At 72.1% G+C, this 113,945-nt stretch carries 103 protein-coding genes, 2 tRNA genes and 1 riboswitch (2 of these 106 cut by a window edge); of the genes, 49 read left to right on the top strand and 56 right to left on the bottom strand.

Annotation, left to right across the window (positions count from 1 at the left end; genetic code table 11):
• A protein-coding gene (locus tag BLW85_RS25900; protein WP_079172647.1) for a hypothetical protein crosses the window boundary here: on the bottom strand, positions 1–387 show its 5' end (the start). Its footprint begins 513 nt before the window's first position; only the first 387 of its 900 coding nucleotides appear in the window; the start codon lies at positions 385–387; the stop codon falls past the left edge of the window.
• Between the two features lie 55 nt (positions 388–442).
• Positions 443–1,552, bottom strand: coding sequence for a ferritin-like domain-containing protein (locus BLW85_RS25895; protein ID WP_070026745.1), 1,110 nt, complete (start codon positions 1,550–1,552; stop codon positions 443–445).
• 124 nt (positions 1,553–1,676) lie between these two features.
• Here BLW85_RS25895 and BLW85_RS25890 point away from each other — a divergent pair, with 124 nt between their 5' ends.
• Positions 1,677–2,615, top strand: a complete 939-nt coding sequence (locus BLW85_RS25890; protein WP_074993226.1) for an AurF N-oxygenase family protein — start codon at positions 1,677–1,679, stop codon at positions 2,613–2,615.
• 20 nt (positions 2,616–2,635) lie between these two features.
• On the opposite strand, the gene BLW85_RS25885 is transcribed toward BLW85_RS25890, so the two are convergent.
• Positions 2,636–3,211, bottom strand: a complete 576-nt coding sequence (locus BLW85_RS25885) for a HutD/Ves family protein (RefSeq protein WP_074993225.1) — start codon at positions 3,209–3,211, stop codon at positions 2,636–2,638.
• 141 nt (positions 3,212–3,352) lie between these two features.
• On the opposite strand from BLW85_RS25885, the gene BLW85_RS25880 reads away from it, so the two are divergent.
• The 3 genes from BLW85_RS25880 (at position 3,353) to BLW85_RS25870 (ending at position 5,460) form a co-directional block, all read left to right on the top strand.
• Positions 3,353–4,012 (top strand): TetR/AcrR family transcriptional regulator, encoded by a 660-nt coding sequence (locus tag BLW85_RS25880; RefSeq protein ID WP_074993224.1) that lies wholly within the window; start codon positions 3,353–3,355, stop codon positions 4,010–4,012.
• Positions 3,999–4,319, top strand: coding sequence for a hypothetical protein (locus BLW85_RS25875; RefSeq protein WP_177330109.1), 321 nt, complete (start codon positions 3,999–4,001; stop codon positions 4,317–4,319). Before BLW85_RS25880 ends, BLW85_RS25875 begins: the two co-directional genes overlap by 14 nt.
• Before the next feature lie 115 nt (positions 4,320–4,434).
• Positions 4,435–5,460 (top strand): C40 family peptidase, encoded by a 1,026-nt coding sequence (locus tag BLW85_RS25870; RefSeq protein WP_070026748.1) that lies wholly within the window; start codon positions 4,435–4,437, stop codon positions 5,458–5,460.
• A 64-nt stretch (positions 5,461–5,524) separates the two neighbouring features.
• Here the strand turns inward: BLW85_RS25870 and BLW85_RS25865 are convergent, their stop codons facing one another.
• From BLW85_RS25865 to BLW85_RS25845, 5 genes are read right to left on the bottom strand one after another with little or no spacing between them, the layout of a single operon-like run.
• Complete coding sequence (locus BLW85_RS25865) at positions 5,525–6,778, bottom strand: styrene monooxygenase/indole monooxygenase family protein (RefSeq protein WP_070026749.1); 1,254 nt, start codon at positions 6,776–6,778, stop codon at positions 5,525–5,527.
• Between the two features lie 24 nt (positions 6,779–6,802).
• Positions 6,803–7,462: a GTP-binding protein gene (locus BLW85_RS25860; RefSeq protein WP_070026750.1), complete on the bottom strand. Its 660-nt coding sequence runs from the start codon at positions 7,460–7,462 to the stop codon at positions 6,803–6,805.
• On the bottom strand, positions 7,443–7,859 hold the full coding sequence (locus BLW85_RS25855; RefSeq protein ID WP_070026751.1) for a DUF742 domain-containing protein: 417 nt from the start codon (positions 7,857–7,859) through the stop codon (positions 7,443–7,445). Before BLW85_RS25855 ends, BLW85_RS25860 begins: the two co-directional genes overlap by 20 nt.
• Positions 7,856–8,353: a roadblock/LC7 domain-containing protein gene (locus BLW85_RS25850; RefSeq protein ID WP_074993223.1), complete on the bottom strand. Its 498-nt coding sequence runs from the start codon at positions 8,351–8,353 to the stop codon at positions 7,856–7,858. Before BLW85_RS25850 ends, BLW85_RS25855 begins: the two co-directional genes overlap by 4 nt.
• A complete protein-coding gene (locus BLW85_RS25845; protein ID WP_208624895.1) occupies positions 8,350–11,223 on the bottom strand; it encodes a sensor histidine kinase in 2,874 nt (957 codons plus the stop codon). Before BLW85_RS25845 ends, BLW85_RS25850 begins: the two co-directional genes overlap by 4 nt.
• Positions 11,224–11,594: 371 nt before the next feature.
• On the opposite strand from BLW85_RS25845, the gene BLW85_RS25840 reads away from it, so the two are divergent.
• The gene (locus BLW85_RS25840) at positions 11,595–12,386 is read left to right on the top strand and encodes a protein phosphatase 2C domain-containing protein (protein WP_074993221.1); all 792 of its coding nucleotides are present in this window, start codon (positions 11,595–11,597) and stop codon (positions 12,384–12,386) included.
• 92 nt (positions 12,387–12,478) lie between these two features.
• Here BLW85_RS25840 and BLW85_RS25835 read toward each other — a convergent pair whose 3' ends face one another.
• Positions 12,479–12,970 carry a MarR family winged helix-turn-helix transcriptional regulator gene (locus tag BLW85_RS25835; protein WP_070026755.1) on the bottom strand — a complete coding sequence of 164 codons (492 nt, stop codon included), beginning with the start codon at positions 12,968–12,970 and terminating at the stop codon, positions 12,479–12,481.
• Between the two features lie 241 nt (positions 12,971–13,211).
• Between BLW85_RS25835 and BLW85_RS25830 the strand changes: the two genes are divergently transcribed.
• On the top strand, positions 13,212–14,036 hold the full coding sequence (locus BLW85_RS25830) for a lysozyme (RefSeq protein WP_070026757.1): 825 nt from the start codon (positions 13,212–13,214) through the stop codon (positions 14,034–14,036).
• A 70-nt stretch (positions 14,037–14,106) separates the two neighbouring features.
• Here BLW85_RS25830 and lon read toward each other — a convergent pair whose 3' ends face one another.
• A complete protein-coding gene (lon, locus tag BLW85_RS25825) occupies positions 14,107–16,527 on the bottom strand; it encodes an endopeptidase La (RefSeq protein ID WP_070026758.1) in 2,421 nt (806 codons plus the stop codon).
• A gap of 89 nt (positions 16,528–16,616) precedes the next feature.
• A complete protein-coding gene (locus BLW85_RS25820) occupies positions 16,617–17,399 on the bottom strand; it encodes a rhomboid-like protein (protein WP_403421185.1) in 783 nt (260 codons plus the stop codon).
• 183 nt (positions 17,400–17,582) lie between these two features.
• Between BLW85_RS25820 and BLW85_RS25815 the strand changes: the two genes are divergently transcribed.
• The 4 genes from BLW85_RS25815 (at position 17,583) to BLW85_RS25800 (ending at position 24,310) form a co-directional block, all read left to right on the top strand.
• Positions 17,583–18,260, top strand: coding sequence for a polyamine aminopropyltransferase (locus BLW85_RS25815; RefSeq protein WP_070026759.1), 678 nt, complete (start codon positions 17,583–17,585; stop codon positions 18,258–18,260).
• A gap of 113 nt (positions 18,261–18,373) precedes the next feature.
• Positions 18,374–19,117, top strand: coding sequence for a response regulator transcription factor (locus BLW85_RS25810; RefSeq protein WP_070026761.1), 744 nt, complete (start codon positions 18,374–18,376; stop codon positions 19,115–19,117).
• A complete protein-coding gene (locus tag BLW85_RS25805) occupies positions 19,114–20,238 on the top strand; it encodes a HAMP domain-containing sensor histidine kinase (RefSeq protein WP_107409184.1) in 1,125 nt (374 codons plus the stop codon). The genes BLW85_RS25810 and BLW85_RS25805 overlap by 4 nt, the downstream gene beginning before the upstream one ends.
• A gap of 301 nt (positions 20,239–20,539) precedes the next feature.
• The gene (locus BLW85_RS25800; protein ID WP_074993220.1) at positions 20,540–24,310 is read left to right on the top strand and encodes a multifunctional oxoglutarate decarboxylase/oxoglutarate dehydrogenase thiamine pyrophosphate-binding subunit/dihydrolipoyllysine-residue succinyltransferase subunit; all 3,771 of its coding nucleotides are present in this window, start codon (positions 20,540–20,542) and stop codon (positions 24,308–24,310) included.
• Between the two features lie 94 nt (positions 24,311–24,404).
• Here the strand turns inward: BLW85_RS25800 and BLW85_RS25795 are convergent, their stop codons facing one another.
• Positions 24,405–24,584, bottom strand: coding sequence for a DUF6104 family protein (locus BLW85_RS25795; RefSeq protein WP_028420339.1), 180 nt, complete (start codon positions 24,582–24,584; stop codon positions 24,405–24,407).
• Positions 24,585–24,751: 167 nt separating this feature from the next.
• On the opposite strand from BLW85_RS25795, the gene BLW85_RS25790 reads away from it, so the two are divergent.
• A complete protein-coding gene (locus BLW85_RS25790; RefSeq protein WP_070026767.1) occupies positions 24,752–25,672 on the top strand; it encodes a DUF4097 family beta strand repeat-containing protein in 921 nt (306 codons plus the stop codon).
• Position 25,673: 1 nt separating this feature from the next.
• A complete protein-coding gene (locus BLW85_RS25785) occupies positions 25,674–26,591 on the top strand; it encodes a PadR family transcriptional regulator (RefSeq protein WP_074993219.1) in 918 nt (305 codons plus the stop codon).
• Between the two features lie 67 nt (positions 26,592–26,658).
• Here the strand turns inward: BLW85_RS25785 and BLW85_RS25780 are convergent, their stop codons facing one another.
• Entirely contained in the window at positions 26,659–27,624 is a 966-nt protein-coding gene (locus BLW85_RS25780; RefSeq protein WP_070026770.1) for a zinc-binding dehydrogenase, read from the bottom strand.
• Between the two features lie 171 nt (positions 27,625–27,795).
• Positions 27,796–29,019, bottom strand: a complete 1,224-nt coding sequence (locus BLW85_RS25775; protein WP_074993218.1) for an NAD(P)-dependent malic enzyme — start codon at positions 29,017–29,019, stop codon at positions 27,796–27,798.
• A gap of 597 nt (positions 29,020–29,616) precedes the next feature.
• On the opposite strand from BLW85_RS25775, the gene BLW85_RS25765 reads away from it, so the two are divergent.
• The 3 genes from BLW85_RS25765 to BLW85_RS25755 are packed head-to-tail and all read left to right on the top strand — an operon-like array spanning position 29,617 to position 32,349.
• Complete coding sequence (locus BLW85_RS25765) at positions 29,617–30,576, top strand: ABC transporter substrate-binding protein (protein ID WP_070026773.1); 960 nt, start codon at positions 29,617–29,619, stop codon at positions 30,574–30,576.
• A 40-nt stretch (positions 30,577–30,616) separates the two neighbouring features.
• Positions 30,617–31,549, top strand: coding sequence for an amino acid ABC transporter permease (locus BLW85_RS25760; RefSeq protein WP_070026777.1), 933 nt, complete (start codon positions 30,617–30,619; stop codon positions 31,547–31,549).
• Between the two features lie 47 nt (positions 31,550–31,596).
• Entirely contained in the window at positions 31,597–32,349 is a 753-nt protein-coding gene (locus BLW85_RS25755) for an amino acid ABC transporter ATP-binding protein (protein WP_070026992.1), read from the top strand.
• 54 nt (positions 32,350–32,403) lie between these two features.
• On the opposite strand, the gene BLW85_RS25750 is transcribed toward BLW85_RS25755, so the two are convergent.
• Complete coding sequence (locus tag BLW85_RS25750; RefSeq protein WP_074993217.1) at positions 32,404–33,162, bottom strand: class I SAM-dependent methyltransferase; 759 nt, start codon at positions 33,160–33,162, stop codon at positions 32,404–32,406.
• A gap of 101 nt (positions 33,163–33,263) precedes the next feature.
• On the opposite strand from BLW85_RS25750, the gene BLW85_RS25745 reads away from it, so the two are divergent.
• Positions 33,264–33,893 (top strand): CGNR zinc finger domain-containing protein, encoded by a 630-nt coding sequence (locus BLW85_RS25745; protein ID WP_070026779.1) that lies wholly within the window; start codon positions 33,264–33,266, stop codon positions 33,891–33,893.
• Here the strand turns inward: BLW85_RS25745 and sodX are convergent.
• The gene (gene sodX, locus BLW85_RS25740; protein WP_070026780.1) at positions 33,797–34,231 is read right to left on the bottom strand and encodes a nickel-type superoxide dismutase maturation protease; all 435 of its coding nucleotides are present in this window, start codon (positions 34,229–34,231) and stop codon (positions 33,797–33,799) included. The two genes, BLW85_RS25745 and sodX, sit on opposite strands and share 97 nt — an antisense overlap.
• Positions 34,232–34,376: 145 nt before the next feature.
• Here sodX and sodN point away from each other — a divergent pair, with 145 nt between their 5' ends.
• The 4 genes from sodN (at position 34,377) to BLW85_RS25720 (ending at position 37,494) form a co-directional block, all read left to right on the top strand.
• Positions 34,377–34,772 carry a superoxide dismutase, Ni gene (gene sodN / locus BLW85_RS25735; protein WP_064535234.1) on the top strand — a complete coding sequence of 132 codons (396 nt, stop codon included), beginning with the start codon at positions 34,377–34,379 and terminating at the stop codon, positions 34,770–34,772.
• Between the two features lie 630 nt (positions 34,773–35,402).
• Positions 35,403–36,182: a glycerophosphodiester phosphodiesterase gene (locus BLW85_RS25730; RefSeq protein WP_167381436.1), complete on the top strand. Its 780-nt coding sequence runs from the start codon at positions 35,403–35,405 to the stop codon at positions 36,180–36,182.
• A 492-nt stretch (positions 36,183–36,674) separates the two neighbouring features.
• A complete protein-coding gene (locus tag BLW85_RS25725; protein ID WP_070026993.1) occupies positions 36,675–37,028 on the top strand; it encodes a helix-turn-helix transcriptional regulator in 354 nt (117 codons plus the stop codon).
• Positions 37,029–37,077: 49 nt separating this feature from the next.
• Positions 37,078–37,494 carry a VOC family protein gene (locus BLW85_RS25720; protein ID WP_070026786.1) on the top strand — a complete coding sequence of 139 codons (417 nt, stop codon included), beginning with the start codon at positions 37,078–37,080 and terminating at the stop codon, positions 37,492–37,494.
• 6 nt (positions 37,495–37,500) lie between these two features.
• On the opposite strand, the gene BLW85_RS25715 is transcribed toward BLW85_RS25720, so the two are convergent.
• The 3 genes from BLW85_RS25715 to BLW85_RS25705 all read right to left on the bottom strand — a co-directional run bounded on the left by BLW85_RS25715 (position 37,501) and on the right by BLW85_RS25705 (position 40,662).
• Positions 37,501–37,848, bottom strand: a complete 348-nt coding sequence (locus BLW85_RS25715; protein ID WP_070026787.1) for a DUF952 domain-containing protein — start codon at positions 37,846–37,848, stop codon at positions 37,501–37,503.
• Between the two features lie 158 nt (positions 37,849–38,006).
• The gene (locus BLW85_RS25710) at positions 38,007–39,143 is read right to left on the bottom strand and encodes a family 2 encapsulin nanocompartment cargo protein polyprenyl transferase (protein ID WP_070026788.1); all 1,137 of its coding nucleotides are present in this window, start codon (positions 39,141–39,143) and stop codon (positions 38,007–38,009) included.
• A gap of 112 nt (positions 39,144–39,255) precedes the next feature.
• Complete coding sequence (locus BLW85_RS25705) at positions 39,256–40,662, bottom strand: family 2B encapsulin nanocompartment shell protein (RefSeq protein WP_070026790.1); 1,407 nt, start codon at positions 40,660–40,662, stop codon at positions 39,256–39,258.
• Between the two features lie 215 nt (positions 40,663–40,877).
• Between BLW85_RS25705 and BLW85_RS25700 the strand changes: the two genes are divergently transcribed.
• Entirely contained in the window at positions 40,878–41,780 is a 903-nt protein-coding gene (locus BLW85_RS25700) for a 1-aminocyclopropane-1-carboxylate deaminase/D-cysteine desulfhydrase (RefSeq protein ID WP_074993216.1), read from the top strand.
• Positions 41,781–41,842: 62 nt separating this feature from the next.
• On the opposite strand, the gene BLW85_RS25695 is transcribed toward BLW85_RS25700, so the two are convergent.
• Positions 41,843–43,438 (bottom strand): Na+/H+ antiporter, encoded by a 1,596-nt coding sequence (locus tag BLW85_RS25695; protein WP_074993215.1) that lies wholly within the window; start codon positions 43,436–43,438, stop codon positions 41,843–41,845.
• Between the two features lie 61 nt (positions 43,439–43,499).
• Between BLW85_RS25695 and BLW85_RS25690 the strand changes: the two genes are divergently transcribed.
• From BLW85_RS25690 to BLW85_RS25680, 3 genes are all read left to right on the top strand, one after another.
• On the top strand, positions 43,500–43,760 hold the full coding sequence (locus BLW85_RS25690; protein ID WP_070026796.1) for a UBP-type zinc finger domain-containing protein: 261 nt from the start codon (positions 43,500–43,502) through the stop codon (positions 43,758–43,760).
• 343 nt (positions 43,761–44,103) lie between these two features.
• On the top strand, positions 44,104–44,520 hold the full coding sequence (locus tag BLW85_RS25685; protein WP_009190566.1) for an ATP-binding protein: 417 nt from the start codon (positions 44,104–44,106) through the stop codon (positions 44,518–44,520).
• Positions 44,521–44,540: 20 nt separating this feature from the next.
• The gene (locus tag BLW85_RS25680; protein WP_177330111.1) at positions 44,541–45,617 is read left to right on the top strand and encodes an RNA polymerase sigma factor SigF; all 1,077 of its coding nucleotides are present in this window, start codon (positions 44,541–44,543) and stop codon (positions 45,615–45,617) included.
• 10 nt (positions 45,618–45,627) lie between these two features.
• On the opposite strand, the gene BLW85_RS25675 is transcribed toward BLW85_RS25680, so the two are convergent.
• Positions 45,628–46,071 carry a hypothetical protein gene (locus BLW85_RS25675; RefSeq protein ID WP_074993214.1) on the bottom strand — a complete coding sequence of 148 codons (444 nt, stop codon included), beginning with the start codon at positions 46,069–46,071 and terminating at the stop codon, positions 45,628–45,630.
• A gap of 195 nt (positions 46,072–46,266) precedes the next feature.
• On the opposite strand from BLW85_RS25675, the gene BLW85_RS25670 reads away from it, so the two are divergent.
• On the top strand, positions 46,267–47,232 hold the full coding sequence (locus BLW85_RS25670; RefSeq protein WP_074993213.1) for a diacylglycerol/lipid kinase family protein: 966 nt from the start codon (positions 46,267–46,269) through the stop codon (positions 47,230–47,232).
• Positions 47,233–47,552: 320 nt separating this feature from the next.
• The gene (locus BLW85_RS25665; RefSeq protein WP_003992873.1) at positions 47,553–47,810 is read left to right on the top strand and encodes a WhiB family transcriptional regulator; all 258 of its coding nucleotides are present in this window, start codon (positions 47,553–47,555) and stop codon (positions 47,808–47,810) included.
• A 240-nt stretch (positions 47,811–48,050) separates the two neighbouring features.
• Here the strand turns inward: BLW85_RS25665 and BLW85_RS25660 are convergent, their stop codons facing one another.
• A complete protein-coding gene (locus BLW85_RS25660; RefSeq protein WP_070026801.1) occupies positions 48,051–49,517 on the bottom strand; it encodes a sensor histidine kinase in 1,467 nt (488 codons plus the stop codon).
• A 524-nt stretch (positions 49,518–50,041) separates the two neighbouring features.
• Here BLW85_RS25660 and nagB point away from each other — a divergent pair.
• From nagB to BLW85_RS25625, 7 genes are all read left to right on the top strand, one after another.
• The gene (gene nagB / locus BLW85_RS25655) at positions 50,042–50,827 is read left to right on the top strand and encodes a glucosamine-6-phosphate deaminase (protein ID WP_074993212.1); all 786 of its coding nucleotides are present in this window, start codon (positions 50,042–50,044) and stop codon (positions 50,825–50,827) included.
• A gap of 351 nt (positions 50,828–51,178) precedes the next feature.
• On the top strand, positions 51,179–51,943 hold the full coding sequence (locus BLW85_RS25650; RefSeq protein WP_070026804.1) for a GntR family transcriptional regulator: 765 nt from the start codon (positions 51,179–51,181) through the stop codon (positions 51,941–51,943).
• A gap of 125 nt (positions 51,944–52,068) precedes the next feature.
• A complete protein-coding gene (locus tag BLW85_RS25645; protein ID WP_070026806.1) occupies positions 52,069–52,332 on the top strand; it encodes a DUF3311 domain-containing protein in 264 nt (87 codons plus the stop codon).
• Positions 52,329–53,957 (top strand): monocarboxylate uptake permease MctP, encoded by a 1,629-nt coding sequence (gene mctP / locus BLW85_RS25640; RefSeq protein ID WP_070026808.1) that lies wholly within the window; start codon positions 52,329–52,331, stop codon positions 53,955–53,957. Before BLW85_RS25645 ends, mctP begins: the two co-directional genes overlap by 4 nt.
• An 82-nt stretch (positions 53,958–54,039) precedes the next feature.
• A complete protein-coding gene (locus BLW85_RS25635) occupies positions 54,040–54,546 on the top strand; it encodes a GNAT family N-acetyltransferase (protein ID WP_074996207.1) in 507 nt (168 codons plus the stop codon).
• 52 nt (positions 54,547–54,598) lie between these two features.
• A riboswitch (cobalamin riboswitch) is annotated at positions 54,599–54,723 on the top strand.
• Positions 54,724–54,847: 124 nt separating this feature from the next.
• Positions 54,848–57,211, top strand: coding sequence for a ribonucleoside-diphosphate reductase subunit alpha (locus BLW85_RS25630; protein ID WP_074993211.1), 2,364 nt, complete (start codon positions 54,848–54,850; stop codon positions 57,209–57,211).
• A 56-nt stretch (positions 57,212–57,267) separates the two neighbouring features.
• On the top strand, positions 57,268–58,224 hold the full coding sequence (locus tag BLW85_RS25625; protein ID WP_239697933.1) for a ribonucleotide-diphosphate reductase subunit beta: 957 nt from the start codon (positions 57,268–57,270) through the stop codon (positions 58,222–58,224).
• Here BLW85_RS25625 and BLW85_RS25620 read toward each other — a convergent pair.
• On the bottom strand, positions 58,137–58,379 hold the full coding sequence (locus tag BLW85_RS25620; protein ID WP_071828859.1) for a hypothetical protein: 243 nt from the start codon (positions 58,377–58,379) through the stop codon (positions 58,137–58,139). The genes BLW85_RS25625 and BLW85_RS25620 overlap by 88 nt on opposite strands.
• 92 nt (positions 58,380–58,471) lie before the next feature.
• On the opposite strand from BLW85_RS25620, the gene BLW85_RS25615 reads away from it, so the two are divergent.
• Positions 58,472–59,434 carry a GlxA family transcriptional regulator gene (locus BLW85_RS25615; protein WP_070026811.1) on the top strand — a complete coding sequence of 321 codons (963 nt, stop codon included), beginning with the start codon at positions 58,472–58,474 and terminating at the stop codon, positions 59,432–59,434.
• A gap of 27 nt (positions 59,435–59,461) precedes the next feature.
• Here the strand turns inward: BLW85_RS25615 and BLW85_RS25610 are convergent, their stop codons facing one another.
• The 8 genes from BLW85_RS25610 to BLW85_RS25575 all read right to left on the bottom strand — a co-directional run bounded on the left by BLW85_RS25610 (position 59,462) and on the right by BLW85_RS25575 (position 67,019).
• Complete coding sequence (locus tag BLW85_RS25610; protein WP_070026813.1) at positions 59,462–60,835, bottom strand: bifunctional albaflavenone monooxygenase/terpene synthase; 1,374 nt, start codon at positions 60,833–60,835, stop codon at positions 59,462–59,464.
• Positions 60,832–61,917: an epi-isozizaene synthase gene (gene cyc1, locus BLW85_RS25605; protein ID WP_107409180.1), complete on the bottom strand. Its 1,086-nt coding sequence runs from the start codon at positions 61,915–61,917 to the stop codon at positions 60,832–60,834. Before cyc1 ends, BLW85_RS25610 begins: the two co-directional genes overlap by 4 nt.
• Positions 61,918–62,205: 288 nt before the next feature.
• Entirely contained in the window at positions 62,206–62,856 is a 651-nt protein-coding gene (gene def / locus BLW85_RS25600; RefSeq protein ID WP_070026817.1) for a peptide deformylase, read from the bottom strand.
• Between the two features lie 73 nt (positions 62,857–62,929).
• Positions 62,930–63,910, bottom strand: coding sequence for a hypothetical protein (locus BLW85_RS25595; protein ID WP_070026997.1), 981 nt, complete (start codon positions 63,908–63,910; stop codon positions 62,930–62,932).
• A 217-nt stretch (positions 63,911–64,127) separates the two neighbouring features.
• Positions 64,128–64,427: a mycothiol system anti-sigma-R factor gene (rsrA, locus tag BLW85_RS25590; protein ID WP_070026819.1), complete on the bottom strand. Its 300-nt coding sequence runs from the start codon at positions 64,425–64,427 to the stop codon at positions 64,128–64,130.
• Positions 64,424–65,122, bottom strand: a complete 699-nt coding sequence (gene sigR / locus BLW85_RS25585; RefSeq protein WP_070026821.1) for an RNA polymerase sigma factor SigR — start codon at positions 65,120–65,122, stop codon at positions 64,424–64,426. Before sigR ends, rsrA begins: the two co-directional genes overlap by 4 nt.
• A gap of 255 nt (positions 65,123–65,377) precedes the next feature.
• On the bottom strand, positions 65,378–66,004 hold the full coding sequence (locus BLW85_RS25580) for an alpha/beta hydrolase family protein (protein WP_074993208.1): 627 nt from the start codon (positions 66,002–66,004) through the stop codon (positions 65,378–65,380).
• Between the two features lie 199 nt (positions 66,005–66,203).
• Positions 66,204–67,019 carry an SOS response-associated peptidase gene (locus BLW85_RS25575; protein WP_070026823.1) on the bottom strand — a complete coding sequence of 272 codons (816 nt, stop codon included), beginning with the start codon at positions 67,017–67,019 and terminating at the stop codon, positions 66,204–66,206.
• Positions 67,020–67,069: 50 nt separating this feature from the next.
• Between BLW85_RS25575 and BLW85_RS25570 the strand changes: the two genes are divergently transcribed.
• The 4 genes from BLW85_RS25570 (at position 67,070) to BLW85_RS25555 (ending at position 70,618) form a co-directional block, all read left to right on the top strand.
• Positions 67,070–67,792 carry a M50 family metallopeptidase gene (locus BLW85_RS25570; RefSeq protein ID WP_074993207.1) on the top strand — a complete coding sequence of 241 codons (723 nt, stop codon included), beginning with the start codon at positions 67,070–67,072 and terminating at the stop codon, positions 67,790–67,792.
• A 57-nt stretch (positions 67,793–67,849) separates the two neighbouring features.
• The gene (aroA, locus tag BLW85_RS25565; protein ID WP_070026826.1) at positions 67,850–69,190 is read left to right on the top strand and encodes a 3-phosphoshikimate 1-carboxyvinyltransferase; all 1,341 of its coding nucleotides are present in this window, start codon (positions 67,850–67,852) and stop codon (positions 69,188–69,190) included.
• A gap of 9 nt (positions 69,191–69,199) precedes the next feature.
• Positions 69,200–70,210 carry a ribosome small subunit-dependent GTPase A gene (gene rsgA / locus BLW85_RS25560; protein WP_070026828.1) on the top strand — a complete coding sequence of 337 codons (1,011 nt, stop codon included), beginning with the start codon at positions 69,200–69,202 and terminating at the stop codon, positions 70,208–70,210.
• Positions 70,211–70,294: 84 nt separating this feature from the next.
• On the top strand, positions 70,295–70,618 hold the full coding sequence (locus tag BLW85_RS25555) for a DMT family transporter (RefSeq protein WP_070026832.1): 324 nt from the start codon (positions 70,295–70,297) through the stop codon (positions 70,616–70,618).
• 91 nt (positions 70,619–70,709) lie between these two features.
• Here the strand turns inward: BLW85_RS25555 and BLW85_RS25550 are convergent, their stop codons facing one another.
• Entirely contained in the window at positions 70,710–71,303 is a 594-nt protein-coding gene (locus BLW85_RS25550; RefSeq protein ID WP_074993206.1) for a TetR/AcrR family transcriptional regulator, read from the bottom strand.
• 204 nt (positions 71,304–71,507) lie between these two features.
• Between BLW85_RS25550 and hisN the strand changes: the two genes are divergently transcribed.
• Both hisN and BLW85_RS25540 read left to right on the top strand, forming a co-directional pair.
• Positions 71,508–72,308 (top strand): histidinol-phosphatase, encoded by an 801-nt coding sequence (hisN, locus tag BLW85_RS25545; RefSeq protein ID WP_074993205.1) that lies wholly within the window; start codon positions 71,508–71,510, stop codon positions 72,306–72,308.
• Positions 72,309–72,459: 151 nt separating this feature from the next.
• Entirely contained in the window at positions 72,460–72,867 is a 408-nt protein-coding gene (locus tag BLW85_RS25540; RefSeq protein ID WP_070026837.1) for a CBS domain-containing protein, read from the top strand.
• Positions 72,868–72,980: 113 nt separating this feature from the next.
• Here the strand turns inward: BLW85_RS25540 and BLW85_RS25535 are convergent, their stop codons facing one another.
• Positions 72,981–74,435: a catalase gene (locus BLW85_RS25535; RefSeq protein WP_070026998.1), complete on the bottom strand. Its 1,455-nt coding sequence runs from the start codon at positions 74,433–74,435 to the stop codon at positions 72,981–72,983.
• A 145-nt stretch (positions 74,436–74,580) separates the two neighbouring features.
• Here BLW85_RS25535 and BLW85_RS25530 point away from each other — a divergent pair, with 145 nt between their 5' ends.
• On the top strand, positions 74,581–74,997 hold the full coding sequence (locus tag BLW85_RS25530) for a Fur family transcriptional regulator (RefSeq protein ID WP_071828860.1): 417 nt from the start codon (positions 74,581–74,583) through the stop codon (positions 74,995–74,997).
• 148 nt (positions 74,998–75,145) lie between these two features.
• On the opposite strand, the gene BLW85_RS25525 is transcribed toward BLW85_RS25530, so the two are convergent.
• The 4 genes from BLW85_RS25525 to BLW85_RS25510 form a co-directional block, all read right to left on the bottom strand.
• Positions 75,146–75,219: transfer RNA gene (locus tag BLW85_RS25525), tRNA-Met, on the bottom strand.
• Positions 75,220–75,291: 72 nt separating this feature from the next.
• Complete coding sequence (locus tag BLW85_RS25520) at positions 75,292–77,130, bottom strand: tetratricopeptide repeat protein (RefSeq protein WP_070026839.1); 1,839 nt, start codon at positions 77,128–77,130, stop codon at positions 75,292–75,294.
• Between the two features lie 216 nt (positions 77,131–77,346).
• Positions 77,347–77,420, bottom strand: a tRNA-Met gene (locus BLW85_RS25515).
• 41 nt (positions 77,421–77,461) lie between these two features.
• Positions 77,462–80,356: a UPF0182 family membrane protein gene (locus BLW85_RS25510; RefSeq protein ID WP_071828751.1), complete on the bottom strand. Its 2,895-nt coding sequence runs from the start codon at positions 80,354–80,356 to the stop codon at positions 77,462–77,464.
• 164 nt (positions 80,357–80,520) lie between these two features.
• Here BLW85_RS25510 and BLW85_RS25505 point away from each other — a divergent pair, with 164 nt between their 5' ends.
• A complete protein-coding gene (locus tag BLW85_RS25505; RefSeq protein WP_070026841.1) occupies positions 80,521–81,063 on the top strand; it encodes a PPA1309 family protein in 543 nt (180 codons plus the stop codon).
• Positions 81,064–81,143: 80 nt separating this feature from the next.
• Here the strand turns inward: BLW85_RS25505 and BLW85_RS25500 are convergent, their stop codons facing one another.
• The 4 genes from BLW85_RS25500 to BLW85_RS25490 form a co-directional block, all read right to left on the bottom strand.
• Positions 81,144–82,241 carry a YlbL family protein gene (locus BLW85_RS25500; RefSeq protein ID WP_208624894.1) on the bottom strand — a complete coding sequence of 366 codons (1,098 nt, stop codon included), beginning with the start codon at positions 82,239–82,241 and terminating at the stop codon, positions 81,144–81,146.
• A gap of 50 nt (positions 82,242–82,291) precedes the next feature.
• Positions 82,292–82,465 (bottom strand): hypothetical protein, encoded by a 174-nt coding sequence (locus BLW85_RS39505; RefSeq protein ID WP_167381435.1) that lies wholly within the window; start codon positions 82,463–82,465, stop codon positions 82,292–82,294.
• Between the two features lie 154 nt (positions 82,466–82,619).
• Positions 82,620–83,081: a molybdenum cofactor biosynthesis protein MoaE gene (locus BLW85_RS25495; protein ID WP_070026845.1), complete on the bottom strand. Its 462-nt coding sequence runs from the start codon at positions 83,079–83,081 to the stop codon at positions 82,620–82,622.
• A 112-nt stretch (positions 83,082–83,193) separates the two neighbouring features.
• Positions 83,194–84,318, bottom strand: coding sequence for an SDR family oxidoreductase (locus BLW85_RS25490; protein WP_070026847.1), 1,125 nt, complete (start codon positions 84,316–84,318; stop codon positions 83,194–83,196).
• Between the two features lie 191 nt (positions 84,319–84,509).
• Between BLW85_RS25490 and BLW85_RS25485 the strand changes: the two genes are divergently transcribed.
• On the top strand, positions 84,510–85,955 hold the full coding sequence (locus BLW85_RS25485) for a zinc-dependent metalloprotease (protein WP_070026849.1): 1,446 nt from the start codon (positions 84,510–84,512) through the stop codon (positions 85,953–85,955).
• On the top strand, positions 85,952–86,473 hold the full coding sequence (locus tag BLW85_RS25480) for an NUDIX hydrolase (protein WP_074993204.1): 522 nt from the start codon (positions 85,952–85,954) through the stop codon (positions 86,471–86,473). Before BLW85_RS25485 ends, BLW85_RS25480 begins: the two co-directional genes overlap by 4 nt.
• Before the next feature lie 50 nt (positions 86,474–86,523).
• Here the strand turns inward: BLW85_RS25480 and BLW85_RS25475 are convergent, their stop codons facing one another.
• From BLW85_RS25475 to BLW85_RS25460, 4 genes are all read right to left on the bottom strand, one after another.
• Positions 86,524–87,276, bottom strand: coding sequence for an AIM24 family protein (locus BLW85_RS25475; protein WP_074993203.1), 753 nt, complete (start codon positions 87,274–87,276; stop codon positions 86,524–86,526).
• Positions 87,277–87,294: 18 nt separating this feature from the next.
• Entirely contained in the window at positions 87,295–87,975 is a 681-nt protein-coding gene (locus BLW85_RS25470; RefSeq protein ID WP_070026854.1) for an AIM24 family protein, read from the bottom strand.
• An 11-nt stretch (positions 87,976–87,986) separates the two neighbouring features.
• Positions 87,987–89,732 carry a TerD family protein gene (locus BLW85_RS25465; protein WP_074993202.1) on the bottom strand — a complete coding sequence of 582 codons (1,746 nt, stop codon included), beginning with the start codon at positions 89,730–89,732 and terminating at the stop codon, positions 87,987–87,989.
• A 204-nt stretch (positions 89,733–89,936) separates the two neighbouring features.
• A complete protein-coding gene (locus BLW85_RS25460; protein ID WP_074993201.1) occupies positions 89,937–90,506 on the bottom strand; it encodes a M48 metallopeptidase family protein in 570 nt (189 codons plus the stop codon).
• Positions 90,507–90,830: 324 nt separating this feature from the next.
• Here BLW85_RS25460 and BLW85_RS25455 point away from each other — a divergent pair, with 324 nt between their 5' ends.
• Together BLW85_RS25455 and BLW85_RS25450 are read left to right on the top strand one after the other, a co-directional pair.
• On the top strand, positions 90,831–92,057 hold the full coding sequence (locus tag BLW85_RS25455; RefSeq protein WP_070026858.1) for a TOMM precursor leader peptide-binding protein: 1,227 nt from the start codon (positions 90,831–90,833) through the stop codon (positions 92,055–92,057).
• Positions 92,050–93,432: an ABC1 kinase family protein gene (locus BLW85_RS25450; RefSeq protein WP_074993200.1), complete on the top strand. Its 1,383-nt coding sequence runs from the start codon at positions 92,050–92,052 to the stop codon at positions 93,430–93,432. Before BLW85_RS25455 ends, BLW85_RS25450 begins: the two co-directional genes overlap by 8 nt.
• A 43-nt stretch (positions 93,433–93,475) precedes the next feature.
• Here BLW85_RS25450 and BLW85_RS25445 read toward each other — a convergent pair whose 3' ends face one another.
• The 5 genes from BLW85_RS25445 to BLW85_RS25425 form a co-directional block, all read right to left on the bottom strand.
• A complete protein-coding gene (locus tag BLW85_RS25445; RefSeq protein ID WP_074993199.1) occupies positions 93,476–93,688 on the bottom strand; it encodes a hypothetical protein in 213 nt (70 codons plus the stop codon).
• 141 nt (positions 93,689–93,829) lie between these two features.
• Positions 93,830–94,153, bottom strand: coding sequence for a hypothetical protein (locus tag BLW85_RS25440; RefSeq protein ID WP_070026862.1), 324 nt, complete (start codon positions 94,151–94,153; stop codon positions 93,830–93,832).
• Entirely contained in the window at positions 94,150–94,518 is a 369-nt protein-coding gene (locus tag BLW85_RS25435; protein ID WP_070026864.1) for a WhiB family transcriptional regulator, read from the bottom strand. Before BLW85_RS25435 ends, BLW85_RS25440 begins: the two co-directional genes overlap by 4 nt.
• A gap of 171 nt (positions 94,519–94,689) precedes the next feature.
• A complete protein-coding gene (locus tag BLW85_RS25430) occupies positions 94,690–95,010 on the bottom strand; it encodes a hypothetical protein (protein ID WP_071828750.1) in 321 nt (106 codons plus the stop codon).
• Positions 95,011–95,173: 163 nt separating this feature from the next.
• Entirely contained in the window at positions 95,174–97,384 is a 2,211-nt protein-coding gene (locus BLW85_RS25425) for an ATP-dependent DNA helicase UvrD2 (RefSeq protein ID WP_341867953.1), read from the bottom strand.
• 199 nt (positions 97,385–97,583) lie between these two features.
• On the opposite strand from BLW85_RS25425, the gene BLW85_RS25420 reads away from it, so the two are divergent.
• Positions 97,584–97,826, top strand: coding sequence for a mycoredoxin (locus tag BLW85_RS25420; protein ID WP_074993197.1), 243 nt, complete (start codon positions 97,584–97,586; stop codon positions 97,824–97,826).
• Positions 97,827–97,945: 119 nt separating this feature from the next.
• Here BLW85_RS25420 and nudC read toward each other — a convergent pair whose 3' ends face one another.
• The 5 genes from nudC to BLW85_RS25395 all read right to left on the bottom strand — a co-directional run bounded on the left by nudC (position 97,946) and on the right by BLW85_RS25395 (position 108,334).
• Entirely contained in the window at positions 97,946–98,890 is a 945-nt protein-coding gene (gene nudC / locus BLW85_RS25415) for an NAD(+) diphosphatase (protein WP_070026869.1), read from the bottom strand.
• Positions 98,891–99,043: 153 nt separating this feature from the next.
• Positions 99,044–100,447, bottom strand: coding sequence for a dipeptidase (locus BLW85_RS25410; protein ID WP_074993196.1), 1,404 nt, complete (start codon positions 100,445–100,447; stop codon positions 99,044–99,046).
• Positions 100,448–100,494: 47 nt separating this feature from the next.
• Positions 100,495–104,016, bottom strand: a complete 3,522-nt coding sequence (locus tag BLW85_RS25405; protein WP_074993195.1) for an ATP-dependent DNA helicase — start codon at positions 104,014–104,016, stop codon at positions 100,495–100,497.
• 94 nt (positions 104,017–104,110) lie between these two features.
• Entirely contained in the window at positions 104,111–107,737 is a 3,627-nt protein-coding gene (locus BLW85_RS25400) for an ATP-dependent helicase (RefSeq protein ID WP_079172420.1), read from the bottom strand.
• Between the two features lie 210 nt (positions 107,738–107,947).
• On the bottom strand, positions 107,948–108,334 hold the full coding sequence (locus BLW85_RS25395) for an MGMT family protein (RefSeq protein WP_070026872.1): 387 nt from the start codon (positions 108,332–108,334) through the stop codon (positions 107,948–107,950).
• A gap of 186 nt (positions 108,335–108,520) precedes the next feature.
• Here BLW85_RS25395 and BLW85_RS25390 point away from each other — a divergent pair, with 186 nt between their 5' ends.
• Together BLW85_RS25390 and BLW85_RS25385 are read left to right on the top strand one after the other, a co-directional pair.
• Positions 108,521–111,433: a lysylphosphatidylglycerol synthase transmembrane domain-containing protein gene (locus BLW85_RS25390; protein WP_074993194.1), complete on the top strand. Its 2,913-nt coding sequence runs from the start codon at positions 108,521–108,523 to the stop codon at positions 111,431–111,433.
• A 192-nt stretch (positions 111,434–111,625) separates the two neighbouring features.
• Positions 111,626–113,215 (top strand): alpha/beta hydrolase, encoded by a 1,590-nt coding sequence (locus tag BLW85_RS25385; protein ID WP_074993193.1) that lies wholly within the window; start codon positions 111,626–111,628, stop codon positions 113,213–113,215.
• A gap of 79 nt (positions 113,216–113,294) precedes the next feature.
• Here BLW85_RS25385 and moeZ read toward each other — a convergent pair whose 3' ends face one another.
• Positions 113,295–113,945 carry the 3' portion of an adenylyltransferase/sulfurtransferase MoeZ gene (moeZ, locus tag BLW85_RS25380; protein ID WP_070026880.1) on the bottom strand. It continues 528 nt past the right edge of the window, so 651 of the gene's 1,179 nt are visible here — the last part of the coding sequence; its start codon lies off the right edge, out of view; its stop codon occupies positions 113,295–113,297.

The raw sequence follows: 113,945 nt of genomic DNA, 5'->3' as shown, positions 1-113,945 counted from the left end.
GCCCTCGGGGAAGCTGGTCGCCGCCTTGTAGCCGATCGCGCCGAGCGCGACCAGGCCGCCCACGACCAGGACGACGACACCGCCGACGATCCCGAGGATCAGGCCGACCCGGCTCTTCTTCGGGGGCGGCGGCGCCACGGGCGGCATGCCGTTCCAGCCCTGGTACGGGGGCTGGGGCTGCTGGGGCTGCTGCGGATAGGGCTGCTGGGGGTACGGCGAGCCGTACGGGCCGGGGTTCTGCGGAGGCTGCTGACCGTACGGGCCGGGATTCTGCGGAGGCTGCTGGCCGTACGGGCCGGGATTCTGCGGGGGCTGCTGGCCGTACGGGGGCTGCCCGCCGTACGGGGGCTGCGGCTGATCGGGGTACGGCGGCTGCTGCGGAGGCATGGACACGCCAGCACGCTACTGCACGAGGGTGAACAAAGAGCCATCGAGTCCGGAATCAGCCGTCTTCTCCGCCCTCCCGGATCGCCTCCGTCACCTCGGCCACCCGCTCCCGCTCCTCCACCGCGAACCGCTCGGCGTCCAGCCGGTCGGCCAGTTCCTCGTCCTGCGCCATCAGCTGGTCCAGGTTCGCGTCCCCCAGCTCCAGGACGCCCATGTCGACGTAGGCACGCTGGAGGCGCTCGCCCCACAGCCCGATGTCCTTGACGCAGGGCACGATGCGGCTGAACAGCAGCTTGCGGAAGAGCTGGAGGAACTCCGAGCGCTCGCTGAGCCGTTCGGCCTCGGCGCGCGCGATGCCGAAGTTCTCCAGCACCTCCACCCCGCGCAGCCGGTCGCGCATCAGGTGGCAGCCCTCGATGACGAACTCCTCGCGCTCGCGCAGTTCGGCGTCGGTGAGCCGGCGGTAGTAGTCGCGCAGCGCCATCCGCCCGAAGGCCACGTGCCGGGCCTCGTCCTGCATGACGTACGTCAGGATCTGCCGGGGCAGCGGCTTGGTGGTGGTGTCCCGGATCATTCCGAACGCGGCCAGCGCGAGGCCCTCGATGAGCACCTGCATGCCCAGGTACGGCATGTCCCAGCGGCTGTCGCGCAGGGTGTCGTCCAGCAGCGACCGGAGGTTGTCGTTGATCGGGTAGAGGAGCCCGATCTTCTCGTGCAGGAACCGGCCGTAGATCTCGGCGTGCCGGGCCTCGTCCATGGTCTGGGTCGCGGAGTAGAACTTGGCGTCCAGGTCGGGCACCGACTCCACGATCCGGGCCGCGCAGATCATCGCGCCCTGCTCGCCGTGCAGGAACTGGCTGAACTGCCAGGAGGCGAAGTGCCGCCGCAGCTCGCCCTTGTCCTTGTCGGTCATCCGGTCCCAGTACGGCGTCCCGTACAGGACCATCGCCTCGTCGGGGGTCCCGAGCGCGTCGTACGGATCGACCTCCAGGTCCCAGTCGATGCGCCGGGTCCCGTCCCACTGCTTGTCCTTGCCCTTCTGGTACAGGGCCAGCAGGCGGTCGCGTCCGTCGTCGTACTCCCAGCTGAACCTGGCCGCGCCGGACGCGGGCACGTGCCAGGCGGAGGCTCCGGGCTCGTTGGCGTACAGGTCGTGGGTCGGCATACCTCGCAGGCTCACACGCGCGGGCGCGGTCAACAAGTCCTGCGCGGGGGATTGACGGCCTTGCTGACAAGCAGTCTCATAAGTGACTGGACGACATCCCCCCGGGTAACGAGGTGACGGAGCCATGACGACCCTGACGGAAGCGGACGCGCTGGACGGCCTGCGCGATGCGCTCGGCCTGCTCAAGGACCGGGAACAGGTGGCCGAACGACTGCTCGTCTCCTCCGCCAAGCACTCCTTCGACCCGGACAAGGAGCTGGACTGGGAGGCGCCCTTCGAGGAGGGCAAGTGGTTCTGGCCGCCGGAGCTGGTCTCGCTGTACGACACCCCGATGTGGCGGCGGATGAGCGAGGAGCAGCGCATCCTCCTCTCCCAGCACGAGGCGGCGGCGCTGGCCTCGCTCGGCATCTGGTTCGAGATCATCCTGATGCAGCTGCTGGTCCGGCACATCTACGACAAGGCGGCCACGAGCGCGCACGTCCGCTACGCCCTCACCGAGATCGAGGACGAGTGCCGCCACTCCAAGATGTTCGCCCGGCTGATCTCGCACGGCGGCACCCCCTGGTACCCGGTGAGCAGGGTCCACCTGAACCTGGGCCGCCTCTTCAAGACCATCTCCACGACCCCCGGTTCCTTCACGGCGACCCTGCTGGGCGAGGAGATCCTGGACTGGATGCAGCGGCTGACCTTCCCGGACGAGCGGGTGCAGCCGCTGATCCGGGGCGTGACCCGCATCCACGTGGTGGAGGAGGCCCGCCATGTCCGCTACGCCCGCGAGGAGTTGCGCCGGCAGATGGTGACGGCCCCCCGCTGGTCCCAGGAGTTCACCCGGGTCACCTCCGGCGAGTTCGCCCGCGTCTTCTCCGTCGCCTTCATCAACCCCGACGTGTACACCAACGTCGGCCTCGACAAGCGCGAGGCCATGGCCCAGGTCAAGGCCAGTGCCCACCGCCGGGAGGTCATGCAGACCGGCGCCAGGCGCCTGACCGACTTCCTGGACGACATCGGGGTGCTGCGGGGCGTCGGGCGGCGGCTGTGGCGGTCGTCGGGCCTGCTGGCGTAGGGACCGCCGCCGGGAGACGGTCAGAGGGGCGCGGTCGTGCGGGTGAGGGTGACCAGCGCGGCGACGCCCGAGACGTCGAGGGCCTCGTCGCCCGCGTCGGCGGTCAGGGCCGCGTCGAGGCGGCCGAGGGCCGAGCCGGCCGTTTCGAGGACGGCGGAGCCCTCCAGCACCACCGCGAGCAGCGTGGCCCCGGCCGGCGCCGAGAACGCCGTCCGTCCGCGGACGATCTCCACCCGCGCGGCGGCCCGGCCGCGCCGGGTCATCACGTTGAAGTCGACGAGCGGGCCGCCGAGCAGCCGGCAGTCGGTGGCCGCGTCGCCGGGGAAGGCGAAGGGGGCGTAGCGTTCGGCCACGGTGTGCGGCGTACCGTCGACGGTCAGCACCATGCCGGGGCCGTCGACCAGGGTGATGATCCGGTCGACCCCCTCGAAGCGGGAGAACGGGCCGCCCCGGTCCACGTCGGCGAGGCTGACGCGCCACTCGAAGTCCGAGGTCCCCGCGCCGCCGGGAGCCGCGGCGATCTCACGGGTCAGCCCGCCCCCGTTCTTCCACGGCGCCGCCGGACGTTCGTCCGCCCTCAACACCCGCACCGTCATCCCGCACTCCCTCTCGTCCGCCGTCGATGCCGGCCCGGGAGCCGGCACCACGTGTGTATCCGTGGATCTCCCGGTTGTCGAGCGAGGTCCGCCGGCCGGCGGCCCGGCGCTCCCCGGTGCCCGCAAGTTACGCTGCGTGGCATGACCCCGCAGGCCGCCACCCCCGCCTACCGCCGGCTCAGCGTCGAGGAGCGCCGGCGCCAGCTGCTCGACGCCGCGCTGTCCCTGTTCGCGCACCGGGCGCCCGAGGACGTGTCGCTGGACGACGTGGCGGAGGCGGCCGGGGTGTCGCGGCCGCTGGTGTACCGGTACTTCCCGGGCGGCAAGCAGCAGTTGTACGAGGCCGCGCTGGGCTCGGCCGCCGACGCGCTGCGGCAGTGCTTCGACGAGCCGCGCCAGGGGCCGATGCTGGCCCGGCTGTCCCGCGCCCTGGAGCGCTACCTGACCTTCGTGGACGAGCACGACACCGGCTTCTCGGCGCTGCTGCGGGGCGGCAGCGTGGCGGAGACCTCGCGCACCACGGCCATCGTGGACGGGGTGCGCCGGGCCGCCGCCGAGCACATCCTCAGCCACCTCGGCGCCGCCGACGCCGGGCCCCGGCTGCGGATGACCGTACGGATGTGGATCACGGCCGTGGAGGCGGCCTCCCTGATCTGGCTGGACGAGGGCAAGCAGCCGCCCGCCGACGAACTGCGCGACTGGCTGGTGGACCAGTTCGTCGCCGTCCTCTCGGTCACCGCGGCCCGCGACGAGCAGACCGCGGCCCTCCTCGGCACCTTCGCGCGCGATGGCCGAGACTGAGACCGTGAAGAGCCAGAACACCCCGTTCGAGGGCGGCCCCATGGACGGACGCGTGCTGCCCGTCCTGGTCGGCCCGACCGGGCACCCCCCGAAGACGTACCGCGTCCCCGTCCCCGCCCCGGACGGCGGCCCGCCCACCGTGTACGTCTACCGGCGGGTGCCGCGCGGCCACAGCAAGCGGCTCGGGCTGATCCAGGGCTGGAAGTACGCGTACGACCCCGACGACACCTCCGGCGGCCGGCTCCGCTGGCCCTGGTCCAAGCCCCGTGCGACACCGCCCGGCAAGCCGGGTGACACGCGCGGGTGACAAAGATGCGCCGAACCGCCCACACGCGGCGCGCGCCCCACCCGGATACGTCTGATTATCGCGGTGCGATAGGGCCCGGCAATGCGCCCACCCCTTCCGCACCCGAGGTGATGACGTGTCAGGAAAGCTGCTGCGCCTGGCCTGCACGGCCGCCGTCGCGGCCCAGGCCGCCCTCGCGCCGGTGCCCGCCGGCGCCGCACCGCAGCCGCAGCGGTCCGTCTCCCAGCTGCTGACGGACCTTCAGACGCTCTACCGGCAGACCGAGCAGGCCACCGAGACCTACGACGCCACCGCCGACCGGCTCCAGCGGCAGAAGGCCGAGGTGACACGGCTCGACGGCGAACTGGCCCGCGCCCGGCTCGCCCTCCAGGACAGCCGCGCCGACGCCGGGCGGCTGGCCCGCCAGCAGTACCAGAGCGCATCCGGCCTCGGCCCCTACATCAGCCTCCTGCTCGCCCCCGACCCGCAGCAGCTGCTGGACGAGAGCCATGTCATCGAGGAACTCGCGCGCCAACGCGCCCGCACGGTGGCGAAGCTGACCGGAGCCGAGCAGCGCAAGGACGCCGTCGCCCGCGCCGCCCGCAAGGCCCTCGACACCCAGCAGTCGCTCGCCGGCCGGCAGAGGAAGCAACGCGACGCCGTGCAGCACAAGCTCCACGACGTGGAACGCCTGCTGGCCGCCCTCTCCCCCGACCAGCTGGACGCCGTCACCCGGCTGGAACAGCAGGGCGTCGACGCGGCCCAGAAGGCCCTCACCGCCGCGGGCTCGCTCCCCGACGACCGCCCGCCCTCCCCCGGGGGCGAACGCGCCGTCCGCTTCGCGATGGAACAGCTCGGCAAGCCCTACGTCTGGGGCGCGCAGGGCCCGTCGGCCTACGACTGCTCCGGCCTGACCTCCCAGGCGTGGCAGCACGCGGGCACCCCGATCCCGCGCACCAGCCAGGAACAGTGGCACCGGCTGAAAAGGGTCCCCCTGCGTCGGCTGCGCCCGGGAGACCTGGTCATCTACTTCCCGGAGGCCACCCACGTGGCCATCTACGTGGGCGACGGAAAGGTCGTACAGGCGCCGCGTCCGGGCGCCCGGGTCAAGATCTCGCCGCTGGCGTCCAACCCGGTGCTCGGCGCCGTACGACCCGGATAGCGCCCCGGGGGCGCGGGGAACCGGGCGGCCCTTCGGCCGCCGGCGCACCCGCGCCCCCGGACGATCAGGCCCCGGACACGGACGCCAGGTACGCCTGCGCCTTCTCCGGCTCGAAGAAGAAGTTCTCGAAGTCCGCCGGGTTGTCGAACCCATTGGCGAACCGGTTCGCCACCGGCTGCAGCTGGCCCGCCGCGCCGATGAGGTTCAGGACGTGCTCCGGCGGCGGCGCCAGCATCGCGTTCGTCCACTTGGTGACGTGCTGCGCCGTCGCCCAGTACCGGTCGAACGTCTCGCGCATCCACGCCTCGTCGAACGGCTGGTCCCCGCGCTCCAGGATCGACGCGAGGTACGCGGCCGCGCACTTGGACGCGGAGTTGGAGCCCTGGCCGGTGATCGGGTCGTTGGCCACCACCACGTCGGCCACGCCGAGCACCAGACCGCCCGAGGGCAGCCGCCCGATCGGGTTGCGCACGGTCGGCGCGTACCGGCCGGCCAACGTGCCGCCCGCGTCGGTCAGTTCGACCTTCGTCGCCCGCGCGTACTCCCAGGGCGTGAACTTCTCCATGAGTTCCAGGGTCAGGGAGAGGTGCTCCGCCGGGTCCTTGACGCCGTTGAAGACATCGAGCGGGCCGCCCGGTATGCCCTCCCAGAACAGGATGTCGGCGCGCCCCGAGACGGTGAACGTCGGCATGACGAACAGCTCGCCGACGCCCGGCACCAGGTTGCAGCGGACCGCGTCGAACTCCGGGTGCTCCGGGCGCGGGCCCATGCCGTGCACGTAGGCCACCGCGAGGGCGCGCTGCGGCCTGCTGTACGGGGAGCGCTCCGGGTCGCGGGCGAACATCGACACCAGCTCGCCCTTGCCGGCCGCGACCAGCACCAGGTCGTAGGTGCGGGAGAAGTAGTCGAGGTCGCCGACCGCCGCGCCGTGGATGACCAGCTGGCCGCCGCGCTGGGCGAAGGTCTCCATCCAGCCGGCCATCTTGACCCGCTGGTCGACCGACTGGGCGTAACCGTCCAGCTTGCCCACCCAGTCGATGGCGCGCTGGGTGGGGCCCGGGTCGTGCGAGCCCGGGGCCGCGACCGAGACGCCCAGGCCCTCGATCTTCGGGGCCTGGGACTCCCAGAAGTTCAGCTGGAGGTCGCGCTCGTGCTGGAGGGCGGTGTGGAACATGCACTGCGTCGACATCACCCGGCCGGAGCGGATCTCGTCCGCGGTCCGGTTCGACATCAGGGTGACCTCGTAGCCGTGCGACTGAAGGCCGAGGGCGAGCTGGAGTCCGGACTGGCCGGCTCCGACGACGAGTATCTTCCGCATGCGGGTGGTGGCTCCTTACAGGGACTACTCGGGGGTTTCGTCCAGCGCGTGGCCGACCAGGGCCAGGAGGGTCTCGATGGCCGAAATCCGGCGGCGCGCATCCATGATCATGACAGGGATGTGCGCGGGTATCGTCAGCGCCTCCCGCACGTCCTCCACCTCGAACAACTCGCTGTTGTCGAAGTGGTTGACGGCCACGACGTAGGGCAGCCCGCAGCTCTCGAAGTAGTCCAGGGCCGGGAAGCAGTCCTTGAGGCGGCGGGTGTCGGCCAGCACGACGGCGCCGATCGCGCCGCGCACCAGGTCGTCCCACATGAACCAGAACCGCTGCTGGCCCGGCGTGCCGAACAGGTAGAGCACCAGGTCGTCGTCGAGCGTGATGCGGCCGAAGTCCATGGCCACGGTGGTGGTGACCTTGTCCGGGGTGTCGGACAGGTCGTCGGTGCCCTCGCTCGCCTGGGTCATCAACGCCTCGGTCTGCAGGGGCGTGATCTCCGAAACGGCCGTGACCAGCGTGGTCTTGCCGACGCCGAAGCCGCCCGCCACCACGATCTTCGTCGCGATGGGGGCCCGCGTCCGGTCCGTCTGCCAGGCCTTCAGGTCCTCGTCGGGCTCGGCGAAGCCGGCGACGAGGGGGGCGGCGCCTCCGGGGGAGGCGGTGGCGTCAGAGACGGCGAAGTCCACTCAGCACCCTTTCCAGCAGAGCCCGGTCCGGGCGGCCGGTGCCGTGACCGGTTCCGGTGCCGTACACACGGATCTTTCCCTGGTCCGCGAGATCGCTCAGGAGGACGCGGACCACGCCGAGCGGCATCTTCAGCAGCGCGGCGATCTCGGCCACCGTGCGCATACGGCGGCACAGTTCGACGATGGCCCGCATCTCCGGCATGACACCGGCGAGCGATCCGTTCGTCAGTTCCTTGCGCTCCTCCGGGGCGTCGAGGGCCGCGGTGCTGGCCACGAACGTCTCCACGAGGAGGACGTGACCGAAGCGGGTACGGCCGCCGGTGAGCGAGTAGGGGCGGACGCGGGCGGGTTTGCGCTCACCGCCGCGCACGGGGAGTTTTTTGGGCTTGTCGCTCATCGGTCGCTCCCCGTCGGCCCGGCCTCCATGGACTTGCGCAGCTCGCTGCGGAGTTCCGGGGTGAGGACGTGGCCGGCCCGGCCGACGAACAGCGCCATGTGGTAGGCGACCACGCTCATGTCGCACTCGGCGGAGCCGTGCACGCCGAGCAGCGAGCCGTCGCTGATGGACATCACGAACAGGCTGCCCTCCTCCATGGCGACCATCGTGTGCTTGACCCCGCCGAACGCCATCAGCTTGGCGGCGCCGACGGTGAGGCTGCCGATGCCGGAGACGATGGTGGCCAGGTCGGCGGAGGAGCCGCGGGGGCCCTTGCCCGGACGGGCCTCGCGGGACTGCCGGCTGTGGCCCGGGTCGGACGACAGCAGCAGCAGACCGTCCGAGGAGACCACGGCGACGGACTGGATGCCAGGGACTTCCTCCACCAGGTTGGTCAGCAGCCAGTGCAGATTGCGGGCCTCACTGCTCAGCCCGAAGGTACTGGGAGCGGTCAACTGCTTGCCTCCTCGACAGGGCCCCCCGTGGTGTCTTCGGTACGGTCTTCGATCTCTGCCTCGACGTCGCGGTAGCCGGCCTGTGCTCCTCGGCGGAAGCCGCCGAGCCTGCGGCGCAGGGCCTCGGCGTCGACGCTCGTGCTGCGCTGACGGGGCGGGGGTGCGGGTGCGGTGATCTTGGGAGTGCGCTTGGGCAGGCCCTTGCTGGTGAGCTTCTCCTCGGCCTCGCCGTCGCCGTCGGCCGCGGCGCCGGCCGGGGACTCGGCGGCCGCCGGGGCCGGGGGCTCGGTGGGCGCGGGCCGGGTGTGCGTGGGTTCGGCGGGGGCGGGCTCGGCGGAGGCCGGCCGGACGGGCGCGGGCTCGGCGGCGGGCTCGGACGCGGGCTCGTCGGCCGCCGGGTCCGTGAGCGGGAGCAGCAGCTCCATCGTGGTCTCGGCGAAGGTCTCCACCGGCGTCTTCGGCCGGGCCCCGGCCTCCTCCTCGTCGGGGCCGGCCTGCTCGTGCACGGCCTCGTCGTCGGCCGCGCCCGTCGCCTCCTCGGGCGCCGGCTCCTGCTCGGGCTCGGGCCGCGCCTCCACCCCGGCGTCCCGCACCGCCTTCTCCGCGAGCGCGACCAGCGGATCGGACTGGTCCGACGGCTCGGGCTGCCCGGACTGCTCGGCGGTGTCCTTCGGGCGGGTCGGCAGGACGTTGGAGTTGGCCTCGGCGGCGGCGCCCGGCAGGGTGAAGGTGCCGGTGGTGGAGGTGGCCGTCTGCGGGGGTACGGCGGTGGCGGGGGCGTCGGCGAGGAGGGTGGCTGGCAGCACCACGACCGCCGCGACACCGCCCTGCTTCTGCTCGCGCATCTGCACCCGCACCCCGTGCCGGTGGGCGAGGCGGGCCACGACGTACAGGCCGAGCCCGAGGCCGTCGTCGCCCTCCTGGTCGTAGGCCGAGTCGGGGTCGAAGTCGGCGAGCCGGGCGTTGAGGCGGGTGAGGCGGTCCTCGGCCATGCCGATGCCCTCGTCCTGGACGGAGAGCATGACCTCGCCGGACTCCAGCAGCCAGCCGGAGACCTCGACCGGCACGTCCGGCGGGGAGAACGTGGTGGCGTTCTCCATCAGTTCCGCCAGCAGGTGGGAGAGGTCGTCGGCGGCGAAGCCCGCGATGTGCGCGTGCGGCGGCAGCGCGGCGATGCGCACCCGCTCGTAGCGCTCGATCTCGCTGACCGCCGCGCGGACCACGTCGACCAGCGGGACCGGTGCGTGGTGCTGCTGGACGTGCTCGGTACCGGCGAGGACCAGCAGGTTCTCGCTGTGCCGGCGCATCACCGTGGCGAAGTGGTCCAGCTTGAACAGGGTGGACAGCCGCTCCGGGTCCTGCTCCCGCTCCTCCAGTCCCTCGATCACGGCGAGCTGGCGCTCGACCAGGCCGAGGGTGCGCAGCGCCAGGTTGACGAAGGTGCCGCCGATGCCGGCGCGCACCCGGCGCAGTTCGGCGCTGACGTCGGCGAGTTCGGCGCGCAGTTCCTCGCGGGCGTCGGCCATCTTCTGCCGCTGGCCGACCAGGTGCTTGCGGTCGGTCTCCAGGGTGGCGACGCGTTCGTGCAGCGCGACGGCGTGCGCGTGCAGGGCGTTGACGGAGCGGACGACCTGCGCGAACTCGTCGTTGCGGCCGGTGAAGGCGATGGGCTCGCGGCCCGCCGCGTCGCCGGGCTCGGCGAGCCGGGCGGAGCCGCGGCGCAGCACGGACAGGGGCCTGGTGAGGGTGCGGGCCATCGCCGTGGCGACGCCGACCGCGACCAGCATCAGCACGCCGAGGGCGGCGACCCGGATCTCCAGGGCGGTGACGTCGTCGTCCCGCAGCCGCTCCAGGTCCTTGGTGCGGTGGTCGTAGAGGGCCGACTCCGCGCCGCGCATCAGGTCGATGCGACCGGACAGGGCCGCGTCCAGCTTCTTGGCGCTGGTGTCGAACGCGCTGTCGGGCGGGGTCGGCTGGGCGGTGAAGGTGTCCAGGTACTTCTCGGCCGAGTTGACGTCGGAGCCGGTGACCGTGGAGTCGTAGGAGTCGACGGCCGCCTTGGGGGCGGTCTCGCGGAAGTCGGCGAGGGCCGCGTCGGCGCGCAGCCGGGCCTGCTGGGCGGCGGCGGTGAGCGCGTCGCGCTGCTTGCGGTCCGCCTCGCTGGGGACCGTCGTGGTGGTGGGCAGTCCGGTGACCGGGCTGATCACCGTCTGGGTGGTGGCGGGCACGTTCAGCGCGGCGAGCAGCAGGCCGCGGGCGGCGGCGGACTGCTGGACGGCGCTGTCCAGCTCGGCGAGCGCGTGCCCGCCGGAGCCGGCCCGCGGGGGCGTCCTGTCGGCGAGCTGCTCGGCGAGCCGGTGCAGTTCGGTGATGGTGGCCGAGTAGGCCCGGTGGGTCTCCAGGGCCGTGCTCTTGCCGGTGAGGGCGGAGCGGCGCACGGCCGCGATGGCGTCGAGGTCGCCGCGCAGGCTCGCCGGGGTGTCGCTGTCGGCGCGCAGGTCCTCCACCTGGCGGTCGACGCGGGTGCTGCGGTCCTCGGAGGGTGCCTTGGACTGCGGGCGCCCGGCCGCCACGTAGGAGGTGACCTCGTCGCGCTCGTCGGCCAGCGAGTTGGCGAGCGCGAGGGCGTCCTGGGTGCGGGTGGCCAGCGTGACCAGGTCCTGGGATTCGCTGACGTCGCCGGACGCGGTGAGCAGGGCGGGGGCCCCGGCTCCCGCGACGGCCGCGGCCACCACGGCGACGGCGACGATCAGCCGGTTGCGCACATGCGTGGGCCGGCCGGTGCCCACGGGAGTCTCGGGGGCGGTCCCCTGGGGGGCCGTCTGCCTGCCTGTGCGCCGAGGCCGCTTCATCTGCACCGGTGCTCGCATTCCTGAACTCGTCTACCCAAGGGCCGGGTGGCGCCCCGTCAGCTCGGTGCCAAGTGGTGCGTGCACCCGGTTCGTACGGTTCCCGACCCTCCCAGCGCCGGTGGGCAGTGGTCGCGCATCACCTGACCCGCCACCCGAAGGAGTGAACCCCGGAGGGGAGTTGGCGGGCAAGTTCCTCTGGCGTGTGCCGGGCCGTCGTACGGCGGGCCGGTTGGACGCGGCGGGCGGCGTTTGGCAATATTCGCCACCGCGCTTTTTCGGAGTAGGCCATTCCCACCCAAACCAGGCGCCTGACCTGCGCGCTCATGTCAAACCGTGGGTGATTGCCAGCCTTTGGCAGAACTCGTGAAGGCCTCGTGCAGACTGGCCGGATGCGAACTGATCTGGTTTCGGAGCCCGGAGACGCGACCCGGCCCAACGAGGACTTCGCCGGTGTCGGACTACCCGCCTCCGGACAGGGCGGTTGCGTGATCTTGCTGGACGGAGTGACGCCGCCCGCCACGGAGACGGGCTGTCTGCATTCCGTCCCCTGGTTCACCGCGCGGCTCGGCGGTGCGCTGACCGAACTGACCGTTTCCGGCCGAGATCTGACGCTGCCGGAGATCCTTTCCCGCGCGATCGAGCGCACCGCGGGCGCACATGCGCGAACCTGTGAGCTTTCTCACCCGCGCACCCCTCAGGCAACGGTCGTCCTGGCCCGCTGGGGCACGGAGACGGTCGAGTACCTGGTGCTCTCCGACTCGGCACTGCTGCTGCGCTCGCCCCGGGGCGAGGTCACCGCGGTGCTCGACGACCGGCTCACCCGGCTGCCCCGCTCGGCGCTCGCCACCGAAGCGGCGGTGGACGCCACCCTGCGCAACAAGGAGGGCGGCTTCTTCACGGCCGCCGCGGACCCCTCGGTCGCCGCCCGCGCGGTGACCGGGACCGTGCCCCGCCGCGCGGTGGGGGCGCTGGCCGCGCTGACGGACGGCGCGACCCGCTGGACGGAGACGTTCCGCCAGGGCGACTGGACGGCCCTGTTCGACGTGGTCGAGAAGGAGGGCGCCCGCTCGCTGGTCGACCGGGTGCGGCGGCTGGAGGCGGCGGACCGCGAGGAGCGGGCGTACCTCGGGCGGAGCAAGACGCACGACGACGCGACGGTGGTGTACGCCGACCTGTCGTGAACCGGGGCCGGCGGCGGTCCGGGTCCGACGGTGGTCGGGGTCCGACGGTGGTCGGGGTCCGGCGGTGGTCGGGGTCCGGCGGGGCCCGAGGGTTACTTCTCCATGACCCCGTTGAGCTGGTGCAGCAGCCGGGCCAGCTCGGCGACCTCCCGGCGGTCCCAGTGGGCGAGCTGGCTGACGTACCGGGCGCGGCGGGCCTCGCGGACCGTGCCGACCCGGCGGCTGCCCTCCTCGGTGAGGGTGACGAGCCAGGCGCGGCCGTCGGCGGGGTCGGGCTCGCGGGTGATCAGGCCCAGCTCCTCCAGGGCGCGCAGCTGGCGGGACATGGTGGCCTTGCCGACGCCGAAGTAGCCGGCGAGTTCGGTGGCCCGCCGCCCGCCGTGCTCGTCCAGCCGGATCAGCAGGCCGTAGGCGGAGGACTCCAGATCGGGGTGGACCTCGCGGGCCATCTCGCCCTGGTTGGCCCGGGCGCGCCGCAGCAACACGGTCAACTCCCGTTCCAGCGCGAGGAATTCCTGGTCTGCACCACTGGGCGTCACCTGCTCGGCGACGCGTGCTTCTGCGCCGTTTCCGTTCTCGTGCACGTCACACCCCTGATCGGTTTCGCGGTCCTGAAAGTTTCTGTCCACCGCCGTCATAGCCGCAGCTCGGTAAGTATTTCGCAGGCGTAGACCAACGGCGGCGCCCGGACCCCCTTCCCACGCCGTGGTCTACGTGCGTAGCTTTTTCGACGGGCAGTGAATGACATGCCCACGACAGTGCACCTTCTACCGAGGTCACTGCCATGTTCCCCCCACTCTCACCCCACCTCCCCGGAGGCACCTCATGCCTGCGCACAGACCCGGTTCCCACCGCCCGCGCCCGTTGGCCGTCCTGGTCACGGCCCTGCTCGCGGCGGCGGCCTGCGCCCTCCCCCTCACCTCCGCCCAGGCCGCGTCCGCCCCCACCCGCGGCGCCGCCTACATGGGCATGGGCGTCGCGGCCCACGACGGCACGCACGGCACCCCCACCAGCGGCGACGCCACCCAGACCGAGGGCGTGGACGTCTCCAACTACCAGGGCAACGTGGCCTGGTCCACCCTCTACGGCAGCGGTGTGCGCTGGGCGTACACCAAGGCGACGGAGGGCACGTACTACACGAACCCCTCGTTCACCCAGCAGTACAACGGCTCGTACAACGTGGGCATGATCCGCGGCTCGTACCACTTCGCGACCCCGGACACCACCAGCGGCGCCACCCAGGCGAGCTACTTCGTGGCACACGGCGGCGGCTGGTCCAAGGACGGCAAGACGCTGCCCGGCGCGCTCGACATCGAGTGGAACCCCTACGGCGCCTCCTGCTACGGCAAGACCGCGAGCCAGATGGTCAGCTGGATCGCGGACTTCCTGAACACGTACAAGTCCCTCACCGGCCGGGACGCCGTGATCTACACCGCCACCAGCTGGTGGACCGAGTGCACCGGCAACTACGCCGGGTTCGCGGCCAACAACCCGCTGTGGATCGCCCGCTACGCCTCGGACCCGGGGACGCTCCCGGCCGGCTGGTCGTACTACACGATGTGGCAGTACACCTCCTCCGGCCCGACCGTCGGCGACCACGACAAGTTCAACGGCGCGCTCGACCGCGTCCAGGCCCTCGCCAACGGCTGACGCCCCCCGCCACGGCAGAGGCCCGGGCCTCCCTCACGGGACCCGGGCCTCGCTTTTCCCGCGGCGTCCGTCACGCCGCCACGGGAACCTCCGGCGCCACGCCCTCGACCGCGGGCGACAACGCCAGCTCCAGGACCTGGCGGACGTCGGCGACGGTGTGCACGTCGAGCTTGTCCAGCACCTCGGCCGGGACGTCGTCCAGGTCGGCCTCGTTGCGCTTGGGGATGATCACGGTGGTCACCCCGGCGCGCTGGGCGGCGAGCAGCTTCTGCTTCACGCCGCCGATCGGCAGCACCCGGCCGGTCAGCGAGACCTCGCCGGTCATCGCCACGTCCGTGCGCACCAGGCGGCCGGAGAGCAGCGAGGCCAGCGCGGTGGTCAGCGTGATGCCGGCGCTCGGGCCGTCCTTGGGGACCGCGCCCGCCGGGAAGTGGACGTGCACGCCCCGGTCCTTCAGGTCGGTCACCGGCAGGCCCAGCTCGGCGCCGTGGCTGCGCAGGAAGCTCAGCGCGATCTGCGCCGACTCCTTCATCACGTCGCCCAGCTGACCGGTGAGGGTCAGGCCCGCCGCGCCCGTCTCCGGGTCGGCGAGGGACGCCTCCACGAAGAGCACGTCGCCGCCCGCGCCGGTGACCGCGAGCCCGGTCGCCACCCCGGGCACGGCCGTACGGCGCTCGGCCGGGTCCTGCGCGGCCTCGGGCACGTGGTGCGGCCGGCCGAGCAGGGCGCGCAGATCGCCGTCCGCGACGGTGAACGGCAGCTCCCGCTCGCCCAGTTCGTGCTGGGCCGCGATCTTGCGCAGCAGCCGGGCGATCGACCGCTCCAGCGTGCGCACGCCCGCCTCCCGGGTGTACTCCCCGGCGAGCCTGCGCAGCGCGCCCTCCTCCAGGGTGACCTCGCTGGGCTCCAGACCGGCCCGCTCCAGCTGGCGCGGGAGCAGGTGGTCCCGGGCGATGACGACCTTCTCGTCCTCGGTGTAGCCGTCCAGGCGCACGATCTCCATCCGGTCGGCCAGCGCCTCCGGGATCGCCTCCAGGACGTTGGCCGTGGCGAGGAAGACGACGTCGGACAGGTCCAGTTCCACCTCCAGGTAGTGGTCCCGGAACGTGTGGTTCTGCGCCGGGTCGAGCACCTCCAGGAGGGCGGCGGCCGGGTCGCCCCGGAAGTCCGAGCCCACCTTGTCGATCTCGTCGAGGAGCACCACCGGGTTCATCGACCCGGCCTCCTTGATCGCCCGCACGATCCGGCCGGGCAGCGCGCCGACGTACGTACGGCGGTGACCGCGGATCTCGGCCTCGTCGCGGACGCCGCCGAGCGCGACGCGCACGAACTTGCGGCCCATGGCGTGGGCCACGGACTCGCCGAGGCTGGTCTTGCCGACGCCGGGCGGTCCGACGAGCGCGAGCACCGCGCCCCCGCGCCGTCCGCCGATCACGCCGAGGCCGCGGTCGCCGCGCCGCTTGCGCACGGCCAGGTACTCGGTGATGCGTTCCTTGACGTCCTCCAGGCCCGCGTGCTCCGCGTCGAGGATCTCCTTGGCGCCGCGGATGTCGTAGGCGTCCTCGGTCCGCTCGTTCCAGGGCATCTCCAGGACGGTGTCCAGCCAGGTGCGGATCCAGGAGCCCTCGGGCGACTGGTCGGAGGACCGCTCCAGCTTGTCGACCTCCTTCAGCGCGGCCTCGCGGACGCGCTCCGGGAGATCGGCGGCCTCCACGCGGGCGCGGTAGTCGTCGGACTCCTCGCCCTCCTTCTCGCCGTTCAGCTCGCGCAGTTCCTTGCGGACGGCCTCCAGCTGACGGCGCAGCAGGAACTCGCGCTGCTGCTTGTCCACGCCTTCCTGGACGTCCTTGGCGATGGTCTCGGCCACCTCCTGCTCGGCGAGGTGGTCGCGCAGCTGCTGGGTGGCGAGCCGCAGCCGGGCCACCGGGTCGGCGGTCTCCAGGAGTTCGACCTTCTGGTCGGTGGTCAGGAAGGGCGAGTACCCGGAGTTGTCGGCGAGCGCGGAGACGCCGTCGATGGCCTGGACGCGGTCCACGACCTGCCAGGCGCCGCGCTTGCGCAGCCAGCTGGTGGCCAGCGCCTTGTACTCCTTGACGAGTTCGGCGACCTGGCCGGGCAGCGGGTCCGGCACGGTCTCCGCCACCTGGGCGCCCTCGACCCACAGCGCGGCGCCGGGACCGGTGGTGCCGGCGCCGATGCGGACGCGGCTGCGGCCGCGGACCAGAGCACCGGGGTCGCCGTCGGCCAGCCGGCCGACCTGCTCGACCGTGCCCAGCACGCCGGTCCTGGCGTAGGTGCCGTCGATCCGCGGCACCAGCAGCACCCTGGGCTTGCCGGGTTCGGAGCGGGCGGCGGCCTGTGCGGCCTCCACCGCGGCCCGTACCTCGGCGTCGCTCAGGTCCAGCGGAACCACCATGCCGGGCAGCACGACCTCGTCGTCGAGCGGCAGCACGGGCAGGACGAGCGTGAACGCCGGTGACTCAGCAGCCATGATCTCCCCTTAGGCAGTCAACTTGAGCTATGCCGACTCAATGTTTGCCGCCGGGGGAATGTTCCCAACGCGGTGTTCGCTGTCAGCGATCACGGAACACCGCAGGTGGGGAGGGGTCGCGACGAGCCGCGCGGGTTCTGCGTCCCGTGGGCGGACCGCGCCCAGCGGCGCACCACGGGCCAGGCGGCCGTGCCGATCGCCAGGGCGGTCAGATGGCCCCAGTCGGTCATCGGGTCCGTGTAGGCGAGGAGGTCGTCCAGCAGGAGGGCCGCCGTCCCGGCGAGCAGGGGCCAGCGCAGCCAGGGGCGCAGGAGGCCCGCCAGGGCGCCGGTGCTCGCGGCGACGCCGAAGCTGATGCCGTAGTCGAGGCGGTGCAGGGAGGTCGCCGGCAGCCGGCCGGCCAGCACCGCGAGGCCGACCGGGACCTCCGTCGCCAGGGTGGCCAGCACATGCCCGGCCAGGAAGACGCAGGCCGCCCGCGCCCCGCCGACGCGCCGTTCCAGCGCGGTCAGCACCAGGAGGAACGCGGCCGAGTACGGCGAGAGGACCCCGCCCGCGATCCACAGCGCGCTGGCCAGCAGCACCACCGCGGGCGAGCGCACCAGGTGGGCCACGTCGGTGCTCGAACCCTGGTAGAGGGCGTACACCAGGGAGGGCGGCGCCAGGGCCGCGATCAGCGAGGTGACGGCGAGGACCACCGCGTAACCGAAGGTGAACGGTGTCCCGGCGGGCGTCGGCAGCAGCCGCCAGGGCCGTACCCGCGGCGGCACGAGCCGGCGGCGGGCGGGCGGCACCCAGGGCCCGGCGGCCCGCTGGTGGGGCACGCCGTCCAGCAGGTCCGTGCCCACGGGGTCCGGGGCGGTCCGTTCCACGGTGGGGCGCTCCTTCCGTCGCGACCACCCTCGACGCCACGGGAAGCCGCTGTCTATGACCGACGCCACCGGAGCGCGGATTCACGGCAACCTCCTACGTTCCGGCCGCGTCCGGCATCCGCGCCCCGGCCCGGCATCCGCAATTACCGTGAAAGCAAAGCCCCGTTCAAGCAGGATGGAGCCATGGCTGCCACAGACGACTCCCCCGTGGTCCTGGACCGGCGTGACGGCCCGTACGGCGAAGTGGTGCTGCGCAGGCACGGCGCGCTGCTCCAGATCATCGCCAACGGCTGCTTCCTGATGGACACTTCGGACGGCCGCTCGGAGCGGCTGCTGATCGACCGCGCGTACGACGCCCTCGACGGACGGCCGGCGCCGTCGGTGCTGGTCGGCGGCCTCGGCGTCGGATTCTCACTCGCACACGCGTCCGAAGATCCCCGCTGGGGACGGATCGTGGTCGTGGAGCGGGAGCGCGCGGTCGTCGACTGGCACCGCGCGGGCCCCCTGTCCGCGCTGACCTCGGCCGCGCTCGCCGACCCGCGCACCGAGATCGTGGAAGCCGACCTCGTCCGTTACGTCAATGAGACATCGGACACGTTCGACGCGCTGTGCCTCGACATCGACAACGGACCCGGCTGGACCGTCACCGAGGACAACGAAAGCCTGTACTCACCGGCCGGACTCGCTTCCTGCGCAAGGGTTTTGAGGCCCGGCGGGGTACTCGCGGTGTGGTCGGCGAAGCCATCTCCGGAATTTGAAGGAACCTTGCGGAATGCCGGGTTCCGACAGGTGCGTACCGAAGAGGTGCCGGTTGCCCGGGGAGTTCCGGACGCCGTGCACCTCGCCGTCCGCCCTGGATAGCGACGGCACGGCCGATCCCCGTAATGTGCTGCCCTGACGCGGATCTTTCGCGCGTCGATCGCAGTCATGGGATCACCCCACGGATTCCGGAAAGCAACAAGCAGGGGCGGGCGATGGAGCAGACACACACCTCCCAGAGCGGCGCGGCGGCCACAACCACTCCGGGCGCCCAGCGCCGGGTGCTGGTCGTCGAGGACGACCCCACGATCGTCGACGCCATCGCGGCCCGGCTCCGTGCCGAGGGCTTCCTCGTGCAGACCGCGGCCGACGGACCGGCCGCCGTCGACACGGCCGAGGCCTGGCAGCCCGATCTGCTGATCCTCGACATCATGCTGCCCGGCTTCGACGGCCTGGAGGTCTGCCGGCGCGTGCAGGCCCAGCGCCCGGTGCCGGTGCTGATGCTCACCGCGCGGGACGACGAGACGGACATGCTGGTCGGCCTCGGCGTCGGCGCCGACGACTACATGACCAAGCCGTTCTCCATGCGCGAGCTGGCCGCGCGGGTGCACGTGCTGCTGCGCCGGGTGGAGCGGGCGGCCATCGCCGCCTCCACCCCCCGCTCCGGCATCCTGCGCCTCGGCGAGCTGGAGATCGACCACGCGCAGCGCCGGGTGCGGGTGAAGTCCGAGGACGTCCACCTCACCCCGACCGAGTTCGACCTGCTGGTGTGCCTGGCCAACACCCCGCGCGCGGTGCTCTCCCGCGAGCAGCTGCTGGCCGAGGTGTGGGACTGGGCGGACGCCTCCGGCACCCGCACCGTCGACAGCCACATCAAGGCGCTGCGCCGGAAGATCGGCGCCGAGCGGATCCGCACCGTGCACGGTGTCGGCTACGCCCTGGAGACGCCCACCCCGTGAGCGGAAACGGGCGCCAGGCCGCAGGCGGGAACCCCCGGCCCCGCGCCGAGGATCCCTGGGGCGGCGTGCGCCCGTTCTCGATCAAGACCAAGCTGGGCGCGCTGGTCGTCATCGCGGTCCTGATCACCACCGGTCTGTCGATCGTCGCCGTGCACACCAAGACGGAGCTCCGCTTCATCATGGTGTTCTCGATGATCGCCACCCTGCTGATCACCCAGTTCGTGGCGCACTCGCTCACCATGCCGCTGGACGAGATGAACGCGGTGGCCCGCTCCATCTCCCAGGGCGACTACACCCGCCGGGTGCGCGAGTCGCGCCGGGACGAGCTGGGCGACCTGGCCCAGACGATCAACGTCATGGCCGACGAGCTGGAGGCCCAGGACCTCCAGCGCAAGGAACTGGTCGCCAACGTCTCCCATGAGCTGCGCACCCCCATCGCGGGGCTGCGGGCTGTCCTGGAGAACATCGTCGACGGGGTCACCGAGGCCGATCCGGAGACCATGCGGACGGCCCTGAAACAGACCGAGCGGCTCGGCCGGCTGGTGGAGACGCTGCTGGACCTGTCCCGGCTCGACAACGGCGTCGTACCGCTCAAGCTGCGGCGCTTCGAGGTGTGGCCGTACCTGTCGGGCGTGCTGAAGGAGGCCAACATGGTCGCCTCGGCGCGCGCCGGCATCGCCTCCGGCTCCGGCAGCCACACCCGCACCGACGTCCATCTGCACCTGGACGTCTCCCCGCCGGAGCTGACCGCGCACGCGGACCCCGAGCGCATCCACCAGGTCGTCGCCAATCTGATCGACAACGCGGTCAAGCACAGCCCGCCGCACGGCCGGGTCACCGTGAAGGCCCGCCGCGGGCCCCAGCCGGACTCGCTGGAGCTGGAGGTGCTGGACGAGGGTCCGGGCATCCCCCGCTCGGAGTGGCACCGCGTCTTCGAGCGGTTCAACCGGGGCGCCGTCACCCGGCCGCACGGCCCCGGCAGCGATGGCGGCACCGGGCTCGGTCTGGCGATCGCCCGCTGGGCCGTGGATCTGCACGGCGGCCGGATCGGTGTGGCCGAATCCGAGCGAGGCTGCCGGATCATCGTCACCCTTCCGGGACTGAACTCCGCTTCAAGTTGACGTAAAGTGCCAGCGAAGGCACAAGATCCACGACCGTCCGCGCCGTCTTCGCGCAGCTGGACACGTGTGATCCGCTACAGCCCGCGCCGGCCGCGACAGCCCGGAGGCGCAGGGCCGGGCCCGTGCACCCCGGCACATCCGGAACCACGCTTGTTTCCCGCCATTTCAAGCCCTGAAACAAGATTTTCGATGTGACTTACACGACGATGAACCTGCCCGACCTGACCTTCCCCGTCTCCAAGGCGTAGCCTTTATTCCCGCTGTCCATCACCTTGTGAAGCGGAAGAGGGCGGTTGCCGCCGTGTCGCCACAGTCCCCCAGTAACTCGAGCATCTCCACCGACGACCAAGCCGGGAAGAACCCCGCGGCCGCCTTCGGTGCGAACGAGTGGCTCGTCGACGAGATCTATCAGCAGTACCTCCAGGACCCGAATTCGGTAGACCGTGCCTGGTGGGACTTCTTCGCCGATTACAAGCCCGGCGCGCCCGCCACGCCGGCGCCCGCGGCCGGTGCGGCGACGGGGGCCGAGGCCCCCGCCAAGGCCCCGCAGACCCCGGCCGCACCGGCCCCGAAGCCCGCCGCGGCCCCCGCCCCGGCTCCCGCCCCCGCGGCCCAGGCCGCCCCCGCCCCGGCCAAGCCGGCGCAGCCCGCACAGGCGCCCGCTCAGCCCAAGGCGAAGGCCGCCCCCGCGAAGGAGGCCCCGGCCGGCCCGGAGCAGGTCACCCTGCGCGGCCCCGCCGCCGCGGTCGCCAAGAACATGGACGCCTCGCTGGAGATGCCGACCGCCACCTCGGTCCGCGCCGTCCCGGTGAAGCTGCTGTTCGACAACCGCATCGTCATCAACAACCACCTCAAGCGCGCCCGCGGCGGGAAGATCTCCTTCACGCACCTCATCGGGTACGCGATGGTGCAGGCCATCAAGGCCATGCCGGCGATGAACCACTCGTACGGCGTCAAGGACGGCAAGCCGACCCTGATCAAGCCGGCGCACGTCAACCTCGGCCTCGCCATCGACCTGGTCAAGCCCAACGGCGACCGCCAGCTCGTCGTCGCGGCGATCAAGAAGGCCGAGACCCTGAACTTCTTCGAGTTCTGGCAGGCCTACGAGGACATCGTCCGCCGCGCCCGCGAGGGCAAGCTGACCATGGACGACTTCACCGGGGTCACGGTCTCCCTGACCAACCCCGGCGGCCTGGGCACCGTGCACTCCGTGCCGCGTCTGATGCCCGGCCAGTCCGTGATCATGGGCGTCGGCTCCATGGACTACCCGGCCGAGTTCCAGGGCACCAGCCAGGACACCCTGAACAAGCTCGGTGTCTCCAAGGTCATGACCCTCACGTCGACCTACGACCACCGGGTCATCCAGGGCGCCGCCTCCGGCGAGTTCCTGCGCCAGGTCGCCAACCTGCTGCTCGGCGAGAACAAGTTCTACGACGAGATCTTCGAGGCGCTGCGCATCCCCTACGAGCCGGTCCGCTGGCTCAAGGACATCGACGCGTCCCACGACGACGACGTCACCAAGGCCGCCCGCGTCTTCGAGCTGATCCACTCCTACCGGGTCCGCGGCCACGTCATGGCCGACACCGACCCGCTGGAGTACCGCCAGCGCAAGCACCCCGACCTGGACATCGTCGAGCACGGCCTCACCCTGTGGGACCTGGAGCGCGAGTTCGCCGTCGGCGGCTTCGCCGGCAAGTCGATGATGAAGCTGCGCGACATCCTCGGCGTGCTGCGCGACTCGTACTGCCGCACCACCGGCATCGAGTTCATGCACATCCAGGACCCCAAGCAGCGCAAGTGGATCCAGGACCGGGTCGAGCGCGGGCACGCCAAGCCGGAGCGTGAGGAGCAGCTGCGCATCCTGCGCCGGCTGAACGCCGCGGAGGCCTTCGAGACCTTCCTGCAGACCAAGTACGTCGGCCAGAAGCGCTTCTCGCTGGAGGGCGGCGAGTCCGTCATCCCGCTGCTCGACGCGGTGATCGACTCGGCCGCCGAGTCCCGCCTGGACGAGGTCGTCATCGGCATGGCCCACCGCGGCCGGCTGAACGTGCTCGCCAACATCGTCGGCAAGTCGTACGCGCAGATCTTCCGCGAGTTCGAGGGCAACCTCGACCCGAAGTCGATGCACGGCTCCGGCGACGTGAAGTACCACCTGGGCGCCGACGGCACCTTCACCGGCCTGGACGGCGAGCAGATCAAGGTCTCGCTGGTCGCCAACCCCTCCCACCTGGAGGCGGTCGACCCGGTCCTGGAGGGCGTCGCCCGCGCCAAGCAGGACATCATCAACAAGGGCGGCACGGACTTCACCGTCCTGCCGGTGGCGATCCACGGCGACGCGGCCTTCGCGGGCCAGGGCGTGGTGGCCGAGACCCTGAACATGTCGCAGCTGCGCGGCTACCGCACCGGCGGCACCGTGCACATCGTCATCAACAACCAGGTCGGCTTCACCGCGGCCCCCGAGTCCTCGCGTTCCTCCATGTACGCGACGGACGTGGCCCGCATGATCGAGGCCCCGATCTTCCACGTGAACGGCGACGACCCCGAGGCCGTCGTCCGTGTCGCGCGCCTCGCGTTCGAGTTCCGCCAGGCGTTCAACAAGGACGTGGTGATCGACCTCATCTGCTACCGCCGCCGCGGTCACAACGAGTCGGACAACCCGGCCTTCACCCAGCCGCTGATGTACGACCTGATCGACAAGAAGCGCTCGGTGCGCAAGCTCTACACCGAGTCGCTGATCGGTCGCGGCGACATCACCCTGGAAGAGGCCGAGCAGGCCCTCCAGGACTACCAGGGCCAGCTGGAGAAGGTCTTCACCGAGGTCCGCGAGGCCACCTCGCAGCCGGCCGGCGGGGACGTCCAGGAGTCGCAGGACGGCTTCCCGGCCACCGTGCCCACCGCCGTCACCTCCGAGGTCGTCAAGCGGATCGCCGAGTCCCAGGTCAACATCCCCGAGCACATCACCGTGCACCCGCGGCTGCAGCCGCAGCTCCAGCGCCGTGCGGCGATGGTCGAGGACGGCACCATCGACTGGGGCATGGGCGAGACCCTGGCCATCGGTTCGCTGCTCCTGGAGGGCACCCCGGTCCGCCTGTCGGGCCAGGACTCCCAGCGCGGCACCTTCGGCCAGCGCCACGCGGTGCTGATCGACCGGGAGACCGGCGAGGAGTACACCCCGCTCCAGTACCTCTCCGAGGACCAGGCGCGGCTGAACGTCTACAACTCGCTGCTGTCCGAGTACGCGGCGATGGGCTTCGAGTACGGCTACTCGCTCGCGCGTCCCGACGCGCTGGTGATGTGGGAGGCCCAGTTCGGCGACTTCGTCAACGGCGCCCAGACCGTCGTCGACGAGTTCGTCTCCTCGGCCGAGCAGAAGTGGGGCCAGACCTCCGGCGTCGTCCTGCTGCTGCCGCACGGCTACGAGGGCCAGGGCCCGGACCACTCGTCCGCCCGCCCGGAGCGCTTCCTCCAGCTGTGCGCACAGAACAACATGACGGTGGCGATGCCCACCTCGCCGGCGAACTACTTCCACCTCCTGCGGTGGCAGGTGCACAACCCGGCCCACAAGCCGCTGGTCGTCTTCACCCCGAAGTCGATGCTGCGCCTGAAGGCCGCCGCCTCCAAGGCGGAGGAGTTCACCACCGGCGGGTTCCGCCCGGTCATCGGCGACGCCACGGCCGACGCGGCCGCGGTCCGCAAGGTCGTCTTCTGCTCGGGCAAGGTCTACTACGACCTGGAGGCCGAGCGGAAGAAGCGGGGCGTCACGGACACCGCGATCATCCGCATCGAGCGCCTGTACCCGCTGCCGGGTGCAGAGCTCCAGGCGGAGGTCAACAAGTACCCGAACGCCGAGAAGTACCTGTGGGTCCAGGAGGAGCCGGCGAACCAGGGTGCCTGGCCGTTCATCGCGCTCAACCTGATCGACCACCTCGACCTGGCGGTCGGCGCGGACATCCCGGCCGGCGAGCGGCTGCGGCGCATCTCGCGCCCGCACTCCTCGTCCCCGGCGGTGGGCTCCGCCAAGCGCCACCAGGCCGAGCAGGAGCAGCTGGTGCGTGAGGTGTTCGAGGCCTAGTCCTCCGGCACGGCGACACACCGAAGGGCCCGGTTCCGTCCAGGAACCGGGCCCTTCGGCCTGCCCGGGCTGCCGCCCGTCGCCCGTCGTCCGCCTACTCGTCGTCCTCGTCGTCGAGCCGGGCGAGCCAGGTGGCCAGGCGCTCCACGGGCACCTCGAAGTCGGGGTTGAGATCCACGAAGGTGCGCAGCTGCTCGGCGAGCCACTCGAAGGTGATCTCCTCCTCGCCGCGCCGCTTCTCCAGCTCCTCGATACCGCGGTCGGTGAAGTACATGGGGGTTGCGTCTCCTGCGTCTGCGTTGTGCGTCGGAACCAGCGTATGCAATGCGCGCGGCCGCTCCCCGCGGATCAGCGCCTTGACTTCCCGAGGCCACGATATATCGTGTTTCCCGTGGACGCGATATGGCGCGTCGCGACCCCGTGCGGCCGAGGAGGTCTCCCATGTCCGAGTGGTCCGTCACCGAGCCCGAGAAGCTGGCCTTCGACACCCCCGTGAGCGACCTCCAGGTCCGCGTCGTCAACGGCACGGTGAACGTCGTGGGCACCGACGAGGGCCCGGCCCGGCTGGAGGTGACCGACATCGAGGGGCCGCCCCTGGTGGTCACCCAGGACGGCGGCACCCTGACCGTGGGGTACGAGGACCTGCCCTGGAAGGGCTTCCTCAAGTGGTTCGACAAGGGCTGGCGGCGCAGCGCGGTCGTCACCCTGACGGTCCCGGCGCAGACCCGGGTGGAGGTGGGCGTGGTCGGCGCCGGCGCGGTGGTCTCCGGCATCCGGGGCCGCACCGTGGTCAAGGGCGTCACCGGTGACACCACCCTGGTCGGCGTCTCGGGCCCGGTCCGCGCGGACACGGTCTCGGGCAACGTGGAGGCGCAGGCGGTCACCGGCGAACTGCGCTTCAACTCGGTCTCCGGAGACCTGACCGTGGTCGAGGGCTCGGGCCCGAGTGTGCGCGCCGACTCGGTCAGCGGTTCCATGATCGTGGACCTGGACCCGGACGGCCCCACGGACGTCCAGCTCACCAGCGTCTCCGGCGAGATCGCCATCCGGCTGCCGCACCCCGCGGACGCGGAGGTGGAGGCCAACACGGCGAGCGGCCGGATCTCCAACGCCTTCGAGGACCTGCGGGTGCGGGGCCAGTGGGGCGCCCACAAGATCACCGGGCGGCTGGGCGCGGGCACCGGCCGGCTGCGGGCCACCACGGTCTCCGGCGCGATCGCGCTGCTGCGCCGCCCGCCCCGCGAGGACGAGGAGGGCACGTCCCCCGGGGGGTCCGCCCCGGCCGGCGGCGCGTCCGACGGCTCGCCCCAGGGACCGACCGACGGCCCGACCGACGGCCCGACCGACAAGAAGGTGCTCTGACATGCCCCCCGTCTTCGCCCACGGGCGCCTGCGCCTGTACCTGCTCAAGCTGCTGGACGAGGCCCCGCGCCACGGCTACGAGGTGATCCGCCTGCTGGAGGAGCGCTTCCAGGGGCTGTACGCCCCCTCGGCGGGCACCGTCTACCCCCGCCTGGCCAAGCTGGAGGCCGAGGGCCTGGTCACCCACACCACCGAGGGCGGCCGCAAGGTGTATGCCATCACCGACGCGGGCCGCACCGAACTGGCCGGCCGCAGCGGTGAACTGGCCGACCTGGAGCTGGAGATCCGCGAGTCGGTGGCGGAGCTTGCCGCGGAGATCCGGGCCGATGTGCGCGGCGCGGCGGGCGATCTGCGCCGTGAGATGCGTGCCGCCGCCTCCGAGGCCCGCGGCGCGGACTCCGCCGGGGACGACAAGGACGCCTGGCGGGTCGCCAAGGAGGAGATGCGCCGGGTCCGCCAGGAGTGGAAGGAGCAGGCCCGCCGCGCCAAGGACGAGAGCCGGCGGGCCCGCGAGGAGGCCCAGCGGGCCCGCCACCAGGCCCAGGAGGCCCAGGCCCGGGCCCGTGCCCAGGCCCAGGAGGAGATGCAGCGTATCGCCCGCCGGGTCCAGGACCACTTCACCCGGGGCGACTGGCCGACGGGCGTCCGCGAGGGTCTGACCGAACTGGCCCGGGAGATCGGCGAGTTCAGCAAGGACTGGACGGCCCCCCGCACGCCCCCCGCCCCCGCCTGGTCCAAGGAGCCCCCGACCGACGACCCGGCCCGCGACCTGGACCGCCTCCTGGACCGCTTCCGCGACGACATCCGCGACCTGGCCCGCGACCACGGCGTGACGGCGGCCCAACTGGAGGCGGCCCGGCGGCATCTGGCGACGGCGGCGGCGGACATCACGTCCGTCCTGCGCCCGCCGGCCCCCTGACCGCGCCCGGCACCGGTACACGGAGGGCGGGCCCGGAACCGGGCCCTCCCTGCCGGCGTGCGAGGACTCAGTCCGTGGTCAGTACGATCTTGCCGAACTGGCCCCCGGACTCCATCCGTTCGAAGCCCTCCCGGGCCCGGTCCAGCGGCAGCACCTCGTCGATGACGGGCCGCACCCCGGTCGTGGCGCAGAAGGAGAGCAGGTCGTCCAGCTCCTCCTTGGTGCCCATCGTGGAGCCGACCACCTTCAGCTCAAGGAAGAAGATCCGGGTCAGCTCGGCGTGCGAGGGCCGGTCCCCGCTGGTGGCGCCGGAGATGACGATCGTCCCGCCGGGCCGCAGCGACTTCACCGAGTGGGACCAGGTCGCCGCGCCCACGGTCTCGATCACGGCGTCCACCCGCTGCGGCAGCCGCGCCCCGGTCTCCACGGCCTCCACCGCCCCCAGCTCCATGGCCCGCTTGCGCTTGGCCTCGTCCCGGCTGGTGGCGAACATCCGCAGCCCCGCCGCCTTGCCCAGCACGATCGCGGCCGTGGCGACGCCGCCGCCCGCGCCCTGCACCAGGACCGAGTCCCCGGGCCGTACGCCCGCGTTGGTGAAGAGCATCCGGTACGCCGTCAGCCACGCGGTCGGCAGACAGGCGGCCTCGGCGAAGGACAGTTCCCTGGGCTTGGGCAGCACGTTGAAGGTCGGCACGGCGACCTGCTCGGCGAAGGTGCCCTGGTAGCGCTCGGTCAGGATGGAGCGCGGCTCGTCCGGGCCGACGCCGTGGCCGGTCTGGCCGATGACGGAGTGCAGGACGACCTCGTTGCCGTCCGCGTCGATCCCGGCGGCGTCGCAGCCGAGGATCATCGGCAGCCGGTCCTCCGGGAGGCCGACGCCCCGCAGGGACCAGAGGTCGTGGTGGTTGAGGGAGGCGGCGCGCACATCGATGGTGCTCCAGCCGGGGCGGGCCTCGGGAGCCGGGCGCTCCCCCAACTCGAGGCCGTCGAGCGGCTGGTCGCGGTCGATTCGGGCGGCGTAGACAGCGAACATGGAGCCGACGATAGGTGCGCCGCGCCCCGGGCGGAACCGGACCGCGCTGTGACACATGCCCTCTTGCCCGGACGGCACCTGTTCGGCACGCGAGCCGGAACGGGGGGGGTGAGGGGGAGCGGGAAAAGGGAGGAGGCCCCGCCCGGACGGACGGGGCCTCCTCCACCGGCGTCAGCGCCGGGCGACACCCTCCGCGCGTGCCGCGGCGGCCACGGCCGCCGTGACGGCGGGTGCGACCCGCTCGTCGAACGGCGAGGGGATCACGTAGTCGGCGGCGAGGTCGTCGCCGACCACCGCGGCCAGCGCCTCCGCCGCCGCGATCTTCATGCCCTCGGTGATCCGGGTGGCCCGCACCTGGAGCGCGCCCGCGAAGATGCCGGGGAAGGCCAGCACGTTGTTGATCTGGTTCGGGAAGTCCGAGCGCCCGGTGGCGACGACCGCGGCGTACTTGTGCGCGACGTCGGGGTGCACCTCGGGGTTCGGGTTGGCCATCGCGAACACGAAGGCGCCCTCGGCCATGGAGGCCACGGCCTCCTCGGGCACCGTGCCGCCGGAGACGCCGATGAAGACGTCCGCGCCCTTGAGCGCGTCCTCCAGCGTGCCGCTGATCCCGGCCTTGTTGGTGAAGCCGGCCACCTCGCGCTTGACCGGGGTGAGGTCCGCGCGGTCGGCGGAGACGACGCCCTTGCGGTCCGCCACGGCGACATCGCCGATGCCGGCCTCGATCAGCATCTTGGCGATGGCGACACCGGCCGCGCCGGCGCCCGAGATCACGGCGCGCAGCTGTCCGATCTCCCGGCCGCTGAGCCGCGCCGCGTTGCGCAGCGCGGCGAGCGTCACCACGGCCGTGCCGTGCTGGTCGTCGTGGAAGACCGGGATGTCGAGGCGCTCCTGGAGCCGGCGCTCGATCTCGAAGCACCGGGGTGCCGAGATGTCCTCCAGGTTCACTCCGCCGAAGGAGGGAGCGAGCCGGACGACGGTCTCCACGATCTCGTCCACGTCGGTGCAGTCGAGCGCGATCGGCACCGCGTCCACGCCGCCGAACTGCTTGAACAGGATGGCCTTGCCCTCCATCACGGGGAGGGATGCCTGGGGACCGATGTCCCCGAGTCCGAGCACGGCCGTGCCGTCGGTGACGACGGCGACGACGGAGGACTTCCATGTGTAGTCGTTGACCAGCTCCGGCTGTTCCGCGATCGCGGTGCACACGCGCGCGACGCCGGGCGTGTACGCGAGGGAAAGGTCGTCCTTGTCGCGGACCGGCACGGTGGCCTGCACGGCCATCTTGCCACCGCGGTGCAGCGCGAACACCGGATCGAAGGAATCGAGGGGCTCGGCCCCGCCGTCCTGGTCCGTACCGATGTCGCTGCGAGGATTGACGATCTCCGCTGCCACTTGTTCTACCCCTTAGGTATGCATGGTTTGAGGGTCGACCACTCCTGGTGAGGGGTGGGCGGGCACCGCGCACGGCCCGATTGCGGATACGCACGGGTCATACGCGACGGGCGCGCCGCACACGCGCCCTGAGCCCCGGATGAGGGGTGTAAAGAACCTTCTTACCGGACGGACGGCGCCCACGACGAGTCCAATAGGTGCAAGGTCACATCTCGGAACCAGAAAGCCACACGGGGGTGACACGCCGCTGACGGCCGTGCCGCCACGGGCCCGGAGCACCGAGGGTCTCGACGGGGCGGAAACGGATACGGAATCCGCCGGTCCGGCCGTCCGCATGATGAGACACGCCGGAGATTTTCCGGCGGCGGGACGGGATGAGCGCAGATGGTCCGGCGCGCTGCGGCGCCGTGCGACCAAGGATGTACCGACCTGTTGTGGTTCGGGGGTCACCCGTTATCCGATTTTGACATATCGGCGCCCCTGAATGGCGTAGTCCGAATGGCAAGATGCCGTAAACCCGCGAGGTCGCGCCACCCAATGGTGTGTGTTCTCGTCTACCCAGCGGCAAACTGTTCGCATACGCCGGAGGAACCAACCATGACCGCAAGCTCCACGCGTCGGACGACCGCCATGCAATCCCGGCTGGCAGCGGTCGGTGCGATCGCGGTCGCGGGCGCCCTGCTGCTCACCGGCTGCGGCGACCAGACCAAGGGCAAGAGCAACGACTCCGGTGCCGGCGCCACGACCGGCGCCCCGCTCGCGAGCAAGCTCCCGCAGAGCATCCGCGGCAAGGGCCGCATCCTCGTCGGCTCGGACATCGCGTACGCCCCGGTGGAGTTCAAGGACGCCGGCGGCAAGGTCGTCGGCCTGGACCCGGACATCGCGGCCGCGCTCGGCAAGCAGCTCGGGGTGCGCCTGGAGTTCCAGAACGGCACCTTCGACGCCCTGCTCACCGGTCTGCGCTCGGGCCGCTACGACATAGCCATGTCGGCGATGACCGACAACAAGAACCGCCAGGAGGGCGTGGACCCGGACACCGGCAAGAAGGTCGGCCAGGGCGTCGACTTCGTCGACTACCTGACCGCCGGCGTCTCGATCTACACCCGCAAGGGCGACACCCAGGGCATCAACGGATGGCCGGATCTGTGCGGCAAGAAGCTCGCCGTGGAGCGCGGCACCGTCTCGGAGGACCTGGCCAAGCAGGAGGCCAAGAAGTGTCCGGGCGGCAAGAAGCTCACCATCGAGGCCTTCGACGACGACCAGCAGTCCCAGACCCGGCTGCGCTCGGGCGGCGTGGACGCGGCCTCCTCCGACTTCCCGGTGGCCGCGTACGCGGTGAAGACCTCGGGCGGCGGCAAGGACTTCCAGGTCGTCGGTGACCAGGTCGAGGCGGCGCCGTACGGCATCGCGGTCTCCAAGGACGCGACCCAGCTGCGGGACGCGCTCAAGGACGCGATGGACGCGATCATCAAGAACGGCGAGTACCAGAAGATCCTCGAGAAGTGGGGCGTCCAGGACGGCGCCGTCAAGGAATCCGTGATCAACGGCGGCAAGTGACCCGCGGCGCACCCAGCGGCCACCGAGAGGCAGCACATCCGTGACTGACATCGAGAAGACGGCCGGGGAGCAGGGCACTCCCCCGGCCGGCCATGAATCCATCCGAGCGATACCCGTCCGGCACTACGGACGCTATGTGACCGCGGTCGTCGCCATCGCGATCCTCGTCGCGATCGTCTACGCCTTCGGCCAGGGCAAGATCAACTGGCATGCGGTACCGCAGTACTTCTTCGACCACCGGATCCTGACCGGTGTCGGCAAAACGCTTCTGCTGACCGTGCTGTCGATGCTGATCGGCATCGTGGGCGGCGTCGTCCTGGCCGTCATGCGGCTGTCGAAGAACCCGGTGACCTCGGGCATCGCCTGGTTCTACATCTGGTTCTTCCGCGGCACCCCGGTCCTGGTCCAGCTGTTCCTCTGGTTCAACCTGGGCCTGGTCTTCGAGTACATCAACCTGATGCCGCTCTACAAGGACTACTGGTCGAACTTCATGACGCCGCTGCTGACGGCGCTGCTCGGCCTGGGCCTGAACGAGGCGGCGTACATGGCCGAGATCTGCCGGGCGGGCCTGCTCGCGGTGGACGAGGGCCAGACCGAGGCCGCCCACGCCCTGGGCATGAGCCACGGCAAGACCCTGCGCCGGGTGGTCATCCCGCAGGCGATGCGGGTGATCGTGCCGCCGACCGGCAACGAGGTCATCAACATGCTGAAGACGACCTCCCTGGTGGCGGCCGTCCAGTACCCCGAGCTGTTCCGCTACGCCCAGGACATCGGCCAGAACTCCGGTGCCCCGGTGGAGATGTACTTCCTGGCCGCGGCCTGGTACCTGATCATGACCTCGGTGCTCAGCGTGGGCCAGTACTACATCGAGCGGTACTACGCCCGCGGTTCCAGCCGCAGCCTCCCGCCCACCCCGTGGCAGAAGGTCAGGGCGCATCTGACGACCTTCTCCAGCAGGAAGGTCATGGCATGAGCGACAAGCTGAGCAAGCAGGACTCCGCGACCGCGGGCACCGCCCCGATGGTCAAGGCGGAGGGCGTCCACAAGTCGTTCGGGCACGTGGAGGTGCTCAAGGGCATCGACCTGGAGGTGCGGCCGGGCGAGGTGTTCTGCCTGATCGGCCCCTCGGGCTCGGGCAAGTCCACCTTCCTGCGGTGCATCAACCACCTGGAGAAGATCAACGCCGGCCGGCTGTACGTCGACGGCGAGCTGGTCGGCTACCGCCAGCGCGGCGGCAAGCTGTACGAGCTCAAGGACAGCGAAGTCGCCATGAAGCGCCGGGACATCGGCATGGTCTTCCAGCGCTTCAACCTGTTCCCGCACATGACGGCGCTGGAGAACGTCATGGAGGCGCCGGTCCAGGTCAAGGGCGTCGCCAAGAGCGAGGCACGGGAGCGGGCCGCGCAGCTGCTCGAGCGGGTGGGCCTGGCCGACAAGGCGGGCAACTACCCCTCGCAGCTCTCCGGCGGCCAGCAGCAGCGGGTGGCGATCGCCCGGGCCCTGGCGATGGACCCCAAGCTGATGCTCTTCGACGAGCCGACCTCGGCCCTGGACCCGGAGCTGGTCGGCGACGTCCTCGACGTCATGCGCGACCTGGCCGAGTCCGGCATGACGATGGTCGTCGTCACCCACGAGATGGGCTTCGCCCGCGAGGTGGGCGACAGCCTGGTCTTCATGGACGGCGGCGTGGTGGTCGAATCCGGCCATCCGCGGGACGTACTGACCGATCCGCAGCACGAGCGGACGCAGTCGTTCCTGTCGAAGGTGCTGTAGCCGGGCGAAGGAGGGGGCGGTACGGCTTGCCCGCACCGCCCTCTCCCCCGTGGCTCACTTGACGGCGAGCAGCAGCGTGTCGGACGGCGAGCACCACACCGGGCGGGCCTCGCCGAAGCCCTGTTCCCGCAGCACCCGCGCGTGCCAGGCGGCGGAGGGCATGTCGCCGTCCGCGTGCTCGCCGTAGATCTCGAAGCGGCGGGCGGTCGGCTCGGCGAGCACCGGGTCCTTGGCGGCCAGCTGCCACCAGTCGGCCCAGTCGAGGGCGCCGTCCGCCTTGGCCTGATCCATGCGGGCGTGCCGCTGGGCGCGTTCGGCCGCGTTGATCCGGGGCGTGCTCTCATCGATCATGTGGTCCGCGTTCATGAACACACCGCCGTCGCGGACGAGCCGCGCGACCTGACCGTAGAGAGCCGCGAGGGGTTCGCTGTGCAGCCAGTGCAGGGCCGTCGCGGTCAGTACGGCGTCGTACGAGTCGTACGGCAGCTTCGCGGTCCAGTCGGGGTCCTTGAGGTCGGCGGTGACGAAGGAGACCCGTCCGTCGCCCTCGAAGGTGCCGCGCGCGATGGCGAGCAGGGCCGGGTCGAGGTCCACGCCGGTGCTGGTGGCCTCGGGGAACCTGGCCAGCAGCCGGGCGGTGATGCTGCCGGTGCCGCAGGCGAGGTCGAGCACGCGCGGGGCCGTGCCGACGAGGGCCTCGACCATGTCGAGCATGATCCGGAAGCGCTCCTCCCGGTCCGGCATGTACCACTCCTGCTGCCGGTCCCAGCTCTCCTGCCAGGCCGCCCAGTCGGTTCCGGTACTCGTGGTCATGGAACCCGCCTTTCCCCTCGGTTGGGTAATACCCTGGAAGCACGATCGGCTGTTACCCGACCGCAGGTACGACGATAGAGCGCCCCTCGTAAGGACTACAAGTGGAACTGGCCTATTACTCGGATTACGCCGTACGCCTCGTCAACAGCGAGGAGCCGGCCCGGGGCAAGGACTCCCTGACCTCGGTCGAGGCCGTGCGGGACCTCTTCGGCGCCAACGCGTCCGCGGCCCGGCGCGCGACCGACGCCGACGTCACCCGGTTCCGCTCGGTGCGGGCCCGGCTGCGCTCGGTCTTCGAGGCGGCCGACGGGGGCGACGAGACGCTCGCGGTGAACCAACTGAACTCGCTGCTGCTGGAGTTCCCGGTGAGCCCGCAGATCTCCGGCCACGACCACCGCGACGAGGACGGCCGCCCACTGTGGCACATGCACCTGGCCGACCACCCCTCCAACGCCACCGCCGGCTACGCGGCGATCGCGGCGATGGGCCTCGCCTTCCACCTCACCGAGTACGGCGTGGACCGCCTGGGCCTGTGCCAGGCGCTCCCCTGCCGCAACGCCTACCTGGACACCTCGACCAACCGCTCCCGGCGCTACTGCTCCGACCGCTGCGCGACCCGGGCCAACGTGGCCGCCTACCGCGCCCGCAAGCGCCTGGAGGCCGACCGGTCGGTGAGCAGCGGCCGCGCGGCCGAGAACGCCCAGCGCAGCAGCGCGAGCGGCGAACGCTGACCGGGACGGAGCGGCCGGTAGCGCAGCCACGCGCGGCCCAGGATCAGCTCCTCGGGCACGACGCCGTAGTCGGTGCTGTCCCCGCCCGCGTAGGGGTTGTCCCCGAGCACCCACCAGCCGCCCTCGCGCCGCTCCGCGGCCCGCTTGACGACCAGCAGGTCCTGCTGGAACGGGTGCCGCAGCACCACGACGTCCCCCGCCCTGACCACACCCCCGTACCGCACCAGCAGCTGGTCGCCGTGCTGGAGGGTGGGCACCATGGACGGTCCCGTCACCTCGGCCAGCCCGAACGGCGCGGCGGACCTCCCCCGCTCGCTCTCCTGCGACAGCTCCGGCATTCCCGGCACCTCCCCGGTCCGTTCCTCCACCAGTCTCAGTCTCACCCTGGACTTTTGTCCTAAGCCCTAGGGGGCACTCAGGAAAACAGGTCTCTCAGGGAGTAATGTCGCACCTGAGAAGACGATCACGAGGAAGGAATGCTCCATGCTTTCCCGCCTGTTTGCCCCCAAGGTCAAGGTCAGCGCCCACTGCGACCTGCCCTGCGGCGTGTACGACCCGGCCCAGGCCCGCATCGAGGCGGAGTCGGTGAAGGCCGTCCAGGAGAAGATGGCCGGCAACGACGACCCCCACTACCAGGCGCGTGCCACCGTCATCAAGGAGCAGCGCGCGGAGCTCGCGAAGCACCACGTCTCCGTCCTCTGGAGCGACTACTTCAAGGCCCCGCACTTCGAGAAGTACCCCGAGCTGCACCAGCTGGTCAACGACACCCTGAAGGCCCTCTCGGCCGCCAAGGCGTCCACCGACCCGGCGACGGGCCAGAAGGCGCTCGACTACATCGCCCAGATCGACAAGATCTTCTGGGAGACGAAGAAGGCCTGACCCAGCTCCGCGCCTGCGATTGCACCGCAGGTCAGAGGCTGAACATGAGCGGCCCGACCCTGGCCTGGGGGCGGGCCGCTCACCCCTTTCAGGAACGACGTAGTCGTCATCACCGGAGTTCTCGGGCTCATACTTGCCGCGCCGGTGGCGCCGGGCCGGCACCGGGTCGGCCCCGATGAGCCGCTCGATCACAGCGTCGTCCGACATCATCCGGAAGACCATGTCGATGCCGCCGGCGCAGGTCGCCGCCTGCCGACCGCGCACCTCCTTCATCCGCATCCGGTGATCTGCCGCGGGGCGGGACCCACGTCGACCGGGTCCCGCCCCCGCCGTTCGGTATGACCACGGCAGCCGCCACCGTGACGGACACCACATTCCGCACACCCCGTATGTCTTCGCCGGCCGGAACTCCAGCAGCACCGCAACCGGTCTGATCTGGATCGACTCGATCACCACGGCCCGACATCCCGCGACCGGCGCGGCGGCCCGGGTGAACTCCCCCTGTAGGTAACGGGTGTTCATTGTGAACGCGCGGTGTTTATTGTGGCGGTCCGTCATATGCCGAGGGGGGAATCGATGTCGGCCAAGCACCGTGCCCGCAGGAGCCCGCAGGGTGTCCGGGTGTTAGCCGTGGCCGGGGTGGTTGCCGTCATCGGTGGCGGGGTCTGGCACTTCTCCGCCCGGCCGTCCGACGACAAGCCGTCTCTGGCGGGCCTGCCCCGGGTGGTCCTCGATGCGCACCGAGGAGGCACCGGGGACGTGCGGGAGGCGTCCATATCCGGCAGCCGCACCTTGGTGAAGACCGGCAAGATCGACGTCCTGGACGTGGACACCCAGGAGCTGGCCGACGGGACTCCGGTGATCATGCACGATCGGACCGTGGAGCGGACCACGGACGGCAGCGGTCTCGTCTCCTCCTACACGCTCGCCCGGTGGAAGAAGCTGCGCATCGACGTCGGCACCGGCCCGGAGAACGAGCATCCGCCCACCGCCGAGGAGTACCTGGACGCGCTCGGCGGGCAGGCCGTCCTCACGATCGAGGCGAAGAACGCCGACTCGGTACCCCGCCTCGCCAAGATGATCAAAGACCGGCGGCTGCAGAAATCCGTGCTGATCAACACCGATCAGCCCGCCGTCGCGAAGAAGATCCACCGGCTCGGCATCCTCACCCATCTGTGGCGCAATCACGTCCAGTTCGCCCACGAAGACCCGAAGAAGTTCGCCCCGTACGTGGACGTCCTCGACCTCGCCTACGACTGCGGAGACGACCGGATCCAAACGGCCACGCACGCCGGCATCCCACGGGTGTGGACCCACACCGTGGACACCGCCCAGCTCCGCGACCGCATGCTGAAGCTCGGCGTCGGCGGGATCATCACCGACTACCCGCTGACCCTGGACTCGCACTGAGCACGGGCCGCCCGATGCGGTAACGGCCGTCGTAAGGGCGTAGGGACCGCCGGATCGCGACATGCGAAGGACTCTCGGAGCCCTCGCTGTCCGAGCGCCAACCTGACCCGGCTTACTCATGACCGCGGCCCCGTTCTTCCCCGGCCCGGGGGGGGAGCGGGGCCGCTGTCGTCGTGAGGCCCGTGATGCCGCCTGGCATCTCCAAAAGGGCCCGACCTTCCGTCTCGCCGCTCGACCTGCGATTCCCCTGTCGCCTGGTCCACCTCCCGCACCCGGCCCGCAGGCCGCCGACCCAGCACGGCGGCCGCGCGGTCCGGGCGCGGTTCTTCGTCCAGCCCTCCCCCTGGGGCACCGCGAGCCGGACCTCTGCCGCCCGTACGTCGGTCTCGTCGCCGCGGGCGGCGTCCTCCCGGCCCGGATGTCGGTGCCCTGTGTCAAGCTGTGGCCGTGACCCTGGAGGACCTGAGGCGGCTGCGGCGTGTGCGCGACCGGATGGACCGCGAGTACGCCGAACCGCTCGACATGACCGAGCTGGCCCGTGACGCCCTGATGTCCCCCGGCCACTTCCAGCGCAGCTTCCGCAAGGCCTTCGGGGAGACGCCGTACAGCTATCTCATGACCCGCCGGATCGAGCGGGCCAAGGCGCTGCTGCGCCGGGGCGACCTCACCGTGACCGAGGTGTGCCTGGCCGTGGGCTGTACGTCGCTGGGTTCCTTCAGCTCCCGCTTCACCGAGCTGGTCGGCCGGACGCCGAGCGCCTACCGGGCGGACTCGCACGAACCGGCGGCGGTGATCCCGTCCTGTGTGGCCCGCACCTTCACCCGGCCACGCCGCCGGCCCTGCTGATCCGTCCGAGCCGCGCGCGGCGAAGCCCGCGGCGGCTTAGCGTGAAGCCATGGATGTGAGACTCGCGCAGTGCTTCATCGCCGTGGACGACCACGACAAGGCCCTCGCCTTCTACCGTGACGTCCTCGGCCTGGAGGTCCGCAACGACGTGGGCTTCGAGGGGATGCGGTGGGTGACCGTCGGCTCGCCGCACCAGCCGGACGTGGAGATCGTGCTGGAGCCGCCGGGTGCCAACCCGGACGCCTCCCCGGCCGACCGGCTGGCGCTGGCCGAACTGCTCGCCAAGGGCATGCTGCGCGGGGTCATCCTGGCCACCGACGACTGCGACGCGCTGTGGGAGCGGCTGCGCGAGTACGGCGCCGATGTGCTCCAGGAACCGACCGACCAGCCGTGGGGCGTGCGCGACTGCGCCTTCCGCGACCCGGCGGGCAATCTGCTGCGCTGCTTCCAGCGGCCGGCGGCCTGACGTTTTTCAGTCTCCCGGCGAGCCGGCCGTCCAGGGCGTCACCCTCACCACGGCCCCGACGGGCAACGGGCCGTACAGATGCGGGAATTCCTCGCCCCCGGGCTCGACGGACTCGTACCGCAGCGGCGCGTCCAGCAGCTCCGGGTCCACCTCCAGCACCACCAGGTCCGCGCGGGCATCGTCGCCATACAGGAAGGCGGCGACGCGCGGGAGCTGGGCACGGGTGGAGAAGTGGATGAAGCCCTCTTCCCGGAGGGTGCGGCCACGGGTCGACACCTCGTAGGTGCCGCGCTCGCGCGCCGCCTCCCACAGGGAGCGCTCGGTGACGTGGAGGATGCGGGACGGTTTCGGCATGGCCCCACGGTAGACGGCGGGCCCCGCACACTGTGGGGATGTGCGGAGCCCGCCCGGCCGGAGCCCCCGGGACACCGTGCGGGGTCAGGAGCCGCACGGGCCCGGGAACTCCGGGTCCTTCGGGCCGCCGGACGGGCCGGCGGCGCTGGTGGTGGCGCTCAGCTGCTGCGCCGGGTCACGAACTCGGCGAGGGCCAGCAGCCCGCCCGCCGCCTCCGGGTCCGGGATCGCCCGGGCCAGTTCCTGCATCGCGCGGGCCATCCGGTCGGCCGCCTCCGCCTGCGCCCAGTCCCGTCCGCCTGCCTGCTCCACGGCCAGCGCGGTCCGCGCGATGCCCTCGCTGTCACCGGAGACGTACGGCTGCCCGTACAGCGCGGCGAGTTCGGCCGCCGCCGGGGTGCCGGAGGCGAGCGCCGCCACCACCGGCAGGGACTTCTTGCGGGCCGCGAGATCGGCACCGGCCGGCTTGCCAGTGCGCCGCGGATCGCCCCATATCCCGATCACGTCGTCGATCAGCTGGAAGGCCAGCCCAGCCTGGCGGCCGAAGCCGTCCAGCGCGGCCGCCTCCTCGGGTCCGGCGCCCGCGTACAGCGCGCCCAGCGCGCAGGCGCAGCCCAGCAGGGCCCCGGTCTTCGCCTCGGCCATGGCGAGCACCTCGTCCAGGGTGACCTCGTCCGGGGCGCGGCGCTCCATGTCGGTGTCGGTGTGCTGACCGGCGCACAGCTCCACCACGCAGTCCGCGAGCCGGGCGGCGGCCCGGGCGGCAGCCGGGTGCGGGTCCTCGGCGAGCAGCCGCAGCGCGAGCGCCTGGAGCGAGTCCCCGGCGAGGATCGCGTCGGTGTCCCCGAACACGGTCCAGGCCGTGGGCCGGTGCCTGCGGGTGGGGTCCCGGTCCATCACGTCGTCGTGCAGCAGCGTGAAGTTGTGGACCAGTTCCACCGCGGCCGCGGCCCGCACGGCCGCCGCCCGGGCCGCCGGGCCGCCGAGCGCGGCGGCCGCGGCGAGCACCAGGGCCGGCCTGATCGCCTTGCCTGCGTTGCCCTCGGCGGGGGTGCCGTCCGCGTGCTCCCAGCCGAAGTGATAGCGCGCGATCCGGCGCATGGAGCCGGGCAGTGACTCGACGGCGGCGCGCAGCTCCGGGTCCACCAGGGCCCGGGTCCGCTCCAGCAGTGCCGCCGCCTCCTGCCCGTCGAGCGGACCGGAGCCGGTGTCCCCGCCTCCGCGCCGGTCCACCGGTGCGCCGATGTGCGACGCACCGGTGGATCGGTGTTCGGTCTCCGTCATGAAGTCGGCCATGCCTCCCCCTCGCCAGGTCCGCGGGCGCCGGCGACGCCGGCCCGGCCGGACGCGTACCCCGAGGGTGTACCCGCCCGGACGGCCGGGGACACGGCCGCGACGTGCGGAAACGTCACCTCCAGCGGCCGATCTCGACGTTCTCCAGCACACCGAGCGCGTCCGGCACCAGGACGGCGGCCGAGTAATAGGCCGTGACCAGGTATTTGATGATCGCCTGCTCGTTGATGCCCATGAAGCGGACGGACAGGCTCGGTTCGATCTCGTCCGGGATGCCGGACTGCCGCAGACCGATGACGCCCTGGTCCTCCTCGCCCGTACGCATCGCGATGATCGAGGTGGTCCGCGCCTCGCTGATCGGGATCTTGTTGCACGGGTACAGCGGCACCCCGCGCCAGGTGGGGATGCGGTTGCCGCCGATGTCGATCGTCTCCGGCACCAGCCCCCGCTTGTTCAGCTCGCGTCCGAACGCGGCGATCGCGCGCGGGTGGGCGAGGAACAGCTTGGTCCCGCGGCGGCGGCTGAGCAGCTCGTCCATGTCGTCCGGACTGGGCACCCCGGCGTGCGGCTGGATCCGCTGGTCGTACTCGCAGTTGCTGAGCAGGCCGAAGTCCGGGTTGTTGATCAGCTCGTGCTCCTGGCGCTCCTTCAGCGCCTCGACCGTGAGCCGCAGCTGCTGCTCGGTCTGGTTCATCGGCTGGTTGTAGAGGTCGGCCACCCGGGAGTGGATGCGCAGCACCGTCTGCGCGATGCTCAACTCGTACTCGCGGGGCCGGGGTTCGTAGTCGACGAAGGTGTGCGGGATGTCCGGCTCGCCGGAGTGGCCGGCCGCCAGCTCGACCTCCTTCTCGCCGTACTTGTTGGTGCGCTGCTCCGGGATCGAGCGCACCCGCGCGAGATGGTCCCGCAGCGAGGGCGAGCGCTGCGCGATCTCCTCGAAGTCCTGGCGGCTGAGGATCAGTACGGTGGTGGCGGTGCCGGCGCGGACCGTGTACTCCCAGATGGACTCGCCGTCCAGCAGCGCCTGGTCGCCGAAGTAGGCGCCGTCGGCGAGGACGCCGAGGACCGAGTCGTCGCCGTAGGGGCCGGTGGCGACCTTCTCGACCCGGCCGTGGGCGAGCAGGTAGACCCCGTCGTTGCGGTTGCCGAAGTCGGCGATGACCTCGCCGGGCGCGAAGGCACGCTGGCGGCAGCGGCGGGCCAGTTCGGCCAGCACCTCCTCGTCCTCGAACGAACGCAGGGCCGGCAGTTCGCCGAGCTCGGCCGGGATGACCTCCACCTGGTCCCCGGTCTTCACGAAGGTGATACGGCCGTCGCCGACGGCGTAGGTCAGCCGCCGGTTCACCCGGTATGTGCCGCCCTGGATGTCCACCCAGGGGAGCGTGCGCAGCAGCCAGCGGGAGGTGATCTCCTGCATCTGCGGAACGGACTTGGTGGTGGTGGCCAGGTTCCGCGCTGCCGCCGTCCCGAGGGACTGCTGCGGCCTGCCCTGATCCGTGCGGACCTCATCGCCTACCGACATAGAGAAATGCCCTCCCATGTAACGCGCCGGTCGCAGTGCACCGGTCTCGCAACGAGAGTCCCACCACTCACGGTGGGGCACCATTACCCGAAAGAAGGGGAATGGATCATCGGATTACTGGGCACAAAGGGGAGTCCCGTCGGCGGCACGGTCGGCCGCTCCCCTGTCCGCACCCCCCGCTGGGCGCCATCACGGGGCTCGGTGACAATGGCACCGTGACCAGCAGCGATCCCCTCACCCCCCGGCTCCCGTCGCCCCTGACGGAAGTCCGGGACGCGCGGTTCGACCGGCGGGGGCTGCGGCTGGTGCTCAAGCGCGACGACCTCGTCCATCCCGAGCTGATCGGCAACAAGTGGCGCAAGCTCGTGCCGAACATCGCGGCGGCGGGGGGACGCCCGCTCGTCACCTTCGGCGGCGCCTACTCCAACCACCTGCGGGCCACCGCCGCGGCCGGCCGGCTGCTCGGGCTGGACACCACCGGGGTGGTCCGCGGCCAGGAGCTGGCCGACCGGCCGCTGAACCCGTCGCTGGCCCGGTGCGTGGCGGACGGCATGCGGCTGCACTTCGTCGAGCGGTCGGTCTACCGCCGCAAGGCGGAGCCGCGGACCCTGGCGGCGATCCTGCGGGCGGCCGGGGCGCGGGACGCGTACGTCGTCCCGGAGGGCGGCAGCAACGCCGAGGCCGTGCGCGGCTGCCGGGCCCTCGGAGAGGAACTGCGCGGGCACGCCGATGTGGTCGCGGTCGCCTGCGGCACCGGTGGCACGCTCGCCGGGCTCGCCGCGGGGCTGGGGCGCGGGCAGCGGGCGCTCGGGGTGCCGGTGCTCAAGGGCGGCTTCCTGGAGGCCGAGGTGCGGGCGTTGCAGGAACGTGCCTTCGGCGGCCGTACCGGCGACTGGTCCCTGGACGACCGCTTCCACTTCGGCGGGTACGCGCGCACGACGCCCGAACTCGACGCGTTCGCCGATGACTTCGGGCAACGGCACGGGCTGCCCGTGGAACGTCTCTATGTCGCCAAGGTGCTCTACGGACTTGTCGCCCTCGCCGAGGAGGGCGCCTGGCCGCGCGGGACGACCCTCGCGGCCGTCGTCACCGGCCGCCCGTTCCCCGAGACCGCCTGACCCGCCGACCGCCTGACCCGCCGACCGCCTGCCCGTCTCACCACCGGACCGCCCGGCGGTGCCTACGCCGTGTCCCGGTGGGCCGCCGCCTCCTCCAGGTCCAGGTGCCTGAGCAGGGCGCGCAGCATCTCGTCGTCGATGTGGCGGCCGTCGCGCAGCCGCACGAAGACCTCGCGCTCGGCACTGATCATCTCGCGGGACAGCCGGCGGTAGGTGTCGTCCACGGACTCGCCGGTGAGCGGGTTGACCTGGCCGAGGCGTTCCCAGACGGCGTTGCGGCGGCGCTCCAGGACGATGCGCAGGCGGTCGGCGAGCGGCGGCGGGAGGGCGTTGCGCTCGTCGGCGAGGAGTTCGTCCAGGCGGCGTTCGGCGGCCAGCGAGGCCTGCGCCTGGGCGTTGGCCTCGGCCAGCGTCTCGGCCTGCCGGTCGCGGCCGGGGAACCTCATCAGGCGGATCAGCGGCGCCAGGGTGAGCCCCTGCACGACCAGGGTGCCGATGACGGTGGTGAAGGTCAGGAAGAGGACCATGTCGCGCTGCGGGAAGGGGGCGCCGCCGCGCACGGTCTGCGGGATGGAGAAGGCGATGGCCAGGGACACCACGCCGCGCATCCCGGCCCAGGAGACCACGACCGGCGCCCGCCAGGTGGGGTTCTCCTCGCGCTCCCGCACGCGCCGCGACAGCAGGCGCGGCAGGAAGGTCGCCGGGAACGTCCACACGAACCGGGCCGCGACGACGACCAGGAAGACGGCGACGGCGTACCAGACGGCGTCGGCGCCGTGGTAGGCGCCGAGCCCCTTGAGGATGGGCGGCAGCTGGAGGCCGATCAGCGCGAACACGGCCGACTCCAGCAGGAAGGCGACCATCCGCCACACCGCCTCCTCCTGGAGCCGGGTGGCGAAGTCGACCTCCCAGGAGTGGTGTCCCAGGTAGACGGCGACCACGACGACGGCCAGCACCCCGGAGGCGTGCACCTGCTCGGCGACCCCGTAGGCGACGAACGGGATCAGCAGGGAGAGGGTGTTCTGGAGCAGCGCCTCGGTCAGCCGGGTGCGCAGCCAGTGGATCGGCACCATGAGCACCAGGCCGACGACGACACCGCCGACCGACGCGCGCAGGAACTCCTCGAAGCCGCCGGCCCAGGTGGAGCCCGCGCCGACGGCGGCGGCGACGGCGACCTTGTAGGCGGTGATCGCGGTGGCGTCGTTCAGCAGCGACTCGCCCTGGAGGATCGTGGTGATCCGGGACGGCAGCCCGACCCGGCGGGCGATCGCCGCGGCGGCGACCGCGTCCGTCGGCGCCACGACCGCGCCGAGCACCAGGGCGGCGGGCAGCGGCAGCCCCGGTACGACGAGGTAGGCGGCCCATCCCACCAGGAAGGTCGCGAAGAGCACGTACCCGACGGACAGCAGCCCCACCGGCCGCTTCTGCGCCCTCAGGTCGAGGTAGGAGCTTTCGGTGCCCTCCTTGTAGAGCAGCGGGGGCAGCACCAGGGGCAGCACGACGTCGGGTTCGAGCGTGTAGTCGGGCATGCCGGGGACGTACGACACCGCCAGACCCACCGCGACCAGCAGCAGCGGGGCCGGCACCGGTGTGCGCCGGGCCACCCCCGCCACCGCGGCACTGCCCGCCACCAGCAACAGCAGCGGCATCACGTCCATGCTTCCCGCCCACCCTCTTTTTCCGCGCGGCCACCCGCACACCCGTCGTAATCTGGCAATCATGAAACAGTGCACGCACGCCGACGCGCTGCCGCACCCGGAGCCCGAACCGCTGAGCGCGACCTGCCCGGAGTGCCTGGCGGACGGAACGCACCCGGTGCAGCTGCGGCTCTGCCTGACCTGTGGGCACGTCGGCTGCTGCGACTCCTCGCCGGGCCGGCACGCCACCGGGCACCACGAGAAGTCCGGTCACCCGGTGATGCGGACCTTCGAGCCGGGCGAGGACTGGCGGTGGTGCTTCGTCGACCACGTCCTGGTCTGAACCGCGGGCGGGGCCGCCGGCGCACGGGACGGGCACCGGATCGTTGATCGTGTTCCCGTCCGGCCACCTTCTCGTGTGACACTGCATGCGGCGGCGGTTGTACGACGGTTCGGGCGTCTGACGTCTGGGTACGTCAACCCGGCGCGCGCTCATCCGATTTGGGGCCGCACACCCCCTAGACACGGAGCGTATCCACAGCTTTACTGTGAGTGACGCCAGGGGGTTGGGGTCCCCGGAACGGGAACATTCGGCGCGCGATAGCGTCACCGCTTGAACCATCTACGCGTTAGCCCCGGGGGGCGACCCTCGGCCCCGTAAAGCTTGTACCACCATGGAGGTGAGGGTGTCCCAGATCGCAGGCGAACCCGCGGCGAACCAGGATTTCGTGGAGGTCCGGCTGCCGGCCGCGGGTGCCTACCTGTCGGTGCTGCGGACGGCCACGGCCGGTCTGGCGGCCCGCTTGGACTTCACCCTGGACGAGATCGAGGATCTGCGCATCGCCGTGGACGAGGCCTGCGCGATCCTGCTCCAGCAGGCCGTACCCGGCTCGGTGCTCAGCTGCGTCTTCCGGCTCGTCGACGACTCGCTGGAAGTCACCGTCTCGGCGCCGACCACGGACGGCCATGCCCCTTCGCGGGACACCTTCGCCTGGACCGTGCTGTCGGCCCTCGCGGGGAAGGTCTCGTCCGCCGTCGACGAGGACAAGACGGTGTCCATCAGCCTCTACAAACAGCGCGGCGCGGGTCCCGGGCCGGCGTGAGGGAGAACGGGGACGGTCCGGTGCGGGACGAAGAGCGCGGCACGCGGGAGCTGCCGACCGGGGACGGGGGTGCCCCCTGGTCGAGTGCGGCCGAGACGTCCGGGGAGAGCCCCCGCGACGGTTCCCGGCGCATGGCGGACGGCATCGACGGCATCCCCGAGCAGGCCAGGCCCCATCCGGAGGACCACTCCGCGCGGCCCGGCGGTGCGGACACCCCGCCGAAGGCCCGCGGCGGGGCGAGGGCTCGGGGAAGGGCTACGGGCGGGACGATGAGCGAGCACGAGCGGTACGCGGACGACGACGCGCTGGGCGCCGAGGCCGCGCATGCCGCGGCGCACGACCCGCAGGACCGCAGCGGGGCCCGGGCGATGTTCGTCGAGCTGCGCGGGCTCGACGCGGGCAGCGCGGAGTACGCGGAGCTGCGCAACCAGCTGGTCCGCATGCACCTGCCGCTCGTGGAGCACCTGGCCCGCCGCTTCCGCAACCGCGGCGAGCCGCTGGACGACCTCACCCAGGTCGCCACCATCGGGCTGATCAAGTCCGTGGACCGGTTCGACCCGGAGCGGGGCGTGGAGTTCTCCACGTACGCCACCCCGACCGTCGTCGGCGAGATCAAGCGGCACTTCCGGGACAAGGGCTGGGCGGTGCGCGTGCCGCGCCGGCTCCAGGAGCTGCGGCTTTCGCTGACCACGGCGACGGCCGAGCTGTCCCAGCTGCACGGACGCTCCCCCACGGTGCACGAGCTGGCCGAGAAACTGGCGATCTCCGAGGAGGAGGTCCTGGAGGGCCTGGAGTCCGCGAACGCGTACTCCACGCTGTCCCTGGACGTCCCCGACACCGACGACGAGTCCCCGGCGGTCGCCGACACGCTCGGCGCGGAGGATGAGGCGCTGGAGGGCGTCGAGTACCGGGAGTCCCTCAAGCCGCTGCTGGAGGACCTGCCGCCGCGGGAGAAGCGGATCCTGCTGCTGCGCTTCTTCGGGAACATGACCCAGTCGCAGATCGCGCAGGAGGTCGGGATCTCCCAGATGCACGTCTCCCGGCTGCTGGCGCGCACGCTGGCGCAGCTGCGGGAGAAGCTGCTGGTGGAGGAGTAGAGCGCCTGCCCTACTCAGCGCGGCCCGGTCCCTTGATGCCGAGGGCCTGGGTCGTCTCCCGGTTGACGAGGAGCACGAGCGCGGCCACGGCGACCGCCGCGAGCGCGATGCCCGCGGGCACGGCCATGCTGTCGGCCTTCAGCAGGTTGTAGGCCACGGGGAGGGCGATCAGCTGCGTGATCACGGCGGGGCCCCGGCTCCAGCCGCGGCGCAGCAGCAGTCCCCGGGCGGCGAGCAGCGGCAGCAGCGCGAGCACGGCCAGGGTGACGCCCAGGGTCACCGCCTGCTGCCGGTCGTCCGGCGAGCCGGTGAGGCCGAGCACCAGCACCCACAGGCCGCCGGCGAGCAGGGCGACACCCTCCAGGGCGGCGAGGACGGCGGCGTACGTCAGCCGGCGGGGCCGGGTGCCGGCGCCCTCGGCGGTCTCCTGCGGGGAAGTCTGCTCACTGCTCACCCCAGCAGGGTAGCCGCCGGCGGGTCGCGGACGGGGACGGGGACACTCGCCGCCGACGCGCCGCGGACCCGGCCTCGCCCGGTTTCCCCGTGGCCCCCGTGACACGCGGTACGTGTCCAGGGTCACGCCCCCGCCTCTTACCCGTTCCACACCTCGGGCTGGGGTGAGTACCACCCAGTAGGTACCCTGCCTTGCATGCGTGCTCTTCTCGTGGTCAATCCGGCGGCTACCACCACAAGCGCACGCAGGCGTGATGTGCTGATCCACGCGCTCGCCAGCGAGATGAAGCTGGAGGCGGTGACCACCGAGTACCGGGGACACGCCCGGGACCTGGGACGGCAGGCCGCGGAGAGCGACGACATCGACATGGTCGTGGCGCTCGGCGGCGACGGCACCGTCAACGAGGTGGTCAACGGGCTGCTGCACGCCGGCCCCGACGACCGGCTGCCCGGACTCGCCGTCGTGCCCGGCGGCTCCACCAACGTCTTCGCCCGCGCGCTCGGGCTGCCCAACGATCCCGTGGAGGCCACCGGCGCCCTGCTGGACGCCCTGCGCGAGGGCCGGGAGCGGGTGGTGGGCCTCGGTCTGACCTCGGGACCGCCCGGCTCCGAGGACGAGGGCGTGCCGAGCCGCTGGTTCACCTTCAACGCGGGGCTGGGCTTCGACGCGGGCGTCGTCGGCCGGGTCGAGCAGCAGCGCGAGCGCGGCAAGAAGTCGACGCACGCCCTGTACGTCCGCCAGGTGCTCCGGCAGTTCCTCGGCGAGGCCAACCGCCGCCGCGGCACGATCACCCTGGAGCGGCCCGGCGAGGACCCGATCGAGGACCTGGTTGTCGCCATAGTCTCGAACACGTCCCCTTGGACGTATCTCGGCAATCGCCCGATGTACACGTCGCCTAAGGCCTCGTTCGACACGGGCATCGACGTGCTCGGCCTGAGCCGCCTGTCGACGGCCGCGGTTGCCCGGTATGGCACCCAGTTGCTCACTTCGTCCCCCGAGCGCGGACCCCATGGCAGACATGCGGTCTCGCTCCATGATCTGGACCGCTTCACCTTGCATTCGAAGGCGCCCCTCCCCCTCCAGATGGACGGTGACCACCTGGGGCTGCGCAGAAGCGTGACGTTCACAGGCGTACGCCGCGCACTGCGTGTGATTGTGTGAGTGGAAGGGGCGAAAGTCCTTTCACTCGAACGTTTAGGCCAGGGTCCACCCCATGGAAGTACGGCTGTGACCCAGTCGACACCGAGGAATCAAAAAAAACTTTCCGGAAGGGGTTGTATCCGCCGCTGAGGTTTGCGAGTCTCTACGTGGCGATCGGGACGGCCCGCAACACCGGCCTCCACTGATCACCGGAACCCCTCTTCATACCAAGGACCCCGCCGGGGAAGACCCGGCGTTCGGCCCTTCACTTGTCGAGGGATTCGTGAAAGCGTTCACATTCACAAGCAACTTGCACGTAATACCAAGGAGAGGTAGCAGCCATGGACTGGCGTCACAACGCCGTTTGCCGCGAGGAAGACCCCGAGCTCTTCTTCCCCATCGGCAACACCGGTCCCGCGCTGCTGCAGATCGAGGAAGCCAAGGCCGTCTGCCGCCGCTGCCCGGTGATCGAGCAGTGTCTGCAGTGGGCGCTTGAGTCCGGCCAGGACTCCGGCGTCTGGGGTGGCCTCAGCGAGGACGAGCGTCGCGCGATGAAGCGCCGTGCCGCCCGCAACCGGGCCCGTCAGGCCTCCGCCTGACATACCCACCCCAGGTGACAGCCTGAGCTTGGCGGCGCGTACATCGCGTACGCATCTCCCGCCCCGAGCCGCAGCGCGCAGTACCCCCCGATGCCGCCAGCGAACAGCAGCGCAGCAACGAGCACAAGCCCCGGACCAACGACGGTCCGGGGCTTTCTGCTGTGTCCACCGCCGCGCTCCCCCGGCGCCCCCCGCCCGAACGGCCGACGGGGAAAGGCCCGTTGACCGGGCCCTCGCGTACTACTTCGCCGCGCGCACCGGGATGTCCAGCAGCACCCGGGTCCCCCGCTCCGGCGCCGGGACCATGTCGAAGGTGCCGCCCAGCTCGCCCTCCACCAGGGTCCGTACGATCTGCAGCCCCAGGTTTCCCGAGCGGTGCGGGTCGAAGCCCTCGGGCAGCCCGACGCCGTCGTCCTGCACCGTGACCAGCAGGCGGGCCTCCTTGGTCGTACCGCCGCGCACCGCCGAGACCTCCACCGTGCCGGTCTCGCCCTCGCCGAAGCCGTGCTCCAGGGCGTTCTGCAGCACCTCGGTGAGGACCATGGACAGCGGGGTGGCCACCTCGGCGTCGAGTATTCCGAACCGCCCGCTGCGCCGGCCGGTCACCTTGCCCGGCGAGATCTCGGCGACCATCGCGAGCACCCGGTCGGCGATGTCGTCGAACTCCACCCGCTCGTCCAGGTTCTGGGACAGCGTCTCGTGCACGATGGCGATGGAGCCGACCCGGCGCACCGCCTCCTCCAGGGCCGCGCGACCGCGCTCGGAGTCGATGCGCCGGGCCTGGAGCCGCAGCAGCGCGGCCACCGTCTGGAGGTTGTTCTTCACCCGGTGGTGGATCTCCCGGATGGTGGCGTCCTTGGTGATCAACTCGCGCTCGCGCCGCCGCAGTTCGGTGACGTCCCGGCAGAGCACCAGCGCCCCGATCCGGGTTCCCTTGGGCTTGAGCGGGATGGAGCGGAACTGGATCACGCCGTCCGCCGACTCGATCTCGAACTCGCGCGGCGCCCAGCCGCTGGCCACCTTCGCCAGCGCCTCGTCCACCGGGCCCCGGGTGGGGGCCAGCTCGGCGGTGGTCTGCCCGAGGTGGTGCCCGACCAGGTCGGCGGCGAGGCCGAGCCGGTGGTAGGCGGACAGGGCGTTCGGGGAGGCGTACTGGACGATGCCGTCGGCGTCCAGCCGGATCAGGCCGTCGCCGACGCGCGGGGAGGCGTCCATGTCGACCTGCTGGCCCGGGAAGGGGAAGGAGCCGGCCGCGATCATCTGGGCGAGGTCGGAGGCGCTCTGGAGGTAGGTCAGCTCCAGCCGGCTCGGGGTGCGCACGGTGAGCAGATTGGTGTTGCGGGCGATCACGCCGAGGACCCGGCCCTCGCGCCGCACGGGGATGGACTCCACCCGTACGGGGACCTCTTCACGCCACTCCGGGTCACCCTCGCGCACGATCCGGCCCTCGTCCAGGGCCGCGTCCAGCATGGGCCGGCGGCCGCGCGGGACCAGGTGGCCGACCATGTCGTCCTGGTAGGAGGTGGGGCCGGTGTTGGGGCGCATCTGGGCGACCGAGACGTACCGGGTGCCGTCCCTGGTGGGGACCCAGAGCACCAGGTCGGCGAAGGAGAGGTCGGACAGCAGCTGCCACTCCGAGACCAGCAGGTGCAGCCACTCCAGGTCGGAGTCGTCGAGGGCGGTGTGCTGGCGGACCAGCTCGTTCATGGAGGGCACCCTGCGAGCGTACCGGGGCCCCTGACCTGGCCGGAAAACACCCGCGGGCCGCGGCGCCTGGAAGGGACCCTCAACCCTCCCGGCACCGCAGCCCGGAGCATCATCGGCCGCGGGGTGTGCGGTCCCGGTCGGCCGAAGGCCGAGGAGCCGGGGCAGTCAGGGCAGAGAGCACCGGTTCCTCGATCCGCCTTCCTGTGCGGGGAAGACGGAGGCTTGTCCTCTTCGAGCGTCGAACCACCGGTTCGAACGGTTCGAACAGTTCTCTTCGATTGTGGACTAGACCATGGGGCATGTCCATGCCCCCGCGGGCACGTACGACGCCGTCCGGCGGCCGTCCGCACCCCTGGCACTGGATGCCACGCGCAGCCTAGCCCGCCCGGGTCGGCCGTGGGGACAGAAGGCGACGGCAATTTCCGCGACCCCGCGCCCGGAGCCATCGGCAGCGTGGGCCCATTCTGTTAGATTGGTCTAAACCACATAGACGCACCGAGCCCTCTCCAGAACGGCAGGCCCACGTGGAAGTTGTCATCGTTCCGGACGCCGCGGCGGGTGGCGAGCTGATCGCCGAGGCCATGGCACAGCTGCTGCGACGCAAGCCCGACGCCCTGCTCGGCGTCGCCACCGGCTCCACTCCGCTCCCCGTCTACCAGGCGCTCGCCGCCAAGGTGCGGGCCGGCGCCGTGGACACCTCGCGGGCCCGCATAGCCCAGCTCGACGAGTACGTGGGGCTGCCCGCCGACCACCCCGAGTCCTACCGCTCGGTGCTGCGCCGGGAGGTGCTGGAGCCGCTCGGCATCGGCATGGACGCCTTCCTCGGCCCCGACGGCACGGCCGAGGACATCCAGGCGGCGTGCGCGGCGTACGACCGCACGCTCGCCGCGGCCGGCGGGGTGGACCTGCAGCTCCTCGGGATCGGCACCGACGGGCACATCGGCTTCAACGAGCCCTGCTCCTCGCTCGCCTCCCGCACCCGGATCAAGACCCTGACCGAGCAGACCCGCGTCGACAACGCGCGCTTCTTCGAGGGCGACATCGAGCAGGTCCCGCACCACGTCGTCACCCAGGGCATCGGCACCATCCTGGAGGCCCGCCACCTGGTGCTGCTGGCGACCGGCGAGGGCAAGGCGGACGCGGTCGCGGCGAGCGTCGAGGGCCCGGTCGCGGCCGTCTGCCCGGCCTCCGCGCTCCAGCTGCACCCGCACGCGACGGTGGTGGTGGACGAGGCGGCCGCCGCCAAGCTGAAGCTGGCCGACTACTTCCGGCACACGTACCGCAACAAGCCGGAGTGGCAGGGGATCTAGCGCTGTGACCGGAAAGGTTCACCGGCTCGCGACGCCCGGCACGGCACCTCGCCGCGTTGTCGCGTCACCCGAGTACATCCAGTACGCGGGCGACGCTCCGCCTTGCGATGCACCGCACCGGACGCCGCGAGCTTTCCGGCGAACCTTCCCGGCCACAGCACTAGTCCGCGGCAGGGGCGGCGACCGCACCCGTCGCCCCTGTTGGACTAGACCAGCCATGGTCGCGACGGTATATAGAGGGGATCACGGAGCGTGCGGGTGGAGTCCTGACGCAGCAAGCCGTGCCACGATGTGAGCCGTGGCCGATGGGATGTCGGTCGCTTTCGGCATCCGGAGCCGGGAAGGCAGAGCATGAGCACCGATGTCAGCAGTGCGGAGAACGAGGCCGGCACGACCGTCCGTACCGCGCGCGTGCCGAAGTACTACCGTCTGAAGAAGCATCTGCTCGACATGACGGAGACGCAGGCACCGGGCACGCCGGTCCCGCCGGAGCGCACGCTGGCCGCGGAGTTCGACACGTCCCGCACCACGGTCCGCCAGGCATTGCAGGAGCTGGTCGTGGAGGGCCGCCTGGAGCGCATCCAGGGCAAGGGCACCTTCGTCGCCAAGCCCAAGGTCTCCCAGGCGCTCCAGCTCACCTCCTACACCGAGGACATGCGCGCCCAGGGCCTGGAGCCGACCTCGCAGCTGCTGGACATCGGCTACATCACCGCCGACGACCGGCTCGCCGGGCTGCTGGACATCGCCGCCGGGGGGCGCGTGCTGCGCATCGAGCGGCTGCGCATGGCCAACGGCGAGCCCATGGCGATAGAGACCACGCACCTGTCCGCCAAGCGCTTCCCCGCGCTGCGCCGCTCGCTGGTCAAGTACACGTCCCTCTACACCGCGCTCGCCGAGGTGTACGACGTCCATCTCGCCGAGGCCGAGGAGACCATCGAGACCTCCCTGGCCACCCCGCGCGAGGCGAGCCTGCTGGGCACCGACGTGGGCCTGCCGATGCTGATGCTGTCCCGGCACTCCGTGGACCGCTCGGGCCGGCCGGTGGAGTGGGTGCGCTCGGTCTACCGGGGCGACCGGTACAAGTTCGTCGCCCGTCTCAAGCGGCCCCTGGACTAGTCCGGGACCCCGCCTTCGCCGAATCGATATACCGACCTGCGGACAGGGTCTTCCTCTGCCCGGACACCGTCACCTAGATTGCCTGCGCATTACACAGGTGATCAGCGAGGGGACGGAGCCGTGACATGTCCGAAACACCTGAAGTGAGACCACCGGTCGTGACACCGGTGAGGGTGATCATCGGCCTGTGTCTCGTCGCGCCCTTCGTGGCGATGCTGTGGGTCGGCTCGTACGCGAAGACGGACCCCGCCTTCATCGGGATCCCGTTCTTCTACTGGTACCAGATGGTCTGGGTGCTGATCTCCACCGCGCTCACCATGATCGCGTACAAGCTGTGGCAGCACGACCAGCGCTCCCGCAAGGACGCGCAGGGGGGTGCGGCACGGTGAAGGACGGCGTCAACGGCGTCGCGCTCGGCGTCTTCATCTTCTTCTTCCTGGCCGTCACGGTCATGGGCTTCCTCGCCGCACGCTGGCGGCGGGCCGAGAACGAGCACTCCCTGGACGAATGGGGCCTGGGCGGACGGTCGTTCGGCACCTGGATCACCTGGTTCCTGCTCGGCGGTGACCTGTACACGGCGTACACCTTCGTCGCCGTGCCCGCGGCGATCTACGCGGCGGGCGCGTCCGGCTTCTTCGCGGTGCCCTACACGATCCTGGTGTACCCGCTGATCTTCACCTTCCTGCCGCGCCTGTGGTCGGTCTCGCACCGCCACGGGTACGTGACCACCTCCGACTTCGTGCGCGGCCGGTTCGGCTCGAAGGGGCTGTCGCTCGCGGTGGCGCTGACCGGCATCCTCGCGACGATGCCGTACATCGCGCTGCAACTCGTCGGCATCCAGGCGGTGCTGGACGTGATGGGCGTGGGCGGCGGGGACAACACCAACGAGTTCGTGAAGGACCTGCCGCTGCTGATCGCCTTCGCGGTGCTGGCGGCGTACACGTACTCCTCGGGTCTGCGGGCGCCCGCGCTGATCGCCTTCGTCAAGGACGCGCTGATCTACATCGTGATCCTGGTGGCGATCATCTACATCCCGATCAAGCTGGGCGGGTTCGACGACATCTTCGCCAAGGCCGGCCACGCCTTCAGCCAGCTCAGCCCGGCCACCGGCAAGCCGCGCGGGGCGCTCGCCCCACCGCCGGCGGGCCAGTGGTCGTACGCCACCCTGGCGCTGGGCTCGGCGCTCGCGCTGTTCATGTACCCGCACTCGATCACCGCGACGCTCTCCTCCCGCAGCCGTGAGGTGATCCGGCGCAACACCACCATCCTGCCGCTGTACTCGCTGATGCTCGGCCTGCTGGCGCTGCTGGGCTTCATGGCGATCGCGGCCGGGGTCAAGGTGGACAACGGGCAGCTGGCGATCCCGCAGCTGTTCGAGGACATGTTCCCGGACTGGTTCACGGGCGTGGCCTTCGCGGCCATCGGCATCGGCGCGCTGGTCCCGGCGGCGATCATGTCCATCGCGGCGGCGAACCTCTTCACCCGCAACATCTACAAGGACTTCATCAAGCCGGACGCCACGCCGAAGCAGGAGGCCCAGGTCTCCAAGTTCGTGTCGCTGCTGGTGAAGGTGGGCGCGCTGGTCTTCGTGCTCGGCATGGACAAGACGGTCGCGATCAACTTCCAGCTGCTCGGCGGCATCTGGATCCTGCAGACCTTCCCGGCGCTGGTCGGCGGTCTGTTCACCCGCTGGTTCCACCGCTGGGCGCTGCTCGCCGGCTGGGCGGTCGGCATGGTCTACGGCACCCTCGCCGCGTACGGTGTCGCCTCGCCGACCCAGAAGCACTTCGGCGGCTCGGCCGACGAGATCCCGGGCATCGGCCAGATCGGCTACATCGGCATGACGGCGTTCGTGCTGAACGTCGTGGTCACCGTCGTCCTCACCGTCGTCCTCAAGGCCGTGAAGGCCCCCGAGGGCGTGGACGAGACGAGCCCCTCGGACTACACGGCCGACGCGGGCGACGCGGGGGTCGAGGTGGAACTGCCGCCGGCCACGGCGGGCACCACCCACTGACCGGATCCGGAGACGAGGAACCGCGCACGGGCCGCCGGAAAGCACATGCTCCGGCGGCCCGTTGTCGTGCACACTCGCCGGCATGGACATCCGAATCCGACCCGCCGACCCGGCCGAGTACGACGAACTCGGCGAACTCACGGCCGAGGCGTACCTCCTCGACGACCTCCTCGACTTCGGCGCGAGCGACCCGTACCTCACCGTGCTCAAGGACGTGGCCGCGCGAGCCGCCTCGGCCGAGGTGCTCGCCGCCGTGTTGGGGGACCGCGTCGTCGGCGGCGTGACCTTCGTCCCCTCGGGCGGCCCCGTCGCCGACATCGCGCGCCCCGGCGAGGCCGAGATCCGGGCGCTGGCGGTGCGGCGCGAGGCGCGCGGCAGGGGTGCCGGCGAAGCCCTCGTGCGCGCCTGTGTCGAGCGCGCGCGGGCCACCGCGGGGTGCTCGTCCGTCGTCCTCTCCAGCCAGCGCGCCATGCACAGCGCCCACCGGCTCTACGAACGCCTCGGGTTCGTGCGCACGCCCGAGCGGGACTGGAACCCCCTCCCGGAGCTGGACGACGTCACTCTCATCACCTACAAGTTGACGCTCTGATACCAGGGCGACACAACATCTGGGGGTGACACGGCAGCCCGGCACTAGATGTATGCTCATGCTCGCTGTCGCCGCAGGGGAATCCGGTGCGAATCCGGAACTGTCCCGCAACGGTGTACTTGTGCGTATCCGCGCACAGGAGTCAGTCCGAGGACCTGCCGACAGCGCACCCGGCCGTCCGGTCCGGGTGCCCTGAGACGTCCGGGCCTCGTGGAGTGGGCCGGTGGACGCGACGCCGTGTGCGCTCGTGGCTGCCCCTGCCCTCCGCCAGGCCCCCGTGCCGAGCGAGGGAGAGCCCCACGTGACCATCGCGCCAGCCGAACCGGCATCAGCCCCGGATCTGGAGAACGACGGTCCCGGTGCCGCGCTGCTGCGGACCCTGACCGAGCTGACCGGAGACCTCCCCGACGCCGACCCCGGCCGGGTCGCCGCCGCCGCGCTGCGCGGCCGGTCGGCCCACGCCGACGAGGCGGAGCTGCGCGAACTGGCGACCGAGGCCGCGGCCGGCCTGATCTCCGAGGACCCCGCGTACTCGCGGCTCGCCGCCCGGCTGCTGACCGTCTCCATCCGGGCCGAGGCCGCCTCGCAGGGCGTGACCTCGTTCACCGAGTCGGTCGCCGTCGGACACCGCGAAGGCCTCATCGCCGACCGGACCGCCGAGTTCGCGCGGGTCCACGCCGCTCGCCTGGACGCGCTGGTGGACACCGGCGCCGACGACCGCTTCGGCTACTTCGGCCTGCGCACCCTGCACAGCCGCTACCTGCTGCGCCACCCGATCACCCGCAAGGTCATCGAGACGCCCCAGCACTTCATGCTGCGGGTCGCCGCGGGGCTGGCCGAGGACGACTCCGTCCGCGCTCTGGACGAGGTCGCCGCGCTCTACGGGCTCATGAGCCGGCTCGACTACCTGCCCTCCTCCCCCACGCTGTTCAACTCCGGCACCCGGCACCCCCAGATGTCGTCCTGCTACCTCCTCGACTCCCCGCTGGACGAGCTGGACTCCATCTACGACCGCTACCACCAGGTCGCCCGGCTCTCCAAGCACGCCGGCGGCATCGGGCTGTCGTACTCCCGCATCCGGGCCCGCGGTTCGCTGATCCGGGGCACCAACGGGCACTCCAACGGCATCGTGCCGTTCCTGAAGACCCTGGACGCCTCGGTGGCCGCGGTGAACCAGGGAGGCCGGCGCAAGGGCGCGGCCGCGGTGTACCTGGAGACCTGGCACTCCGACATCGAGGAGTTCCTGGAGCTGCGGGACAACACCGGTGAGGACGCCCGCCGCACGCACAACCTGAACCTCGCGCACTGGGTGCCGGACGAGTTCATGCGCCGGGTCGACGCCGACGAGCAGTGGTCGCTGTTCTCCCCGGCGGACGTGCCTCAGCTGGTGGACCTGTGGGGCGCCGAGTTCGACGCCGCCTACCGCGAGGCGGAGCGCAAGGGGCTCGCGCGCAAGACCATGCCCGCCCGGGAGCTGTACGGCCGGATGATGCGCACCCTCGCGCAGACCGGCCAGGGCTGGATGACCTTCAAGGACGCCGCCAACCGCACCGCCAACCAGACCGCGGAGCCGGGCCAGGTCATCCACTCCTCCAACCTCTGCACGGAGATCCTGGAGGTCACCGACGACGGCGAGACGGCGGTCTGCAACCTGGGCTCCGTCAACCTGGGCGCGTTCGTCGACACGGCGACGGGGGACATCGACTGGGAGCGGCTCGACGAGACCGTCCGCACCGCCGTCACCTTCCTCGACCGCGTCGTGGACATCAACTTCTACCCGACCGAGCAGGCCGGCCGCTCCAACGCGAAGTGGCGTCCGGTGGGCCTGGGCGCGATGGGCCTCCAGGACGTCTTCTTCAAGCTGCGGCTGCCCTTCGACTCGCCGGAGGCGAAGGCGCTGTCCACCCGGATCGCCGAGCGGATCATGCTCGCCGCGTACGAGGCGTCCGCCGACCTCGCCGAGCGCAGCGGCCCGCTGCCGGCCTGGGAGCGGACCCGGACCGCGCGCGGGGTGCTGCACCCCGACCACTACGGCGTCCAGGAGACCTGGCCGGAGCGCTGGGCGGCGCTGCGCACCCGGATCGCGGCGGTCGGCCTGCGCAACTCGCTGCTGCTGGCGATCGCCCCGACGGCCACCATCGCCTCCATCGCGGGCGTGTACGAGTGCATCGAGCCGCAGGTGTCCAACCTGTTCAAGCGCGAGACGCTGTCCGGGGAGTTCCTCCAGGTCAACTCCTACCTGGTGCAGGACCTGAAGGACCTGGGCGTCTGGGACGCGCGCACCCGGGAGGCGCTGCGCGAGTCCAACGGCTCGGTGCAGGGCTTCGCGTGGATCCCCGAGGACGTGCGGACGCTGTACCGCACGGCGTGGGAGATCCCGCAGCGCGGCCTGATCGACATGGCGGCGGCGCGCACCCCGTTCCTCGACCAGGCGCAGTCCCTGAACCTGTTCATGGAGACGCCGACCATCGGCAAGCTCTCCTCGATGTACGCGTACGCCTGGAAGTCCGGGCTGAAGACGACGTACTACCTGCGTTCGCGCCCGGCGACCCGGATCGCCCGTGCCGCCCGTGCGCAGCAGACCATCCCCGTCCAGCAGGTCGCCGACCCCGAGGCCGTCGCCTGCTCCCTGGAAAACCCCGAGTCCTGCGAGGCCTGCCAGTGAAGACCGAACGCAACACCAACCTGCTCGACCCGGGCTTCGAACTGACCCTGCGTCCCATGCGCTACCCGGACTTCTACGAGCGCTACCGGGACGCCATCAAGAACACCTGGACCGTGGAGGAGGTCGACCTCCACTCGGACGTCGCCGACCTCGCCAAGCTCAGCCCGGCCGAGCAGCATCTGATCGGCCGCCTGGTCGCGTTCTTCGCGACGGGTGACTCGATCGTCGCCAACAACCTGGTGCTGACGCTGTACAAGCACATCAACTCCCCCGAGGCGCGGCTGTACCTGAGCCGTCAGCTGTTCGAGGAGGCGGTGCACGTCCAGTTCTACCTGACGCTGCTGGACACCTACCTGCCCGACCCGGACGACCGGGCGGCGGCGTTCGCGGCCGTCGAGAACATCCCGTCGATCCGCTCGAAGGCCGAGTTCTGCTTCAAGTGGATCGACTCGGTGGAGCGGATCGACCGGCTGGAGACGCAGGCGGACCGCCGGCGCTTCCTGCTCAACCTGATCTGCTTCGCCGCGTGCATCGAGGGCCTGTTCTTCTACGGCGCCTTCGCGTACGTCTACTGGTTCCGCAGCCGGGGCCTGCTGCACGGCCTGGCCACCGGCACCAACTGGGTGTTCCGCGACGAGACGATGCACATGTCCTTCGCCTTCGACGTGGTCGACACCGTCCGCAAGGAGGAGCCGGAGCTGTTCGACGACCGGCTCCGGCAGGAGGTCACCGACATGCTGCGGGAGGCCGTCGAGGCCGAGCTGCAGTTCGCGCGCGACCTGTGCGGTGACGGCCTCCCGGGCATGAACACCGAGTCGATGCGGCAGTACCTGGAGTGCGTGGCCGACCAGCGGCTGACCCGGCTGGGCTTCGCGCCGGTCTACGGCTCCGAGAACCCCTTCTCCTTCATGGAGCTCCAGGGCGTTCAGGAGCTGACCAACTTCTTCGAGCGGCGTCCGTCGGCGTACCAGGTGGCGGTGGAGGGCACCGTCGACCTGGACGAGGACTTCTGAGCCTCCTGCTCCGCGTGGGCCTCCTGGGCCTTCCTGATCTGCCGGTCGATGCGCCTGTCGCGCAGGATGCCGAGCACGGAGGGAAGGACCAGGAGGACCAGGATGCCGAGGGTGGCGGTCATTCCGATCAGGCCTTGGATCTGGTTTCCAGTCATGCCACCACTGTCCTGCCGGACGCTCCTGACCGGGAGTGGCAGGACTGCCGTACACCCTCGAATTGCTGCCAGTGCTGCGGCACACTGGGGGCATGCTGAAGAACGTGGCCGCCGTGCTGCTGAACGGAGTGCACCCCTTCGAGCTGGGCGTCGTCTGCGAGGTGTTCGGCATCGACCGCAGCGACGAGGGACTGCCGGTGTACGACTTCGCCGTGGTCTCGGCCGAGGGGCCCGAGCTCGGCACCCACTGCGGGTTCACCGTCTCCACCCCGCACGGCCTGGAGCGGCTGGAAGAGGCCGATCTGATCGCCGTGCCGGCCGGCGAGAGCTACGTCGAGCGGGACTATCCGCCGGAGCTCCTCGACGCGCTGCGCCGGGCGGTCGGGCGCGGCTGCCGGGTGCTGAGCGTCTGCTCCGGGGTGTTCGTGCTGGCCGCCGCGGGACTGCTGGACGGACGGCGGTGCGCGGTGCACTGGCACCATGCCGAGCGGCTGGCCCGGCGCTATCCGCGGCTCGCCGTGGAACCGGACGTCCTGTACGTGGACGAGGACCCGGTGATCACCTCCGCCGGCACCGCGGCCGGCATCGACGCCTGTCTGCACCTGGTGCGCAAGGAGCAGGGTCCGGAGGTCGCCAACAAGATCGCCCGGCGGATGGTGGTCCCGCCGCACCGGGACGGCGGCCAGGCCCAGTACATCGAGCGGCCGCTGCCCAAGGCGCCCTGCGACACCGTCGGCGAGGTGCTGGTGTGGATGGAGGAGCACCTGGACACGGAGGTGACCGTGGAGCAGCTCGCCGCTCGCGCCCACATGGCCCCGCGCACCTTCGCCCGCCGCTTCCAGCAGGAGACCGGGACCACGCCCTACCGCTGGATCCTGCGCCAACGGGTGTTGCGCGCCCAGGAGTTGCTGGAGGGCACGGACGAGACCGTGGACGCGATCGCCGCCCGCACCGGGTTCGGCACGGCGGCCGCGCTGCGCCACCAGTTCGTCCGGGCGCTCGGCACCACGCCGAACGCCTACCGGCGCGCGTTCCGGGGCCCTCAGGCCGCCTGAGCGCGCGCCGGCGGGAGACGTCCGGGCCTACCAGGGCAGCGGCCGCAGCCGCAGGTTGTCCGGGCGCAGGGTGATGCCCACGCGGACCGCGTCGTTGGAGTCGGCGGCCGGTTCGAAGCGGTACCTGGCCGTGACCGCCGCCGTGATCAGACTCAGCTGGGCCATCGAGAAGTGGTCGCTGGGGCACTTGCGGTTGCCGACGCTGAAGGGGCTCATGGCGTACTTCGGCACCTCCTTGGCCCGCTCCGGCAGCCAGCGGTCCGGGTCGAAGTCGAGGTGGCGGTCGTACGAGCGGGGGTCGCGCTGAATGGCGTACGGGCTGTAGATGATGTCCGCACCGGCCGGAATGCGATAGTCGCCCAGCGCGGTGTCGGCGGTCGCCCGGCGGGTCAGAATCCATACGGCGGGACGCAGCCGGATGGCCTCCAGGATGAGATTGTTGGTGTGCCTGAGGGAGCGGACGTGTTCGAATCCGACAGGCCGGCCACCGGTCACGGATTCGACCTCCGCGCGCACCTTCTCCGCGTGCTCCGGGTGTTCCGCGAGCGCCTGGAGCAGCCACATGATCGTGGACGCGATCGTTTCGGCACCGGGGGTGATTATCGCCACGACCTGATCGTGGATCTCCTGCTCCCCGATGGGCTCACCATTGTCGTCCTTCGCCTCCAGCAATGCCGTCAGCAAATCGTCCGGCTTTTGACCGGATGCCCTCCGCTCGGCGACGATCTCGTCCACGAGCAGATGCAAATCGGCCAGAGCGCGGTTGAATTCGCGGTTGGCCGGAAACGGCAGTCGGTACAGCGGCCCCAGCGGGACCACCATCCGCCGGTACATCCCACGGAAAACGGTGGCGAGGTCGGTGCTCAGCCGCTCGGCGCGCTCGTCCATGAACGCGCCGCGCAGCAGGCAGCGGGCCGCCATCCGGACGGCCACCCGGAAGGCCTCCGAGGTGCAGTCGACGGTCTCGCCGGGGCGCCAGCGCTCGGTCAGGGCGTGCGCCTCCTCCTCCATGATCGGGCCGTAGGCCGGGATCGCGTCCATCCGGAAGGCCGGCTGGATGGTGCGGCGCTGGCGCCGGTGCACGGGGCCGTTGGCGGTGGCCACGCCCTCCTTGCCGAGCAGGCCCACCAGGGACTCCCAGACCGGGCCGTCGATCTTGAAGTCCGGGCTGAGGGCGAGCGCGCCGGTGAGTTCGGGGGTGGTCACCGCGTACACGGTCTTGGGGCCGAGCCTGAGGCGCACGATGTCGCCGTGGTCGCGCAGCCGGGACATGAAGTCCAGCGGATCGCGGACCAGTTTGAGGCCGTGCCCGAACACCGGCACGGCGCCGCCGGCCAGGGGTGGTTCGCGCAACTGCGCCGGGGCGTCGGAGGTCTGGGGCTGCACAGACTCGACGGTCATTTCTCACCTGCCGCTTCGTTCGTGACGTACGGGGGCGTGGAGCGGTCGTCCCAGCTGTCCACCATGTACCGGCCGGACTCGTGGTGGAACCAGTAGACGGAGCTGAACCAGTTGCGCATGTTGCCGACGCAGATGCGGACGGCGGTACTCAGTTCCTTTCCGCGGACCGTGCCGTCGGCAAGTGCGTCCGCGAATTCAAGGGCCTCGCGTTCGGCGTCGAGAAATTCGTGGACGCAGTCCTCGACGCGTCGCCTGACATCGTCCACCGCCTCTTCCAGGGTCATCCCCTCATGGGTGATGAGACTGATCCCGAGATTGTGGACCTCGTCGCCCGCTATTTCCTTCGGAAGTGAACACAGATCGTTGTACCAGGCGGCGAATTCCTGACTGAGCAGGGCGGCACGGCGATAGGCCGGGTGCTTCCGGACGAAGGACGGGAGTTCGCAACCGGCACCGACTTCCAGCAGATCCGTCCAGATCCGGTGCGCGAAGGTGAGACGGCGCAGTGCCAGATATTCTTCGACGCCCGGTATGTATCCCCTGGTGCGGTTCCGGAATTCACGGTCGTACGCCTCGACGACCGCGTGGAAGTGCCGGGCGAACCGCTGGTTCCAGGTGCGCGACAGAAACCCGTAGAGCCGCAGCACGCTGTCGGCGAAGCCCGCTACCAGCGGGTCCGGGTGGTGCAGATGGTGCCGGGGAGCGTCGAGTGCCGCGTGCAGCCGGTGCCGCAGCCGCCGCCAGTCGCCCACCCGGCCGTGCACGATGTCGCGGTCGTGACGGTCGTCCCAGACGAAGAACCAGGCGCTGTAGTCCGCAATGGCCTGGAGCACGTCCTCGGAGGCGTCCGTGTAGTAGCCCGCCATCAGGTCGGTGTAGCGCAGATCGTCCGCGTACTCGCGCACCTTCTCCGCCGGCATCAGCCGTTTTTCCAGCAGCCAGTGCCGGGTCTTCTCCTGGAGCCGGGGCCAATACGGGTGAAGTTGCCGGGGAAAACGGGACTCGATCACCGGGAGCGCCAGTGAGGGTGGTACCGCGACCGCCGTCGGTGACTCTGTGGTGCTGTGTGGGAAAGCTTGCACAGAACAAACCCCTCTCAGCCGCCGGATACGCACGCCCTCGGGTGTGCCGGGCGCGCGCCGTGCCTGTCCCTCACTTCCCATTCAGCACTACAACTGACCGCTGTGGGAACGGATTTGCTTCACTCACTACCCCAAGATGCCGAGAAGCCCCTCTTGTGTGACCGGGAAATGATCACCGGCGGCAGCGGAAACGAGTGCCTGTACGACGCACTGACGGGCGAAGAAGGGCAAGAAGAAGGGCGCCCGGCCGGGGTGATCCCGGCGGGGCGCCCAACATGTCGGCAGCCGCTAGTCGTTGGCGACCACGGGGTAGCGCGGCTCGTTCTCGGCCATCTGCCGCAGCGCGTCCTTGCGGTCCCGCTTGGACAGCCGGTCGATGTAGAGGTAGCCGTAGAGGTGGTCGGTCTCGTGCTGCAGGCACCGTGCGAAGTACCCGGTGCCGCGGACCTTGATCGGGTTGCCCTGCTCGTCCTGGCCGGTCACCTCGGCGTAGTCGGGACGCGCGAGCGCGGCGTAGGCGCCGGGCACGGACAGGCAGCCCTCGTTGCTGTCGTCCAGCCGGCGCCGGTCCGCGGGCAGCTCGACGAGCTTCGGGTTGCACACCACGCCGACGTGCCGGACGCCCTCGTCGTCCTGGCAGTCGTAGACGAAGACCTTCAGGTCGACGCCGATCTGGTTGGCGGCGAGCCCCACGCCCTCGGCGGTGCGCTGGCTGGCGAACATGTCGGCGACCAGCTGCCGCAGCTCCTCGCCGAACTCGGTGACGTCCTTGCACTCCTTGTGCAGCACCGGGTTGCCGACGACCGTGATCGGGCGCGAGGTCCCGCTCTCCCGCCAGGCCTTCTCGCGCCCCTCGCAGTCCTCCGTGTCCACGACATAGCCCTCGTCGTCGACGGGGAGCACGCCCGCGTGCTGCTGATCGGTGTCCTGCTGCGCCATGACCGACGTACGCCTTCCTGCAAGCCTGGAAAATTCTGCGTGTACAGCCTAAAGGTGGCCGGTCACCCGCTGCTCAGCAAACCTCTTCCAAGTCCCGCCAGTCCCTCGAATCGGGGCTGTCGGCCACCCAGCCGTCCAGCAGTCCCCGCACCAGCGAGGGCGGCGCGGCCACCCCGCACTCGCGCTCCGGGACCCACAGCTGGCCGTCGGTGCGATGGCCCAGCGGGCCCGGGTGACCGGGTTCGCTGTGGTCGTGCGGGTCCAGGTGGACCCCCTCGCCCTCGTCGGACGGCATCCGGGACTCGCTGCACATCCGGCACAGCAGCCGCACCGAGGACGACCAGTCCTCCGCCGCGAACCCGGCGTCGGCGGCCAGCTGCTCCAGCGCGTCCCGGTCCGCCTCGGTGGCCGCCTCCAGCAGCACCACCCAGGTCGGGACGGGCGAGGGCGCCCACAGCTCGATCTCGTCGAAGACCGGGTAGCTGTGCCCGGCGGAGGTGGTGCGCTCGCCGTGCGGAACGCCGTCGTGCAGGACGACCTCGCCCCAGCGCCGGCCGGAGGAGGGCAGCGGGATGGACAGCACCTCGATCCGCGCGGGGTCCAGACGGCGGCCCCACACCACCTCGGCCTCGCCCTCCGGGGAGAGTCGTACGGCCGCGCTGCCCAGCTCCATGCCGAGCGGTTCCCCGGCGGCGGCGACACCCCCGGGCACCTTCAGCCCGTACGCCTGCCAGGCGCGGCGGGCCAGCGGCCAGTCCTGGAGGGCGGTGGCGGCGATGCCCACGTTCCACCAGTCGGGCGCGCCGGACTCCCGGTCGAGCAGGGCGACGGCGCGCAGTCCGGCGGCGCGGGCCTGCTCCCAGTCGTGCCGGAACTTGTGCAGCAGTGCCAGGTTGAACCAGGACTCGGACAGCCAGGGCTCCAGGTCGGCGGCGCGGGTCAGCAGTTCGCCCGCGTCCTCGTACCGGCCGTCGCCGATGAGCGTGAACGCGCGGTCGGTGGCCTGCCGCCAGGAGGCGGAGGGCCGGTGCCGTCCCTTGCCGAAGATCCTCACGATTCCCGCCTGCCAGTTCCGGTTCCGCACAGTGGGCTGGCTTGTGCCCCCGGGCGCCCTCTCCCTCGCATCCAACCACGTGCGGCGGGAACGGCGCTCATTACCCATGGGTTACCCAGGCGCGGGCGGGATCAGACAGTGCCGTACGTCTCCCCGGCGGCTTTCGGCAGCGGGGGCAGGCGCGTGCGCGCGAGGGCGGGAACCGGGCCCGGGTCGGTCAGCCGTCCTGGGCGGTGGTGATGTCGTGGTCGGGCGCGGGCTGCCCGGAGCGGAGCAGCTCCAGCCGCCCCATCACCTTGGCGCGCAGGTCCGCGGGCACGTCGTCATGGCCGCAGCACCGCTTGACCAGCTTCTTCACGGCCTGCTCCAGGCCGTACTTCTCCAGGCACGGCGAGCACTCCTCGAAGTGGTGCCGGAACTTGTCGCGATCGACGTCCGGCATCTCGCTGTCGAGGAACTCGTACAGATGGTCCAGGACCTCACCGCAGTCCGTCTCGTGCGGCTCTCCGCAGCTCATGAGCCCGAGCCTTTCGCTTCGTTCGACTCTCCGGCGCCCGCCGGGACCAGCCCGCGGTCACGGGCGTAGTCCTCCAGCATGCCGCGCAGTTGCCGGCGGCCCCGGTGCAGCCGGGACATCACCGTACCGATGGGTGTCCCCATGATGTCCGCGATCTCCTTGTAGGCAAACCCCTCGACATCGGCGAGATACACGGCGATGCGGAACTCCTCGGGGATGGCCTGGAGCGCTTCCTTCACGTCCGAGTCGGGCAGATGGTCGAGCGCCTGCGACTCGGCGGAGCGCAGCCCCGTCGACATGTGCGACTCGGCACGGGCGAGCTGCCAGTCCTCGATCTCCTCCGCCGCCGAACGCTGCGGCTCGCGCTGCTTCTTGCGGTAGGAGTTGATGAACGTGTTGGTGAGGATCCGGTACAGCCACGCCTTGAGGTTGGTGCCCTCGCGGAACTGGTGGAAGGACGCGTAGGCCTTGGCGTACGTCTCCTGCACGAGGTCCTCGGCGTCGGCCGGGTTGCGCGTCATGCGCAGGGCGGCCGAGTACATCTGGTCGAGGAATTCGAGCGCGTCCCGCTCGAAGCGCGCGCTGCGCTCCGCGGTCGACTCGGAGAACGCCTCCGCGTTCGCGCCCCGGCCCTCGGGCTGCTCCGCCTGGCCGCCGTTGTCGGTCCCCGCGTCGGTCCCAGTGACCGGACCCACCTCCTCAAGATCCCGGGTGGCACCGAAACCGGTCCCACTCGTTTCGGAGGATAGAACACGACCCTGGCCCGCCGCCCCTCGAATAGGACCGGCCTTGGGCGCGTGGAACACCGTCCAGTCCAGTTCGGTACTGGACTGCCGGGCCGGGCAGATGGTCGAACCCATGCGGCGGACTTCCTTCCCACGACGTCGGTGCCGAGGCCTCAGCACTTCTGTCCGCCTCAACAGCGCCGCCCCGCGCGGCATTCCCGGCCGTCACCCGAGTGACGCGGTCCACTCGGCGACCCCCTCGGTGATGATCTGGAGGGCCCGCTCCTGGGTGATGTCCGCGCGCTTGGGCACCGCGAAGCCGTGATCGCCCTGCGGCACCTCGATCAGCCGGAAGTCGCCCTCGGGGAACTCGGCGGGCCTGCCGAAGGGGTCGCTGCCGCCCTGGACGACGAGGGTGGGTCGGCCGGTGCCCAGCAGCTCCTGCGCCCGGGACTTCTCCGGCTTGCCCGGCGGGTGCAGCGGGAAGCTCAGCGCGAGCACCGCGCGGGCGCCCAGCTCGGTTGCCGTGCGGCAGGCGACGCGGGCGCCGGCGCTGCGGCCCCCGGAGATCACCGGCAGCTCCATCCCGGACAGCGAGGGCCAGATGCCCCGCCACCCGGCGTCCAGCGTCTTCGGGGCGGGCGCCACCTTCTTGCCCGCCACCCGCCAGGGCTGCTCCACCAGGGCGACAGTCACGCCGTGCGCGGGCAGGGCGCCCGCGAGGGCCTGGAGGTCGCGGGCCTCGACGCCACCGCCGGCGCCGTGGCTCAGCGCGAGCACGGCCCTGGGGTCCGTCGCCCGGTGCCAGGTGATGCGGGCGGTTCCTGTGTCGGTCTCGACAATCTCGATCACGCTAGGGCCTCTCGTTTGGATCAGGCCGGGCTCGCGGGGCCCGGCACGCACATCTGCGGCGTTGTCGTCAGTCGCCAACTCCCCCACGCTCGGCTTCGCTCGCACGGGGGCACCCCCACCGCGTTGACTCCCTCCTCCGCCTTGCATCTGCACGCACCAGACCCCGCTCCCTGATCCGGCCTGATCCAAACGAAAGACCCTAGAACAGTGTGCCCTCTTCCGGGCCCTCCAGCTCCTTCAGCAGCTCCGGCCCGTTGTTGCGGACGTTGCTGACGGCGGTGGCGACCGGGTAGGCGCGCATCAGTCCCGGCGGGGGCGGGGCGAGCAGGGCGCGCAGCTCCTCCGGGTCGGTGCGGGAGGGGTCCAGCCAGGCGTCCCAGCGGTCCGGGGTGAGCATCAGCGGCATCCGGGGGTGGATCTCCGCGAGCGAGCGGGGGCCCTCGGCCGGGGCGACGGCGAGCGGGGTCCGCTCGGCCTCCGTGGTGATCACCGAGCAGGTGACCCACCAGGCCTGGGGGTGGTCGTCGGGCAGCGTCCGGTCGCGCCAGAACTCGTAGAGGCCGGCCATCGCGAACACCGAGCCGTCGGCGGGCAGCACGAAGTACGGCTGCTTGCGGGGCCGCTTCTTCTTCCCCTCGACCTCCAGGTCCCGTTCCTGCTGTCCGGTCACCCATTCGTAGTAACCGTCGGCGGGCAGGATGCACCGGCGGGCGGCGAAGGCGCGGCGGTAGGCGGGCTTCTCGTGCACGGTCTCGGCGCGCGCGTTGATCATCCGGGCGCCGCCCTCGGGGGTCTTGGCCCAGGACGGCACCAGGCCCCATCGCAGCCGGCGCAGCTGGCGAACCGGGCGCGGCGAGTCCGCGTCTTTCAGGGGGCGGTCGAGTACGGCGTGGACCTCCTTGGTGGGGGCCACGTTGTAGTCCGGCTCCAGGGCCTCCTCGGGCTCCCACCTCTCGATCCCGAAGGCGTGGGCGAGGTCCTCGGGCCTACGACTGGCTGCATACCGTCCGCACATACGTGCCACACTGCCAGACTCCGCACCGACCCAGGGAGCCACTCGGACACATGAACGACCTCGCCGCCACCGCGCTCCCCGACCTCTGGGACCGGCTCACCGGCACCCAGCCCGACCCCGCCCTGTGGGTGGTGCTCGCCACCCTGGCCGCCGCTCTGGTGGTGATCGCCCCGCGCCCGGTGTGGCTGATATCGCGCAACGCGATCACCATCGCGCACGAGGGCGGCCACGGGCTGATCGCCCTGCTCACCGGCCGGCAGCTGACCGGCATCCGGCTGCACTCGGACACCAGCGGGCTCACGGTGAGCCGCGGCAAGCCGTACGGGCTCGGCATGATCCTCACCGCGGCGGCGGGCTACACCGCCCCCTCGCTGCTGGGCCTCGGCGGCGCCGCGCTGCTGGCCACGGGCCGCATCACGCTGCTGCTGTGGGCGGCGACGGCGCTGCTGGCGCTGATGCTGGTGATGATCCGCAACGCGTACGGCGTGCTGACCGTGGTGCTCGCGGGCGGTGCGTTCCTGCTGGTGTCCTGGCTCGCGGGGCCGCAGGTGCAGGCGGCGTTCGCGTACGCCGTGGTGTGGTTCCTGCTGGTCGGGGGCGTACGGCCGCCGTTCGAGCTCCAGCGCAAGCGCCGACGGGGCGACGCCGGGGACTCGGACGCGGACCAGTTGTCGCGGCTGACGCACGTCCCGGCGGGCCTGTGGCTGTTCCTGTTCCACGCGGTGTCGCTGTGCTCGCTGATCGGCGGGGGCCGCTGGCTGCTGGAGGTCTGAGACCGCCCCGCGAGGTTGACCTGCGGCCCTTCTCATAAAGCCTTATAAAGTGGGCCCATGGCCCCGAACACCGCCTCCTCCGCCCTCTGGCCCGCCCCGCACGCGAGCGGAGCCGTCGACGCCACGGTCCACGTGCCGGGGTCCAAGTCGGTCACCAACCGCGCCCTGGTGCTGGCCGCCCTCGCCTCCGAGCCCGGCTGGCTGCGCCGCCCGCTGCGCTCCCGCGACACCCTGCTGATGGCGGACGCGCTGCGGGCCATGGGCGTGGAGATCGAGGAGACGGTGTCGTCCAGCTCCTCCGTCGCGGCCGGCTCCGACGCCGCCGGCGAGGCCTGGCGGGTGCTGCCGACCGGGCTGCACGGCCCGGCCACGGTGGACGTCGGCAACGCCGGCACCGTGATGCGCTTCCTGCCCCCGGTGGCCGCGCTGGCCGACGGCCCGATCCGGTTCGACGGTGACCCGCGGTCGTACGAGCGTCCCCTGCACGGCGTGATCGACGCGCTGCGCGTGCTGGGCGCCCGGATCGACGACGACGGCCGGGGCGCGCTGCCGCTGACCGTGCACGGCGGCGGGGCGCTGGACGGCGGCCCGGTCTCCATCGACGCGTCGTCCTCCTCGCAGTTCGTCTCCGCCCTGCTGCTGTCCGCCCCGCGCTTCAACCAGGGCGTGGAGGTCCGGCACACGGGCGCGACGCTGCCCTCCATGCCGCACATCCGGATGACGGTGGACATGCTGCGCGCGGTCGGCGCCCAGGTGGACACCCCGGAGTCGGGCGGCGAGCCGAACGTGTGGCGGGTGACGCCGGGCGCGCTGCTCGGCCGGGACCTGACGATCGAGCCGGACCTGTCCAACGCGCAGCCGTTCCTGGCGGCGGCGCTGGTGACGGGCGGCAAGGTGCTGATCCCGGACTGGCCCGAGCGCACCACCCAGCCGGGCGACCGGCTGCGCGAGATCTTCACCGAGATGGGCGGCTCCTGCGAACTGACCGAGTACGGGCTGGTGTTCACGGGTTCCGGCGCCGTCCACGGCATCGACGTCGACCTCGGTGACGTCGGCGAGCTGACCCCGGGCATCGCGGCCGTCGCCGCGCTCGCCGACTCCCCCTCGACCCTGCGCAACGTGGCCCATCTGCGGCTGCACGAGACGGACCGGCTGGCCGCGCTCACCAAGGAGATCAACGAGCTCGGCGGCGACGTCACGGAGACGGCCGACGGTCTGCACATCCGCCCGCGCCCGCTGCACGGCGGCACCTTCCACACCTACGAGGACCACCGCATGGCCACCGCCGGCGCGATCATCGGCCTGGCGGTCGAGGGCGTGCGCATCGAGAACATCGCGACGACGGCGAAGACCCTGCCGGACTTCCCCGAGCTGTGGACCGGGATGCTCGGGCAGTAGGGACACGCCATGCGCCGCTACGGCAAGCACACCGACGAGGACGACATCCGCACGCGCCCCAACCGCAAGGGCAACCGGCCGCGGACCAACATCCGGCCCAAGCACGAGGACGCGGCCGAGGGACTGGTCCTCACCGTGGACCGCGGGCGGCTGACCTGCCTGGTCGAGGACCGGGTCGTGATGGCGATGAAGGCGCGGGAGCTGGGCCGCAAGGCCGCGGTGGTCGGCGACCGGGTGGCGCTGGTCGGTGATCTGTCCGGCAGGAAGGACACGCTCGCGCGGATCGTGCGGATCGAGGCGCGCGCCTCGGTGCTGCGGCGCACGGCGGACGACGACGACCCGTACGAGCGGGTGGTGGTCGCCAACGCCGACCAGCTGGCGATCGTCACGGCCCTCGCGGACCCCGAGCCCCGGCCCCGGCTGATCGACCGCTGTCTGGTCGCCGCCTACGACGGCGGGCTCGAACCGCTGCTGGTGCTGACCAAGTCGGACCTGGCCCCGCCGGACAAACTCCTGGAGCTGTACGGCGATCTGGACATCCCCTACGTGGTCACCAGCCGCGACGAACTGGAGAACGGGGACGCGGCGGACCGGGTGCGCGAGCACCTCGGGGGCCGGATCACCGCGTTCGTGGGCCACTCGGGCGTGGGCAAGACGACACTGGTGAACGCGCTGGTGCCGGAGGAGCGGCGGCGTACGACGGGACACGTCAACGCGGTGACGGGGCGCGGCCGGCACACCACCACGTCGGCGCTCGCGCTGCCGCTGGCGCGGGCGGACGGCTGGGTGGTCGACACCCCCGGGGTGCGGTCCTTCGGTCTGGCGCACATCGATCCGTCCCGGGTCATCCACGCCTTCCCGGACCTGGAGCCGGGCACCGCGGACTGCCCGCGCGCGTGCAGCCACGACGAGCCGGACTGCGCGCTGGACGCCTGGGTGGAGGCGGGGCACGCGGACCCGGCGCGGCTGTACTCGCTGCGGCGGCTGCTGGCGACGCGGGAGCGCACGGAAGGCGACTGACCTTCGCGTTGTGCGCCCGACCGGGGGTGCGGCACGTGCATAATCACACCGGGTCGGGGTTCCGGATCAACGGGAGGACAGCGCATGGCGTGGCTGCTGGTCATCGTGGCCGGAATGCTGGAGACCGGCTTCGCCGTGTGCCTCAAGCTCTCCCACGGCTTCACCCGGCTGTGGCCGACGATCGCCTTCGCGTCCTTCGCCCTCGGCAGCTTCGGCCTGCTGACCCTCTCCCTGCGCAAACTCGACGTCGGCCCGGCCTACGCGGTGTGGACCGGCATCGGCGCGACCGGCACCGCGATCTACGGCATGATCTTCCTCGGCGACGTGGTCTCCACCCTGAAGCTCGTCTCCATCGCCTTCGTGATCGTGGGCATCATCGGTCTGCAACTGTCGGGATCGGCGCACTAGTTGCGCGGGACGCGGTCTCGCGGTGAGTGGCGGGCGGGTCAACCGCCGCCGCCCCGCGCCGGGTAGCCCGTCGCGGGGTGCCGGGTGAGGGTCAGCGCGCGGGGTGCGGCACCACGGCCCGGACCAGTTCGGCGAGCCCGCCCTCGGCCGGCGGTGCCGCCACGCAGGAGAGGGCGAGACGCACGACGAGCTCGCAGGAACGGGCGAGTTCGGCGGTGGCCGCGTCGCCCGTGCCGGGTGCGGCGAGCGCGGTAACGGCACGGTCGCGGACCATCCGGACGAGGTCCGGTGGCGTGGGCAGCGGCCGCTCCGCCCGGCGCGGGGCCGGTACCCGGACCGGGCCGCGCCACGGCCGGGGCAGCCGTTCGCTCCAGCAGCCGGTGAGCAAGGCCCGGACCAGCGCGTTGTCCCGGGCCGCCGCGGTCGTCCACTCGGCGGTCGCGGTGAGCCGCTCCCGGGTGCCGCCGGTGCCGGCGAGGGCCCGCTCCACCCCGGCGAGATATCCCTCGGTCTCCCGGCGCACCAGCGCCCGCGCGAGGCCGTCCTTGCTGCCGAACTCGTTGTAGAGCGTCTGCCGGGACACGCCCGCCGCGGCGGCCACCTCCACCATCCGCACCGCCGGCCACGGCCGGCGGTCGAGCGCCGTGAAAGCGGCGTCCAGCAGGGACTCCCGGGCAGCAGCCATCCTCGCCTCCCTGGGTCGAAGGGCGTTCCGCCCAGATTTGACGGGCTTTCGGGAGGTGTCAAGGGGGGAGGGAAGGGCCACCCGCGCGTCCGGCCGCCCGCCCCGGGGCCTCCGGGAGGCGGCAGCGCCGTCGGCCGCGACCGCGAACCGCCCGGAAAGCCCCTCGCTGGCCCCGCGCCGACCTCGACCGATAGCGTGACGTACATGCCGGACTACCTCGACGACCTCCGTCTCGCCCACGTCCTCGCCGACGCGGCCGACGCCGCCACCATGGACCGCTTCAAGGCCCTCGACCTCAAGGTGGAGACGAAGCCGGACATGACCCCGGTGAGCGAGGCGGACAAGGCGGCCGAAGAACTCATCCGCGGCCAGCTCCAGCGGGCCCGCCCCAGAGACGCGGTCCTCGGCGAGGAGTATGGCATCGAGGGCTCCGGCCCCCGCCGCTGGGTGATCGACCCGATCGACGGCACCAAGAACTACGTGCGCGGCGTGCCCGTCTGGGCCACCCTGATCTCGCTGATGGAGGCCGGTGAGGGCGGCTACCAGCCCGTCGTCGGCCTCGTCTCCGCCCCCGCCCTCGGCCGCCGCTGGTGGGCCGCGAAGGGACACGGCGCCTTCACCGGCCGCAACCTGACCTCGGCGTCCCGTATCCACGTCTCCGGCGTGAGCGACCTCGCGGACGCCTCCTTCGCCTACTCGTCCCTGTCCGGCTGGGAGGAGCAGGACCGGCTCGACGGCTTCCTCGACCTCACCCGCCAGGTCTGGCGCACCCGCGGGTACGGGGACTTCTGGCCGTACATGATGGTCGCCGAGGGCTCGGTGGACCTGTGCGCGGAGCCGGAGCTGTCGCTGTGGGACATGGCCGCCAACGCCATCGTCGTCACGGAGGCCGGCGGCACCTTCACCGGGCTCGACGGCCGCCCCGGCCCGCACAGCGGCAACGCGGCGGCCTCCAACGGGCTGCTGCACGACGAGATGCTGGGGTATCTCAACCGGCGCCAGTGAGACAGGCGGGACGCTTGCGCACGCCCCCCGGCGGTCCGCGTGCGCCCTCTTGTTGACCCGGCCTTGGCCTGAGACGCTGAGACCACCCCCACTTGTGAATTTGTGAATCCGGGGACAAGGTTCCCGGATCCTCCAGGAGGTGGCCCCACCCATGCTGGTCCGCGACGCCATGAGCACGGTGATCCTCACCCTCGGCCCCGCCCACACCCTCCGTGAAGCAGCCACTTTGATGTCCGCGCGGCGCATCGGCGCCGCCGTCGTACTCGACCCGGACGCCGGCGGCATCGGCATCCTCACCGAGCGCGACGTCCTCAACTCCGTCGGCCTCGGCCAGGACCCGGACACCGAGCGCGCCCACGCGCACACCACCACCGACGTCGTCTTCGCCGCGCCGACCTGGACGCTGGAGGAGGCCGCCCGGGCCATGACCCACGGCGGCTTCCGGCACCTGATCGTGCTGGACCACGGCGAGGTCGCCGGAATCGTCTCGGTCCGGGACATCATCCGCCGCTGGGTCCCGGACCGCGAGCCCGCCGGACTGGCCCGGGCCGGCTCCTGAGGCCGGCCGGGACACCGCTCCGGCCCCGGCGGCGCCCCCGGGCACGCGAAACGGGCCGGACCCCGAGCACCAGGGGATCCGGCCCGTCCGACAGGCGCAGGCGTGCCGTCGGCTCAGCCGCGCAGCGCCCGCACCGCCGCCTCCAGCCGCTTGCCGAAGTCGGCGTCCGCGGCCGCGAAGTTGCCGATCGCGCGCTCCGCGATGTCCTCGCGGGAGACCTGGGAGATCGCCCCGGCCAGGTTGGCGACCAGCCGCTCCTTCTCCTCCTCCGTCATCAGCCGGTAGAGGTTGCCCGCCTGCACGAAGTCGTCGTCCTCGGCGTGCCGCGGAGTCGGGTGGTCACCGGTGCCGGCGGTGAAACCGTCGTACGACGCCCACAGCGCGCGCCCGGTCTGCTGCGGCCCGCCGAAGCTGTTGGGCTCGTAGTTCTTGGCGCCGCCGTGCCGGCCGTCGTAGAGGTGGCCGTCGCGGGAGTGGGTGCGCGCCTCGGTGGCGTGCGGACGGTTGACCGGCAGGTGGTCGGCGTTGATGCCGACGCGGTAGCGGTGCGCGTCGCCGTACGCGAAGAGCCGGCCCTGGAGCATCTTGTCCGGCGAGGGGCCGATGCCCGGCACGAAGTGCGAGGGGCTGAAGATCGACTGCTCGACCTCGGCGAAGATGTTCTGCGGGTTGCGGTTCAGCTCCAGCTTGCCGATCTCGATGACCGGGTAGTCCGCGTGCGGCCACACCTTGGTCAGGTCGAACGGGTTGAAGCGGTACGTCGCCGCGTCCGCCACCGGCATGATCTGCACGCCCACGGTCCAGCTCGGGAACTCGCCCCGCTCGATCGCCTCGCGCAGGTCACGCTGGTGCGAGTCGGGGTCCTGGCCGGCGAGGACGGCGGCCTCCTCGGCGGTGAGGTTCTTGATCCCCTGGTCGGTCTTGAAGTGGTACTTGACCCAGAAGGCCTCGCCGGCCTCGTTGTTCCACTGGAAGGTGTGCGAGCCGAAGCCGTCCATGTGCCGGTACGACGCCGGGATGCCGCGGTCGCCGAACAGCCAGGTCACCTGGTGCGTCGACTCGGGCGACAGGCTCCAGAAGTCCCAGACGTTGTCGGCCTCCGTGCTGCCGGTGTACGGGTCGCGCTTCTGGGTGTGGATGAAGTCGGGGAACTTGATCGCGTCCCGGATGAAGAAGACCGGGGTGTTGTTGCCGACGAGGTCGTAGTTGCCCTCCTCGGTGTAGAACTTCACCGCGAAACCGCGCGGGTCGCGGACGGCGTCCGCCGCGCCCAGGTTCCCGGCCACGGTGGAGAAGCGCAGGAAGACCTCGGTCTCCTTGCCGATCTCCGAGAGGAACGCGGCGCGGGTGTACGGCGTCACGTCCGCGGTCACCGTGAAGGTGCCGTAGGCCCCGGCGCCGCGCGCGTGCACGACCCGCTCCGGGATGCGCTCCCGGTTGAAGTGGGCCAGCTTCTCCAGCAGCAGCTGGTCCTGGACCAGAACGGGGCCGCCGACGCCCGCCGTCTCGCTGTTCTGGTTGTCGGCCACCGGAGCACCGGCCTCCGTGGTGAGCGGTCCCTGTGTCACGTGCGCCTCCTGCGTCATCGCCGGCCAATCCTGTCCCTTGGCCAAAGCCGAGTCCGATCCTACATTGGACTTAGTCCAAGTCAAACAGGATTCCAATCTCACACCTATTCCCGTCCTGGTCCCCCTTGCTGTTAGGCTGGTAGCCATGAGCGACCTTCTGGAACGACTGCGTGGACGCGGATGGCGGATGACCGCGCAGCGACGCGTGGTGGCCGAGGTCCTCGACGGCGAGCACGTCCATCTGACAGCCGACGAGGTCCATGCGCGGGCTGTCGCGAAGCTGCCGGAGATCTCCCGGGCGACCGTCTACAACACGCTCGGTGAGCTGGTCACCCTCGGCGAGGTCCTGGAAGTCACCACGGACAAGCGCGCCAAGCGGTACGACCCGAACGCGCACCGGCCGCACCACCACCTGGTCTGCGCCCACTGCGGCGCGATCCGTGACGTGCACCCGACGGGCAACCCGCTCGCCGACCTCCCCGACGCCGAGCGCTTCGGCTTCACGGTGTCGGACGTCGAGGTGACGTACCGGGGGCTGTGCCCGGAGTGCGCGGGCGCCTGACGCGAGCGCGCACGGAGCGACGGAGGGGGCCGCGAGCCCCCTCTTTTTTTTGCGCCCGCACAGGGGCGCCCACGGCCAGCCGCTCGCGGCGGCCCGCATACGACAGAGGGCCGGAATCCATTTCTGGATTCCGGCCCTCGGCCTTCAGTAGCGGGGACAGGATTTGAACCTGCGACCTCTGGGTTATGAGCCCAGCGAGCTACCGAGCTGCTCCACCCCGCGTCGGTGAACACGACATTACGCGAGGGAAGCCGACGGAAGCAAATCCATTCGAGGGCGAGTGACCGGGGCCACTTATGCCGACAGCTCCTCGCGCAGCGCGTCCCGCAGCCGCCCCGCCCGCTCCGTGACCTCCGCCGGGCCCAGCTCCGCCGCCCGGGCCGCCCAGCGCTGCCCCTCCGCCAGCTCGCCCCGGCGCGCGTAGACGAGCGCGAGCCGCAGCGCCGCGCGCCCGTGCCCGTCGTCCGCCGCCCGCGTCCACCACACCACGGCCTCCGGCTCGCTGCCCTCGCGCGCCAGCAGCAGCCCGAGGTTGAAGGCGCCGTTGCGCGACCCGGCCTCGGCCGCCGCCCGGTACCAGCGCGCCGCCTCCACCACGTCGCCGCGCGCGGAGGCGAGCATGCCGACCCGCACCTGGGCCCGCCGGTGCCCCTGCTGCGCGGCCCGCTCGTACCACTCCTCGCACTCGGCCTTCTCGTGCGCGCTCTCCCCCAGCTCGTGCGCGGGCCGCGGCGGCCGGCGGGCGTCCAGCAGGGCGGCCAGCCGGTATGCCGCCTCCGCGCTGCCGCCCCCCGCGGCGCAGCGCAGATGCCGCTCGGCGGCCCGCTCGTCGCCCTCGCGCAGCCGGGCCATGCCGACCTGGAGCGCCGCCTCGGTGTGCCCGGCGGCGGCCGCCCGCTCGTACCAGCGCAGCGCCATCGCCTCCTCGCCGCGCCCGGCGTAGAGGATGCCGAGGTTGAAGGCCGCGTCCACGCTGCCGGCCTCGGCCGCCTTGGAGAACCACGGCTCCGCGCCGGAGGCGTCGCCGACCTGGAGCAGCAGGATGGCCAGCGCGTTGGCGGCCTCCCGGTGCCCGGCGTAGGCGGCACGCCGGTACCACTGCTCGGCCTGCGCGGTGCGGCCCTGCTCGGCGCAGAGCAGGGCGAGGTTGTAGGCGCCGTTGTCGTCGCCCGCGTCCAGCGCGGCCCGGTACCAGCGCTCGGCGGTCTGGGTCTCGCCGCGCTCGGCGTGCAGCGCGCCGAGCGCGTTGGCCGCGTTGCCGTCGCCCTCCTGGGCGGCCCGCAGCCACCACACGGCCGCGCTCTCGGTGTCCCCGGCGTCCCGCAGCAGGAAGCCGAGGGCGCAGGCGGCCCGCGGCTCGCCGTCCTTGGCGGCGGTCAGGTACCAGTGCCCGGCCTCCTTCAGCTCGCCGCGCTGCTCCAGGATCGCCCCGAGGTGCAGGGCGGCCCGCCGGTGACCGCGCGCGGCGGCCTGCCGGTACCACTGCTCGGCCTCCTCGGCGGCCTCGTCCTCCGCGGCCGCGTCCCGCCGCCCGGTCGCGCACTCGTCGTCGAAGCGCCCGGTCCCGCGGTCGAGGGCGCGCGCCACCCGGTAGGCGGCCTCCCGGTGCCCGCGCTCGGCGGCGAGCCGCATCCAGTGCCCGGCGGTGGCGTCCCCGCGGTGCTCCAGCAGGTCGGCGAGCGCGTAGATGCCGAGGACGTGGCCCTGCTCGGCGGACTGGCGCAGCCAGTACTCGGCGGCGGGTTCGTCGCCGCGTTCGCGGTGGTAGCGGCCGAGCGCGTGCCCGGCGGCGGCGGAACCGGCGACGGCGGCGATGCGCCACCAGCCCGCGGCCTCGTCGGGGTACCCGCGCTGGTGCAGCAGGACGCCCAGGTTGTTGGCGGCGGCCCGGTCACCGGCCGCGGTGGCGGCCCGCAGATGGGGTTCGGCTCCTTCGAGGTCGCCGCGGCGCAGCAGCATGGCACCGAGGACGCTGGCGGCCTCCGCGTCACCGCTGCGCGCGGCGAGCGCGAGGCGTACCTCGTCGGCGGCGTCGGCCATGTCGCCCACCTCGTCGCGGACCGGCCCCTCACCAAAAGTCTGTACAAATCGCCCTGACTCGAACAGAGTTGCCTTGTCCCCCATAACGTCCATCGTCGCACCACCCGCAACCTGGGTACACCCGGTATACCCCACCCCGTGAGGTCACTTCAGCGTTTTGTCGACATGCCCACAGGACGACAAGTCAAACACACAGCGCCCAACTCCTCACGGCGGCGCGGCGATACACCTTCCCCGATCCCGCCCCGATACGTGTCCGCACACCACGAAGGCCCGGATCCTCTTGAGGATCCGGGCCTTCGATGGCAGTAGCGGGGACAGGATTTGAACCTGCGACCTCTGGGTTATGAGCCCAGCGAGCTACCGAGCTGCTCCACCCCGCGTCGTTGTTCCTCAACCGTATCACGACACGGGACGGCCTCGGTCAGCCCTTGTTCCCGCCCTTCTTGCCCGCGGCCTCGTGCTCCGCCTTCTCGGCCCGCTCCAGCGCGGACTTGAGGTCCTTCTGGGCCTTGGCGTAGGCATCCCAGTCCGGGCCGTCCGGCTGCTTCAGCGCCTTCTGACCCGCGTCGAAGGCCTTCTGGGCGTCGGCCAGGGCCTGCCGGACCGTCGGATCGCCGGACGCGGGCGGGGCGGCGGCGCCGGTGTCCGGCGGCGCGGTCGTGTCGCCCTGCTTGCCGAAGATCTTGTCCAGTGCCTCGCCCAGCGTGTTCTCGAACGCCGGCGGCTTGCCCTCGTAGGTCACCAACACCTTGCGCTGCAAGGGGAGTTTGAGTCCACCGCCGCGTACGTAGACCGGCTCCACATAGAGCAGTCCGCCGTCCAGCGGCACGGTCAGCAGATTGCCGTACTCCACCTCCGAGTCGCCGCCCTTGAGGAGTTTGATGGCGGCGGCGATGTTCTGTTCGGAGTTGAACTGGCTCTGCACCTGCTTGGGCCCGTCGACCGTCTGGCTGGTGGGCAGTTTCAGGATTCTGATCTTGCCGTAATCGGCGCTGTCCGCCTCGGAGTCGACCGACATGAAGGCGCTGAGGCTGTACCGGCCGGCCGGCGTGAACGTGGTCGACAGCGAGAACGCCTGCTTGCTCTGGTCGGGCATCTTCATGCTCAGGTAGTACGGCGGCACCGCGTCACCCGACTTGTTGGTCGGGTCGGCCGGCACCTGCCACACCTCGCTGCCGGTGAGGAAGGTCTGCGCGTCCGTCACGTGGTAGCGGGTGAGCAGCTCGCGCTGGACCTTGAACAGGTCCTGCGGGTACCGCAGATGGGACAGCAGCTGCGGCGAGATGGCGCTCTTGGGCCGCACCGTGCCGGGGAACGCCTTCATCCAGGTCTTCAGCACCGGGTCCTGGGTGTCCCACTGGTAGAGCCTGACCTCGCCGGTGTACGCGTCGACGGTCGCCTTCACCGAGTTGCGGATGTAGTTGACCTGGTTCTGCTGGGCGACCACGCTGCGGTCGTCCCTGCCGGTGCTCAGCGAGTCGGCCGTGGTGTCGCCGAGGGTCGTACGGGAGGAGTACGGGTAGCCGTTCGACGTCGTGTAGGCGTCGACGATCCACTGTATGCGGCCGTCGACGACGGCCGGGTAGGCGTCGCCGTCGATGGTCAGCCAGGGGGCGACCGCCTCGACGCGCTCCTTGGGCGTGCGGTTGTACAGGATCCGCGAACCCTTGCCGATCGCGCCCGAGTAGAGGATCTGCGGCTCGTTGAACGCCACCGCGTACGCGGCCCGGTTGACCGGGTTGTCGAGGTTGACGCCGCTCTTGCCCGTGTAACTGGTGGTCTTCTCGCCGTTGTCGTCGGTGGAGTAGTCGATCTCCTTCTGGGGACCGCCGACGATGGAGTAGGTGGTGGTCTTCTCGCCGTAGTACACCTGCGGCTGGTAGCTGCCGAGGTCGCCCTCGGGGGGCAGGTTGTACTCGGTGAAGACGGGCTCGCCGTCGTCGGCCTCGGTGCCCTTGGCGGCGACCACGCCGTAGCCGTGCGTGTAACGGAAGTGGTCGTTGATCCAGTTGTGCTTGATCCCCTTGCCCTTGAGGTTCAGCTCGCGCACGCCTATGACGGTGTCCTGGAGCTTGCCGTCCTTGGTGGGGTACCGGTCGACGTCCAGGTTGGCCGGGAAGCCGTAGTAGTCCTTCACCTGCTGCGCCTGCTGGAACGTCGGCGAGACGATGTTCGGGTCCATGATCCGGATGCTCGCCGCGTCGTCCGCGTCCGCGCGCAGCTTGGCGTCGTCCTCGGTGTCGGGCTTGCCCTCGTACTTGACGACCTGGGTGTCGTCGATGCCGTACGCCTTGCGGGTCGCCGCTATGTTCTTCTGGACGTACGGGGCTTCCTTGGCCTGCTCGTTGGGCTGGACCTGGAACTTCTGCACGATCGCCGGGTACAGCCCGCCGATCAGGATCGCCGACAGCACCATCAGGCCGAAGCCGATGACGGACAGCTGCCAGGTGCGCCGCCACAGGGTCGCGAAGAACAGCAGCGCGCAGATGACGGCGATGCAGAACAGGATCGTCTTGGCCGGCAGGTAGGCGTTGGCGTCGACATAGCGCAGACCGGTCCAGTCGCCCGACTTGAAGCCGCTGGACTTCACCGCGAGGCCGTACCGGTCGAGCCAGTAGGCGACCGCCTTGAGGGCGACGAAGAGGCCGAGCAGCACCGAGAGGTGCCCGGTCGCGGCGGCCGTGGCGCGCGCGCCGGGGCTGGTGAGGCGCAGCCCGCCGTACAGGTAGTGGGTGAAGGCGGCGGCGATCAGGCACAGAATCACGGCGGCGAAGCCGAAGGCCAGCAGGAACCGGTACCAGGGCAGTTCGAAGGCGTAGAAGGAGATGTCCAGGTGGAACTGGGGGTCCTTCTGGTGGAAGGGGACGCCGTTCACCCACATCAGCCACGTGCGCCACTGGCCGGCGGCCGAGGCGCCCGCGATCAGCCCGACCAGGGCGCTGATCGCGACCAGCAGCCAGGTCTTGTACGGCGCGAGGCCCATCCGGTAGCGGTCAAGGTTCTGCTGCTCCATGGACATGGCGCTCAGCGGGGGCCGCAGCCGGTGCGCGAGCCAGATGTTCAGGCCGACCACGAACGCGGTGAGCAGACCGAAGACGAGGAACAGGCCGATCTTCGTCCACAGTGTGGTGGTGAACACGGACGAGTAGTGCACCGACCGGTACCACAGCCAGTCCGTCCAGAAGCCGGCGAACATGCTGAACGCCATGCCGAGGACGGCGAGCACGCCCAGGGTCAGGATGAGGACCCTGACCCGCCGGGACGGTCGGCCCGCTCCGGTCCGTGGCCCCCTAGGGCCTTGGCCGCGGTCCGGCATCTGGAAAGCCAAGGTGCGCCCCTCGAAGTTCGCTCTCGATCCATCAGGTCCCCGTTCTCGCGGACCCCTGGTGGCCCCCCGTGATCGCGGGCCGACACCTATGCAACTTACCCAGGCCCTGCTCGGTTCCCGATTCCGGTGGGGAACCAGGCAGGATTGTGCCCATGTCCAACACTCCCATGGCGGCGAACCCGCTCACCCGGGCCGTACTCGAGATCGACGAGTACGTCTCCGGCCTCGGCTGGGACCAGCCCGCTCGCCTCTTCGCCCTCGTCGACACCGCCCGGCTGCGCAGCCAGGAACCCGCGCTCGCGGCCCAGCTGGGCCTCGAGGACGAGTCCGAGACCGTCGGTCTCACCCCGATCGAGCAGGACGAGATCCCGTCCGGCAAGCCGCTCGACGAGTTCCTCGCCACCATCGCCTGGCCGGACGCGGTGGCCGGCTGCGCGCTCGCGGTGGAGCGGCTGATGCTGCCGCCGTCCGCCGAGGCACAGGTCCCGCAGGACCTCAGCGAGGCCAAGCTGGCCAAGTGGGTGGCCGAACACCCCGAGCGCCAGGAGGTCCGGATGACGGTGGCGGTGCTGCGCGACGGCGGCCGCGAGTCGGCGCTGCGGCTGCGCGAGAAGGACTCTCCCACGGAGGTCCTGACCGGCCCGGACCTGGTGCCGGGCCTCGCGGAGGCCCTGTCGGCGACGTTCGCCGACTGATTCGGCTCCGCGGTACGGCGGTGGGGGCGCCCCTGGTCGAACGGGCGCCCCCAGCCGTGCCGGGGCCGGGTCCGCCCGGGTCAGCCCTTGGTGCCGCACAGCGGCAGTGCCGCGGTGTCCCCGCTGCGGATGTCCTTGAGGGCGCCCAGCGCGTCCTTGATCGTCTTCACCTTGACCAGGGTGAGCCCGCTCGGCTTGTCCGCGGCGGCCTCCGCGCAGTTGTCGGCCGGCGTCAGGAAGTACTGGGCGCCCTTGCCGCGCGCGCCGAGGGTCTTCATGTCGACGCCGCCGATCGGACCGACCGTGCCGTTGTCGTCGATGGTGCCGGTGCCGGCCACGAACTTGCCGCCGGTCAGGCTGCCCGGGGTGAGCTTGTCGTAGATGCCGAGCGCGAACATCAGACCGGCGCTCGGGCCGCCGACGTCGGCGAGCTTGATGTCGATGCTGAACGGGAAGGTGTGGTCGGTCCCGGCCGAGATCCCGACGATCGCCCGCTTGGGGCCGCTGTCGTCGGAGGCGGCCGTGGTGATCGTGACGTCCCGCGTCGCCGTGGCCGTCTTGTGGGCCTTCTCCGCGGCGGCCTGCTCCTTGGCGGGCACGACGGTGAAGACGACCTTCTGGCCCGGCTTGTGCTTGGTGACCAGCTTGGCCACGTCGGAGGGCTGCCTGACCTCGGCGCCGTCGACGGCCTTGATCACATCGCCGGCGTGCAGCCTGCCCTCGGCCGGGGAGTCCTTGACCACGGTGGAGACGATCACCCAGGACTTCACCGGGACGTTCAGCTGCTTCAGGGCGGCGACCTTGGCGCTCTCCTGGGACTGGCTGAACTCCTCCGCGTTCTGCTGGGAGGACTGCTCCTCCGTCGTGCCCTTCGGGTAGAGCGTGTCGTGCGGCACCACCTTGCTGTCGCGCGACAGCCAGCCGTAGACGGCCTCCACCAGGTTCATCCGGAAGTCCACGCCGGTCACCCGCACGGTGGTCATGTTGAGATGGCCGTCCGTCGGATACGTCTTGCGCCCGGAGATCTGCAGCACCGGCTCGCCCTGGTGCTCCCCGAGCGTGTTCACCGTCGGTCCGGGGGACATCTCCGCGTACGGCGCGGGAATGAGCATCCCGGCGCACAGGAACGCGATCAGCATCAGGGTCGAGGCGAGCATCGTCGCGGTGCGGCGTGGCATGCCTCGACAGTACGTGACGCCCCTGTCGGCGCACTGTCAGGGCACCCCTGTCAGACGCCGCCCGCGCCCGAGTGGGACTTCTCCATCGCCTCGCGGAACCGGGCGTACCCGTCCAGCTCGGGGCCGTCGCTGCGCACCTTGCGCGTACGGCTGGCCCAACTGCCCCACAGTCCGCCGCCGATCGCTGCCACAAGCGGAATCAACAGCCAGACAAGCGCGCCCATGCCGACCTCCCAACGCTGAGCGTCCGCAACTGACTGATCAGCAGATTAACCTTCCGCACCGACAACGCTCGCGTGCGGGGGCCGGTCACGCAACCGGAAAGAGCAGTGGGCGGGGAGTGACGGGCCCGCTCCGGTGAGCCGAACGGGTGATGCGTCAGCAGGCCCCGACCCACTCCTCGGTCCCGTCCGAGAACTTCTGGTGCTTCCAGATGGGCACCTCGTGCTTGAGGTCGTCGATCAGTCTGCGGCAGGCGTCGAAGGCCTCCGCCCGGTGCGGACACGCCACGGCGACGACCACGGCGAGGTCCCCGACCGCCAGCTCCCCGACCCGGTGCACGGCCGCCAGCGCCCGCACCGGATAGTCGGCGGCGACCTTCTCCGCGACCCGCCGCATCTCGGACTCGGCACTGGGGTGGCAGGAGTACCCGAGCGCGTCCACGTCGGCACCGCCGTCGTGATTGCGCACCGTGCCCACGAACAGCGCGATCCCCCCGGCCGCCGCGTCCCCGACGGCGCCGAACACCTCGTCCACCGAGAGCGCGGTCTCCCGCACCCCGATCAACCTGATGGGATCCGCCGCCGCCCGCTCCCCGGAATGCCCACTCGTCTCAGCCATGCCCCCATCGTGCCGCACGGGTGTGACAGCGGGAATACGAGGTTCACCCGGCGCGGGCGCGGGCCCCTTTGGACGCTCCTACAGCGGCCGCCCGCCCGCGCCGCGAGCGCCGTCAGCGCCGCCGGGCCTTGCGGGCCCGCCGCACCACGGCCGCGGCGCCCAGCAGCGCCACCGTCGCACCCGCGGCCCCCGCCGCCGTCGCGTCCTTGCGCCCCAGCCGCCGGCCGACGACCGTGTGCCGTCCGGCCACCTCCTCCAGCAGCTCGGCGAGCACCTCCTCGTTGGTCCACCGCGGCCGCCACCCGGCGTCGTGCAGCCGGCTCCCGCTGACCACCCACGGGTACATCGTGTAGGCCAGGTCGCCGGCCGGGGACGGGGTGAGCCCGATCCGGTGCAGCCGGGCCGCCGCGCCGAGCGCGACCGCCGAGGGCAGCTCCATCCGCCGGATGCCGCTCAGCTCCTCGACCTCCTCCTGCTCCAGCCAGCCGTCGCAGCCGACGGCCAGCTCCCCCTCGACCTTCTCCAGCACCGCGTACTCCAGGGCGGCGCACAGGTCCTCGACGTGGCAGAACTGCCACGCGGGCCGCGATCCGGCCACGACCAGCAGCCGCGGGGACTCGAAGTACCGGGTCAGCGCGGTGTCCGTGCCGCCGACGAGCAGGGCGGGCCGCACCACGGTGACGTTCAGACCGGGGTGCGCCCGGGGCGCGCGCCGCGCCAGGCGCTCGATCTCCAGCAGGTCGCCGACGCCGGTGGCCTCGGCGGTCGCCCGCAGCTCGGCGTCCTCCGACAGGGGCAGCTCGTTGTCCGGCAGGGCGCCGTAGACCATGGCGGAGGTGCACAGCACCACCCGGTGCACCCCGGCCGCCGCGGCGGCGGTCAGCACGGTCTGCGTCCCCCGGACGTTGTAAGCGGTCCGCGCGGCCGCGTCGCTGCCCAGGTCCAGGTCCAGGGCGAGGTGCACGACCACGTCGGCGCCGCCCAGTTTGTCCGCGATGGCCGGATCGCGCACGTCCAGGACGTGCCACTGGGCCTCGGCGCACTCCCCGCGCCGCTCGTCGATCGCGATGACCCGCCTGACCTCCTCCGACGCGGCGAGCCGCGCGGTGAGCAGGGCGCCCACGCCGGTCGCGGCGCCCGTGACCGCGACGACGGGCCCGCGCACGGCGGGGGTGTGCCCGGCGGACGGGGCTGACTGGTTTCGCGCTGCGCGAACCTGCGGATCTGGGGAACTCACCCGGCATCTCCAGCGGTTGTCTTCTGTACGGGCGTGAGTGACGCGCGCGTACGAGGTGCATCCATCCTGCCGCAGGCCTTCCGCGGGCGAAGCACCGAGGCCCGATCGGGTCCGGGTGTCTACGCTGGGTGGTGTTGTCGGGCAGCCGCGCCGCCGGAGAAGACCGGTGGCCTTACCAGCCGAGGAATCCCGTGAGTGACACCCCATTCGGTTTCGGCCTTCCGCCGGAGGAGCCGGAGGACGGCGACGAGGGCAAGAAGAAGGACCAGCAGAGCGGTGGTGGGCAGGGACCGGCCAATCCGTTCGGTTTCGGCGGCATGCCCGGAGCCGGTGGCTTTGGCGGCCCCGGCGCCGACAATCCGCTCGCAGCCATGTTCGGCTCGCTGAACCCCACCGATCTCGGTGCCGCGTTCCAGCAGCTGGGCCAGATGCTCTCCTACGAGGGCGGCCCGGTGAACTGGGACATGGCCAAGCAGATCGCCCGCCAGACGGTCGCCCAGGGCACCGCTGACGGCACCAAGGACGCCAGCGTGGGCCCCGCCGAGCGCAAGGCGGTCGAGGACGCCGTGCGCCTGGCCGACCTGTGGCTGGACGACGTGACGTCCCTGCCGTCCGGCTCCGCCTCCGCGGTCGCCTGGTCGCGCGCGGAGTGGGTCGAGGCGACCCTGCCCGCCTGGCAGGAGCTGGTCGACCCGGTCGCCGAGCGGGTCGGCGCGGCCATGGGCGATGTGCTGCCCGAGGAGATGCAGGCCATGGCGGGCCCGCTGATCGGCATGATGCGCTCCATGGGCGGCGCCATGTTCGGCACGCAGATCGGGCAGGCCGTCGGGGTGCTCGCGGGCGAGGTCGTCGGCTCCACCGACATCGGCCTGCCGCTCGGCCCGGCCCGCAAGGCCGCGCTGCTGCCGGCCAACGTGGAGGCGTTCGGCAAGGACCTGAGCGTGCCCCTGGAGGAGGTGCGGCTCTACCTGGCGCTGCGCGAGGCCGCCCACCAGCGCCTGTTCGCGCACGTGCCGTGGCTGCGCTCGCACCTGTTCGGCGCGGTCGACGGCTACGCGCGCGGCATCAAGGTCGACACCGCGAAGCTGGAGGACGTGGTCGGCCAGTTCGACCCGCAGAACCCCGAGCAGCTGCAGGACGCGCTCCAGCAGGGCATGTTCCAGCCCGAGGACACGCCCGAGCAGAAGGCCGCCCTGGCCCGTCTGGAGACCGCTCTGGCGCTCGTGGAGGGCTGGGTGGACGCGGTGGTCCACGCGGCCGCGAAGCCGCGTCTGTCGTCCGCCGACGCGCTGCGCGAGACCCTGCGCCGCCGCCGTGCGACCGGCGGCCCGGCGGAGCAGACGTTCGCCACGCTGATCGGCCTGGAACTGCGCCCGCGCCGGCTGCGCGACGCCTCGCGCCTGTGGGCCTCGCTCGCGGACGCGCGCGGCACCGACGGCCGGGACGCCCTGTGGCACCACCCGGACATGCTGCCGACCGCGACCGACCTGGACGACCCGGACGGCTTCGTCCACCGCGAGCAGCTGGACTTCTCCGAGCTGGACAAGATCCTCGGCGAGGCGGCGGACAAGCCCGACCTGCACAAGAAGACCGACGACGGCGAGGCCGGCGACACCAAGGGCGACGACGCCGAGTGAGCCTGTACGACGACGCGGTCCTCGTGCTGAAGGGGTACGAGGGCCAGGACGAGCTGCGCCAGTCCTACCTGGACCATCTGGCGGCGCACCCGGACGGCATCTGGAAGGCCTGCCACTTCGGCCATGTGACGGCGAGCGCCCTGGTGATCGACCCCGAGCGCGGCCGGGTGCTGCTCACCCTGCACCGGAAGCTGCGGATGTGGCTGCAGATGGGCGGTCACTGCGAGCCGGGCGACGCCACCCTGGCGGCGGCCGCGCTGCGCGAGGCGACCGAGGAGTCGGGCATGGCCGGGCTGACCCTGCTGCCCGGCGGCCCGATGCGCCTGGACCGGCACCCCATCCCGCCGCCGTGCCACACGCACTACGACGTCCAGTACGCGGCGCTCGCCCCGCCCGGCGCCGTCGAGGCGATCAGCGACGAGTCCCTGGACCTGCGCTGGTTCCCCTACGACGAGGTCGCGGGCGTGGCCGACGGCTCGGTCGCCCAGCTGCTGGAAGCGACCCGCGCGCGGCTGTGACCGGGTGAGGGGCGACCACCACGGCGGTCGCCCCTCACGCGCTCACCCGGTCAGCTCCAGACGTTGCCGCGGTTCTGGCCGCGCGCGCCCTGCTGGCCCATCCCCCACTGACCGGCGATGCCCTGGATCTGCGCGTTCTGCGGCGGCAGCAGCTCGCTGGGCTGCACCAGGGCGAACCCGGAGCCCATGAAGCTCAGCTCCCAGCCCTCCCCGGTGTTGCCGCGCCGCCGCCACACCCCGGAGGAGTGCGTCTGGGCCTGCATCTGCACCCGCAGCCCGGTCGACCAGGCCACGATGGCGTCGGCGTCGCAGTTGACGTACCGGTCCGGTGTGACCCGCATCAGCAGCGGGGCGCCCGAGGTCATCAGGGCGACCCGGCCGCGCCCGGTGATGTTCAGCTGGTACTTCCCGGAACCGGAGATGCCGTAGAGGCTGTCGACGGCGATGACCTCGTGGTGCAGCGAGGAGTCCATGGCGAGGACGTAGGAGCTGTCGACGGTCAGCCCCTCCGGCTCGATGTCCATGACGTGCACGTGCTGGGCGAGGTTGGCCAGGTAGACCGTGCCCTGTCCGTGACAGCGCATCAGGTCCAGGCCCTCGCCGGTGTGCGCACGCGCGCGCCGCTGGTTGCCGCTGCGGTACTCGGCGTCGAACTCGACGAGGCCCTGGTAGGCGACCATGGTGCCCTTGCGGGCCAGGATGTCGTCGTTGCCCTCCATGACGACCCGGAGCAACTGCGAGTTCTGGAGGCTCCAGCGCTCCTGCGTCTGGTTGTCGTTGTACGCGAAGATCGGGCTCTGCATGGCGTGTTTGACTCCCCCTCAGCCCCGGAACCGCAGGCGGTCGGTGCTGTCCTCACTGGGCTGGACGACGACGATGCCCTGTCCGGAGAAGGCCATCTGGTAGGCCTCGCCGCTGCCCCGGCCGATCAGCGACTGCGCCTTGAAGCTGCGCTTGCCCTTGACCTTCAGGTTCGGCGACCAGGCGACGAGCGCGTCCGGGTCGACGTAGGTCTCGTCCTCGCCGCCGCCGCAGTCGACGACGATCGGCGTGCCCCGGGAGGTCAGCGCGACCCAGCCCTGACCGGTGATCCGCGTGTTCCACAGGCCCTGCCCGGCGAACTTGGCCAGCCCCTTGACCCGCTCCACGCCCCAGCTGAGGTGCGCGTCGAAGGCGAGCAGGTTGGTGGCGTTCACGGAGATGCCGTCGCCGTCGAGGTTGATCACGACGACGTTGGCGCCGTAGTCGGCGAGGTAGAGCAGTCCGTCCCCGGAGCACTTCATCAGCGGGGCGCCCTCGCCGGTGATCCAGTCGCGGGCGATCTGGCGCACGGCCGGCGGGTTGGGCTCGTACTGGACGAAGCCCTCGTAGGCGACCATCGAGCCGACGCGCGCGAAGAGGTCGTTGCCGGTCTGCATGGCGACCTTGAGCATGTGGTCGCCGTGGTTCTCCATGCGGGCGGTGACGGGTGCGGGAGCGAAGCCCGCGAGCGGCTGGTTCATGACGGGCTCCCTCAGACCTCGTACGGCTGGACGACGATGAAGTTGCCGGGCGCGCCCCGGAACTGCAGGTTGACGCTTTCGCCGGTGTCGCCGGGGTAGGCGTTGCGGCGCATGCGGACCTGGCTGGAGACGATCACCTGGGAGGCCGCCGACCAGGCCACCACCGCGTTGCAGTCGGCGAAGGTGGTCGGGGTGACCGGCAGCACCACGGGCGTGCCGTGCGTCTTGACGACGATGGTGCCGGTGCCCTGGAACTGCATGGTGAACAGCGCGCCGCCGGGGATGCCGTGGCCCTCGATGCGGCGGACCTCGTACTGGAGGCTCTCGTCGAAGGCGAGCACGTTCTCGGCGGAGACGCAGATCGCGTCGCCCTGGAGTTCGACGGGGTGCAGGTGGGTGGCGTTCTCGGCGAGGAACACCTGGCCCTGGCCGCTGCAGCGCATCAGCTGCATCTCCTGGCCGGTGGCGTTGCCGACGATCCGCCCGGCGAACCCGGCGCCCTTGTAGCTGAAGTCGACCTTGCCCTGGTAGAGCACCATGCTGCCCTGCTTGGCCAGCACCGGCTGCCCGCCGGCGCCGAGGTCGACCCGCATGAGCTTCTTGTTCTGGAGGGTCCAGCGCTGTCCGGTGGGCGTCTCCTTGAACTTCTGGAGCGCGGCGCCCACTCCGGCGCCGCCCTGCGGGGCGCCCTGGGGCACAGCGTAGGCGGCTGCCTGGCCGTGACCCGGGGGCATGGGCGCACCGGGCTGACCGCCGTAGCCCGGGGGCAGCGGCGCGCCGGGCATGCCGCCGTGGGGCGGCTGCGGCGGCCGGCCGTAGGGCGCCGGGGCCGGCGCGGGAGCGGGCGGCGGGACCGTTCCCGCCGCGCCGGGCGGGGTCAGGGGGGCGATGACCGTCGGCGCGCCGTGCACGTCCGGCGCGGCCGGGGCCGGGGGCGGGGTCTGGCCGGGCGGGGTGAAGCCCTGCGGAGGTGTACCGCCCGGCGGGGGTGTGAAGCCCTGCGGCGGCGTCCCGCCGGGCGCGGTGAAGCCGTGGGCGCCGGACTGCGGGCCCGGCGCGGGGGCGGGGGGCGGGACGGGGGCCGTGACCGGCGCGGGCGCGGACTGCGGGCCCGGGGCGCCGAAGGCGGGCGGGGCGGCGGCCTCGGCCGGCGGGGCGAAGGCGGGCGGGGCGAAGCCGGGGGCGGCGCCGGACTGCGGCTGCTCCGGCGGCGCGGCGGGCGCCTCCTCCTCCAGCACCTCGCCGCCGAAGTTCCTCAGCAGCGCCTCCAGACCGCCGTCGAAGCCCTGCCCGACCGCGGCGAACCGCCAGCCGTCCTTGAAGTAGAAGTCACCGAGCATGACGGCGCGCTCGGTGGAGAACTCCGCGCCGTTGAAGGAGTAGCGGGCGACCTCCTCGCCGCCCGCGACGATCCGCAGGTAGCCGGGACCGATCTGCGACATCTGCCCGGCGCCGTCGATGGTCGCCGTGAAGGACAGCTTGCGGATGTGCGCCGGGACGCGGTCGAGCGTGACCCGGAACGACTCCGTGTCGCCCGCCTGCGCGCCGAGCAGTTGGAGGGACTCCTCCGGCGACTTCGGCTGGTTGAAGAAGACGAAGTACCGGTCGTCCGAAAGCCGTTCGTCGGCGTCCAGTCCGAAGCAGCTGATGTCGAAGGTCAGTCCGGGGCCGGCGATCTGCACGCCTACGTACAGATCGGTGCCCGCGGTGAGGTCACTGATCCTGGCCTTGTGGCCGCGTTGGAAGTCCCTGGCCATGCGATACGACCGTCCCCCATCCCGATGGTGAGTGCGTCGCGCCAGGCTAACGGCTGTGACCGACAACCACCCCCGCCGGTCCCGGTCGGTACAGACCCGGTACACAACCGGACCCGGCCGCGCACACGGACCGGCCGGAGGGACCGGGCGGGCGGAGCGGTCACGCGGACCGGCCTCGGAAGGCGGCCGCCCACCGGGTCTCCGTCACTCGCCCCGTGCGCCGGGGACGTGCGGCAGCCGTTCGGCGGCGACCACCCCTTCGAGATAGCCGCGGGCGCGTTCGGTGCGCGGGTAGGCCTCCAGCAGCCGCCAGAAGTCGGCTCCGTGACCGGGGACCAGGAGGTGTGCCAGCTCGTGGCAGAGCACGTAGTCGATGACGTACTCGGGCATGCCCTGGAGCCGGTGCGACAGGCGGATGCTGCCCTCGGCGGGGGTGCACGAACCCCAGCGGGTGTTCTGGTTGGTGACCCAGCGCACGGAGGCCGGGCGGGCGCGGCCGTCGAAGAACTGGGCCGACAGCCGCTCGGCGCGCTCGGTCAGCGCGCTGTCACCGAGGACCCGCCGGCTCTCCTGGGCGGCGAGTTTGTCGAGCATGACGGTCACCCAGCGTTGTTCCTCCGCCTTCGACATCCGGGCGGGGATCAGCACGACGGTGCGATCGCCCTCGCGGTACGCGGAGACCGTCCGGCGGCGCCGGGCGCTTCTGCGGACCTCGATCGCGCTCGTCGCGCCGCGCTGTGTCTTTACGGCACGGTGCAGTGGGTCGGCGGGCACGCCCCGACGTTACCCGCTGGGTCCGGGCAAAGTCCCGGCTCCGGGACGGTTCGGTCCGGATCCCCACCGCGGGTTGGATTCGCATGACGACACGAGAATCCGATTTGCACCTTGTCCAGGTATTCGCTCTTTTCATCTCCGCCGACACGCCCGCCGATCGCCACCACCCTTGCCGGTTCATATGAAGAACTCCCTCGCCTGTGGATAACTTTCCGCACCTCGCGGGCCGGGCGGGCATGCTGGCAGGTGTCGGCGGAACACGACCAATTCCGCCGGAGTCTTGACGGATACCCAGATACACAGACACGGGAGACGGGGGCCGGCATGCATCCGATGGTGAAACCCGCGCTGCGGCGCGGCTGGCGGGACCTCGGCACGGTGCAGTTCGGGATGACTCCCGCGCACGCGCTGACGCTGGGTCCGATGGACGCCGCCACGGGCGGTCTCCTCGACCTGCTCAACGGCACCCGGGGACTGCCGCTGCTGCGCGCGGAGGGCCGCCGCCTCGACCTGCCGGACGGCCACATCGACGCGCTGGTGGACCGGCTGGCCCGCGCGGGCCTCGTCGACGACGCGCGCGGCGGCGGGCCGGCCGCGGACGCGCTGCGCGGGAAACCAGAGGTGCTGCGGCGGCTGCGCCCCGATCTGGCCTCGCTCTCGCTGACCACGCCCGAGCCGGGCGGCGCGCTCGCCCGGCTCGCCGCCCGGCGCGCGCTGCGGGTCCGGGTGCGCGGCGCGGGCCGGGTCGGGGCCGTGCTGGCGGCCGTGCTCGCGGGCGCGGGCGTCGGCGAGGTGGAGGTGCTCGACGAGGGACGGGTGGGGCCGGAGGACGTGGCACCCGGCGGGCTGCCCGCCGAGTCGGTCGGCCGGCCCCGCGGGACGGCCGCGGCGGCCGCCGTGCGCCGGGCCGCCCCGGACCGCCCGCCCCGCCGCGCCCACTCCCCCGGTTCCGGGGCCGAGGAGCCGGGCCTCTCCCTGGTGGTCCTCGCGCCGCGGGACGAGGTGGCCGTGCACGCCCCGGACCCGCGCGCCGCCGAGCCGCTGCTCGCCTCGGGCACCCCGCACCTGTACGCCGGTGTGGTGGAGGGCACGGGCGTGGTCGGCCCGCTGGTGCTGCCCGGCGAGACGGCCTGTGCCGGCTGTCTGCACGAGAGCCGCACGGACCGGGACCCGGCCTGGCCCCGGCTGCTCGCCCAGTGGCGCTCCGGCGGCTCCCGCCACCCCGGGGCCTGTGACCTGGCTCTCGCCACGGCGGTCGCCGGACTGGCCGCGGCCCACGCCCTGGCCTTCCTCGACGGCGTGTCGCCGTCCGGCCCGGGCGCCCGCTGGGAGGCGTCCCTGCCCGGTCTGACCTGGCACGCACGCCCTCTGTGGCCGCATCCGGCCTGCGGCTGCGGCGCCGCGCGGCGGGCCGGTAAGAAAGCAGAGGCGGAACACACACCGACCGGCGGGCTCGCACGCGCGACAATGGCGGTGCAACGGCCGTCGACGGAGCGGGCACGCGAAGCGGGCGCGGCACGGCCGACAGGGACTTGGAGGGCGCATGTCTGATCTTCCCCGCAAGGCGGTCACCCGTACCGCCAAGCTCGCCGCGCTCCCGCTCGGCTTCGCCGGCCGGGCGACCTGGGGCCTGGGCAAGCGGATCGTGGGCGAGTCCGCGGAGATCGTCGGCCGGGAACTGCAACAGCGGACGGCGGAGCAGCTCTTCAAGGTGCTCGGGGAGCTGAAGGGCGGGGCCATGAAGTTCGGGCAGGCCCTGTCCGTCTTCGAGTCGGCGCTGCCCGAGGAGGTCGCCGGCCCCTACCGGGCGGCCCTGACCAAGCTCCAGGAGGCGGCCCCGCCGATGCCGACCCGCACGGTGCACGCCGTGCTGGAGGAGCGGCTGGGCGCGGACTGGCGCGAGCTGTTCGAGGAGTTCGAGGACAAGCCGGCGGCCGCGGCCTCGATCGGCCAGGTGCACCGGGCGGTGTGGCATGACGGCCGCGAGGTGGCGGTCAAGGTGCAGTACCCGGGCGCCGGTGAGGCCCTGCTGTCCGACCTCGGCCAACTGGGCCGGTTCGCCCGCCTGTTGGGGCCGCTCATCCCGGGCATGGACATAAAGCCGCTGATCGCCGAGTTGCGGGACCGGGTCTCCGAGGAACTGGACTACGGGCTGGAGGCCGCGGCCCAGACGGCCCACGCGGAGGAGTTCGCGGGCGACCCGGACGTGGTGGTGCCGGCGGTGGTGCACCAGTGCGACCAGGTACTGGTCACGGAGTGGATGGACGGCGTCCCGCTGTCCGAGATCATCGCCGACGGCACCCCGGAGCAGCGGAACCGGGCCGGTCAGCTGCTCGCCCGCTTCCTGTTCTCGGGACCGGCCCGCACCGGGCTGCTGCACGCGGACCCGCACCCGGGCAACTTCCGGCTGCTGCCCGGCGGCCCGGACGGCGAGGACGACTGGCGCCTCGGGGTCCTGGACTTCGGCACCGTCGACCGGCTTCCCGGCGGGCTGCCGACCCCGATCGGGATCTCCCTGCGGATGACGCTGGACGGCGACGCCGAGACGGTCTACGAGCTGCTCTGCGAGGAGGGCTTCGTCAAGGAGTCGATAGAGCTCGATCCGGACGCGGTCCTCGACTACCTGCTGCCGATCATCGAGCCAGCCCGTGTCGACGCGTTCACCTTCACCCGCTCCTGGATGCGCAGCCAGGCCGCCCGCATCGCCGACCCCCGCTCACCCGCCTACCAGCTGGGCAAGCAGCTCAACCTGCCCCCGGCGTACCTCCTGATCCACCGGGTGACCCTGAGCACCATCGGCGTCCTGTGCCAGCTGGGCGCCACGGTCCGCCTGCGCGACGAGCTGGAGTCCTGGCTCCCCGGCTTCGCCCTCGACGACCTGCCGGAGGACGACCCCACCGAGGAGGAGTCGGCGGCGCAGGCCTGACCCGGGCGCTCCGGGGCGGCCGGAGCGGCCCCGGGGGCGGGGGTCACCACCACGCCGAGTCCAGCCGGCCCTCGATGGAGCGGAGGTTCTCGCGGGAGCAGGTGGCGCAGAAGTAGACCGGGGTGCCGTTCTCCACGGACCAGGTCCAGGTGGCCGGGTGGGGGCCGGGGGCGGGGATGCCGCAGCGGGCGCACAGCAGGGGTGCCGGGCGCTTCGGGGAGCCGCCCTGATCGCTTCCTGGGGGAAGACTCGTCACCCGGTGACGATAACTCCGTGAGCGTCCGGCGGCGCGCAGAACGCACCGCGGGGGCCGGTCCGTTCGGCCGGACCGGCCCCCGCGGGAAGCGTCTCGCCTCCCGGTCCGCGCCGGGAGGCCACCGCTGTTCAGGTGTGGCTCTTACTGCATGACCGCCATGGCGAGCGCCCGGCGGGCGCGCAGCGAGGCGCGCTCCGCCCGGCGCTGCATCCGCTGGGCGACGGCCAGGCGCGTGGCCTGGCGCTCCCGGCGGGCGTCATGCAACCGGTCGTGCATATGCGCACGTGCCAGGGCTTCTTGCATGAGTTGCATCTCTCGGGTCCTGTTCTGACGCGCTTCGGTGGCGCCGGTGGTGCGGGAGTCTGGGGTCGCGGAGCCTGCGGGCTCGCTGGTGGACGGCTTCATCGGGGCCTGCTTCTTGGGGTCGTGCGTGAGGGGACGGTCGATTGTTCCTGTGGTGTTCATGCCGTGACCGGGTTCTTCCGCGGGCGGCCACGCGGCCGCTTCCGGGCGACGACGACACCCTGCACGAACAGCTCGCCACCCCAGACGCCCCAGGGCTCGCGCCGCTCCTTGGCCCCGGCGAGGCAGGCCTCGATCAGCGGGCAGGTGCGGCACAGGGACTTGGCGTACTCCACGTCCGCGGGCGACTCGGCGAAGAAGACCTCCGGGTCGTAGGAGCGGCACGGGACGGGTACGCCGAGGTTCTCGATGGCGTCGTCGAGCGCGGTGAGCGCGGTGAGGGGGATCAAGGCGGGGTCCTCCGTGAGGCCGGGCGGGGGGATCGTTTGCGAAGGCGGTACGGACGGGGCGTGCGCTTCGAGTTGCACGGTTGGTCTTCCTCGTCTGGTCGTTCCGGCCGGTTGACCGGGTGGCGGCTGGTACCGGGTTCTTTTCTTGTCCCGAGGCCCCTTCGCGGTGTCCTCCCCGTTCGGGAAAAACTGAAGGGCCGCGGATCCCGGATGGGGTTCCGCGGCCCTGAAGGCGCCGGCCTGATCAGGTCAGGCTGGATAGCTCCAGGGTTTTGGCCCACGGAAGGCCCACATCTGGTGGTGCTGCGTCGTCTGCTTCCGGAATCCGGCACCGGCCGCTGCAAAGGCATAGGCGCCTGCCTGTGCCACTACCGCTTCCAGTGCCTTGGTCGGTCGCTCATTGCGCTCACGGGCAGGGAGGCCCGCGGGAGCCAGGGCGGAGGCCGGACGGTCGGCACGAATGCCGGACAGACCGGTGCCCTGGTGGGAGGCGCCGAGCATGCACAGGGAGACGGTCGAGCGATCGGTCAGTTTGGCCGTGCCGATGGTGCTGAAGTTGATGCTGATCACTGGACTCGCCTCCTCTCGGCGTCTCAGGGACTGGTGAACCAGTCCGTTTCGTATGTGCAAGTACATCACGGAGGCCGGGCCTTGGAGAAGGCCGCTGCTTCCGTGCCTAGAACCTATGGGGATTCGCGGCGCGTGCGCAAACTATTTTTTCGACGAGTTCGCATCAGTCGTCCGCGTCCTCGCCGCCGACTTCCTGACCTGCGCAGATGGCCAGCACATCGGCTCCGTAGCTGCGCAGCTTGCGGCTGAGGACGCCGGGGATGCGGGAGAGTTCCGCGGCGCTGTCCGGCCGGGCCTCCGCGATGGCCATCAGGGTGCGGTCGGTGAAGACGCAGAAGTCCGGCTGACCGCTCTGCGCGGCCTGCGCCGCCCGCCACTCGCGCAGCCGCTCGTAGAGCCCTTCGTCCATGTCGGAGGGGCAGTCCTCGCAGCGCATCAGTTTCATCTCGCCGGCGTCGGTGAGGGTGCGGCCGCAGACCCGGCAGCGGGCCGGGGTGCGCTGGGTGCGCCGAGGCACCGCGGCCGCGGCCGCGGCGAGGACGCCGCGCTCGACGCCGCCGACGGCCGCGGCGGCGCCGCGGCCCACGGTGGGGGTGGTGCCGGGGCGCAGCCCGTCGAGGAAGCGGCTGGGCCTGCGGCTCGGGCGGCCGCCGGGCGAGCGGGAGAGGGCCCAGGAGACATGGAGGCGTTCGCGCGCGCGGGTGACGCCGACGTAGAGCAGACGGCGCTCCTCCTCGACCTGCTCGTCCGTCTTCGCGTAGGTGATGGGCAGCATGCCCTCGGCGACGCCCACCAGGAAGACGGCGTCCCATTCGAGGCCCTTGGCGGCGTGCAGGGAGGCGAGGGTGACGCCCTGGACGGTGGGGGCGTGCTGGGTGTTCGCCCGCTCGTCCAGTTCCGCCACGAAGTCGCCGAGGGTGGCGCCCGGGCGGGCGGCGGCGAGGTCCTGGGCGAGGTTGACCAGCGCGGCGAGGGATTCCCAGCGTTCTCTGACGGCGCCGGAGCCGGCCGGGGGCACGGGGGTCCAGCCGCCCTCGCCGGACAGCACGGCGCGGACCTGGGAGGGCAGGTCCACGGCGCCGTCCAGCAGGGCGTCGTTGCCGCCGAAGCGGGCGGCGCCGCGCAGGGCGATGCCGGCCTTGCGCACCTCGGGCCGGTCGAAGAAGCGTTCGGCGCCGCGCAGCTGGTAGGGCACGCCGGCGTCGGCCAGAGCCTGCTCGTAGGTCTCGGACTGGGAGTTGGTGCGGAACAGGACGGCGATCTCGGCGGCCGGGACGCCGGCGTCGATCAGCTCGCGGATGCGGCGGGCGGCTCCCTCGGCCTCGGCCGGCTCGTCGGTGTACTCGGCGTAGACGGGTTCGGGCCCGGAGGGGCGCTGGGAGATGAGTTCCAGCCGGTGGTCGGCGGCGCGGCCGTGGGCCTGGGCGAGCAGGCCGTTGGCCAGGCGGACGACCTGGGGCGTGGAGCGGTAGTCGCGCACCAGCTTGACGACGGTGGCGCCCGGGTACCGGACGCGGAAGTCGAGGAGGTGGTCGGGCGTTGCTCCGGTGAACGAGTAGATGGTCTGGCTGGCGTCGCCGACGACGCACAGGTCGTCGCGCTCGCCGAGCCACAGTTCCAGCAGCCGCTGCTGGAGCGGGCTGACGTCCTGGTACTCGTCCACCACGAAGTGCTGGTACTGGGCGCGGATCTGTTCGGCGATGTCGTGCCGGTCCTGGAGGATGGCGACGGTGAGCAGCAGCACGTCCTCGAAGTCGATCACCGCGCGGTCGCGTTTGAGGTCCTCGTAGGCCGCGTACAGGTGGGCGATCTCGGTGGGGTCGCGGGGGGACTCGCGGCCGGCCTTCGCTGCCGCGTACGGGTAGTCGGCCGGGATCGTCTGGGTGACCTTGCACCATTCGATCTCGCTGGTGACGTCGCGCAGCTCGCCGCGGTCGAGCCGGGTGCCGAGGGCCGCGGCCGCGTCGGCGACCAGCTGGATCTTGCGGTCGATCAGCCGGGGCATGCCGCCGCCGATGGCTTTCGGCCAGAAGTACTGGAGCTGGCGCAGGGCCGCGGAGTGGAAGGTGCGGGCCTGGACGCCCTGGGCGCCGAGCTGGCGCAGCCGGCCGCGCATCTCTCCGGCGGCACGGTTGGTGAAGGTGACGGCGAGGACGCTGGTGGGCTGGAGGATCCCGGCGCGCACCCCGTAGGCGATGCGGTGGGTGATCGCCCGGGTCTTGCCGGTGCCCGCGCCGGCCAGCACACACACCGGGCCGCGCAGGGCGGTGGCCACCTCGCGCTGCTCGGGATCGAGCCCTTCGAGCACCGCGTCGGCGGAGTCCGGGACGTCCGGTACCTGCGGGAAGAGGGGGGAGTGCGTTGCTGCTGTCACACCAGCCATGCTGCCAGGTCGCCCGGGGCGGCCGCGCCGGTTGTCCACAGGCGGGGTGGGATGGTCGTACCGGTGCGGTGGGAGTCACAGCCGGGGCGGCCGGTCCCGGCCGGATACCCCCCGTGGGAATGGCGGGCCGGTCGTCCGCGTTCACTTGGCGGACGACGTTTTTCCGAGCTGCCTGAGGAGCGCGAGAGACATGCAGGGCACTGTGACGATGTACAGCACGACTTGGTGCGGCTACTGCCGTCGGCTGAAGAGCCAGATGGACCGGGAGGGCATCGCCTACACCGAGATCAACATCGAGCAGGACCCCGAGTCCGCGGCGTTCGTGGAGAAGGCGAACGGCGGCAACCAGACGGTTCCGACCGTGCTCTTCGCGGACGGCACCACCATGACGAACCCGTCGCTGGCCCAGGTCAAGCAGAAGCTCGCCGCGTAACGGCCCGAGCTGCGAAACGGCGGTTCCCGAGTCCGGAGTGACTGGGAACCGCCGTTTTCGTGTGCCGGACGACACCCGGCGTGCCGCACGGCACCCGGCCGGTGGTCCGCCGGGGTGCCTCAGAAGGCGGCGCGGGTGGGCAGGGGCTTGCCGTACCACATCTCGATCAGGCGGGCCGCGATGGAGATGCCGTAGGGCGGCAGCACCTCGCCGGACTCGAAGGCCTCGTGCAGTTCCTGGCGGGAGAACCAGCGGGCCTCGGAGATCTCGTCGCCGTCGACCTGGATCTCGGTGGTGGTGGCGCGGGCCATGAAGCCGAGCATCAGGCTGGACGGGAAGGGCCAGGGCTGGCTCGCCACGTACTCGACGCCGCCGATGGTGACGCCGACCTCCTCGGCGACCTCGCGGCGCACCGCCTGCTCGATGGACTCGCCGGGCTCCACGAAGCCGGCCAGCGTGGAGAAGCGGCCCTCGGGCCAGTGCACCTGGCGGCCGAGCAGGATGCGGTCCTCCGCGTCGGTGACCGCCATGATCACCGCCGGGTCGGTGCGCGGGTAGTGCTCCGCGCCGCAGGCCTGGCAGCGGCGGATGTGACCGGCGGCGGCGATGACCGTGCGCTCGCCGCAGCGGGAGCAGAAGCGGTGGGTGCGCTGCCAGTTCTCCAGGCCGACCGCGTGCACCATGAGCGCGGTGTCGCGCGCCGACAGCAGCAGACCGGCCTCGCGCAGGCCCGCCGGGCGCGCGGACTGGTCGATGCGGCCGGGCAGCGCGTCCTTCTGGAGCGCGAAGTAGGCCACGCCGTCCTCGTCGATGCCGAGGAAGTAGCGGTGCGCCTCGGTGAGCGGCGCCTCGAAGGAGGGCGTCATGACGAGTTCGGTCCGGCCGTCGGGCGTCTCGTCGATGAGGACCTGGCCGCCGGAGACCACGAAACAGCGGGTCGTCGGGTGGCTCCACGCCGCCGCGAGCCAGGCCTCGTCCAGCCGGTGGTGGGCGGCGCGGTCGATGCCGCAGGGGGCGGTCAGCGAGATGGGTCGATCGGCTGTGTCGTCGGTCCAGGTGGTCACGGGTGCTTCCAACTCCCCCAGTGGGCGGTTCGGTTTCGGCGGGCGGTTCGGCGGGACGTACGACAGGACGCACCGGGTCGGGCGGGCGGGGGGCGGTCCTTCCAGTGTGCCCCTCGCCCCGGCGTCCCCGTGCCGGGGCTCGGTGCGGGCCGGTCAGGCTGAGGGCCGCCAGTTCTCGGCCAGGTCGGCCCACAGGTAGGCGCTGGTCTCGACGCCCTTGAGGAGGAGGTCCAGCTCGACCTTCTCGTTGGGCGCGTGCCAGCCGTCGGAGGGAACGGAGATGCCCAGGAAGAGCACGGGGCTGCCGAGGACTTCCTGGAGGTCGGCGGCGGGGCCGGAGCCGCCCTCGCGGGTGAAGCGGACCGGGCCCTCGAAGGCGCGGCCCATCGCCCGGGCCACCGAGCGCAGCGCCGGGTGGTCGAGCGGGGTCAGACAGGGGCGGGTGGCCGAGCCGAAGTCGATCTCGGCGCGGATCCCGGCGGGCACCTGCTCGGCGGCCCAGGCGCGGACCGCCTTCTCGACGTGGTCCGGGTCCTGCCCGGCGACCAGCCGGAACGACAGCTTGACCATGGCCGAGGACGGGATGATGGTCTTGCTGCCGGGGCCCTGGTAGCCGCCGCCGATCCCGTTGACCTCGGCGGTCGGGCGGGCCCAGATGCGCTCCAGGGTGGTGAGCCCGGCCTCGCCGTGGGTGGCGCGGGACTTGGCGGTGCGCAGCCAGCGCTCCTCGTCGAAGGGCAGCTCGGCGAAGAGTTCGCGCTCGCGCTCGGTCAGCTCCACGACGCCGTCGTAGAAGCCGGGCACGGCCACCCGTCCCCGCTCGTCGTGCAGGGCGGCGACCAGGCGGGCGACGGCGGTGGCCGGGTTGGGCACGGCGCCGCCGAAGGAGCCGGAGTGGATGTCCTGGTCGGGGCCGTGGAGGCGGATCTCGCACTCGGCCAGGCCGCGCATGCCGGTGCACACCGTCGGGGTGTCCTCGGCCCACATGCCGGTGTCGGAGACGATCACGGCGTCGGCCGTGAGGCGCTGCGCGCGCTCCTCCACCAGGGCCCGGAAATGCGGGGAGCCGGACTCCTCCTCGCCCTCGATCAGCAGCTTCAGACCGACCGCGGGGGCGGTACGGCCGGTCGCGGCGAGGTGGGCGCGCACACCGAGGGTGTGGAAGAACACCTGGCCCTTGTCGTCGGCGGCGCCGCGGGCGTAGAGCCGGTTGCCGCGCACGACCGGCTCGAAGGGATCGCTGTCCCAGCCGTCCTCGCGGGCGGCGGGCTGCACGTCGTGGTGGCCGTAGACCAGCACGGTGGGCGCCCCGGGGTCGTCGCAGGGCCACTCGGCGAAGACGGCCGGGGCGCCCTCGGTGGGCCACACCTCGACGGTCGGGAAGCCGGTCTCCCTCAGCTTGGCGGCGAGCCAGTCCGCGCTGCGCCGCACGTCGGGCGCGTGGTCGGGCTGGGCCGACACGGAGGGGATGCGCAGCCATGCGGCGAGGTCGTCGAGGAAGGCGGCGCGGTGCTGCTCGATGTACGTGCGGACGGCGCTGTCCGGGGTCTGGCTCATGCTCACGAGCCTATCGGCCCGCGCGGGCATCCTCGGCGGGCGGTTCGTCACACTCGCGGTGGGCGCTGTGTCACGTCCGGCGCCGGCCCCGCGGTGCCGGGCGTCCGGCCGGGGTCGCCGCCGAGCAGCCGCTCCAGCGCGGTCCGGTCCGGCAGGTCCGCGGGGCGGACGACCTCGCCGGTGCGCACGTACAGGAACGCGGCGGTGACCGAGTCGAGCGGGACGCCCTGCTGCTCGGCCCAGGCCAGCCGGTAGACGGCGAGCTGGAGCGGATCGGCGGTGTGCTCGCGGCCGGTCTTCCAGTCCACGATCTCGTACGTCGCCGCCCTGCCCTCGCCCGTGCGGTAGACGGCGTCTATCCGGCCGCGCACGATCCGCCCGGCGAGGGTGAGCTGGACCGGGGCCTCGACGCGGTACGGCGTGCGCCGGGCGTACTCGGTGCGCTCGAAGGCCTCCTTCAGCGCCTCCAGGTCCTCCTCGTCGGCGATCTCCGCGTCGCCGCCGGGCAGCTCGTCGGGCTCCAGCAGGGGCAGCGCCAGCTCCTCGTAGCGGGACTCCACCCAGGCGTGGAACCGGGTGCCGCGGCGTGCGGACCGCTGCGGGGGGCGCGGCATGGGGCGGGCGAGCTCCTGCGCGAGCCCGTCCGGGTCCTCGGCCAGGAGCAGCAGCTGGGTCGCGGTGAGCGTCACGGGCAGGGGGACGTCGGTGACGGTGCGGCGGGCCAGCAGCAGCTCCCGGGTGAGCGCGTCCAGATCGCGGTCCCAGGAGGCGGTCAGACGGCTCTCCTCGGGGGTGAGCACCGGTTCGGCGGGGCCGGTCGCCTGGCGGGGGACGGCGGGCGCGGCGGGGGCCGGGCCGTCGTACGGGCCGTACGGCTCGTCGTCGTACGGCTCCTCGTCGTACGGCGGCTCGTCCTCGTAGGGCGGTTCGTCCTCGTAGGGCGGCTCGTCGTACGGCGGTTCCTCCGGCGGTGCGGGCCAGTCCGGGTCGCCGGAGGCGGCGGGAACGGCGGGGTCGGCCGGGTTCCGGGCCGCCAGGTGGGCGAGGACGGTCTCGGCGGCCGCGCGGCGGCGGGCGAGGGCCTCCGGGTCCAGGGGCAGCGGCCAGGCCTGCTCGGTGTCGGGCTCCCGCAGGGCCGGGTTCTCCTCGTCGTCGCCGGGTTCGTCCGCCCAGGCCTCGATCTCGCCGTACCCGGCGGCGCAGTGGTCGTGCAGCGCCCGGAGGAAGTCGGAGGGGCCGCGTTTCTTCTTCTGGCTGGGCCCCCACCAGTGGCCGGAGCCGAGCAGGAGGGAACGGGGGCGGGTGAAGGTGACGTAGCCGAGGCGGAGTTCCTCGGTGTGCTGGTGGTCCTTCATGGCCTCGTGGAAGGCCTTCATGCCGCGCGCGTCCCAGCCGTCGACGTCGGGCAGGGTGTCGGCGTCCCCGCGCAGCGCGTGCGGCAGCACCTTGGCCTGGGCGGTCCACTTGTCGCGGCCCTGGGCGCTGGGGAAGGTGCCGGTGACGAGGCCGGGCACGGCCACGACGTCCCACTCCAGGCCCTTGGACTTGTGCGCGGTGAGCACCTTGACGGTGTTCTCGCCGCCGGGCAGGGCGTTGTCGAGGCCCTTCTCGTACTGGGCGGCGGTGCGCAGGAAGCCGAGGAAGGCGAGCAGGGTGGCCTCGCCGTCACCCGTGGAGAAGGAGGCGGCCACGTCGAGGAAGTTGGCGAGGGTCTCGCGGCGGCGGGCGGCCAGCGCGTGCGGGGAGGCCGACAGCTCCACCTCCAGACCGGTGACGGCGAGGACGCGGTGCAGCACGTCCATCAGCGGGTCGGACAACGCGCGGCGCAGCTCGCGCAGTTCGGCGGCGAGGCGGGCGAAGCGCACCCGGGCGTCCGGGGAGAACGGCAGCCCGTCGTCGTCCTCGCCGGAGGCGTCCAGGAAGGTGTCCAGGGCGTCGGCGAGCGATATCACCTCGGCCGGGTCGGTGCCCTCCACCGCGGCGGCCAGCCGGCGGTCCGGGTCGTCGGCGTCGTCGGCGCGGGCGTGGGCGACCAGCAGGCGGGCGCTGCGGCCGAGCAGGGCGAGGTCGCGGGGGCCGATGCGCCAGCGGGGCCCGGTGAGCAGCCGCACCAGGGCGGCGTTGGCCCCGGGGTCCTGGAGGACCTCGCAGACGGCGACCAGGTCGGCGACCTCGGGCAGGTGCAGCAGCCCGGACAGGCCGACCACCTCGACGGGGACGTCCCGGGCGACGAGCGCGGCCTGGATCGCGCCGAAGTCGCCCGCCGTGCGGCACAGCACGGCGATCTCGCCGGGGGCGGTGCCGGTGCGCACCAGGTGGGCGATGGAGTCGCCGAGCCAGTCCAGCTCCTCGGCGTGGGTGGGCAGCAGGGCGCAGCGGACCCGGCCGTCGAGCTCGGCGCCGGGGGCGGGGCGGAGGGCTTCGACGCCCGCGTGCATCGCGCGCAGCGGGGCGGCGAGGCCGTTGGCGAGGTCGAGGAGGCGGCCGCCGCTGCGCCGGTTCTCGCTGAGCGCCTGGCGGGTGGCGGGGCGGCCGTCGGCGTGGCGGAAGTGTTCCGGGAAGTCGTCCAGGTTGGCGACGGAGGCGCCGCGCCAGCCGTAGATGGCCTGGCAGGGGTCGCCGACGGCGGTCACCGGGTGGCCGGTGCCGCCGCCGAACAGGCCCGCGAGCAGCACGCGTTGGGCGACGGAGGTGTCCTGGTACTCGTCCAGGAGGACCACCCGGAACTCCTCGCGCAGCAGCCGGCCCACCTCGGGCAGGCCGGCGAGGCGGGCGGACAGGGCGATCTGGTCGCCGAAGTCGAGCAGGTCCCGTTCGCGTTTGGCGGCCCGGTAGCGCTGGACCAGGTCGGTGAGTTCGCGGCGGGCGGCGGCGGTCTCGGGGACCTTGCGCAGCTCGGCGTTGCTGAGTTTCGCGCCGTCGAGGGCGGCCAGCAGTTCCGTGTCCCAGGTGCGCAGCCGGCCGGGTTCCACGAGGTGCTCGGAGAGTTCGGAGTCGAGGGCGAGCAGATCGCTGACGAGGTCGGCGAAGGAGCGGGTGAGCGCCGGGTAGGGGCCGGGGGCCTCGCGCAGCACGCGGGCGGCGAGCTGGTAGCGGGTGGCGTCGGCGAGGAGGCGGGAGGCGGGCTCCAGGCCGATGCGCAGGCCGTGGTCGGTGAGGAGGCGGCCGGCGAAGGAGTGGTACGTGGAGATCACCGGCTCGCCCGGGGGGTTGTCCGGGTCCCACCAGGAGGGGTCGGCGGAGGGCGCTGCCGCCGAGGGCCGGCCGGGCGGCGGGAGGGCGTCGGGGTCGGTGACGCCCGCCTTGACGAGGGCCTTGCGGACGCGTTCGGCCAGCTCGCCCGCCGCCTTGTTGGTGAAGGTCAGGCCGAGGACCTGCTCGGGGGCGACCTGCCCGGTGCCGACCAGCCAGACCACGCGGGCCGCCATCACGGTGGTCTTGCCCGACCCGGCTCCGGCCACGATCACCTGCGGGGCGGGCGGCGCGGTGATGCAGGCCGTCTGCTCCGGGGTGAAGGGGATGCCGAGGAGCTCCTTGAGCTGCTCGGGATCGGTGAGATGGGCGGGCATGTCGCAAAAGGCTAGCGGGGGGCACTGACAGCCCCGTGCGCGCCGCTCCTCCAGGGCAGGGTAGGCCCAGGTCAGCGGGGTGGGGTGCGGTACGTCACTCCACCACGTGCCGTCCCTCGGGCCGGGCGCTGCACGAGGCGCGGAAGGCGCAGTGGGCGCAGTGCTGGCCGGCGCTGGGCGAGAACCGCTCGTCCAGGACCTTCCCGGCGGCGGTGGCCAGCAGCTCGCCGACCCACTCCCCCGCGAGCGGTTCCTGGCTCTGCACCTTGGGCAGCGCCTCGCCGCCGTCGCGCTGGGCGGCGCCCTGGCGCAGGTGGACCAGTTCGGCGCCGCCGGGCTCGGGGCGGGCGCCGTCGAAGGCGGTGTCGGCGGCGCCCTCGCGGACGGCGAGCTGGTAGACGGCGAGCTGGGGGTGGCGGGCCACCTCGCGCGCGGTGGGGGCCTGTTTGCCGGTCTTGAAGTCGACCACGTAGGCGCGGCCCTCGGCGTCCGTCTCGACGCGGTCCATCTGGCCGCGGACGCGGACCTGGTAGTCGCCCGCCTCCAGGGTGACGTCGAAGTCCTGCTCGCTGGCGACGGGGGTGCGCCCCGCCCGGTCCAGGACGTGCCAGTTCAGGAAGCGTTCGAGCGCGGCGCGGGCGTTGTCCTTCTCCTGGCGGGACTTCCAGGGCGCGTCGAAGGCGAGCGCGTTCCACACCGAGTCCAGGCGTTCCATGAGGACGTCGAGGTCGGCGGGGGTGCGGCCGGAGGCGACCTCGTCGGCGAGGACGTGCACGACGTTGCCGAAGCCCTGGGCCGCGGTGGCGGGTGCGTCGGCCTTCACCTCGCGGCCCAGGAACCATTGCAGGGCACAGGTGTTGGCCAGCTGGTCGAGGGCGCTGCCGGAAAGCACCACGGGCTGGTCGCGGTGGCGCAGCGGCACCTTGCTCTCGGTCGGCTCGAACATGCCCCACCAGCGGTAGGGGTGCGCGGCCGGCACGAGGGGGCGGCCGTCCTCGTCGGTGAGCGCGGCGAGCCGGGCCAGGCGGCGGGCGGCGGCCTCGCGCAGGGCGGCGGAGGCGCGCGGGTCGACGGTGGTGGCGCGCAGCTCGGCGACGAGCGCGGCCACGGACAGCGGGCGCCGGGGGCGGCCGGCGACGTCCCTGGGCTCGACGCCCAGCTCGGTCAGGAACCGGGAGGGCTGGTCGCCGTCCTCGGCGGGCGCCTTCACCGCGGTGACGACCAGGCGGTCGCGGGCGCGGGTGGCGGCGGCGTAGAACAGGCGGCGTTCCTCCGCGAGCAGCGCGCCCTGGGTGAGCGGCTCGGCCAGTCCGTCGCGGCCGATCCGGTCGGCCTCCAGCAGCGATCCGCGGCGCCTGAGGTCGGGCCACAGGCCCTCCTGCACGCCCGCGACGACGACGAGTGGCCACTCCAGGCCCTTGGCGCGGTGCGCGGTCATCAGGCGTACGGCGTCGGGGCGCACCGCGCGGCGGGTGAGGGTGTCGGCGGCGATGTCCTCGGCCTCGATCTCGGCCAGGAAGTTCAGGGCGCCGCGGCCCCCGGTGCGCTCCTCGGCGCGGGCGGCGGTGGCGAACAGGGCGCAGACGGCGTCCAGGTCCCGGTCGGCGTTGCGGCCGGCCGCGCCGCCGCGCAGGGCGGCCCGCGCCAGGCGGCCGGGCCAGGGGGTGCCGGACCACAGGTCCCACAGCGCCTCCTCGGCCGTACCGCCGTTCGCGAGGCGCTCGCGGGCCGTGCGCAGCAGCGCGCCGAGGCGCTGGGCGCCCCGGGCGTACGCCGGGTCGTGCACGGCCAGCCGCTCGGGCTCGGCGAGCGCCCTGGTGAGCAGCTCGTCCGAGGGCGGCGGCAACGGGTTCCCGCCGGCCCGCTCCTCCTCGCGCAGCGCCCGTCCCAGCCGGCGCAGATCGGCCGCGTCCATGCCGGCGAGGGGGGAGCCGAGCAGGGTGAGCGCGGTCTCGGTGTCCAGCCAGGGCGTCTTTCGGGGCGGCTCGGCCGGGTGCCGGGCGGGGGCGGGGTGCTCGTCCGCCGCCGCGCCCCGGTCCGGCGCGCGGGAGCCGTCCACGGCAGGGCGCTCGCCCGGTGCCGGGTCCTCGTCGGCCGCCGGGGCCGCATCGCTCACCGCGCCCTCGTCGGCCGCCGTGCCCGCATCGCTCGCCGCGCCCTTGTCGGGCGCCGTGTCCCCGTCCGGCTCCGAACCCCCGTCCGCCTCCGGGCGCGCCTGCGCCTCCGCCCGGGCTTCCGCCTCCGCCCCCTCCTGGGACCGCGCCTCCGCCCGCTGCTCCGCCTCCGGCTCCGGCCGCTCCCCCGCGGCCCCGCCCTCCCGCTCCCGTGCCTCCGCGACCGCCACCGCCCGCAGGGCCGTGAGCAGCGGGGCCACCGCCGGTTCGTGGCGCAGGGGGAGGTCGTCGCCGTCGATGTCCAGGGGGACGCCGGCCGCGGTGAGGGCGCGGCGCAGGGTGGGCAGGGAGCGGGCGCCGGCGCGGACCAGGACGGCCATGTCACGCCAGGGGACGCCGTCCTCCAGGTGGGCGCGGCGCAGGATGTCCGCGATGTTGTCCAGCTCGGTGCCCGGGGTCGGGTACGTGTAGACCTCGACCCGGCCGCCGTCGCGTACCGCGGTCGGCTCCCGGTGGGCGCGCACCTTGTCGGCGGGCAGCCGGGGCAGCGGCATGCGCCGGGTGATCAGCCGGGTGGCCTCCAGCAGCGCGCCGCCCGAGCGGCGGTTGGTGCGCAGCACCTGGACGGGGGCCGGGCGCCCGTCGGCGCACGGGAAGGCCTCGGGGAAGTCGAGGATGCCGTTCACGTCGGCGCCCCGGAAGGTGTAGATCGACTGGTCGGGGTCGCCGAACGCGACCAGGGTGCGGCCGCCGCCGGCCAGGGCGCGCAGCAGCCGCACCTGGGCCGGGTCGGTGTCCTGGTACTCGTCGACGTACACGGCGTCGTACCGCGCGGCCAGGGCGGCGCCGGTCTCGGGGCGGCCGGCCAGCAGCACCGCACGGTGCACCAGCTCCGCGTAGTCGATCACGCCTTGGAGGTCCAGCACGTCCAGGTACTCGGCGAGGAAGGCGGCGGCGGCGCGCCAGTCCGGGCGGCCGATGCGGCGGGCGAACGCGTCCAGGGCGTCCGGGCCGAGGCCCAGCTCACGGCTGCGGGCCAGCACGGCACGGACCTCGTCCGCGAAACCGCGGGTGGTCAGACAGGCGCGCAGTTCGTCCGGCCAGCGCACATGGGTCAGCCCGAGCCGCTCCAGCTCGGGCTGCCCGGCCAGCAGCTCGCGCACGGCGACGTCCTGCTCCGGGCCGGACAGCAGGCGCAGCGGCTCGGCGAACAGTTCGCCGTCCTGGTGGGCGCGGACCAGGGCGTAGCCGTACGAGTGAAAGGTGGTCGCCCGGGGCGCGCGGGCCGCGCCGATGCGCTGGGCCATGCGGTCGCGCAGGTCGAGGGCGGCCCGGCGGCTGAACGTCAGCACCAGGATGCGCTCGGGGTCGCCGCCCCGGGCGATCCGCGCGGCCACGGACTCGATCAGGGTGGTGGTCTTGCCGGTGCCGGGGCCCGCGAGGACGAGCAGCGGCCCGGCGCGGTGGTCAACCACGGCGCGCTGGGCGGCGTCCAGAACAGGGGAGGCCGGCCGCGGCGGCGGGGTGCGCACCAGTCGGTAGGCGCCACGGCTCCCCCGCCGCACCTCGGGGTGCGGCGGGCGTCCGGTGGTGGAAGAGGAGCTCACGTGGTCGGCCGGTCCTGGTGGTCGTACTGCTTGCTGGTGGTGCGGGCGGGCGGGCGCTCACGCGCGCGGGGCGGTGCCCTCCGGCTGGGGGACACACGGGCCGCCGGCGTGATGCCGCCGACTCTCGAACGTACGGCATGCCGCGGGTGTCCCCGGTGTCACCCGGACGGGGCAGGGGTTGCCCCCATGGCCCCCCGATGGCGGAAGCTGTCAGGTGTGACCCTCGTCGCCCGTACCGCCGTCCCACCGGGCCCGCCGCATGTCCAGCCGCGGCAGGTGGCCCTCGGCGCTCCTGCCCGCCTCCTTCAGCGGGGTGCCCTCGGCGCGGTAGTGCGCGAGCGCGCGCAGCTCGTGCCCGGGCAGCAGCACCCCGTCGGCGCGGACGATCCGCCACCACGGCACGGCGCCGCCGTAGAGGGCCATCACCCGGCCCACCTGGCGCGGGCCGCCCTCCTCCAGCCACTCGGCGACGTCGCCGTACGTCATGACCCGTCCCGGCGGGACCAGCTCGGCGACCTGGAGGACCCGCTCGGCGTACTCGGGGAGCTCCGCCGGGTGCGTGTCCAGGATGTCCTCACCGGGGCTCTGCTCGCTCATTCGCCCCATCCTGCCGCACCCCGCCGACATCGTGGCGCGGAGCGGACCGGACGTTCCTCTCGCCCCCGGGCGGCGCTTCCGGCAGACTGTGCGACCGCACATCCGCACCCTGACGCCCGCGTGTGTCGGTGGGGCATGCCACCATCGTGCGGGCGGTGACCGGTGATACGAGACCAAGAAGAGATCATGAAACAGCAGGGCGTGCACCCCGAGGGCGGGTCGGGCACCCCTGACGCCGGCGCACGCCCGCAGACCGGCCGTACGACGGGCAAGGACGACCAGGACGCGCGCCGGGAACCGCGGCAGGCGGCCCCGGAACGCACCGAGGCGGAACGCACCGAGGGGGCGCACATCCCGCAGAACCCGTCGGCAGACCGCGGGCCGGGAGGCGACGACGCCCCGCGCGCGGACCAGGAGCCGCAGGCCCGGGACCCGCGCGCGGCCGAAGACCCGAAGCCGGACCAGGACCCGCGGCCGGACCCGGAGCCGCACCCGGATCACCCGGACCCCGTGGAGGGCGACGAACCGCTGCTCCCCGCCCGGGTGCACCGGCCCTCGGACCTGATGCGGCTCCTGGTGGGCCTGCTCGCCATCGTGGTGGTGCTCGCCGTCGCCGCGTTCGCGCACGGCACCACCTCCGGCCTCGAACAGGACATCAACAAGGGCACCGGACAGGCCCCCGACCTGCTGATCCGCTTCGCGGGGCTGGCCTCCAGCATCGCGATCCTGCTGGTCCCGGTCGCCTTCGCGATCGAACGGCTGATCAAACGGGACGGGCTGCGCATCGCCGACGGCGTCCTCGCCGCCGTCCTCGCGCACGGGGTGACGCTCGCCACCGACCTGTGGGTCGCGCGGGCCGCCCCGGGCTCGATCCAGGACGCCCTGACCCAGCCCTCGCCGGGCGACATCCACGCGCTGACCGACCCGGTGCACGGCTATCTGGCACCCGTCATCGCCTATATGACGGCCGTCGGCATGTCCCGCAGACCCCGCTGGCGCGCGGTGTTGTGGATCGTGCTGCTGCTCGACGCGTTCTCCATGCTGGTCACCGGCTACACGACCGCCTTCTCCATCGTCCTGACGGTGCTCATCGGCTGGTCCGTCGCCTACGGCACCCTGTACGCGGTCGGCTCCCCCAACATCCGCCCCACCGGCCAGACCCTGCTGGCGGGCCTGCGGCACGTCGGTTTCCATCCGGTCGGCGCGGTCCGCGAGGAGGCCGTGGAGAGCGAGAACGGCGACCGCGGCCGGCGCTACTTCGTCACCCTGGAGGACGGCCCGCCGCTGGACGTCACGGTCGTGGACCGCGAGCAGCAGGCCCAGGGCTTCTTCTACCGGGCGTGGCGCAATCTGACCCTGCGCGGCTTCGCCACCCGCTCCAGCCTCCAGTCGCTGCGCCAGGCACTGGAGCAGGAGGCGCTGCTGGCGTACGCGGCGATCGCGGCGGGCGCCAACGCGCCGAAGCTGATCGCCACCTCGGAGCTGGGCCCGGACGCGGTGATGCTGGTCTACGAGCACACCGGCGGACGCACCCTGGACTCGCTGGCCGACGAGGAGATCACCGACGAGTTGCTGCGCAGCGCCTGGCGGCAGGTGCGCGCGCTGCAGTCGCGGCGCATCGCGCACCGCAGGCTGGCCGGCGACGCGATCCTGGTGGATCGTTCCGGTGATGTGATCCTCACCGAGCTGCGCGGCGGCGAGATCGCGGCCGGCGAGCTGCTGCTGCGCATGGACGTGGCCCAGCTGCTGACCACGCTCGGCCTGCGGGTCGGCGCCGAACGGGCGGTGGCCTCGGCGGTCGAGGTACTCGGTCCGGACGCGGTGGCCGACTGCCTGCCGATGCTCCAACCGATCGCGCTCACCCGCTCCACCCGCGCCACGCTGCGCCGGCTGGGCCGCGAGCGCGCCGAGCGGGAGCGGGAGGCGGTCCTGGAGGCGTCCCGGCAGGCCAAGCTGGCCCGGCTCCAGGAGGCCGCCGACGCGAACGGCACCACCCTCGAAGAGGCCGACAGGCCGGACAAGAAGGCGGTGCGGGCGGAGCAGCGGGCCGAGCGGCGGGCGATCGACGAGGCCATAGAGGAGGCCCGCGAGGAGGACCTGCTCACCCAGATCCGGCACCAGGTGCTGCGGATCAGGCCCCAGGCCCCGGTGCAGCCGGCCCGGCTGGAGCGGGTGCGGCCGCGCACGCTGATCAGCTTCATCGCCGGTGCGATCGGCGCGTACTTCCTGCTGACGCAGCTCACCCACATCCAGTTCGGCACGCTGTTCGCGCAGGCGCAGTGGGGCTGGGTGGTCGCGGCCGTGCTGTTCTCGGCGCTGAGCTATGTGGCGGCGGCGATGTCGCTGCTGGGCTTCGTGCCGGAGCGGGTGCCGTTCCCGCGGACGGTGGCGGCCCAGGTCGCCGGGTCGTTCGTGAAGATCGTGGCACCGGCGGCGGTCGGTGGTGTGGCGCTGAACACGCGCTTCCTCCAGCGCGCGGGCGTGCGCCCGGGGCTCGCGGTGGCGAGCGTCGGCGCCTCGCAGCTGTTCGGGCTCGGCTGCCACATCCTGATGCTGCTGTCCTTCGGGTATCTGACCGGCACCGAGAAGACGCCGTCGCTGTCGCCGTCCCGCACCGTGATCGCGGGTCTGCTGACCGTCGCGGTGCTGGTGCTGGTGGTGACCTCGGTGCCGTTCCTGCGGAAGTTCGTGGTCACCCGGGTGCGGTCGTTGTTCGCCGGTGTGGTGCCGCGCATGCTCGATGTGCTCCAGCGGCCGCAGAAGCTGATCACCGGCATCGGCGGCATGCTGCTGCTGACCGCCTGCTTCGTGATGTGCCTCGACGCGTCCGTGCGGGCCTTCGGCGACGGCTCGGCCTCACTGAGCATCGCCAGCGTCGCGGTCGTCTTCCTCGCGGGCAACGCGCTCGGCTCCGCGGCGCCCACCCCCGGCGGCGTGGGCGCGGTCGAGGCCAGCCTCACCCTCGGTCTGATCGCCTTCGGCCTGCCCAAGGAGGTCGCGGCCCCCGCCGTGCTGCTGTTCCGGCTGCTGACCCTGTGGCTGCCGGTGCTGCCGGGCTGGCTGGCCTTCAACCAGCTGACCCGCAAGGGCGCCCTGTAGGGGTCCCGGGTCCGCGGAGCACGGTCGGGGCCCGTTCGGGGCGCGGCTGGGGCCCGTTCGGGGCGCGGTCGGGGCCCGTTCGGGCCCGTTCGGGGCACGGAGACGGTCCCCCGGGGTGGTCCCTCCCGGGCCCCGTACCTCGTACGGACCGCGCCCCGCGCGGCGCGGCGCCCGGGCCCGCAGGATGGGCACATGGCCTCTGACTCCCGGCTGCGTGCCGTTGTTCCCCGCCGGCCGCGTACCACCACCACCGCCCTGACCTCGGCCGCCGTGCTGCTGGCCGCGCTGCTGACCGGATGCGGTGACGGCGACCTCCGCGCCACCGGCACGAGTGCCCGGTTCACGGCCCAGACGCTGGACTGGCGGGCCTGCCCGGCCCCGTCCGAGGCTGAGGGCGGCGGGAGCGCGCCCTCCCCGCTGCCGAACGGCGCCACCTGGGAGTGCGCCACCATGAAGGCGCCGCTGGACTGGAGCAGGCCGCAGGGCCCGACCATCGGCATCGCCCTGATCCGGGCCAAGGCCAGCGGGCCGGCGAACCGGCGGATCGGCTCGCTGGTGTTCAACTTCGGCGGCCCCGGCGGCAGCGGCGTCACCGCGCTGCCCGCGTTCGCGCAGGACTACGCGACCCTGCGCACCCGTTACGACCTGGTCAGCTTCGATCCGCGCGGGGTCGGCCGCAGCGCGCCGGTGAAGTGTCTCGGCGATGCCCAGCTCGACACCTTCTTCCAGCAGGACGCGACGCCCGACGACAGCACCGAACGCGCCCAGCTGCTCGCGCGCACCCGGAAGTTCAACGCCGCCTGCGAGGCGAACTCCGGGAAGCTGCTGCCGAACGTGCGCACCACCGACGCGGCCCGCGACATGGACCTGATGCGGCGGCTCCTCGGCGATGCCAAGCTGCACTACTTCGGCATCTCCTACGGCACCGAACTGGGCGGTGTCTACGCCCACTTGTTCCCCCAGCACGTGGGCCGGGCGGTGTTCGACGGCGTGGTCGACCCCACCCAGAACCCCGAACAGAGCGCGCTCGGCCAGGCCAAGGGCTTCCAGCTGGCGCTGGACAACTTCGCCGAGGACTGCGTCGCCAAGCCCGAGGGCTGCCCGATCGGGGACACCCCGCAGGACGTCAAGGACCGCATCGCGCAACTCCTGCACGACCTCGACAAGAAGCCGATCCCGGGGATCTCCCCGCGCCGGCTCACCGAGACGGCCGCCACCAACGGCATCGCGCAGTCCCTGTACTCCAAGGACTTCTGGGAGTACCTCACCGAGGGTCTGGAGCAGGCGTACGACGGTGACGGCAGGGTCCTGATGGTGCTGTCCGACGCGATGAACGGCCGCAACCAGAACGGCGGTTACAGCAACATCACCGCGGCGAACGTGGCGATCAACTGCGCCGACCAGAAACCCCGGTACACCGTCGCCGACGTCCAGCGGGCGCTGCCCCGGTTCCGTGCCGCTTCCCCGCTGTTCGGCGACTTCCTCGCCTGGGGCATGGTCAGCTGCACCGACTGGGCCGTGCCCGGCGCCGCGTACCACCCTGACGTCAGCGCCCCCGGCTCGGCCCCCATCCTCGTCGTCGGCAACACCGGCGACCCAGCCACCCCCTACGCCGGCGCGCGCAGGATGACGCAGGCGCTCGGCAAAGGCGTCGCGGTGGAGCTGACGTACAAGGGTCAGGGGCACGGGGCGTACGACAGCAAGAACAAGTGCGTCCAGAACACGGTGAACGCGTACCTGCTGGACGGGACGGTCCCCAGGAGCGGCGGGGTCTGCACCTGACGCCGCGCCCGGAAACGGCGGAAGCCCGCGGCGCCCGACCGAGGTCGGATGCCGCGGGCTTCCGGAGAGCGCGCCTCGGTCAGTAGACCGGCTTGTCGGGCTCGATCTGGTTGACCCAGCCGATCACGCCGCCGCCGACGTGGACCGCGTCGGAGAAGCCCGCGGACTTCAGGACCGCGAGGACTTCCGCACTGCGGACACCCGTCTTGCAGTGCAAGACGATCTTCTTGTCCTGGGGCAGCGACTCCAGCGCGGTGCCCATGAGGAACTCGTTCTTCGGGATCAGCTTGGCGCCCGGGATGGAGACGATCTCGTACTCGTTGGGCTCGCGGACGTCGATGATCTCGATGTTCTCGCCGTCGTCGATCCACTCCTTGAGCTGCTTGGGAGTGATCGTGGAGTCCACCGCCGCCGCCTGCGCCTCCTCGGAGACGACACCGCAGAAGGCCTCGTAGTCGATGAGCTCGGTGACGGTCGGGTTCTCGCCGCAGACCGCGCAGTTGGGGTCCTTGCGGACCTTGACCTGCCGGTACTGCATCTCCAGGGCGTCGTAGATCATCAGCCGGCCGACCAGCGGGTCGCCGATGCCGGCGATCAGCTTGATGGCCTCGTTGACCTGGATGGAGCCGATGGACGCGCACAGCACGCCGAGCACGCCGCCCTCGGCGCAGGAGGGGACCATGCCCGGGGGCGGGGGCTCCGGGTAGAGGCAGCGGTAGCAGGGGCCGTG

Source organism: Streptomyces misionensis, from assembly GCF_900104815.1.
GTDB lineage: Bacteria > Actinomycetota > Actinomycetes > Streptomycetales > Streptomycetaceae > Streptomyces > Streptomyces misionensis.
The sequence above is the reverse complement of the archived record's forward strand: the minus strand, read 5'-3'. Positions and strand labels throughout refer to the sequence as shown.

Bases quoted from the DNA above. Each gene is read 5' to 3' on its own strand.
- BLW85_RS25895 (WP_070026745.1), bottom strand. From the start codon at position 1,552: ATGCCGACCCACGACCTGTACGCCAACGAGCCCGGAGCCTCCGCCTGG.
- BLW85_RS25890 (WP_074993226.1), top strand. From the start codon at position 1,677: ATGACGACCCTGACGGAAGCGGACGCGCTGGACGGCCTGCGCGATGCG.
- BLW85_RS25885 (WP_074993225.1), bottom strand. From the start codon at position 3,211: ATGACGGTGCGGGTGTTGAGGGCGGACGAACGTCCGGCGGCGCCGTGG.
- BLW85_RS25880 (WP_074993224.1), top strand. From the start codon at position 3,353: ATGACCCCGCAGGCCGCCACCCCCGCCTACCGCCGGCTCAGCGTCGAG.
- BLW85_RS25875 (WP_177330109.1), top strand. From the start codon at position 3,999: ATGGCCGAGACTGAGACCGTGAAGAGCCAGAACACCCCGTTCGAGGGC.
- BLW85_RS25865 (WP_070026749.1), bottom strand. From the start codon at position 6,778: ATGCGGAAGATACTCGTCGTCGGAGCCGGCCAGTCCGGACTCCAGCTC.
- BLW85_RS25855 (WP_070026751.1), bottom strand. From the start codon at position 7,859: ATGAGCGACAAGCCCAAAAAACTCCCCGTGCGCGGCGGTGAGCGCAAA.
- BLW85_RS25845 (WP_208624895.1), bottom strand. From the start codon at position 11,223: ATGCGAGCACCGGTGCAGATGAAGCGGCCTCGGCGCACAGGCAGGCAG.
- BLW85_RS25840 (WP_074993221.1), top strand. From the start codon at position 11,595: ATGCGAACTGATCTGGTTTCGGAGCCCGGAGACGCGACCCGGCCCAAC.
- BLW85_RS25830 (WP_070026757.1), top strand. From the start codon at position 13,212: ATGCCTGCGCACAGACCCGGTTCCCACCGCCCGCGCCCGTTGGCCGTC.
- lon (WP_070026758.1), bottom strand. From the start codon at position 16,527: ATGGCTGCTGAGTCACCGGCGTTCACGCTCGTCCTGCCCGTGCTGCCG.
- BLW85_RS25815 (WP_070026759.1), top strand. From the start codon at position 17,583: ATGGCTGCCACAGACGACTCCCCCGTGGTCCTGGACCGGCGTGACGGC.
- BLW85_RS25810 (WP_070026761.1), top strand. From the start codon at position 18,374: ATGGAGCAGACACACACCTCCCAGAGCGGCGCGGCGGCCACAACCACT.
- BLW85_RS25795 (WP_028420339.1), bottom strand. From the start codon at position 24,584: ATGTACTTCACCGACCGCGGTATCGAGGAGCTGGAGAAGCGGCGCGGC.
- BLW85_RS25790 (WP_070026767.1), top strand. From the start codon at position 24,752: ATGTCCGAGTGGTCCGTCACCGAGCCCGAGAAGCTGGCCTTCGACACC.
- BLW85_RS25785 (WP_074993219.1), top strand. From the start codon at position 25,674: ATGCCCCCCGTCTTCGCCCACGGGCGCCTGCGCCTGTACCTGCTCAAG.
- BLW85_RS25780 (WP_070026770.1), bottom strand. From the start codon at position 27,624: ATGTTCGCTGTCTACGCCGCCCGAATCGACCGCGACCAGCCGCTCGAC.
- BLW85_RS25765 (WP_070026773.1), top strand. From the start codon at position 29,617: ATGACCGCAAGCTCCACGCGTCGGACGACCGCCATGCAATCCCGGCTG.
- BLW85_RS25755 (WP_070026992.1), top strand. From the start codon at position 31,597: ATGGTCAAGGCGGAGGGCGTCCACAAGTCGTTCGGGCACGTGGAGGTG.
- BLW85_RS25750 (WP_074993217.1), bottom strand. From the start codon at position 33,162: ATGACCACGAGTACCGGAACCGACTGGGCGGCCTGGCAGGAGAGCTGG.
- sodX (WP_070026780.1), bottom strand. From the start codon at position 34,231: ATGCCGGAGCTGTCGCAGGAGAGCGAGCGGGGGAGGTCCGCCGCGCCG.
- sodN (WP_064535234.1), top strand. From the start codon at position 34,377: ATGCTTTCCCGCCTGTTTGCCCCCAAGGTCAAGGTCAGCGCCCACTGC.
- BLW85_RS25725 (WP_070026993.1), top strand. From the start codon at position 36,675: ATGGACCGCGAGTACGCCGAACCGCTCGACATGACCGAGCTGGCCCGT.
- BLW85_RS25720 (WP_070026786.1), top strand. From the start codon at position 37,078: ATGGATGTGAGACTCGCGCAGTGCTTCATCGCCGTGGACGACCACGAC.
- BLW85_RS25715 (WP_070026787.1), bottom strand. From the start codon at position 37,848: ATGCCGAAACCGTCCCGCATCCTCCACGTCACCGAGCGCTCCCTGTGG.
- BLW85_RS25710 (WP_070026788.1), bottom strand. From the start codon at position 39,143: ATGGCCGACTTCATGACGGAGACCGAACACCGATCCACCGGTGCGTCG.
- BLW85_RS25705 (WP_070026790.1), bottom strand. From the start codon at position 40,662: ATGTCGGTAGGCGATGAGGTCCGCACGGATCAGGGCAGGCCGCAGCAG.
- BLW85_RS25695 (WP_074993215.1), bottom strand. From the start codon at position 43,438: ATGGACGTGATGCCGCTGCTGTTGCTGGTGGCGGGCAGTGCCGCGGTG.
- BLW85_RS25690 (WP_070026796.1), top strand. From the start codon at position 43,500: ATGAAACAGTGCACGCACGCCGACGCGCTGCCGCACCCGGAGCCCGAA.
- BLW85_RS25670 (WP_074993213.1), top strand. From the start codon at position 46,267: ATGCGTGCTCTTCTCGTGGTCAATCCGGCGGCTACCACCACAAGCGCA.
- BLW85_RS25665 (WP_003992873.1), top strand. From the start codon at position 47,553: ATGGACTGGCGTCACAACGCCGTTTGCCGCGAGGAAGACCCCGAGCTC.
- BLW85_RS25660 (WP_070026801.1), bottom strand. From the start codon at position 49,517: ATGAACGAGCTGGTCCGCCAGCACACCGCCCTCGACGACTCCGACCTG.
- BLW85_RS25650 (WP_070026804.1), top strand. From the start codon at position 51,179: ATGAGCACCGATGTCAGCAGTGCGGAGAACGAGGCCGGCACGACCGTC.
- BLW85_RS25645 (WP_070026806.1), top strand. From the start codon at position 52,069: ATGTCCGAAACACCTGAAGTGAGACCACCGGTCGTGACACCGGTGAGG.
- BLW85_RS25635 (WP_074996207.1), top strand. From the start codon at position 54,040: ATGGACATCCGAATCCGACCCGCCGACCCGGCCGAGTACGACGAACTC.
- BLW85_RS25625 (WP_239697933.1), top strand. From the start codon at position 57,268: ATGCGCTACCCGGACTTCTACGAGCGCTACCGGGACGCCATCAAGAAC.
- BLW85_RS25620 (WP_071828859.1), bottom strand. From the start codon at position 58,379: ATGACTGGAAACCAGATCCAAGGCCTGATCGGAATGACCGCCACCCTC.
- BLW85_RS25615 (WP_070026811.1), top strand. From the start codon at position 58,472: ATGCTGAAGAACGTGGCCGCCGTGCTGCTGAACGGAGTGCACCCCTTC.
- BLW85_RS25610 (WP_070026813.1), bottom strand. From the start codon at position 60,835: ATGACCGTCGAGTCTGTGCAGCCCCAGACCTCCGACGCCCCGGCGCAG.
- def (WP_070026817.1), bottom strand. From the start codon at position 62,856: ATGGCGCAGCAGGACACCGATCAGCAGCACGCGGGCGTGCTCCCCGTC.
- rsrA (WP_070026819.1), bottom strand. From the start codon at position 64,427: ATGAGCTGCGGAGAGCCGCACGAGACGGACTGCGGTGAGGTCCTGGAC.
- BLW85_RS25575 (WP_070026823.1), bottom strand. From the start codon at position 67,019: ATGTGCGGACGGTATGCAGCCAGTCGTAGGCCCGAGGACCTCGCCCAC.
- BLW85_RS25570 (WP_074993207.1), top strand. From the start codon at position 67,070: ATGAACGACCTCGCCGCCACCGCGCTCCCCGACCTCTGGGACCGGCTC.
- aroA (WP_070026826.1), top strand. From the start codon at position 67,850: ATGGCCCCGAACACCGCCTCCTCCGCCCTCTGGCCCGCCCCGCACGCG.
- rsgA (WP_070026828.1), top strand. From the start codon at position 69,200: ATGCGCCGCTACGGCAAGCACACCGACGAGGACGACATCCGCACGCGC.
- BLW85_RS25555 (WP_070026832.1), top strand. From the start codon at position 70,295: ATGGCGTGGCTGCTGGTCATCGTGGCCGGAATGCTGGAGACCGGCTTC.
- BLW85_RS25550 (WP_074993206.1), bottom strand. From the start codon at position 71,303: ATGGCTGCTGCCCGGGAGTCCCTGCTGGACGCCGCTTTCACGGCGCTC.
- hisN (WP_074993205.1), top strand. From the start codon at position 71,508: ATGCCGGACTACCTCGACGACCTCCGTCTCGCCCACGTCCTCGCCGAC.
- BLW85_RS25540 (WP_070026837.1), top strand. From the start codon at position 72,460: ATGCTGGTCCGCGACGCCATGAGCACGGTGATCCTCACCCTCGGCCCC.
- BLW85_RS25530 (WP_071828860.1), top strand. From the start codon at position 74,581: ATGAGCGACCTTCTGGAACGACTGCGTGGACGCGGATGGCGGATGACC.
- BLW85_RS25520 (WP_070026839.1), bottom strand. From the start codon at position 77,130: ATGGACGTTATGGGGGACAAGGCAACTCTGTTCGAGTCAGGGCGATTT.
- BLW85_RS25510 (WP_071828751.1), bottom strand. From the start codon at position 80,356: ATGCCGGACCGCGGCCAAGGCCCTAGGGGGCCACGGACCGGAGCGGGC.
- BLW85_RS25505 (WP_070026841.1), top strand. From the start codon at position 80,521: ATGTCCAACACTCCCATGGCGGCGAACCCGCTCACCCGGGCCGTACTC.
- BLW85_RS25500 (WP_208624894.1), bottom strand. From the start codon at position 82,241: ATGCCACGCCGCACCGCGACGATGCTCGCCTCGACCCTGATGCTGATC.
- BLW85_RS39505 (WP_167381435.1), bottom strand. From the start codon at position 82,465: ATGGGCGCGCTTGTCTGGCTGTTGATTCCGCTTGTGGCAGCGATCGGC.
- BLW85_RS25495 (WP_070026845.1), bottom strand. From the start codon at position 83,081: ATGGCTGAGACGAGTGGGCATTCCGGGGAGCGGGCGGCGGCGGATCCC.
- BLW85_RS25475 (WP_074993203.1), bottom strand. From the start codon at position 87,276: ATGCAGAGCCCGATCTTCGCGTACAACGACAACCAGACGCAGGAGCGC.
- BLW85_RS25470 (WP_070026854.1), bottom strand. From the start codon at position 87,975: ATGAACCAGCCGCTCGCGGGCTTCGCTCCCGCACCCGTCACCGCCCGC.
- BLW85_RS25465 (WP_074993202.1), bottom strand. From the start codon at position 89,732: ATGGCCAGGGACTTCCAACGCGGCCACAAGGCCAGGATCAGTGACCTC.
- BLW85_RS25455 (WP_070026858.1), top strand. From the start codon at position 90,831: ATGCATCCGATGGTGAAACCCGCGCTGCGGCGCGGCTGGCGGGACCTC.
- BLW85_RS25450 (WP_074993200.1), top strand. From the start codon at position 92,050: ATGTCTGATCTTCCCCGCAAGGCGGTCACCCGTACCGCCAAGCTCGCC.
- BLW85_RS25440 (WP_070026862.1), bottom strand. From the start codon at position 94,153: ATGAACACCACAGGAACAATCGACCGTCCCCTCACGCACGACCCCAAG.
- BLW85_RS25420 (WP_074993197.1), top strand. From the start codon at position 97,584: ATGCAGGGCACTGTGACGATGTACAGCACGACTTGGTGCGGCTACTGC.
- BLW85_RS25410 (WP_074993196.1), bottom strand. From the start codon at position 100,447: ATGAGCCAGACCCCGGACAGCGCCGTCCGCACGTACATCGAGCAGCAC.
- BLW85_RS25405 (WP_074993195.1), bottom strand. From the start codon at position 104,016: ATGCCCGCCCATCTCACCGATCCCGAGCAGCTCAAGGAGCTCCTCGGC.
- BLW85_RS25395 (WP_070026872.1), bottom strand. From the start codon at position 108,334: ATGAGCGAGCAGAGCCCCGGTGAGGACATCCTGGACACGCACCCGGCG.
- BLW85_RS25390 (WP_074993194.1), top strand. From the start codon at position 108,521: ATGAAACAGCAGGGCGTGCACCCCGAGGGCGGGTCGGGCACCCCTGAC.
- BLW85_RS25385 (WP_074993193.1), top strand. From the start codon at position 111,626: ATGGCCTCTGACTCCCGGCTGCGTGCCGTTGTTCCCCGCCGGCCGCGT.